This is a genomic window from Rhodococcus sp. NBC_00294 (genome assembly GCF_036163995.1).
Taxonomy (GTDB): Bacteria; Actinomycetota; Actinomycetes; order Mycobacteriales; family Mycobacteriaceae; genus Rhodococcoides.
Map to the genome: position 1 here is coordinate 3,422,672 of NZ_CP108043.1, position 115,343 is coordinate 3,538,014.

Here is a 115,343-nt window from a genome sequence, read left to right on the forward strand (position 1 = left end):
CCTGTTCCGGAACATCGGCGATCTCAATTACATCGCGATCGCGATGACCGGAAATCTGATGCGCGTGAACGAGGCCGGCTTCGCTGCGATCGTCGACCGCGACTCCGCCGGCCGACGGGCGTTCGGTGTCTACAGCGCCGTGATCGCCGTGTTCGTCCTCGGCGCACTCGCCGGCGCCGCCGCGACCGGGTCCGTCGGCGTCCGCGCCGCGTGGATACCGGCCGCGGTGTTGGCGGCGACGCTCGCGATCTTCGTCATCGACGAGCGCACGCCCTGAACACCCCGGTCAGTCGTGGCTCACCGGTGACCCCGATGCGACCATGCCCCGCGCCAGCTCGAGTCGACGTCGGACGGCCGTGATCAACTCGTCGTCCGTCAGCGCGGCGGCGCTGGCGGCCAACTCGATCGACGCGTCGACTTCTCGAGGCTCGAGGTAGCGCGCGACGACGAGCGCCTCCACCGGATTCCGACCGAAGTGCCGTGCGACCGCGATCACGCGATCCGCACTCGGCGTGTTCTTCCCCAGTTTCCATCTCGAGACCGACGCGGGGTCCACCCCTGCAGCCCGCGCGATCTCCACTTGTGATGCTCTGTCTGTGACGCGGTTCAGATACTCCCACCACGTCTCCCCCACCCCGGACGTCTGATCCATGGCGCGAACACTACTGACACGGACGCAAGTTCACGCGCAGTGTGTCGATTGCCCGCCCGCCAGTGCATGTGTACCTTTCGTCTCGTGCGCGCAACGAGCGCGACACGATCGATCACCGGGGGGAATCGATGGCGAATCTCGAGCTGGACCGCGACGGGCTGGAACGACTACGGCGCTTCGCTCACATCACGACCGACGGGCAACTGGCCGAACGCATCGGGGTCGACCCGGCCACGGTCTCCCGCATTCTCAGCGGGAAGTGCGCGCCCGGAACGAAATTCATCGCCGGCCTGCTCTCGGAGTTCGGGACCGACCGCTTCGACGACGTCTTCGTGGTGACCGACGACCGCGTCATCGTGCCGGGAAATGGCGGATGAGCCCTTCCTGCACCACGGTCGCCACCAATTCTCCTCCGCGCGAGAAGAATCGGCCGGTGGCCAGTCCGCGGGACCCCGCGGCGACCGGCGACTCGGTGGCGTAGAGCATCCACTCGTCGAAGCGGAACGGACGGTGGAACCAGATGGAATGGTTCACTGTCGCGGCCACGATGCGGTCGAAACCCCAGGACAGACCGTGTGTGGTGATGATCGAGTCGAGCACCGTCGTGTCCGACGCGTATCCCATCGTGGCGACGTGCAGAGCGGGATCGTCGGGCAACGGTCCGTCGGACTTCATCCATACCCTGTTGTGGTTCGACCGTTCTCCGGTGCCCTTCATGATCCAGGCCGGATCATTGGCGTACCGCATGTCGATCGGCTTCAGCGCGTCCACGAACATCTTCAGACGGTCCTCGTACCCGTCGAAGTGGTTGCCCAGCGGCGGCAGCGATTCCGGGTACTCCACCTCGGGCCACTCGACGCTGTGCTCGAGGCCGCCGCGCGAGTCCTGGTAGGCGGCGAGCATGACGAACAGCTCCTCGTCACCCTGGTAAGCCGTCACCTGACGGTTGGCGAAGGCGCGGCCGTCACGATGACGTTCCACGCGGAAAGTGATGTCTCGCTTGACATCTCCGCCGCGAATGAAGTGTGCGTTGATGGCGTGGATCGGCCTCGCCCCGCTGACGGTGCGGCCGGCCGCGACCAGCGCCTGGGCGACCAGCTGTCCGCCGAACGTTCTGCTCCCGACCTCTGCCGGGTGACGGCCGACGTAGGTGTTCTCGTCGACCTCCGTGAGGTCGAGGATGTCCAGCAACACGTCGAGGTCGCGTGAGCGCCCCGCCGTGGCGATCGGCGCGTCCCCCCGACGCGCCGATTCCGGTCTGTCGACCGTTCCCCCCAGTTCGGTCACTTACCGGTCCTCTTCTCCGATTCGGTGCACGTGGATCAAGTTGGTGGAGCCTACAGTGCCGGGAGGCGCACCGGCGACGATCACGACCTGGTCGCCGCGGTGATAACGGTCGAGCTCGAGCAACGACTTGTCGACCTCACGCACCATGCCGTCGGTGGTGTCGACGAACGGCACCAGGAACGTCTCGGTGCCCCAGGTCAGAGCGAGCTGACTGCGCACCTCGGGGATGGACGTGAAGGCCAGCAGCGGCAGCCGCGAATGCAGACGCGCCATGCGCCGCACGGTGTCACCGGACTGCGTGAAGGCAACGAGAGCGCGTGCGTCGAGCCGCTCTCCGATGTCGCGAGCCGCGTAGGAGATGACGCCGCGCTTGGTGCGCGGAGTGTGGGTGAGCGCCGGAACCGCGTCGCCCTCCATCTCGACGGTCTCCACGATGCGTGCCATCGTGCGCACCGTCTCCATGACGAACTTGCCGACGGAGGTCTCGCCGGACAGCATGACGGCGTCGGTGCCGTCAAGCACCGCGTTCGCGACGTCGGACGCCTCCGCGCGGGTGGGACGCGAGTTCTCGATCATCGACTCGAGCATCTGCGTGGCGACGATGACAGGCTTGGCGTTGGCGCGCGCGATCTGGATGGCGCGCTTCTGCACCAGCGGCACCTGCTCGAGCGGGAGCTCGACACCGAGGTCACCACGCGCGACCATCACCGCGTCGAACGCGAGGACGATGGCCTCGAGGTTGTCGACCGCTTCCGGCTTCTCGATCTTGGCGATGACGGGGACCCGGCGGCCCACCCGGTCCATGATCGCGTGCACCAGCTCGACGTCGGCCGGCGACCGCACGAACGACAGTGCGATGAAGTCGACTCCCAGGGCCAGAGCGAACTCGAGATCCTCGGTGTCCTTGTCCGACATGGCGGGAACCGACACGTCCATGCCGGGGAGGGACACGCCCTTGTTGTTGCTGACTGGGCCGCCCTCGGTCACGCGGCAGAGGACGTCGTTGCCCTCGACACCGGTGACGACCAGACCGACCTTGCCGTCGTCGACGAGGAGGCGATCGCCTTCCTTGGCGTCCTGCGCGAGTTCCTTGTAGGTCGTGGAGACCCGATCGTGGGTGCCCTCGCACTCCTCGACCGTGATGCGAATCAGCTCACCGTTGGCCCAGGTGGTCTTGCCCTCCTTGAACCGGCCGAGCCGGATCTTCGGACCCTGCAGGTCGGCGAGGATGCCCACGGCCTTCCCGGTGGCGTTCGACGCCGCACGCACCCGCTTGTAGTTCGCCTCGTGGTCGGGGTAGTCGCCGTGGCTGAAATTCAGCCGAGCCACATCCATTCCGCTCTCGACGAGTTCCTTGATTCTCTCGTCGGTGGCAGTCGCCGGTCCCAGGGTGCATACGATCTTCGTCCGTCGGGTCACGGGCGCAAGCCTAGTCCCCGCCGGACCCGATTCCTATCGACGACGCCGCTCTATGTCCTGACAATTGGGCTACTGGCCAGTAGTTAACCGGGAGGTCGTTCAGGGTTTGAGAAGTCGGCCGTTCCCGTCGCGGACCTTGCTCACGAGCATCACGATGCCGTCGACGAGGCACCACAGCCAGACGGCCGCGTAGAGCGGGATACCGATCAACGCGCCGATGATCGTCACGGTCAGCAGGACGCTCACGATGAACGACACGAGCTGCGCGACGCCGAGCACCGTCGAGCCGATGTAGAACCGGCCGATGCCGAGCGGCAGACCGAAGAGCAGCGGGGCCAACTGGAGAACACCTGCCGTCACCTTCGACTTGTCGCCGAACGGTTCACCCGTCCCCATGTCTCGACCGAACGGCGCCATCGGATCGACGCCGTGGCCGCCCGCGAACGGTGGCTGCCCGTACTGCGGCTGCTGACCGTACTGGGGCTGCCCGTACTGCGGCTGGGCGTACTGCGGCTGGGCGTACGGGGTGTCCGCGGCCGGCCGTGCGGACCAGTCCGTCGACTCGGGCTCACGATTCCAGGAGCCGTACTCGCCGACCGGGTAGCCGAAGGCAGCCGTGTCACCGGCCGACGGTTCGGGGTACGTCCCCGGCGACGGGTAGGACGGGTAGGCGCCGGAACCCGGACCCTCGCCGAAACTGGCGTTGGTGTTCCACCCCGGACCGGGAGTGCTCCCGGTGACGTCGTCGGACCCCACGGGGTCCGAGCCGGTCGACTTCTTCGTCAGGTCAGGCTTGTCCGGATCGGTCACGTCCCTCGTCCTCACTCGTCGTCGGGGTGGTCACCTCGTCGGTGGATCGGTCCTCGTCCTTCGCCGGAGCCTCGGCGTCCGCCTCGTCCGTCACCTCACCGTCAGGCTCGACCTCGTCGGTCCGGGTGCGCAGCGTGGCCGGTTCCTCACGACCCTTGGGCGCGAGGACGACGTACGCCAGCGCGAGCAGGAAGACGATGCCGGAGGTGAACGAGTTGACGCGGATGCCGCCGATCAGCGTCGCGAAGTCGCTGCGCATCAGCTCGATGACGAAGCGTCCGGCGCAGTAGCCCGCGACGTACAGGGCGAAGATGCGGCCGTGTCCGAGGCGGAAGCGACGGTCGACCAGCACCAGGAGCACGACGACGACGACGTTCCACAACAGTTCGTACAGGAACGTCGGATGCACGACCCGCTCGACGATCCCGGTGGAGACGCCGGCGAGGGAGTCGACCCGACCGTTGGCGTCGACGCGTTCGTAGATCTCGAGGCCCCACGGCAGGGTGGTGTCGCGTCCGTAGAGCTCCTGGTTGAAGTAGTTGCCGATGCGGCCGATGGCCTGCGCGAGGAGGATGCCCGGCGCGACGGCGTCGCCGAAGGCCGGGAGCGGTATCCCGCGTCGCCTGCAGGCGATCCACGCGCCGACACCACCCAGGAAGACGGCGCCCCAGATGCCGAGACCGCCCTGCCAGATCTTGAGGGCGTCGATCGGATTGCCACCCTCGCCGAAGTACGTCGGCGCGTCGGTGATGACGTGGTAGAGCCGGCCGCCGATGAGACCGAACGGCACGGCCCACACGGCGACGTCGAGGACGGTCCCCTTGTCGCCGCCGCGGGCGACCCAGCGGCGGTCACCCCACACGATCGCGACGACGATGCCGACGATGATGAAGAAGGCGTACGCCCGCAGTGCGAGCGGCCCGACGTACCAGACGCCCTGCGGCGGACTGGGGATGTAGGCGAGCACGGCGGTGTTCGCCGCGAGCATCACGACGCGGCCTTCGCCGACCGCACGCCCTCGGCGAGTTCGGCGGTGAGCGCGGAGACGGCGCCGACACCCTGGTCGACGGCGGAGACGAGCGCGGATCCGACGATGACGGCGTCGGCGTACGCGGCGATCTCCGCGGCCTGGGCACCGGAACGCACCCCGAGGCCGATGCCGATGGGGATGTCGGAGTGCACGCGGATGCGGGACACCAGTGCGGGCGCGGCCGAGGACACCGCGTCGCGGGCACCCGTCACGCCCATGGTCGACGCAGCGTAGACGAAACCGCTGCTCGACTGCACGGTGCGCGAGAGACGCTCCTCCGTCGACGACGGTGCGACGAGGAAGATGCGATCGAGCCCGTGCTCCTCGGAGGCGCCGAGCCAGTCGCCGGCCTCGTCGGGGATCAGGTCCGGCGTGATCATGCCGAGGCCGCCTGCCGACGCGAGATTCGCGGCGAACTCGGTCACGCCGTACTTCATGACCGGGTTCCAGTACGTCATGACGACGGCCTTGCCACCGGCGTCGGCGATGGCCTCGACCACGGTGAAGACGTCGCGGACGCGGGCGCCGTTGGCCAGGGCGCGCCCTGCGGCGGCCGCGATGGTGGGGCCGTCCATGACGGGATCGGAGTACGGGACGCCGACCTCGATGATGTCGCATCCGCTGTCGACGAGCGCGCGCACGGCGTCGATCGACTCGGGCACCGTCGGGAACCCGGCGGGCAGGTAGCCGACGAGGGCGGCGCGGTGCTCACCGCGGGTGTGGTCGAAGACCGGGCCCAACCGCGACGGACCGGAGTGCACCGGGATGGGGGTGGGGGTGCTCACGTCACGTTGCCCTTCTCGTCCAGGATGCCGAACCACTTCGCGGCGGTGTCGACGTCCTTGTCTCCGCGACCGGAGAGGTTGACCAGGATCATGGCGCCGTCACCGAGTTCACGACCGAGCTTCACGGCACCCGCGATGGCGTGCGCGGACTCGATCGCCGGGATGATGCCCTCGGTCTTGCACAGCAGAGTGAAGGCCTCCATGGCCTCCGTGTCGGTGATGGGTCGGTACTCGGCTCGCCCGATGTCGTTGAGGTACGAGTGCTCCGGTCCGACGCCCGGGTAGTCGAGCCCGGCGGAGATGGAGTGCGAGTCGATGGTCTGACCGTCCTCGTCCTGCAGCAGGTACGAGAAGGCGCCGTGGAGGGCGCCGGGCGAGCCCGCACCGATGGTCGCGGCGTGGCGACCCGTCTCGATGCCGTCGCCGGCTGCCTCGTACCCGATCAGCCGGACGTCCGCGTCGTCGATGAAGGCGTGGAAGATGCCGATGGCGTTCGACCCGCCGCCGACGCACGCGGCGATGGCGTCGGGAAGCCGGCCGTGATCGTGCAGCATCTGTGCGCGTGCCTCCATGCCGATGATGCGCTGGAAATCGCGGACCATCATGGGGAACGGGTGCGGTCCGGCGACGGTGCCGAAGCAGTAGTAGGTCTCGTCCGCGTTGGTCACCCAGTCGCGCAGCGCCTCGTTGATGGCGTCCTTGAGTGTGCGCGAGCCGGACGTCACCGCGACGACGTCGGAACCGAGGAGCTTCATCCGGGCGACGTTGAGGGCCTGACGCTCGGTGTCCACCTCGCCCATGTAGACGAGGCACTCGAGGCCGAGCAGCGCACAGGCCGTGGCCGTGGCGACGCCGTGCTGGCCGGCGCCCGTCTCGGCGATGACGCGGGTCTTGCCCATCCGCTTGGCGAGCAGCACCTGGCCCAGCACGTTGTTGATCTTGTGCGAACCGGTGTGGTTGAGGTCCTCGCGCTTGAGGAAGATGCGGGCCCCACCGGCCTGCTTCGACAGATTCGCCGCCTCGAAGATCGGCGACGGGCGACCGGTGTAGTCGCGCTGCAGACGATCGAGCTCGTCGAGGAAGTCTCGATCTCCGCGCGCCTTGGCGTACTCGGTGGTGACTTCCTCGATGACGCCCATGAGCGCCTCGGGCACGTAGCGGCCGCCGTACTTACCGAAGTGTCCGCCGAGGTCGGGGTCGTGATCGGTGCGATCGGTGATGCCGTCGCTCGAGTTCGGAAGATAGCTGGTAGTCACGGTGTCGAGTCTGCCCGATGACACACCGGGACGACGAGCCGGGTGGAGCCTGAAATCAGCGCGCAGGCTTCGGGCAGGAGGGGTGCGTTCCGGCCGCGACCAGGTCACGCACCGCGGACCGCGGGTCGCCGCTGGTGACCAGTCCCTCACCGACGAGAACCGCGTCGGCACCCGCTCCGGCGTAGGCCAGGAGATCGGCGGTGCCGCGGACGCCGGACTCGGCGACCCGGATGATGTCCGACGGCAGGCCGGGCGCGATGCGGGAGAAGGTGTCCGGGTCGACTTCGAGTGTCTTGAGGTTGCGGGCGTTGACGCCGATGACCTTGGCGCCGGCCTCGAGCGCGCGGTCCGCTTCCTCCTCGGTGTGCACCTCGACCAGCGGGGTCATGCCGAGCGACTCGGTGCGGTCGAGCAGGGACGCGAGGGCGTCCTGCTCCAGAGCCGCGACGATCAGCAGGATCATGTCGGCGCCGTGGGCGCGAGCCTCGTGGATCTGGTACGGCCCGACGATGAAGTCCTTGCGCAGCACGGGGATCTCGACGGCGCGACGCACGGCGTCGAGATCGTCCAGCGATCCGCGGAAGCGGCGCTCCTCGGTGAGCACGCTGATGACGCGCGCTCCGCCCGACTCGTAGGCACCCGCGAGCACGGCGGGGTCCGGAATGTCGGCCAGCGCACCCTTGGAAGGGCTGGCGCGCTTGACCTCTGCGATGACGGCGATGCCCGGCTCGATGAGCGCGGCGGCGGCGTCGAGAGCCGGCCGCGCGGCGGCGGCGGCCTTCTTGACGGAGGCGAAGTCCACCACGGATTCACGGGCCTGCGTGTCGGCCCGTACACCGTCGAGGATCGAATCGAGAACGGTCATCGGTGTCCCCCGCGTCCTTCCGCCAGAGTGGTGAATGTCTGCTCGACATCGCAGTGGATGTGTGGCGCTGCTCATCCGGTGCGCTCAGAGTAGAGGCCGGAGCAACACCACCGACTAGCGGGTCTCACCGCCGCGGGGTCGGTCGTCGACACCGGTGGCGTCGTCGGTCACGGTCGGGTCGGCGCCGGAGTCCAGCGCGTCCCAGATGGCCCGCTCGCTCGGTTCCTCGTCGGCGTCCACTGCAGCAGACCGAACGTCCTGTTCGGCGCGCTCACGGCGCACCGCGGGACTGTCGTACCGGGCCGACAGACCGGCCTTCGAGCGGGACGTGCGCGCGACCACGACGGCGGCGGCCAGCGCGAGCAGACCGCCCAGGAGCGCGAGTGCGGCGGGCGCGCGGCTCGCCTCCGCGGAGAGGACCTCGGCACGACCGGGTAGTTCCGCCAGCGCGCCGGCGCGCTCCGGATCCACGCCCGAGACGATCAACTGCACCGCGGGAACGGCGGCTCCGACACCGACGAGCGCGACGAGCACCGCGAGCAGCACCGTCCACCGTCCGCGGATCGCGAACAGGGCCGCCACCGCAGCGATGGCCGCGATGGCCAACGGCGTGGTCGCCGCGGCCCACGTACCCCCGACGAGCGAGGACGTCTGCTGCTCCCCCAGCCCGTCCGAGCTGACGACCCGGACCCAGGTCATCCGCGACGACGCCCACAGCGCCAGCGCCGCGAGAGCCAGGAGCAGCGCGGCGAGACCGACGCCCCCGCGTTTCACTCGGCGCCTCCGACGGTGGTCACCGTCTCCGCTGCGGCCACCGCGCTGAGCACCGCCATCGCCTTGTTGCGCGCCTCGGTGTCCTCGTACTCGGCGACCGAGTCGGCCACCACGCCGGCACCCGCCTGGACGTACGCGGTGCCGTTCTTGATGAGGGCGGAGCGGATGCAGATCGCCGTGTCGGCGTCGCCGTCGAAGTCGAGGTATCCGACGATGCCGCCGTAGACGCCGCGGCGGGTCGGTTCGAGTTCCTCGATGAGCTCCATCGCCCGCACCTTGGGAGCGCCCGAGAGCGTGCCCGCCGGGAAGCAGGCGCGGACGGCGTCGAGTGCGTGCCTGCCCTCGTCGAGCCGACCCGTCACCGTCGACACCAGGTGCATGACGTGGCTGTAGCGCTCGACGTGGCGGTACTCGGTGACCTTGACCGTGCCCGGCTCGCAGACCCGCCCGAGATCGTTGCGTCCGAGGTCCACCAGCATGAGGTGCTCGGAGTTCTCCTTCTCGTCCACGAGGAGGTCCTTCTCGAGCAAGAGGTCGTCCTCCTCGGTGGCGCCGCGCCACCGGGTCCCGGCGATCGGGTGCGTCGTCGCGACACCGTCGGCGACCGTCACGAGGGACTCGGGGCTCGACCCGACGATCGAGAACGCGGTCTCGCCGTCCGCGCCGGGGACGTGCATCAGGTACATGTACGGGCTGGGATTGGAGCGTCGGAGCATGCGATAGACGTCGAGCGGCGTCGCGGTGGTCTCCATCTCGAAACGCTGGGACAGCACCACCTGGAACGCCTCGCCCGCCTCGATCTCCTCGACCAGGCGGTGCACGTCGGCGCCGAACCCCTCGGAGGTCCGCTGGCGCCGGAACTGCGGCTCGGGTCTCGAGAACGACGCCACCGTGGACTCCGCGGCGGACGACAGTGCGAGGGTCATGCGGTCGAGCCGTGCCACGGCGTCGTCGTACGCCTCGTCGACCCGCTCGTCGGTGCCGTTCCAGTTCACCGCGTTGGCGATGAGGGTGATCGCACCCTCGTGGTGGTCCACCGCGGCCAGATCGGTCGCGAGGAGCATCACCATCTCGGGGATCTGCAGATCGTCCTCGGTGAGGTCGGGCAGTCTCTCGATGTGGCGCACCGCGTCGTAGCCGAGATACCCCACCATCCCGCCGGTGAGCGGGGGCAGGTCCGGCAACCGTTCGGAGCGGAGCAGCTCGATGGTGGCTCCGAGTGCGTCCAGCGGATGGCCACCCGACGGGGCACCCGCCGGCGTCTCCCCCATCCACGCGGCCTCGCCGTCCACGACCGTGAGCGCACTGGGGCTGCCCGCACCGATGAACGACCACCGGGACCACGACCGCCCGTTCTCGGCGGATTCGAGCAGGAACGTGCCGGGCCGGTCACCGGCGAGCTTGCGGTACGCCGACAGCGGAGTCTCGGAGTCCGCGAGGACCTTGCGGACGACGGGGACCACGCGATGGACGGCGGCCAGTTGGCGGAACTGCTCCCGGGTGGTGGTTCCGGGTGCCGGGTCCTTCTGCGAATCCATGGGTGTCATCTTCCCGGGTGCCGTCCCGCCGGGTTCGGGAGGTGCCGAACGCGGTGGTCGCACGGGCGGTGGGACACTCGACGAGTCGGAAACCGAACTGGTCGGTCGTGATCCGGCACGAGGAGAGGAACGCGCACCCGATGACCGCGACACCGCCGTCCGAGACACTGCCGGACGAGATGCGCTGGCTCACACCGGCACAGCAGGACGCCTGGCGCGTGCTGGTCGCCTTCGTGACCCGGTTGCCCGCCGCACTGGACACTCAGTTGCAGCGTGACTCCGGACTGACGCACTTCGACTACTTCGTGCTGGCGACGCTGTCCGAGGCTCCGGATCGTCGGCTGCGCCTACGCGAGCTCGCGGACTTCGCCAACGCGTCGCTGTCCCGGCTGTCGCACGTGATGACCAAGCTCGAGCGCGCCGGATGGGCCCGGCGGGAGAGCATCAGCGGCGGCCGCGGCTCCCACGCCGTTCTCACGGACGAGGGGTACGCGAAGGTGGTCGCCACGGCTCCCGGCCACGTCTCCACGGTGCGGTCACTCGTGTTCGACGGGCTGGACGACGAGCAGGTCGAGACGATGCGGGCGCTCGCCGAGGTCATGGTCACCAACCTCGACGCCGGCATCGCCCGCGACGGCGGTGGCTGACCGCCGGTACTCAGGCGGTCGGGGGCTCGCTCAGCAACACGTCGGCGTCGAAGCACGAGTGATCACCGGTGTGGCACGCGCCGCCGGTCTGATCGACCGTCAGCAGGATCGTGTCACCGTCGCAGTCGAGGCGGACCTCGTGGACGTACTGTGCGTGTCCGGACGACTCGCCCTTGACCCAGTACTCCTGCCGTGACCGCGACCAGTACGTGCCCTTGCGCGTCGCGAGCGTCATGGCCAGGGCCGTGTCGTCCATCCACGCGACCATGAGCACGTCACCGGTGCCGCGTTCCTGCGCGACGGCGCACACCAGTCCGTCGTCGGTGCGCTTGAGACGGTCGGCGATCGCCGGATCGAGAACGGGGGCGCTCATCGAACCTCCACACCGTCCGCGCGCAGAGCGCCCTTGACGTCGCCGATGGTCATCTCGCCGAAGTGGAAGACGCTGGCCGCGAGAACGGCATCGGCACCCGCGGCCACGGCAGGCGCGAAGTGCTCGACGGCGCCGGCGCCGCCACTGGCGATGACCGGGACCCGGACGGCCGCGCGGACAGCGGTGATCATGGCGATGTCGAAGCCGGCCTTCGTGCCGTCCGCGTCCATCGAGTTGAGCAGGATCTCGCCCACCCCGAGATCGGCCCCGCGGTGTGCCCACTCCACGGCGTCGACGCCGGTACCGCGGCGGCCGCCGTGCGTGGTCACCTCCCAACCGGACGCCGTCGGCGCCTCGCCCTCGGGCACCGTCCGGGCGTCGACCGACAGCACGATGCACTGCGATCCGAATCGAGAGCTCAACTCGCGCAACAACTCCGGTCGCGCGAGCGCTGCTGTGTTGACGGACACCTTGTCGGCGCCCGCTCGCAGGAGCGTGTCCACGTCCTGCACGGTGCGGACACCGCCGCCCACGGTGAGCGGAATGAACACCTGCTCCGCGGTGCGGGTCACCACGTCGAGCATCGTGGCGCGACCACCGGACGACGCGGTGACGTCGAGGAAGGTCAACTCGTCTGCACCCTCGGCGTCGTACTTCGCGGCGAGCTCGACGGGATCACCGGCGTCGCGCAGATCGGCGAAGTTGACGCCCTTGACGACGCGGCCCGCGTCGACGTCCAGGCACGGGATGACGCGTACGGCGACACTCATCTCCGGACTCCTTCCCGCGCGCGCGATGTCGGTGTGTACGAGGACGGCTCGCCGACTCCGGCGAGCACCTGCAGCAGTTCCTCGTGCACGCCGGGGGCTGCGGCGAGCACCGACGTCGAGGTCACCGTCCACGGCTCGCCCGCCAGATCGGTGACGATCCCGCCGCCGGCGCGGACCAGCATCGCTCCCGCGGCGTTGTCCCACGCATGGTGACCGAACACGATCGACGCACCGAGTGTTCCCGCCGCGGTGTACGCGAGGTCCAGCCCGGTCGACCCGTGCATGCGGATCCGTGAGGAGACGCGGCTGATGTCCGAGAGCACCTGCACCCGGTAGGCGCCGGGCAACCGGCCGCGGCTGTCGATGTTGAACGCACCGAATCCGACGATGGAGGAGGCGAGTGCGGAGGTGGGCAGCGCGGGGAGCGCCTCCCCGTCACGATGCACGGGTCCGCCCTCCACCGCCCAGAAGCGTTGGCCGATCAGGGGAAGCCACGTCAGGCCGATGACCGGGCGCCCGTCGACGAGCAGCGACAGCAGGGTGCCCGCCGTGGGCAGCCCGAACGAGTAGTTGAAGGTCCCGTCGATCGGATCGAGCACCCACACGGTGCCGGACTCGACGGGTGGCCCGCCGAACTCCTCGCCGTGCACGGGGATCTGGGTCTGCTCCTGCAGTTCCTCGACCAGCCGACGTTCGAGCTCGAGGTCGACCGCGGTGGCGAAGTCGTCCGGCCCCTTGGCCACGGCGCTGGGCGCGCCCGCGCCCGCGACGAACCGCTCGTGGGTGCCGTCGAGCAGGGTGCGCGCGGTGGCCGCGAGAGCGTCCAGGTCCACGGCGGTCATGTCGCCGACGGTGCGCTGTCCGCGACGGCGGCGAGGGCCTCCGGCAGCGTGAAGCGGCCGGCGTAGAGGGCCTTGCCGACGATGGAACCCTCGACGCCCTTGTCGGTCAGCGTGGCGATGGCGACCAGATCCGCGACGGTGGACACTCCGCCGGACGCGATGACCGGCGCCTCGGTGACAGCGCAGACCTGTTCGAGCAGTTCGAGATTGGGGCCGGTGAGGGTGCCGTCCCGCGTGACGTCGGTGACCACGTACCGCGAGCACCCGTCGCGGTCGAGCCGCTCCAGCACCTCCCACAGATCGCCGCCGTCACTCACCCAGCCGCGTCCGCGCAGGCGGTGCTCACCGTCGACGATGCGCACGTCCAGTCCCACGGCGACACGATCGCCGTACTCACCGATGGCGCGGCGGCACCATTCCGGATCCTCGAGTGCAGCGGTGCCGAGGTTGACGCGCGCGCAGCCCGTCGCGAGCGCTGCCCGCAGGCTCTCGTCGTCGCGGATGCCACCGGACAGCTCGACCTTCACGTCGAGTTCCCCCACCACGCTCGCGAGGAGGTCGCGGTTCGAACCGCGGCCGAAGGCGGCGTCCAGATCTACCAGATGCACCCACTCGGCGCCGTCGTTCTGCCAGGCCAGCGCGGCGTCGCGCGGAGAGCCGTAGGCGGTCTCGCTGCCTGCCTCTCCCTGCACGAGACGAACAGCTTGACCATCGGCGACATCGACTGCGGGGAGAAGTACCAGGCTCACGTTCGACGAGGTTACCGGCACGATCCGCGGCGACACCGGGCAGGGCGGCGCGTCAGTCGGACGGCTCGGACCCGTCGGTCTCCTCGCCGAAGGATCGGCGAACGGACGCCTTCGCCACCAGCGACGCGCAGACGCCTGTGGCGACGAGTCCGACGGCCACCACCAGCAGCCCCACCGGACCACTCGGCTGCAGCAGCCAGAGGACGAGCGTGGTCGCGGCGAGCATCAGGGTCGCCGCACCGAGGACGAGCCCGGTGTGGCGACCCAGTGAGAACTCGCGGGGCTCGCTCATCCGAGGGTGCGGAGCCAGTTCTCGAGCAGCGTGGCGCCGGCGTCGCCGGACTTCTCCGGGTGGAACTGTGTCGCGGACAGAGGGCCGTTCTCCACCGCCGCGAGGAACTCGCCGCCGTGATCGGCCCACGTGAGAACCGGAGCGGCGAGCGACTCGCTCGGTGCCATCTCCCAGTCCTGCACGCCGTACGAGTGCACGAAGTAGAAGCGCGTGTCGGGGTCCATGCCCGCGAACAGCACCGAGTCCTCGCCCGGGCGCACCGTGTTCCAGCCCATGTGCGGGAGCACCTCGGCCTGCAGCTTCTCCACGGTGCCGGGCCACTGGCCGCAGCCGGTGGCGGGCACGTCGAACTCGACGCCGCGGTCGAACAAGATCTGCATGCCGACGCAGATGCCGAGCACGGGGCGGCCCCCGGCGAGCCGCTTGTCGACGAGCTCGTCGCCGCGCACCGACAGCAGACCGTCCATGCATGCGCCGAACGCGCCGACACCGGGCACGACCAGTCCGTCGGCCTGCAGCGCGACGCGGTGGTCGGACGTCACCGTGACGTCGGCGCCCACACGTTCGAGTGCGCGCTGCGCCGAGTGCAGATTCCCCGAACCGTAATCCAGCAACGCGACAGACTTGCTGCTCACAAGCTTCCCTTCGTCGACGGCACTCCCGAGACCCGCGGATCGGGCTCGACGGCCGCGCGGAGGGCGCGAGCGACGGCCTTGAACTCGGCCTCGGTGATGTGGTGCTGGTCGCGTCCGTACAGCACCCGGACGTGCAGTGCGATACGCGCGTTGGACGCGATCGACTCGAAGACGTGGCGGTTGATCACCGTGGCGTACGGGGTTCCCGGGTAGCCGCCGATGATCGCGTGCAGCATGTGCTCCGGTTCCCCGGTGTGCACGCAGTACGGCCGACCGGACACGTCGACCGAGGCGTGTGCCAGCGTCTCGTCCATCGGGACGAACGCGTCACCGAAGCGGCGGATTCCCTTCTTGTCACCGAGAGCCTGCGCGAGCGCCTGACCGAGCACGATGGCCGTGTCCTCCACGGTGTGGTGCGCCTCGATCTCGATGTCGCCCTTCGCGTGCACCGTGAGGTCGAAACTCGCGTGCGTCCCGAGCGCGGTGAGCATGTGGTCGAAGAACGGCACACCGGTGGACACGTCGACGATGCCGTTGCCGTCGAGATTCAGCTCCACCGTGATGGACGACTCCTTGGTGGTCCGCTCGATGCGCGCGATGCGGTTCGGGGTCATGATGCTGCTCACTGGTCGGATCCTCTGCTGGGGTTCAGGTGGCGGGGGCGGACGAGTGGACGACGTCCTCGGACAGGTCGGCGCTGACGTCGAGGAACCGATCGTTCTCGGCCACGGTGCCGATGGTGACGCGGAGATGCCCCGCGATGCCGACGTCGCGGATGAGCACACCCTGATCGAGGTACCGAGACCACACCGCGGGCGCATCGTCGAACAGGCCGAACAGCACGAAGTTGGCGCTGCTGGGCACCACTCGGTAGCCCAGGACGGCGAGCCGGGCGACGACGCGATCACGCTCGGCCGCCAGCTCGGCCACCGAGGCCAGCGTGTCGTCGGCATGGCGCAGTGCGGCGCGCGCAGCAGCCTGCGTGAGCACCGACAGGTGGTACGGCAGCCGCACCAGGAGCAGTGCGTCCACGACGGCCGGAGCGGCCACCAGGTACCCGAGTCGCCCACCCGCGAACGCGAAGGCCTTGCTCATGGTCCGGCTGACGACGACTCGGCTGGGGAACTCGTCGATGAGGTCGACCGCGCTGGGCGCCGCCGAGAACTCGCCGTACGCCTCGTCGACGACGAGGATCCCGGTGGTCGCGGAGGCGAGACGCCGGAGGTCGTCGAGCGAGAGACTGTGTCCCGTCGGGTTGTTGGGGCTGGTGACGAACACGACGTCCGGCGTCATCGACTCGATCGCGGCCACGGCCGCGTCGACGTCCAGCGAGAAGTCGTCACGCCGATGCAGATCGAGGAACTCGGTCTGGGTGCCCGCCGAGATGATGGGGTGCATCGAGTACGACGGCACGAATCCCAGCGCCGTGCGTCCCGGCCCCCCGAATGCCTGCAGCAGTTGCTGCAGGATCTCGTTCGATCCGTTCGCGGCCCACAGGTTGTCGACGGTGACGGGCACCCCCGTACGGGCCGCCACGTACGCGGCGAGATCCGTGCGCAGTGCGACGGCGTCCCGATCGGGATAGCGGTGCAGCGACGCTGCCGCCTCCCGCACGGAGCGGGCGACGTCCTCCACGAGCGCTGCCGACGGTGGGTGCGGGTTCTCGTTGGTGTTGAGCTGCACCGGCACCTCGAGCTGCGGCGCACCGTACGGAGACTTCCCGACGAGCGAGTCGCGCAGCGGCAGGTCCGACAGTGCGGTCCCGGCGCCGGGCGCGGCCGTCACGATCGGCTCTCGAACCGCACGCGGACGGCATCACCGTGCGCCGGCAGATCCTCCGCGTTCGCGAGGGCGACGACGTGCTTCGCGACGCCGTCGAGAGCGTCGCGCGAGTAGTCGACGATGTGGATGCCGCGCAGGAAGGTCTGCACCGACAACCCGGACGAGTGACGGGCGCATCCGGCCGTCGGCAGGACGTGGTTCGACCCGGCGCAGTAGTCGCCGAGGCTCACCGGCGACCACGGTCCGACGAACACCGCTCCGGCGCTGCGGATGCGGCCCGCCACCTCGGAGGCGTTCTCGGTCTGAATCTCGAGGTGTTCCGCGGCGTAGGCGTCGACCGTGCGGATGCCGTCGGCCACCGTGTCCACCAGCACGATGCCCGACTGCTCACCGGACAGCGCCGTCGCGACGCGTTCGGAGTGCTTGGTGGTGAGCGTGCGCTCGGCGACCTCGCGCGTGACGGCGTCCGCCAGGGCGACCGAGGTGGTGACGAGCACGCTCGCCGCCAGCACGTCGTGTTCGGCCTGCGAGATCAGATCGGCGGCGACGTGCACCGGGTCGGCGGTGTCGTCGGCCAGGATGGCGATCTCGGTGGGCCCGGCCTCGGAGTCGATGCCCACCGCTCCACGGCACAGCCGCTTCGCCGCGGTGACGTAGATGTTGCCCGGGCCGGTGATCATGTCTACGGGCTCGAGCGGCGCACCGTCGGTGTCCACGCCGCCGTAGGTGAGCAGTGCGACGCCCTGGGCACCGCCGACCGCCCAGACCTCGTCCACGCCGAGCAACGCTGCCGCCGCCAGGATGGTGGGGTGCGGGAGGCCGCCGAAATCCGCCTGCGGCGGCGAGGCGACGACGAGGCTGCCGACGCCGGCGACCTGCGCGGGGACGACGTTCATGACGACGGACGACGGGTACACGGCGTTGCCGCCCGGTACGTACAGTCCGACTCGCTCGACCGGGACCCACTTCTCGGTGACGGTTCCACCGGGGACGACGGTGGTCACGGTCTCCGACCGACGCTGATCCTCGTGCACGATGCGCGAACGCTCGATGGACACCTCGAGTGCCGCCCGCACGTCGGGATCGAGCTGGTCCAGAGCCTTCTCGAGCTCGGCGGCCGGGACTCGCACGGAGTCGGGACGCACGCGGTCGAAGGTCTCGCTGTACTCGAGCGCCGCGTCGGCGCCGCGCTCACGCACCGCCTCGACCACCGGGGTGACCAGATGCAGCACCGAGTTCACGTCCACTCCACCGCGCGGGAGAACCGCGCGCAGCTCGGCGGTGGACGGAGAGCTGCCGCGTAGATCCACGCGTCGCAACTCGGTGCGGGCAGTCATGGGTGATCCTCTCGGGTCGAGCAAGGGCGCGCCGGTCGGCGCACGTCGATTATCGCTCGAGCCCCGACCGGCGCCCCGAGGGGGACGATCCACCTGGTCCCACCGACCAGCCTCCGGCCTGCCCGCACCATGGTCTCAGGAGTAGCGGGCCGCCAGCTTCTCCAGCGTCTTCGTGATGCCGTTCGCGTTCTGTGCCGTCTGCTTGGTCACCTCGAGCATCTTCGGGATCTTCGCCGTTCCGTAGACGAACGATTCCGTCACCTCGGTGGACGAGGGGCCCACCGCGACGAACTCCCAGCGCCACTTGTGGCCCAGCGGGTGCTGCCACTCGATCACCTTGGTGTCCCCGGTGTCGGTGAACTCCGTGACGGTGCTGGTGATGCGGTAGGGCACGCCGAACTGCTTCATGCCCACGGAGAACTTCGCTCCGCGCGAGAGCGTCGTCGGACCCTTCACCGTGTCCTTCACCGTTCCGGAGCCGTCCAGCTCGCCGTGCCGGTGCGGATCCGCCACCTGAGCGAAGAGGTCGTCGGCAGGGGCGTTCACGGTCACGCGGCGGGCGATGACGCGATCGCCGCGGTCCACAGTGCTCACAGATGTCATGTGCCGTCCTGTGCCCGGATCCCGCTCACGCGAAACGTCACTCGAAGTCGAGCCCCAGGTCGAGCACCGTCACGGAGTGGGTGAGCGCGCCGACCGCGAGGAAGTCCACACCGGTGCCCGCGTACTCGGCGGCCGAGTCCAGGGACAGCCCGCCGGACGATTCGAGCTTCGTCGCGGGAGCTGCTCGATCCCTACGTTGCACCGCCATCTGCGTCTGCCACAGCGGGAAGTTGTCGAGCAGCACCAGGTCGACGCCCTCGGCCAGCACGTCGTCGAGCTGCTCGAGAGTGTCCACCTCGACCTCGCACGCGATGTCCGGCGCCGCGGCTCGGACGGCGCGCAGAGCCGCCACCACCGAGCCCGCGGCGACCACGTGGTTGTCCTTGATCAGTGCCGCGTCGCCGAGGCCCATGCGGTGGTTCTGCCCGCCGCCGGCACGCACGGCGTACTTCTGCAGTGCACGTAGCCCGGGCAAGGTCTTGCGACTGTCCCGTACGACGCATCCCGTGCCGGACACCGCGTCGACCCACGCCGCGGTCGCGGTCGCGATGCCGGACAGGTGGCAGAGAATGTTGAGCATCGTCCGCTCCGCGGTGAGCAGGGCCCTGGTCGGTGCCTCCACCGACAGCACCACATCACCCGGCTCGACCCGGGTGCCGTCGGCGATCCGGGAGAGCACGACGTGGTCGCCGATCACCTCGTCGAGCACCGCCAGCGCGGCGTCGAGGCCCGCCACGACGCCGTGTGCCCGCGAGACGACCGCGGCGCGGGTGCGCGCGCCCTCGGGCACCGTGGCGAGGCTCGTCACATCAGGCCCGTATCGAAGGTCCTCCTCCAGCGCGCGGCGCACGACGAGGAGGATCTCGTCCCGATCGACGGGGTCGAGAGCAGCGGCGGGTGTGGTCATGAGACTCCTATCGGGCCGACCTGGTCGGCGCTGCGGGCATTCCGCACGATCGCGAGGCTGCCGTCGTCGGCCAGCCGGAAGACGGTGCTGCGGCGCTGTGCGTCGTCGGACCGGGGGTGATCGGCGCGGGTGTGCGCACCCCGCGTCTCGGTGCGGGCGAGAGCTGCCGAGGCGGTCGCGGACGCCAGCAGTGTCAGTGCGGCGTCCTCGACGTCGTGGGTCGACGTGAGCTCGCGCGGGACAGCGGCTCCCACGATCGCCGCTGCCTCGCGCAGACCTGTGTCGTCGCGGACGACGCCGACGTGACGGGTCATCGCGGACTGGAGGACGTCCCTGTCGAGCCGGGGCGCCCGGTGTCGCGCAGACGGATCGCCGGACGTCAGGGAGCGGACGGACACCCGGTCTCGGGCGCTGCGAGCCACTCGGGTCCCCAGCACCACGCCCTCGAGCAGCGAGTTCGACGCGAGACGGTTCGCTCCGTGCAGTCCTGTGCGGGCCACCTCGCCCGCGGCGTGGAGCCCGGCGACGCAGGTGCGGCCGTACTCGTCTGTGACGACACCGCCGCATGCATAGTGCGCTGCGGGGGCCACCGGGATCGGCTGCTCCGTCGGGTCCACGTCCTGAGCGAGGCAGGCCGCGGTGACGGTGGGGAAACGCAGGGCCATGTCGGGCACGGACCGCGCGTCGAGAAAGACGTGATCGGCGCCGCTCTCGGCCAGCCGAGCGGCGATCGCCCGGGACACGACGTCGCGGGGAGCGAGATCACCCAGCGGGTGCACGCCCGCCATGATCGAGCGGCCGTCGGCGTCGACGAGACGCGCGCCCTCACCGCGGACCGCCTCGCTGACCAACGGGAGCCGCCCGCGGCCGCCGGGGCGGAACAGCACGGTCGGGTGGAACTGCACGAACTCGACGTCCGCCACGTCCGCGCCCGCCCGCAGTGCGAGAGCGAGGCCGTCGGCCGTGGCGCCGGACGGGTTCGTGCTGGCCGAGTACAGCATTCCGGTGCCACCGGTGGCGATCAGCACGGCGGGTGCGTGCACCACGCCGAGGTTCGCGTGGAGATCGTCCGGCGAGAGCGAGACGAGCACGCCCGCCACACCGCGGTCGCCGACCAGGACGTCGAGCACGGTCGCGCCGTTCACCGTCGCGGGCGCCGCGGACGACAGAGCGCGCTGGATCTCCCGCCCCGTGGCGTCGCCGCCCGCGTGCACGATGCGGCCGACCGAGTGGCCGCCCTCACGGGTGCGGGCCATGGAGCCGTCCGCGCCGCTGTCGAACCGAGCACCGATGCCGGTGAGCACACTCAGCGCGTCGGCGCCGGCCCCGACGATCGAGCGCACCGCGGCCTCGTCGCACAGACCGGCGCCCGCGACGATCGTGTCGCGCACGTGGGCCTCGATGTCCTCGCCGATCGCGACGGCCATGCCGCCCTGGGCGTACTGCGTCGCCGTACCCGCCGCGTCCTTGCTCAGCACCAGCACGCTCAGCCCGGACCGGGTCGCCTCGATCGCCGCGGCGAGACCGGCGACTCCCCCGCCGACCACGACGAGATCGGCCGCGGCCTCCCAGCCCGGAGCGACACTTCCGCCCGGAGCGGCAGCGACACGTGCGCCCGGAGTGGCCGCAGTGGTCACTCGCCGCCGCCGGGCGAGCCGATGGCGATCATCCGCTCGACGGACGCGCGTGCGCGTTCGGCCGTCGCGACGTCGACGTGCACCTCGTCCTTGCCCTCCGTGAGGCACCGGAGCAGCGCCGCGGGGGTGATCATCTTCATGTACGGGCAGGACGCGCGGTCGTTCACGGCCTGGAAGTCGACACCGGGCGCTGCCTTGCGCAGCTGGTGCAGCATACCGATCTCGGTGGCGACGAGAACCTGCTTCGCACCCGTGGTGCGCGCCGCGTCGAGCATGCCGCCGGTCGAGAGGATCTTGACGCGGTCCTCGGGCACGAATCCCTCGCCGGCGAGGTAGAGCGCGGACGTCGCGCAGCCGCACTCGGGGTGGACGTAGAGCTCGGCCTCGGGGTACGCCTGCGACCGTGCGGTGAGCTCGTCGCCGTTGATGCCGGCGTGGACGTGGCACTCACCGGCCCAGATGTGCATGTTGGTGCGACCGGTCTGCCGACGGACGTGGGCCCCGAGGAACTGGTCCGGCAGGAAGAGCACCTCGCGGTCCGGGTCGATGGACTGCACGACCTCGACCGCGTTGGACGAGGTGCAGCAGATGTCCGTCAGTCCCTTCACCTCGGCGGTGGTGTTCACGTACGACACGACGACGGCGTCCGGGTGCTCGGCCTTCCACTCGCGCAGCTGGGCCGCGTCGATGGAGTCGGCGAGAGAGCAGCCCGCCCGCTCGTCGGGAATGAGGACCGTCTTGGACGGCGCGAGGATCTTGGCCGTCTCGGCCATGAAGTGCACGCCGCAGAAGACGATGGTCTCCTCCTGCGCCTCGGCGGCGATGCGCGAGAGCGCGAGCGAGTCGCCGACGTGGTGGGCGATGTCCTGGATGGCGGGCAGCTGATAGTTGTGCGCCAGGATCGTCGCGTTCTTCGCCTCTGCCAGGCGCAGGATCTCCTCGGCCCACTCCGGGCCGGCATCGACGCCGGCGTAACCCGTCGGTCCGTCGAAGACCGCGGAGTTCCCGCCGAATCGCGTGGTGGTGATCGCCATGTCGTGCTCCTCGCGTGCGTCCAGCGCTCGCGTGCGCCGGTGCCGATCCGCCGGAATGGACCCGACGGGGTTTTCGACTTATGATCGAAAACGTGATTCATCGTAGCACCGCCGCCGACGGACCGACCGGAAGTGCCCCCGATCCGGCCACCCGACCGGTGCACGAAGTGCTGTCCGTCGTCTTCCAGGTGCGCGAGCTGCAGCCCCGCGAGCCTGCCGAACTGTGCGTGCTGCTGTGGCAGCGCGCACTCGCCCCGGCACGCGGAACCTGGTCACTCCCCGGCGGGCTCCTCCGGGACGACGAGAACCTGACCGACTCCGCGCGACGTCAGCTGGCGGAGAAGGTCGACGTGCGCGAGGTACGCCACCTCGAGCAGCTGTCCGTCTTCTCCGATCCCGGGCGCGTCCCCGGCGATCGCCGCATCGCCTCGACGTTCCTCGGTCTGGTCCCCATCGTCGGGGACCCGCGACTTCCCGTCGACACTGCGTGGCACCCGGTCGCGACGCTCCCCGAGACCGCGTTCGATCACGGCACGATGGTGGCGCACGCCCGCGCGAGACTGGCGGCCAAACTGTCGTACACCAACATCGCCTTCGCGCTCGCGCCCGTCGAGTTCAGCCTGTCGACCTTGCGCGACATCTACTGCGCCGCACTGGGTTACCAAGTCGACACCACCAATCTCCAACGGGTGCTCACTCGGCGGGGCGTCATCGAGTCCACCGGCCACACCGCTCCCCCGGGCCCGTCCGGAGGACGTCCCGCCGCGCTGTACCGCTTCCGGGACAGCGCACTACGTGTGACCGACGAGTTCGCCGCGCTCCGACCACCTACGTGAGAGTGCCGTAGCCGACGACGGCATCGCCGCCGTCCGCCTTGGCGGAATACATCGCTCGATCGGCACAGATGAGAAGCACCTCCACGTCGTGCGAGGTGACGACCCGCTCCTCGCGAGCGACCCCGATGCTGAGACTTGACTCGTGGTCCGACCGCGCCGTGTAGGCGCTGCGCAGCCGCCGCGCCCGGTCGAGCACCTCGTCCATCGGCAGCGCGGTCACGACGGCGAACTCCTCCCCGCCGGTGCGGGCCGTGATCGACGGAGACGGGAACATCTCGTCGATGGTGTCCGCCGTCCGACGGATGACGAGGTCACCGTGGTGGTGTCCGAAGCGGTCGTTGATCGACTTGAAGCGGTCGATGTCGATGACCACCGCGACGAGACCGTTCCGGGTGCCGAGCAGTTCGCCCGCCGCGACGGTGAGTCCCCGCCGGTTGCGCAGGCCGGTCAGCGGATCCACGTACGCGGCGGTGACGTCGCCGCGTTGCAGGAACTGCAGGCGGTAGATGGAGATCGGTGCGAGGAAGAGAACCATCACGATGAGCAATCCGTAGGTGACGGCGAGCGAGGTGCGCGCCGCTCCGAGCACGGACTCCGAGCCGATCGCTCGGACGAACAACCCGACGCAGATCACCACGGTGAGGGAATGGTGGACGGCGAACACCCGCGGCGTGTGGAACGTCGCCACGTAACTGCTCGCGACGCCGAACAGGATCGTGCAGGGCAGCACGGCGAGCGGGTCGGACAGCGAGAGGAGCACCACGGAGAGTCCGACATCCGCGTACACGACGAAGGCCGTCGACATCCTCCGTGAGGGCCACGGTCCGCGGATCCACGCGAGCCCGACGCCGGCGGTTCCCACCGCGTTCACGAGCACGACCGTCAGCGCTGCTCCCGTCGGAGCGGTGGGCGGGGCGAGTCCGGCGACGACGTACAGGACGGAGAACAGGAGGCAGGACAGACCGATGAGGACGCGGGTCGAGCCGAGCGCGGTGTTCGTCTCGAAGTAGTGGACGGTCCACGCGTAATCGACGGGTCTGGTCAACCACCGCCGAATGGTGTTCGCCACGTCCTGGAGACCCTCGCCGTTCGAAGAGGTCGGCCCCCGCCCGCGGCCCGTCGTGGGCCGCCCTGAGAGCGCTCATTCAAGCAGACGAACCCGGCGTCCGAGACCCGAACGGATCACTCCCCGGGGGACTCGTCCCGACCCAGATCGTCCGACGGCGACAGCGCCGTGACGAGAACGAGCGTGACCGCCGCAGCCAGAGGTTGCGCGAGCAGAGCCAGCCACGTCGAGACACCGGGGGCGAGTGCGACGACATCGCCGCGAACGGCGCCGTCGGCACTCGGATACCGCACCGCGCCCACGGCGAGGCCGGCACCGATCGCCGCGGCGGACGCCAGCGCCGACGCCACCACGATGTCGAGGACCAGACGCGGCCCTCGCTCGGCCACGCGAGCCCAGACGGCGACCGTGGTCAGCACCCCGGCCGCGGCGGTCACGCAGAGGAACAGAGCGAGTGCGTCGAAGCGATGATCGCTCTCGCCGGTCAACACGATCGCGCGGCCGTCACCGACGGCAGCGACGTGCTCCACGGGCGCGAGCAGAGCCCACAGGATCCCGAGGACGGCACCGACCATCGCGGTCGCGAGCACGATCCGGATCGAACGCCGGGTGAACGCGCCGCGCGACGGCCGACCCGCATCGCCGATCCCGGGTGCGGTCGAGGCAAACCCCGTCGTGTCGACATCACTCACGTCGGCCAGCCTAGGCTGTCGCTGCGTGGCCGACGGGCCCGCGACACGAGTCGGGAGAGGTGCGGAATGCAGTTGCGCAGAGACGACGTCGTCGACGGCGCACTGACCATTCTCGACGACTACGGTCTCGCCGACCTCACGATGCGCCGATTGGCCGGCTCGCTCGGTGTGGCGCCCGGCGCGCTGTATTGGCACGTCGCGAACAAGCAGGCGCTGCTCGGCGCGGTGTCCGATCGCATCCTGAGCCGCCTCGACGCCGTACCCGCTGCCGTCACCTCCGATGTGCTGGACGCCGTGCGCGGCCGCGCTCACGGACTTCGAGACGCTCTCCTGGCTCACCGGGACGGCGCCGAGGTGGTCGCCTCCAGCCTGTCCGCCCGCACGGTGACGCACCCCGTGCGGACCACGGTCGTCGACGATCTCCGCGCCACCGGGCTGACCCCGGAGGACGCCGGACACGCCGCGGACGCCCTGCTCTACTACGTGCTGGGTGCGACGAGCGACGAACAGTCCCGGCTGCAGATGGAGTCCGCGGGTGCGCTGGCCGCGGATCGACACCCCGACGACGGTGACCTCGATCGAGATGCCACCGCTCGGTTCGATTTCGGCCTCGAACTCTTCGTCGACGGCGTCCGGAGCCGCGTCCGTACGCTGAACGAGTGACCTCCTCGACCTCTCCCGTCACCGTCCTCGGGGCCGGTATCGCCGGTGCCGCGTGCGTTCGCGTGCTCCGCGACGCCGGTGTCCCGTTCGTGCTGCGTGACCGGGGCCGCGCCGTCGGCGGTCGAATGTCGTCCCCCGAGTTGCACGGACGCCGAGTCGATGTGGGCGCCGGCTACTTCACCGTCCGCGACGACGGGTTCCGGGACGTCGTGTCCGACTGGGCCTCTCGCGGTCTCGTGCACGAGTGGACAGACACCTTCACGGTGGTGCGGGCCGGGGCGGAGCCGGAACAGAAATCGGGACCCACGCGGTGGGGAACGCCGGCGGGCCTGCGATCTCTGGTCAAGGACCTGCTGTCCGGCATCCCTGTCGACGCCACCGAGGCTCGGGCGTTGCCCGACGGACACGTGGTCCTGGCCATGCCCGACCCGCAGGCCTCCCGCCTGGTGACCGTGCCCGACGCCGTCGACTACGACCCCGTCGTCGCGGTGGTCCTCGGGCTCACCGACGACGACGCCGCCGGACTCCCCTTCCCCGACGCCGCCTTCGTGTCCGACGACGCGGACGTCGAGTTCCTCGCGCGCGACGGCGCACGCCGGGGCGACGGAGCCGCGGTCCTGGTCGCCCACACGTCCGCGCAGCGCGCCCGGCGACACCTCGACGATCCCGCCGGTGCGATCCCCGCCGTCGTCGACGCCGTCGCCGCGCTCACGGGCATCGGCACTCCGATCTGGACGCACGCCCACCGCTGGACCTTCGCCAAGCCCGCCTCCCAGCACGACGCAAGCCACGACATCGTCTCGCACGGAGACCGTCTGGTCGGCTTCGCCGGGGATCAGTGGTGCCCGGAGGGCTCGCCCCGCGTCGAGAGCGCCTGGCGATCGGGCACCGACCTCGGGCACGCGCTGATCGCACGACTGGGCTGAGCCCGGGCGGCCGACGCTCCGGCCTGCGACGGACCTCGCCGACAGGTGTCCTTCGCCGCTGCCGGGATAGGGTTCCGAGCATGTCCGTCGACCATGCACACGAACCATCGATCCAGGTATGGCCCGGCAGCGCGTATCCCCTGGGCGCCACCTACGACGGCGCCGGAACCAATTTCGCGCTCTTCTCCGAGGTCGCCGAGGCCGTCGATCTCTGCCTCATCGACGCCGACGGTCACGAGACCCGCGTCCGCCTCGAAGAGGTCGACGGGTACGTCTGGCACGCCTACATCCCCCAGGTCCAGCCCGGCCAGCGGTACGGCTACCGCGTGCACGGCCCGTGGAATCCCGGAGCGGGACAGCGGTGCGACGCGAGCAAGCTGCTGCTCGACCCCTACGGCAAGGCGTTCGTCGGATCGTTCGACGGTGACCGCTCGCTCTTCAGTTACGACATCGACATCCCCGAACGTCCCGTGCCCGCAGCGCAGGAGAACGACGACGCCGTGCATCCCGGCGAGGCGCACGTCGCCGGCCCCGCGGGATCGGCCACCGCGTCGCGCACCGTCGACGCGACCCGCGCCAACGTCGCGACTGCCAGAACCGTTGCACCCGAGCCTGATCCAGAGCCCGAGCCCGAGTCCGAGAACCACTTCCCCCAGCACGACTCGCTGGGGCACACGATGACGACGGTCGTCGTCAACCCGTTCTTCGACTGGCAGAACGACCGCTCGCCGCGTCGCCCCTACAACGAGACCGTCATCTACGAGGCCCACGTCAAGGGCATGACGATGACCCACCCGGACATCCCGGAGGATCTGCGCGGTACGTACGCCGGTCTCGGCCATCCGGCCGTGATCAGCCACCTGGAGAAGCTCGGCGTCACCGCCATCGAACTGATGCCGGTGCATCAGTTCATGCAGGATCAGACACTGGTGGACAAGGGACTTCGCAACTACTGGGGCTACAACTCGTTCGGTTTCATGGCCCCGCACAACGAGTACGCGTCCTCCCCCATGGCCGGTTCGGCCGTGTCGGAGTTCAAGACGATGGTGCGCTCGTTCCACGAAGCCGGCATCGAGGTGATCCTCGACGTGGTCTACAACCACACCGCCGAGGGCAACCACATGGGTCCGACCATCGCGTTCCGCGGCATCGACAACGCCGCGTACTACCGGTTGGTCGACGACGACCCGTATTTCTACATGGACTACACGGGCACGGGTAACAGCCTGAACGTCCGTCACCCGCACACCCTGCAGCTGATCATGGACTCCCTGCGCTACTGGGTCACCGAGATGCACGTCGACGGCTTCCGCTTCGACCTGGCATCGACCCTGGCCCGCGAACTGCACGACGTGGACAAGCTGAGCGCGTTCTTCGACCTGGTCCAGCAGGACCCGGTGGTGAGCCAGGTCAAGCTGATCGCCGAGCCGTGGGACGTCGGTGAGGGCGGCTACCAGGTCGGCAACTTCCCCGGTCTCTGGACCGAGTGGAACGGCATGTACCGCGACACCGTCCGCGACTACTGGCGCGGTGAGCCGGCGACACTCGGCGAGTTCGCGTCGCGGCTCACCGGATCCTCCGACCTCTACGAGGCGACGGGTCGCCGCCCCGGTGCGAGCATCAACTTCGTCATCGCGCACGACGGCTTCACGATGCACGATCTGGTGTCCTACAACGACAAGCACAACGAGGCCAACGGCGAGGACAACAACGACGGCGAGAGCCACAACCGGTCCTGGAACTGCGGTGTCGAGGGGCCGACGGACGACCCCGAGGTGCTGTCGCTGCGCGCCCGTCAGATCCGCAACATGCTGGCGACGCTCATGCTGAGCCAGGGCACGCCGATGCTCGCGCACGGCGACGAGATGGGCCGGACCCAGCAGGGCAACAACAACGTCTACTGCCAGGACTCCGAACTGGCCTGGATGGACTGGTCGCTGGCGGAGACGAACGCCGATCTGGTCGAGTTCACGTCCCGCGTGATCGCACTCCGCAACGACCACCCGGTGTTCCGTCGACGACGCTTCTTCGAGGGCCGGCCGATCCGCAAGGCGGAGCAGACGCGCGACATCGCGTGGCTCACCCCGACCGGCGAGGAGATGACCGAGGAGGACTGGGACAGCGGCTTCGGCAAGTCGCTGGCGGTGTTCCTCAACGGCGAGAACATCCCCGAGCCCGACAACCGGGGCAACCGGGTCGTCGACGACACGTTCTACCTGTGCTTCAACGCCCATCACGAGCCGATCGACTTCACCACACTGGACGGCAAGTACGCCGACGAGTGGACCGTCGCGCTCGACACCGCCTCGGCCACCGGAGCCGACGATCGAGTCATCGTCGCCGGCACCGCTGTCGAGGTGCAAGCACGGTCACTGTTGGTGCTACGGAAAACGGGGTAAGGAAGCGACATGAGCCACGCGATCACCTCGACCTATCGATTCCAGCTACGGGGTGATCGCTTCACTCTCCGCGATGCCGCGTCGCTGGTTCCCTATCTCGCCGAACTCGGTGTCTCCCACGTCTATCTGTCGCCGATCCTGACGGCGGCCGAGGGCTCCACCCACGGGTACGACGTCACCGATCCGCGCACCGTCTCCGAGGCACTCGGTGGTCGAGCCGCTCTCGAGGACCTCGTCGCCGAGTGCCGGTCCCACGGCCTGGGCGTCGTGGTCGACATCGTGCCCAACCACCTCGGTGTGGCCACGGCGCGGGAGAACCCGTTCTGGTGGGACGTGCTGAGACACGGACGCGCATCGCAGTACGCCTCGTGGTTCGACATCGACTGGGCCGGTGCGGAGCGCATCGCGCTCCCCGTGCTGGGCGACGATGCCGACGTGAACGAACTCTCGGTCGACCGGTCGGGAGACGAGGCCACGCTGGCCTACTACGAGAACCGCTTCCCGGTGGACCCTGCGACCGACGACGGCGGGGACGACGCGAAAGCACTGCACGACAAGCAGTCCTACGAACTGGTCGGATGGCGCTCCGGGCGCATCGGGTACCGCCGGTTCTTCTCCGTCAGCGACCTGGCCGGTCTCCGTCAGGAGGACCCCGCGGTCTTCGACGCGACGCACGCCGAGGTCGGCAGCTGGTTCCGGGACGGTCTCGTCGACGGTGTGCGCGTCGACCATCCGGACGGGCTCACCGCACCGGCCGAGTATCTCGCTCGCTTGCGGGGCGTCGTCGGACCCGACTCGTGGCTCGTCGTCGAGAAGATCCTCACCGCCGAGGAGCCGCTCGACGTCACCCTTCCCGTCGACGGAACCACCGGGTACGACGCTCTCGCCGATCTCGGTGGGGTGTTCCTCGACCCGTCGGGCGAGGAGCCGCTGACGCGACTGTCGTCGGACGTCACCGGCCACGCGGGGGACGCACACTGGGTGCACGAGGCCGAGCGGACCATCAAGGCCGACACGGCGAGCACACAGCTCGCTCCCGAGGTGCGGCGCCTGCTAGCGGCGATCGCCCGCGACACCGGAACGTCGTTCGACGCCGACCTCGCCCGCGAGGCCGTGACCGAGATCGTCGCCCGCATGCCGGTGTACCGCTCCGACTACGCGCCGCTGGCCGGCATGCTGCCCCGCCTGCTCGGCGACGTCGCCGCGGATCGCCCCGAACTGGTTCCCGCCCTCGATGTCGTCGCGGCCGCCGTGGCCGCACGCGGCGAGGCGTCGGGACGTCTGCAGCAGGTCGCGGGCGCCGTGATGGCGAAGAGCGTCGAGGACTGCATGTTCTACCGCACGTCGCGGCTGGTCTCGCTCCAGGAGGTCGGCGGTGACCCGTCCCGCTTCGGTCGGTCGGTGCCGGAGTTCCACCTCCGCCTGTCCGAGCGGGCCCGGCTGTGGCCTGCCGCGATGACGACCCTCTCGACACACGACACCAAGCGCGGCGAGGACGTCCGGGCGCGCATCGGCGTGCTGTCTCAGGTGCCCGACCTGTGGCGCGCGTGCCTGAGCGACTGGGAGGAGCTGGCTCCGTCGCCCAACGGGTCCACCGGACTCTTCTTGTGGCAGAACATCGTCGGCACCTGGCCGACCGACGGCGTGGTCACGGACGAGTACCGCGAGCGACTGCACGCCTACGCCGAGAAGGCCATCCGCGAGGCGGGCTCGTACACCGGCTGGAACGACGTGGACGAGGACTTCGAGTCTGCCGTCCACACGTGGATCGACGGCATCGTCGACGGAGCGGTGGCTCCCTCGCTCACGACGTTCGTCCAGCAGATCGCTCCGCACGCATGGAGCGATTCGCTCGGACAGAAGCTCCTCCACCTGGCGGGTCCCGGCATCCCGGACATCTACCAGGGCACGGAGCTGTGGGAGGACTCTCTCGTCGACCCCGACAACCGCCGGGACGTGGACTACGACGCCCGCAAGGCTCTCCTGGACATCGACGGGACGCCGGCGCTCGACGCGAGCGGCGCCGCCAAGTTCCACGTGACCCGGTGTGCCGCACGGCTGCGCCGCGACCGTCCGGACAGCTTCGTGGGCGGGTCCTACGTTCCGGTGTTCGCGACCGGCGCCGCCGCCGACCACGTCGTGGCGTTCGGTCGTGGACCCGCCGACGGTGACGCCGACGTCGTCGCCGTCGCCACGCGGTGGTCGATGCGCCTCGGCGAGGCCGGATGGGGTGACACATCGCTGGCGTTGCCGGACGGTGAGTGGACCGACCTCGTGAATGGTGGGTCGTTCAGCGGAACGGTCACCGTGTCCTCACTGCTCTCCGCGCTCCCGGTCGCGCTCCTCGTCCGACGGTGACCTGATCTCGAGGTGAACCGGTCACGCGCGCAGACCACCCCTCCTCGGGGCTGCGTGCGTGACCGGAAGTCGGGCCCGCTCAGGCCTTGCGGGGCGGGAGCGGAACGAAGTAGCTGGTGCGCTGCTGGTACTCGCGATATCCGGGCCGCTCCGCCATGTGCTGCTCGAGCAGCCGCGCACCCGTCGCGAACACGAGGAAGTACGTCATGGCAACCGGCGAGAGGACGGTCAGCACACCGGGCCAGTGCGCCGCGGAGACCAGGAAGATGCCCCACCAGACACAGGCATCACCGAAGTAGTTGGGGTGGCGCGTGTACCGCCACAAGCCCCGGTCCATGATGGTGCCCTTGCGGGACGCGTCCGCCTTGAAGGCGTCCATCTGACGATCCCCCACCGTCTCGAAGACGATGCCCAGGACCCACAGAGCGACGCCCACCGCAGAGACGACGCCGAACGATCCGTCGGACACGGCGGCGACCTGCACCGGCAGCGACACGAACCACAGCGCGACACCCTGCGTGAGATAGATCTTGCGGATCGCGTACACAGCGGGGCTGCCCGGCGCGTTCGACAGCATCTTCTCGTACCGCGGGTCCTCGCCCTTGCCCCGTGAGCGGCGGAACATCGAGACCGCGAGACGGGTGCCCCAGGCTCCGACGAGCACCAGCATCAGCACTCGCCGCCACCCGTCGCCGGACCCGGCCAGTGCCGCGGCGATCGCCACCGCGACGAAGCCTGCCCCCCAGCTCACGTCGACCACGTTGTGCCGATCGATACGGAAGCCGACGACCGCGGTGACGGTGAGGACAACCGCCACCGCCAGCAGGGAGAACGCCGACACGACGGCGAGATCGGACCAGGAGAAGTCCGTCATCCGTGCGTCCGCACCAGCGGCATCGAGGACACGCCGCGGTCGTCGGGGCGGACGGACAGGATCTGGTCGACACCCATCCGGCCGTCGCGGAACGCCATTCCGCCGCCCACGAGGTACAGACGCCACACCCGCGCCACCTCGTCTCCGACGAGTGCGACCAGATCGTCCCAGCGGCTCTCGAAGGTCGCGTACCAGGCGTCGACGGTGCGGACGTAGTGCTCGCGCAGGGCGTGCACGTCGCGGACCTCGAGACCCGACTCCTCGATCATGGCGACCGTCGCGCCCACGGGCCGCATGTACATGTCGGGGGCGATGAACGACTCGATGAAGGCACCGCCGCCAGGGTTGTCCCCCGCCTTGCGCGACATCTGCTGCACCAGCACCCGGCCGCCGGGCACCACGTTGTCGTGCAGCGCCTTCGCGTAGATCGGATAGTTCTTCTCGCCGACGTGCTCGCCCATCTCGATGGACGCGACGGCGTCGAAGGGGCCGTCGGGCACCTCTCGGTAGTCCTGGATGCGGATCTCCACCCGGTCCTGCAGGCCGCGGTCCGCGATGCGCTTGTCGATGAAGGCCTTCTGCTCGCGGGAGATGGTGACGCCGACGACCTGCGCGTCGAAATGTTCCGCCGCGTGCAGGCTCAGCGACCCCCATCCGCACCCGACGTCGAGGAACCGCATTCCGGGGCGGCCGAGGCCGATCTTGCGGCACACGAGGTCGAGCTTGTCGCGCTGCGCGTCCTCGAGGCCGTAGTCGGGCGAGTCCGACGTCCAGTAGCCGCTCGAGTACGCCATCTGCGGGTCGAGCACCATCTCGTAGAACTCGTTCGACAGGTCGTAGTGGTGGCTGATCGCCGCGCGATCGCGCACCAGCGAGTGCAGCCGACCCTTGATGACCGCCTGCGAGGCGGGGGCGGGAAGAGGGCGGGCCTGCTTCACCCCGACGACACCGAGCGACGCCGCGGTGCGGACGAGCTCGACGATCGCCTTCGGGCTGGGCCGCACGGCCGTCAGCCGACGGGTGCGCACCACGTCCCACACGTGCGTCAGCGCCTCGTCGAGGTCACCTTCCACGTCGAGTTCACCGGTGACGTACGCCTGAGCAGCACCCAGTTCCCCCGGGCTCCACAGCAACCGTCGCAGGACGTTCGGGCTGTACAGCGTCACCTTCGGCGCGTCGGTGGGGCCGGCGGTCGAGCCGTCCCACGCAGTCAGGTGCACCGGCAGCGCGCCGCCGACGAAGGGGGCGATCAGGTCTTCGAGCCGTGCGGCCACGGTGGGGGTGCCGGTCATCGGTCGCTCCTTCGTTCGAGCAGGATCTGCTGGACATCGATGTAGCCGGAGCCGAAACCGGCCTCGGAATAGCAGAGGTAGAAGTGCCACATGCGGGCGAACACGTCGTCGAAGCCCAGCATCCGGGCCTCCTCGGCGTGCGCGTGGAAGCGCTCGTCCCACAGGCGCAGGGTGCGGGCGTAGTGGTCGCCGATGGACAGACGCTCTCGCACGCGCAGCGTCGTCTCCTTCTCGGTGATGCTCTCGATCGCGCGGATCGACGGGAGGAACCCGCCGGGGAAGATGTACTTGTGTACCCACGTGTACGTGTTGCGCGTGGCCAGCATGCGCTCGTGCGGCATGGTGATGGCCTGGATCGCCACCTTGCCTCCGGGGGCGAGCAACGAGTCGATGGTGCGGAAGTACTCGCCCCAGTACTGGTGTCCCACGGCCTCGATCATCTCGACGGACACGATCGCGTCGTACTCGCCGTCGACCAGCCGGTAGTCCAGGAGATCGACCTGGACCCGGTCGGCGTGGCCGGCGGCGTCGATGCGCTTGCACGCGAGTTCCAGTTGCTCGGTGGACAGGGTCACCGACCGCACCGTGGCACCGCGTTCGGCGGCGCGGATGGCGAGTTCGCCCCAGCCCGTGCCGATCTCCAGAACGCGTGTTCCCGCGGTCACCCCCGCGCGATCGAGCAGTCGATCGATCTTGGACCGCTGCGCGGCGGCGATGTCGTCCCATCCGGGCTGCGGGGTCAGCGACGGGAACAGCGCACTCGAGTAGGTCATGGTCTCGTCCAGGAACAGTTCGAACATCTCGTTCGACAGGTCGTAGTGGCGCGAGATGTTCGAGCGCGTGTTGCTCGTGGTGTTGGTCTCGGAGACCGGCTGCTTGGGGATGTACAGGCCGCGCAGGCGTTGCAACCACTTCGGGATGAGGGTCGCCATGCGTTCGGCGAAGACACCGAGTGCCGCCGTGAGGTCGGGCGCGTCCCAGTCGCCGGCCATGTAGGCCTCACCGAATCCGATGAGCCCACTCTCCCCCACGCGCGCCGCGAAGTCGCGTGGGCGGTGGATCGTCATCACCGGGGCGGTGGGATCGTTCGCGCCACCTCCGATGACGACGCCGTTCGGCATCTCGACCCGGATCGCGAGATGTTCTGCCGCTCTGCGGAAGAGAGCGTCGGCGACGGGCGCGGCGAGGCGCGCCTTGACGGTGACCGGCGCCGTCGCGATGGAGGGCCAACGTTCGGCGTCGACGGTCGATGCCACGGCGTACTGAGTCATCCTGGTGCCTTCTGATCGAGGGGGTACTGCCGGGCCGAGCGGAGTGGAGAGCGGACCGTGCCGGTCCACCACGGCGGGTACGTCGCCGCGCACCGGCGGACGCGGAACCGTGCGGAGTCCACGCGCCCACAACCCGATCCCCTGACGCCGGATGCGCGCGGTGACCACGTGCGGGGCGAGGGGGGCTCGTGCGAGAACGCCCAGGACGCGGCCCGTCGTCGCGGAGCGTCCGGTGCCGGACATGACCGCGACGAACGGGGGGTGCCCGTCCCGGAGCAGCGTGATCGACAGGGCGAGGGAGCCATCGGGCTCCGGGAGCCGCATCGCATACTCCCCGCTGACGTCGTTGAACGGCGAGACGTAGAACTCCTTGGACGTGCGCGCCGCCCCGCGCGCGTCCGTGTCCAGCAGGTAGCGGTGACGTTCGCCGTAGGTGTTGTGCACCTCGGCGACCACGTGCTCGACGTTGTCGGCGCCATCGTGCAGCCAGTAGACCGTCAGGGGGTTGAAGACGTACCCGAGAACACGAGCGTTGGTCAGCATCGTGATCCGCCCCGCGACGGGTACCCGGCCGTGTGCCCGGAGGAAGTCGTCGAGATTGGCCCGCAGCGTCGCCGACGGATCGCCCACGTGGTCGGCGGCGTCGATCTTCGCGAACGGCGCGAGCGGGCCGGGCAGCGACGGGAGTGCGTCGATGTCGACGAACCACGAGTAGCTGCGATACGTGAACTCGTTCTCGATCGGCTCGCGCCGCACGTGCCTGATGGAGGTCTCGTAGATCATGGCGGTGCGAGTACCGGCCGCGGCGCGGGTGTCGACGGCGGTCATGCCCAGACCCCGCCGAGACGTTCCGCCGCGCGCAGGCCCGAGGCCGCACCGTCCTCGTGGAAGCCCCACCCGTGGTAGGCGCCCGCGAAGGCGACCAGGTCGGTGTCGAGCTCCCCGAGTCGCGCCTGCGCGGCGACCGACTCGGACGTGTAGAGGGGATGCTCGTACCGCATCGTCTCGAGCACGGCGGACGGGTCGAGTGCGGCACCCTCGGCCGCGGGATCGTCCTCGTCGCCCAATGTCACGAGGTACCGGGAGCCGGTGTCGGGCAGCCGCTGCAGCCGTGACATGTCATAGGTGACCACCACTCCGCCCGGCGCCGCATCGCACGCCGGCATGCGGTAGTTCCACGAGGCGCGGGCACGCCGCAGACGCGGGAGCACGCTCTCGTCGGTGTGGAGCCGAGCCACGTTGGGCGAGTACGGCATGGCACCGAGAACGAGGTGCTCCGTCGAGGTGGGCTCGGCGAGCATCTTCAGCGCCTGCTGGGGATGCGTCGCGACGACGACGGCATCGACCGTCTCCGTGTGCCCGGAGGCGTCCTCGATCTCGACCGACCGGTCGCCCCGACGGATGGCGGCCACCGGTGTGCCCGAACGGATGTCGGCGATCGTCTCGGCGACACGCTCGACGTAGCGGGCGGATCCACCGGTCACGGTGCGCCAGGTCGGCGAACCTCCGACGCCGAGCATCCCGTGATGCTCGAGGAACGAGAAGAGGTACCGGGCCGGGTAGTCCAGGGCCCGTGACGGCTCGCACGACCACACGGCGGACACGAGGGGCGTCATGAAGTGCGATTCGAAGTACTGCGAGAACTCGTGCCGGGCAAGCACATCGGCGACCGTCGCATCGTCGTCGCCGGACGCGAGCAGCGCACGGGCGACACGGTGGAAGCGGGTGACCTCGAGCAGCATCCGCAGGTAGCGACCGCGGACCACGCTGCCGGGGCCGGGGATCAGCCCGGAGAGGCCCTGCCCACCCGAGTACTCGAGCCCGCATCCGTCGCAGCGGATCGACATGCTCATGTCCGATTCCTGTGTCGGAATGTCCAATTCGCGAAACAGTCGCTGCAGTGTCGGGTATGTCCGGTCGTTGTGGACGATGAAGCCCGTGTCCACGGGCAGATCACCCTGCGGGGTGGACACGACGTGGGTGTCCGCGTGACCGCCGAGACGGCCGTCGGCCTCGTACAGCGTGACGCGAGCAGTCTTCGACAGCACATACGCTGCCGTGAGGCCGGCGACGCCGGCGCCGACCACGGCGATGCGCCGGTCGGTGTGAGCATCGTGAGCCATGTGTCTTCTCCCTACGTGATGCGATCGGCCGGCCGCTGTGCGTCGGACCGCTCGCAGTGTCACTCGGGTTTCGTAGACGACACCTCGCGCGATTGGTCGACGACGAACTCCCGTACCCGCCGCGACCATGTCCGCGGTGATCGAAGCATGAAGTGACCCGCTCCCGCCATCGGAACGAACGAGGCGTCGACACCGCGCGCGGCGGCGCGTTCGGTCGCGGCGCGGGACGCGACGGGGTCGGTCCACCGGTCGACGGTGCCGTGCAGGACCAACAGGCGCTGATCGGCGCGCAGGGTGTCGGTCTCCCTGCCATCGGGCCACCACGGCGCCAGCGCGACGAGAGCCACCACGTCGGGGTGTCCCGCGATCGCTGCTGCCGTGCGACCGCCCATGGAGTGACCGAGCACGGTGATGGGAGTCCCCGGTCCGTACGTGTCGCGGATCTGCTCGCACGCCCACCACGCGTCCGCGACGGGACTGCGGTCGGCGCCGTTCCAGCCGCGGTACCGGTACTGCAACTGGGTCACCGCGACCGATGGCCCCGTCGCGCGCCGGAGCATGCGCGTGAAGGGGACCATGCGCAGGGCCGACAGCTGCCACGGACGGGCACGGTCGTGGCTGGTCACCTTGCCGCCGTGCAGAACCAGCACCGCGGAGTCTGCGGGCCCGGACCGGAGCCCGTGCAGAGTCGGGGCCGCGACGTCGTCAACAATCATGGTTCTTGATTCGGGGCGCTCCGGCCGCTGGATGCCTGGCAGTGGCGAACGTCGCGCCCTCACTGCCGGACGTCAGGGGGGGGTGACACGACGACGGCCGGACACCTGATGGTGTCCGGCCGTTCGGTGGAGCTGCCGGGAATCGAACCCGGGTCCTGTGTCGGTTTGCCAGGGCTTCTCCGTGCGCAGTCTGCTAAGCCTCTACTCGGATCTCCAGATCTCGCAGACAAGCCTGGATGACGATCCCAGCCACTGTTTGATGTCCCACATCACTCCGTGACCGAGTGACCAGGTGAGCCCTCTAGCTGATGCCAGTACCCGACCCGAGGGCAAGATCGGACTGACAGACACGCAGTCGCTACTTAGGCAGCGAGTGCGTAGTCGCGCTGATTGGAATCGGCGCTTATATTTTTGCGATGACGCTTGCGGTGGTCTCTCGCCTGCACCGGCACGCTTCCCCTGACTAGACGCACACAGTCGAAACCGTTCAGCCCCTTTCCTCCGCTGTGGCGAAGTCTCGTTCCACCGGTCTTCCCGGTGGACACGTCAGTCTAACGTCATCCGACGCGGGTTTCATCCCGTTTGTCACCGGTGTCGGCCGCGCGTTCGGCCTTGCCCGTGATGTTCTCGAGCATTCCGCGGAAGATCACACCGTGGAACGGCATGATGGCGAACCAGTACAGCCGTCCGCCCAGCCCCCGCGGGAAGAAGATCGCGCGCTGCTCGTAGCGGGAGCGGGTCCCGCCGTCGCGCGGAAGGACGCGCAGTTCCAGCCAGGCACCGCCCGGCGCCTTCATCTCGGCGCGCAGACGCAACAGCGACCCGCGCTCGATCTCCTCGACGCGCCACCAGTCGAGCGCCTCGCCGTTGACCAACCGACGTGGATCCCGACGGCCGCGCTTGAGTCCCACGCCCCCGACGATCTTGTCCATCCAGCCGCGGATGACCCAGGCAGCGGGGAACGAGTACCACCCGTTCTCACCACCGATGCCCTCGACGACGTCCCACAGCAGTTCCGGTGGCGCGTTGCAGTCCTGCGCACGTTCGTCGACGTACACCACCTCGCCGGCCCAGTCCGGGTCCGACGGCAGCGGATCGGAGGGGGCGCCGGCATCGGTCGCGTTGGACCACGTGGTCTCCACCTCCCCGTCCTCGATGCGCCGCAGCGCGAGGTGCACGGAATCGGCGAATGTGGTCAATCCACCCTCCGGCGGAGGGACGACCGTGTCGATGTCCTGTTCGTGGGCGATGGCGTCGTACTGCAGTGACTCGATGAGGGGCATGGCCAGTCCGCGTGGGATCGGCGTGACCAACCCGATCCAGTGACCGGCGAGTCGGGGAGTCAGCACCGGCAACACCAGCATGCGACGCTTGCGCAGACCCGCCACACTCGCGTACTCGTTCATCATCTCGCCGTACTGCAGGACGTCCGGCCCACCGATGTCCCAGGTACGGGACGTCTCGAACGGAGCGGTCGCCGACTCGATCAGGTAGTGCAGCACGTCGCGGACGGCGATCGGCTGGATCTGGTTGTGCACCCACTTGGGGGTCGTCATGACGGGCAGTCGATTGGTGAGGTGCCGGATCATCTCGAACGACGCGGATCCGGAGCCGATGACGACACCCGCCTGCAGCACCACGGTGAAGACGCCGGACTCGATGAGGATCCGGCCCACCTCGGCACGAGATTCGAGGTGCGGGGACAACGCGCCGGTCACCGGGTGGAGGCCGCCGAGATACACGATGCGCTGCACCCCGGCGGCCTTCGCCGCTTCGGCCACGTTCTCCGCACTCCGACGCTCCGCCTCGGCGAAGTGGTCGGATCCCCCCATGGAGTGGACGAGGTAGTAGACGACGTCGACGTCCCGGAACGCGTCGTCCAGCGACTCGCGATCACTCAGATCGCCCTGCACCACCTCGACGTCCGCAGCCCACGGCACGTCGCGAAGCTTCTGAGGCGACCGGGCGAGGACGCGAACCCGGTAGCCGGCCTCCGTCAGTCGCGGGGCGAGTCGACCGCCGATGTAGCCCGTCGCTCCGGTGACCACGACACGGGCGCCTGCTTCGGTGTTCATGCACTCCATTCGTAGCAGAGGAGCACCTCGAGTGTGGCGCCCACCCGGAGCGAAGCTACCGCCAGGTGGTCAGGCACCCGCGGTGATCAGCCCGACCGCGCCCAGGGCGATGACCATGCCGACGATCTGCACCGTGGCCACCCGCTCCCCCAGCATCACCATGGCCAGCAGCACGGTCGCGGCGGGATACAGCGAGGCGATCACGCTGACGAGGGACAGCAGCCCACCCTGGAAGGCATAGAGCAACGCGGCGTTGGCGGCGACGTCCAGAAGAGCGATCCAGGCGGCCAGCTTCAGAACGCCGCCACGGGGGAACGAGAACATGCCGGTGCCGAGGGCGACCGCCCACACGAGGGCGGTGGCGGTGACCCGGTTTGCCAGCAACGGCCACAGACCCGCGTCGTCCTCCCCGGCCCGGTCGAGAAAGATGAACGTCAACGCGAATGCCAGACCGGAACCGACGGTCAGCCATGCCACCCGGGGCGTGAATCGCAGAGTCCGTCCGCCGGCCACGTCACCTGCGGCGTCGTCGGGTGATTCCTTGCTGACCATGAGCACAGCCACCAGCGCCAGCGCGATGCCGATGTATGCCAGGACGCCGGGTCGCTCGCCCAGGACCAGCCCGACGCCGACCGGTACACCGGCCACCAGAACGGCCGTGATCGGCGACACGACAGCCATCGGCCCGGCGGCGAGTGCCAGGTAGAACCACCACACGGCGACACCGCCGGCCAGTCCGGACAACGCACCCCACACCACGGACGACGCGGTGAGAGTGCCTCCGACGAACGGCATCACCGCCGCCACGACGAGTACCGAGACCGGGTACGAGACGATCACCACGCGCAGCGCGGCGACGCGTCGGGACGCGACTCCTCCGACGAAGTCGCTGACGCCGTACCCGAGCGCCGCGATCAGCGCGAGGACGATCGCGGTCAGCGCATTCCCTTTATGCGACGACCGAGTTCACGGGTGACCTCGCGTTCCGCCGTTCGGCGAGCCAGGTCCTGACGCTTGTCGTAGTCCTGCTTGCCCTTCGCCAGGGCCAGCTCGACCTTCACCTTGCCCTCGTTGAAGTACATGGAGAGCGGTACCAGCGTCATGTTGCCCTCACGCGTCTTGCCGATGAGGGCCTCGATCTCCCGCTTGTGCAGCAGGAGCTTGCGGTTGCGCCGCGGCGCGTGGTTGGTCCAGCTTCCCGCCATGTACTCGGGAATGTGCAGGCCGCGCAGCCACACCTCGCCGTCGTCGACCGTGGCGAAGGCATCGGCCAGCGACGCCTTCCCGTCACGCAGGCTCTTGACCTCGGTGCCGACGAGGGCGACTCCGGCCTCGTAGACGTCGAGGATCGTGTAGTTGTGTCGCGCTTTGCGATTGGTCGCAATCGCCTTGCGACCTTTCTCCTTCACAGCTGGAACTCCTTCGGGCGCGGGTGGACGTGACTTCTGACAACCATAAGGACTCCGTCCACCCGTTTGTTCCGGGTGCCGGGCGCGCTACTGCCGGACGTACAGGCGCAGGGTGATGTAGGAGGTGATCGTGGCCATGCCGACGCCGACCAGAAGCAGGATCGGCGAGACCAACAGGACGTCGCTCGTCGTCACCCGAGCCAGGATGTTGGCCTGGTACAGGTCGTCCAGCACCGAGTCGATGAACGCCGCCTTGGCGGTGAACAGTCCGGCGATGGCGAGCACCGCACCCACCAGCGATGCCGCGATGGCCTCGAGCAGGAAGGGCAGCTGCGTGTACCACCGCGTGGCGCCGACCAGGCGCATGATGCCCACCTCGGTCCGACGGGTGAACGCGGCGATCTGCACCATGTTGGCGATCAGCAGGACCGCCGCGACGGCCTGGACCACAGCCACCGCGAACGCGGCGTTGCGGACGCCCGCGAGGACACTGAACAGCCGGTCGACCAGTTCGCGTTGGTTGAGCACGCTCTGCACACCCGGCCGCGCCCCGAACTCGTCGTTGATCACGCCGAACCGCTCGGGATCGCTGAGCTTCACCTTGAACGACGCGGGGAAGCTCTCGGGTGACACCAGGGACGCCAGCTCCGGCTGATCCTTGAAGACGCGATCGGTGGCGTCGGCGACGGCGTCCTCCCGGTTGAGGTACTGCACCGACACCACGGACGGCGTCGATTCGAGGTCCGTGCGGAGGCCGGCGCAGATGCCCGAGGTGCAGTCCGGGTCGGTGGTCGAGATGTCGTCGGTCAGGAAGATCTGGACCTCGACGCGATCCAGGAAGATCTGTTGCGTCTTCCCCGCCATCTGCACGACCAGCAGGCCACCACCGAACAGACCGAGGGAGATGGCGGTGGTCAGCACCATCGCGATGGTCATCGTGATGTTGCGGCGCAGTCCGGTGAGAACTTCGCCGAGAAGGAAACTAGCGCGCACGGTTCACACACTTTCTTCGAGAGGTCGTTGCGCCGAGGCGCGAGCAGGGGACGGAGCCGAGAGCGGGATCTAACGACCCACGCCGTACACCCCTCGTGCCTCGTCGCGGACCACCCGGCCGTTGTCGAGCTCGACGACGCGGCGACGCATCGAGTCGACGATGTGGTTGTCATGAGTGGCCATGAGGATGGTGGTGCCCGTGCGGTTGATGCGCTCGAGCAACAACATGATGTCCTGGCTGGTGTCGGGGTCCAGGTTGCCGGTGGGCTCGTCCGCGAGCAGCACGAGCGGCCGGTTCACGAAGGCGCGGGCCACGGCGACTCGCTGCTGCTCACCGCCGGACAGCTCGGACGGGAGACGATCCGCCTTGCCGGACAGGCCGACCAGCTCGAGCACCTCCGGCACCGTCCGCTCGATCACCCCGCGCGGCTTGCCGATCACCTCGAGGGCGAACGCGACGTTCTCCGACACCGACTTGTTCTGCAGCAGGCGGAAGTCCTGGAAGACGCATCCCATGCTCTGCCGCAGCTTCGGCACGCGCCGCCCGGCGAGCTTGTTCACGTGGAAGTCCGCCACCGTGATGTCGCCCGAGGTCGGCATCTCCTCGCGCAGGAGCAGGCGCATGAAGGTCGACTTGCCCGAGCCCGACGGCCCGATGAGGAAGACGAACTCGCCCTTCTCCACCTTCACCGACACCTTGTCCAGCGCGGGTCGAGTCGAGGACTTGTAGGACTTCGAGACGTTCTCCACGCTGATCACGGGTCGCCAGTGTAGCCGCGCGTCCCGACGGTGCCGCTACAGCGACGCGCGGGTCAGTTCGTTCCGCTCGGCAACGGCAGACCGGGGATGGTCGGCAGCTGGAACCCGGGCGCGCGTGTCGTCGTGCCGGTGGTGGTCGTGGGCGCCGGCGCGGTCGTCGTGACACCGTCCTGCGGCGAGGCCGGATCGGTCGTGGTCGGCACGGGCGTCGTGGTCGACCGGAACGTGGTGGTCGTCGGGGCGTAGGTCTCCGCCGGGGGCGGCGCCTCGGACGACGACGGTGCGGGCGGGACGTACACCGGCGAGTTCTCGTTGAGGGTCGGGTCGAAGCGCACGTTGTTCCACAGCACCAGTACTGCCAGGAAGGCGAGCACCATCACCACGGTGGTCGTGCGGAAACGGCCGAGGATGCGCGCCGGTATGCGCGACATCCACCCGGGGCGGAACGTCGATCGCGGAGCGTCCGGGTGCTCGGTCGCCGGGCTCTCGGGTTCGTTCGAGGTCACTGTTCGCCTCCCACGGGACGGTCGGCGGAGAGTTCGGGCGAGACGGTGATGCCGTCGTTACGCAGTGTCAGAGCGATGCGCGCGCGGAGCTCGCGTCCCACCTCGAACTGCTTTCCCGGCAGGGTGCGGGCGACGAGGCGCAGGTTGACCTGGTCCACCTCGATGCTCTCGACACCCATGACGGTGGGCTCGTCGAGCAGCAACTCGGTGAGCCGACCGTCGCGGTAGGCCTCCTCGCCCACCGACTTCAGCAGCTCGGTGACGCGCGAGAGATCCGCGGACGGCGGCACCGGCACGTCGATGACCGCGCGCGCCCAGTCCTTCGACAGGTTGACCGCCTTGACGATCTGCCCGTTGGGCACGGTGATCACCTCGCCCTCGGCCGACCGCACCCGCGTGACGCGCAGCGTCACGTCCTCGACGGTGCCGATCGCGTCGCCCGCGGTGCCGGTGATCGCGAGCTGGACCACGTCGCCGTACCCGTACTGACGCTCGGTGATGATGAAGAACCCGGACAGGATGTCCTGGACGATGCGCTGGGCACCGAAACCGAGCGCGGCACCGAGCACGGTCGCCGGAGCCACGAGGCTGGTGATCGGGAAGCCGAGGCGCTGCAGGACCCGGATGGCGACCAGCACGTAGATGAGTGCCACGACCACCCAGGTGACGACCTGCGCCACCGAGTGGCGGTGTTTCGCCGCCTCGGTGCGCACGAGCGCGTCGGTCTGCTGGTAGGTCCGGTCGATGCGGCCGGTGATCTTGCCGCCGGCCCACCCCACCGCCCGCGCTGCGAGCATGCCGCCGAGGATCCACAGGATCATCTCGAGGAAGTTGTTCTGGAGCCAGAAGACGAAATCGGGAGGCAGTGGCCAGAAGGCGCTCACCTGTTACTCCTGCTCTGCACGCATACGCCAGCGGATGCCCGACTCGATGAAGCCGTCGATGTCACCGTCGAGCACCGAGGACGGGTTGTTGACCTCGTACTCGGTCCGGAGATCCTTCACCATCTGGTACGGGTGCAGGACGTACGAGCGCATCTGGTTACCCCAGGAGCTGCCGCCGTCGCCCTTGAGGGCATCCATCTCGGCGCGCTCCTCCTTGCGCTTGACCTCGAGCAGCTTGGCCTGCAGCACGCGCATGGCGGACACCTTGTTCTGCAGCTGCGACTTCTCGTTCTGGCAGGTGACGACGATGCCGGTCGGAATGTGGGTAAGCCGCACGGCGGAGTCGGTGGTGTTGACGGACTGACCACCCGGCCCCGACGAGCGGTACACGTCGACACGGATGTCGTTCTCGGGGATCTCGATGTGATCGGTGGTCTCGACGACCGGCAGCACCTCGACCTCGGCGAAGGACGTCTGGCGGCGACCCTGGTTGTCGAAGGGGCTGATGCGCACGAGACGATGCGTGCCCTGCTCGATCGACAGAGTTCCGTAACTGTAGGGCGCCTTCACCGCGAAGGTGGCGCTCTTGATGCCGGCCTCCTCGGCGTACGAGGTGTCGTAGACCTCCACGCCGTACCCGTGCTTCTCGGCCCAGCGGATGTACATGCGCATCAGCATCTCGGCCCAGTCCGCGGCGTCGATCCCGCCGGCGCCGGAGCGGATGTTGACCAGCGCGTCACGCTTGTCGTACTCACCCGACAGCAGGGTCCGCACCTCGAGCAGCTCTACGTCGGTGTGCAGGGAGACGCGCTCGGCGTCCGCCTCCGCGAGCGCCTCGGCGGCGGCCTCGCCCTCTTCCGCCTCGGCGAGTTCGTACAGCACCGGAAGATCGTCGAGCCGCTGGCGCAGCGCCTCGACCCGCCGCAACTCGGTCTGCGCGTGCGACAACGCGCTGGTCACCTGCTGGGCGTGGTCCTGGTCGTTCCACAGCTCGGGGTCGGCAGCCTGGTGTTCGAGCTCGTCGATCCGGCGACGGAGTTCCTCGATGTCGAGCACCGACTCCACGGTCTTGAGGGTGGTGTCGAGTTCGGCGATGTCAGCGGATACGTCAGGATGCACGCGCCCGAGGTTACCGGCAACGACCGACGGGCCCGCACCGCAGTAACGTCCTGTGCCGTGACCGACCTCGCCGACGATCTCACCCTCGCCCTCCGTCTCGCGGACGCGGCCGACGCCATCACCACGGCGCGATTCCTGGCCGTGGACCTGCGCATCGAGGACAAGCCGGATCTCACCCCCGTCTCGGACGCGGATCTGGCCGTCGAGACCGAGATCCGGCGGCTGCTCGGCGAGGTCCGACCGGGCGATGCGGTGTTGGGCGAGGAGTTCGGCGGCGACGCCGTCCTCTCCGGGCGTCAGTGGGTGCTCGATCCCATCGACGGCACCAAGAGCTTCGTCCGCGGTGTGCCGATCTGGGCGACGCTGGTCGCGCTGCTCTCCGACGGCGTGCCGGTCGTGGGAGTGGTCAGCGCTCCCGCTCTCGCGCGGCGATGGTGGGCGGCCGACGGGCTGGGAGCGTTCGCACGCTTCGGTGCCGGCGAGCCGCGACGGTTGTCGGTGTCGTCGGTGGCGTCTCCGTCTTCGGCGAGCCTGGGATTCTCCAGCCTCAGCGGGTGGAGGGACGCCGGTCTGCGAGAGAACTTCCTGGATCTGACCGACGAGGTGTGGCGCGTCCGCGGCTACGGCGACTTCCTCTCGTACTGCCTGGTCGCCGAAGGATCGATCGATGTGGCCGCCGAGCCCGAAGTATCACTGTGGGACCTGGCTCCGCTCGACGTGCTGGTACGGGAGGCGGGCGGCCGTTTCACCGCTCTCGACGGTGCGGCGGGGCCGCACGGAGGCAGTGCGGTGGCGTCGAACGCGCTTCTGCACGACGCCGTCCTCGGGCGCCTGACGCGCCGACCTTACTCGACGGTAGACACCGAACTTACCGACGAGTAAGATAGGTCTCGTCCACGACCGAACACCGAGAACAGCTGGGTGATCATGACGAAGAACGACAGCGCCCCCACGACCAAGACCGATGCGTCTCGGCGCCCGGTGCGCGACACGTCAGCGGTCGGTCTCAACCCGATCCGACGCGACGCCATCGGAACCGCGATGCGCGTGCTCACCAAGCTCTCCGGCTCCGACCTGGCCGAGAAGTACAACCTGCGCCAGACGATCGACCGTGTCACGTACGAGAGCACGAAGACCGGCTTCAAGACGCTCGGTGCCGCCACCCGGACCTTTTCCAAGGTGTCCGGCGGAGGCAAGCCCGAGCGTCTGCCCGAGTCCTCCACCAAGGGACTCGACTACTTCGACCTGACTCCCGACGACGAGCAGAAGATGATCGTCGAGACGGTGCTCGAGTTCGCCGAGGAGATCATGCGCCCGGCAGCGCACGACGCCGACGAGGCCGCGGCATCGCCGGACGACCTCGTCGCTCGCGCCGCCGAACTGGGCATCACCCTCATCAACGTCCCCGAGAACCTCGAGGGCGCGGCCAGTGAGCGCGGCGCCGTCACCAACGCCCTCGTCGCCGAGGCGCTCGCGTACGGGGACATGGGCCTGGCCCTGCCGATCCTCGCCCCCAGCGGCGTGGCGGTGGCGCTCACGCAGTGGGGCACCGAGACTCAGCAGAAGACGTACCTGCCGTCCTTCACGGGTGAGAAGGTGCCCAGTGCAGCTCTCGTCGTGAACGAGCCGCGCGCGCTCTTCGACCCGTTCGCGCTGCAGACCAAGGCGGTCCGCTCCCCCAGCGGCTACAAGCTCACGGGCGTCAAGAGCCTCGTGCCGTCGGCCGCCGCCTGCGAGCTGTTCATCGTCGCCGCCGAACTCGACGGCCGTCCCGCTCTCTTCATCGTCGAGTCGGACAGCGCCGGGTTGAGTGTCGAGGCGGACCCCAGCATGGGCTTGCGTGCAGCGGGCATCGGCCGACTGCATCTCGACGGCGTCGCCGTACCCGAGGCCAACCTGCTGGGCGACGGCGACGCCGACGCCCACGTGTCCGACTACACCGACGCCATCCGGCTCGCGCGTCTCGGCTGGGCGTCCATGGCCGCCGGCACGTCGAAGGCCGTCCTGGACTACGTGGTCCCCTACGTCAACGACCGCACCGCGTTCGGCGAGCCGATCAGCAACCGTCAGGCCGTCGCCTTCATGGTGGCCAACATCGCGATCGAGCTCGACGGTCTGCGCCTGGTCATCCAGCGTGGAGCGTCCCGTGCGGAGCAGGGACTGTCCTTCGCACGCGAGGCCTCGCTCGCCCGTCGACTCGCGACGGACAAGGGCATGCAGATCGGCCTCGACGGTGTCCAGCTTCTCGGCGGACACGGTTTCACCAAGGAGCACCCGGTCGAGCGCTGGTACCGCGATCTCCGCGCCGTCGGCGTTGCCGAGGGCATCGTCCTGATCTGATCCGACACCCCACCTTTCGATTGGAACTCTCATGATCAATCTCGAACTTCCTCGCAAGCTCAGGGCGTCGGCCAACCAGGCTCACCAGGTCGCGGCCGAGATCATGCGCCCCGTGTCGCGCAAGTACGACCTGGCGGAGCACGCCTACCCGGTCGAGCTCGACACCATGGCCGCCATGATCGAGGGCATGAGCGACGCCGGCGGTGAGATCGGCGGCGCCAAGGGCGGCCGTGAGGCCAAGGGCGACGCTCCGAAGCCGAGCAAGACCGCAAATGCCAACGGCGGCAACATGTCCGCTCTGGTCAACGTCATCGAGACCTGCTGGGGCGACGTGGGTCTGACCCTGTCCATCCCGTACCAGGGCCTCGGCAACTCCGCCATCGCCGCCGTCGCCACCGACGAGCAGCTCGAGCGCTTCGGCAAGGTGTGGGCCTCGATGGCCATCACCGAGCCCTCGTTCGGTTCCGACTCGGCCGCCGTGAGCACCACCGCGGTACTCGACGGTGACGAGTGGGTCCTCAACGGCGAGAAGATCTACGTCACGGCCGGCGAGCGCTCCACGCACATCGTCGTGTGGGCCACCGTCGACAAGACCAAGGGCCGCGCCGCGATCAAGTCCTTCGTCGTCCCGCGGGACGCGCCGGGCCTGTCCGTCGCACGCCTCGAGCACAAGCTGGGCATCAAGGCGTCCGACACCGCAGCCCTGCTCCTCGACAACTGCCGCATCCCGAAGGACAACCTCCTGGGTTCCCCGGACGTCGACACGGACAAGGGCTTCGCCGGCGTCATGCAGACGTTCGACAACACCCGTCCTCTGGTCGCCGGCATGGCCATCGGAGTCGCCCGTGCAGCGCTCGAGGAGCTCCGGTCGATCCTGACCGACGCCGGAGTGGTCATCGATTACGACGCTGCCACCTACAGCCAGTCGGCCGCTGCTGCGGAGTACATCCGGCTCGAGGCCGACTGGGAGGCTGCTTACCTGCTCGCTCTCCGCGCTGCGTGGATGGCGGACAACAAGGAGCCCAACTCGCTGCAGGCGTCGATGTCCAAGGCGAAGGCAGGCCGTAGCGCCACCGACATCACACTCAAGGCGGTGGAACTGGCCGGCACGCTCGGCTTCTCCGAGCACCTGCTGCTCGAGAAGTGGTCACGCGACTCGAAGATCCTCGACATCTTCGAGGGCACCCAGCAGATCCAGCAGCTGATCGTGGCTCGCCGCGTGCTCGGGAAGACGTCCGCCGAGCTGAAGTGACGCTCACGCGACCCTGAGAAAGGCCCGGCACGTGTGCCGGGCCTTTCTGCTGTTCTGGCAAGCTGGAACGGACGAAGCACGGCGAACACGAGGGAGACTGCCATGTCGGACTGGGCGAAGAAGATCGAGGACAAAGCCAAGGGCCTCGTCGCGGAGGCCGAGGTGGGCCTCACCCACCTCGAGGGTGCGGACGCCGTCGATCTGGACGAGACGGACGACTCGGGGGACCGTACGGACGCCGGCGGGGACGTCGACGAGAACGACGCGCCCAGCACGGGCATGACGTCGGCGGATCCCGACATCTCTCACTGAGCACCGGGCACCGACGTCGCTCTGATCCGATCGAGTCGACGCCGGTGCCTGCGGCTACGCGAAAGGCCCGACAGTCTGAGACTGTCGGGCCTTTCGTAGTGGTAGCGGGGACAGGATTTGAACCTGCGACCTCTGGGTTATGAGCCCAGCGAGCTACCGAGCTGCTCCACCCCGCGTCAGCGTCGAGAACCTTTCGGCTCCGTCTGCGGTGCAAGCTGTACTGCGTTCTTGCTGAACAAGAAGTTACCGGACGGCGTTGGTGAATTGCAAATCGCCTGCTGAGCAACGAGATCGAGCCTCGGAGGGTGACCGCGGTCTCTTTTCGCCCGTGTTCCCCCTCACATAACGATGGGGTCACGAAGAGGACACGAGACGGTTGTCATCCGTCATGACCTGCAGAGATGTCACGAACCCACCATCTCGCCCGTTTCCGACCTCGCCAGAGGGCCGGGTGACGGCTCGTGATTGTTTCGTTACCGTCGCGCTCGGCCCGAAACAAGGGCCAGGCCGACCCGCCGCTGGATTCTTCTGCCCCGCGGGATCGGAGACCCGACTCGATGGGGGCAGGGATTCGAGCGAATGCAGGCGTCACTCGCCTGCTCGCTCACGTCGACCAGCGCTGAGAGGATCTACCCCGCATGACCACTGCACGTAACTTCACCACCCGCGCGCTCGGATGGGCCGCCGTCACCGGCGCCGTCGTCGCCGCACCGCTCGTCCTGAGCACCGGAACCGCCTCCGCAGCACCCGCCCACAACTGGGACGGCGTCGCACAGTGCGAGAGCGGCGGCAACTGGGGCATCAACACCGGCAACGGCTACTACGGTGGCCTGCAGTTCTCGCAGAGCACCTGGGCGGCCAACGGCGGCTCCGGCACCGCGTCCAGCGCCTCCAAGGCCGAGCAGATCCGCGTCGCCGAGAACGTTCTCGCGACCCAGGGCGTCGGCGCATGGCCCACCTGCGGCCAGTACCTCTCGTCGGGCACCACGTCGGTCGCCGAGGCGCCCGCGCCGGCACCCGCTCCCGCGCCTGCTGCACCCGCCGCACCGGCACCCGTGCAGTCCGTCGTCGAGCAGGGCGCAGCACTGGCCCAGCAGTACGGCGTCGGCCAGCAGTACCAGGACTTCGTGGCCGCCAACTCCGGCGTCCTCGCGGGCCTCGCTCGCTAGAGCATCCTCTCGAACGTCCGAAGCGGGCGCACCCGATCATCGGGTGCGCCCGCTTCGTCGTGTGCGGGGCGTCTGCTGGGGCCCTGGTGTCCCCGCACCGGCCCCGCGACGCGATCTGCACCCTGTGCTCGGGGCTCACACCCCCTCCAGCAGGCGGGAAGGGGTGCGGGGTGCTGGAATCCGTGCGGGTCGACGCGGCGGCTCCCCCACACCCGGCCACGCCCCGGCCCCGTCGTCGGCGCAGGCGATCCGCACACGTTTACTTAGCCGCGCACCCCCACCCGCCGGTGACAACGCGTGCGGGGCGCTGGAACCCGTGCGGGTCGACGCAGCGGCTCCCCCGCAACCCGGCTCCCCGATACCACCACTGCCATCCGCACACGTCGCACAAGCCGCACACCCCCACCCGCCTGCGGCAACGCGTGCGGGGCGCTGGAACCCGCGCGCAACGACCCGAACACAACGACCCGCGCTCACGACGAAGCCCCGCCACTCGTGACGAGTGACGGGGCTTCGGTCGTGACTACCGGGCCGACTATCCCCCGGTGCTGTTGTACTGGTCGATCGCGCGCTGCAGGTTGTCGAACGCGGTACCGAGCTGGGCGAAGTCACCCGACTGCTGCGCGGTCCGCACTGCTGCCAGCGCACTGTTGAGGTTGTTCACCGCGGCCGTCCGGTCGACGGGCGCAGCGGGTGCGGCCGACGTGGACGGAGGCGTGGTGGCAGACCCCTCGGTGGGTGCCGGGGTGGTGCCGGTCGACGAGCCGTTGTCCGGCTGCGGCTCTGTCGCCTCACCGCCCGGCGCGGTCGCCACGCTGCCCGTACCGGAACCGAACACCTGGTCCAGTGCCTCGGCCAGCGTCGCCGCGTACCCGACGCGGACACCGCCGCCCGCACCCGGCTCGCGATAGCTCACGAGTACGCGGGACAACTGCGGGAACGTGGAGGTGTTCGTCGTGTTGCGCTCGGTGTACAGCGGCTCGACGTACAGGATTCCGCCGTTGGCGATGGGCAGTGTCAGCAGGTTGCCGTACTGGATCCTGTTGGACTGCTGCAGCAGCGTTCGGTCCGACGCCACACGGGTGTCCGACGTCATCGAGTTCTGCGCCTGCTGCGGACCCTGAGTCTGCGTGTCGGTGGGCAACTGCAGCACCGTGAACTCGCCGTAACCCTCCGGATCGGAGCGCACGGAGATGTACGCGGACAACAGCTCTCGGTTGAAGCCCACCATCGCACTGGTCAACCTGAACGACGGCTGGCCCGTGTCCGGATCACCGATCAGGACGTAGTACGGCGGCTGGTTGAGGTTGGTGCCACCCTCGACGGTCGGGTCGCTGGGGACCGACCAGAACGCGTTGTTGGTGAAGAACTCGCCGGGATCGTTGACGTGGTACTTGGCGAGCATCTCGCGCTGGACCTTGAACAGGTCCTCGGGGTAGCGGAAGTGCTGACGCAGTTCGTCGGAGATCGCCGACTCGGGCTGGACCGCACCCGGGAACGCGCCCATCCACGCGGCGAGGACGGGATCGTTGTCGTCCACCTGGTACAGGTTCACCGACCCGTCGTAGGCGTCGACGGTGGCCTTGACCGAGTTGCGGATGTAGGACACCTCGTCACGCGGAAGCAGTCGACCGGTGTTGGCGTCGATGCTGTCCTGCACCAGTCCCTCGAGCGAACTGCGCTGCGCGTAGGGGTACTGGTCCAGCGTGGTGTACGCGTCGACGATCCAGACGATCTTTCCACCGACCACGGCCGGGTAGGAGTTGCCGTCCGCGGTCAGCCACGGTGCGACCTTCTGCACGCGCTCACGAGGATCGCGGTTGAAGATGATCTTCGAGTCGTCGCCGATGGCGCCCGAGAAGAGGATGTTGCGTTCGGTGTACTTCGCCGCGAACGCCAACCGGTTGAACCAGTTGCCGATGCTGACGCCACCCGAACCGGTGTAGGTGTAGCGCGAGGTGTCGGTGTCGTACTCGCGGCCGTCCGAGCCTTCGCTGCCACCGACGATGGCGTAGTCGGGGTTGGACGACGCGATGACCTCGCCGTAGTAGATGCGGGGCTGCTCCACCGGGATGACCTGGTCGTCCGCGGCCTGCGACGCGAGGTCGCTGACGGTGTAGATCGGGTACCCGGAGTTGCTGTTCGACTCGGTGCTCGTCGCGTCCTGCACGGCGGCGTTCACGCGGTTGGCCGGGGCCGCCACGAAACCGTTGCCGTGCGTGTACACCGTGTGGCGGTTGATCCAGTCGGTCTGGTTGCCGGTGAGGCTGTTGGGAGACAGCTCACGCGCCGCGACGATGTAGTCCTGGAGCTGCCCGTCGATCTCGTAGCGGTCGACGTCCAACGTGGACGGGAACCCGTAGAAGTTCTTGAGCTGCTGCTGCTGGGTGAAGGTGCGCGAGAGCACGTTCGGATCGAGCAGACGGGTGTTGGCGATGGTGGTCTGGTCCGCGGGGACGTCCCGAGGCGACGCGGAACCGACGCCCGTGTAGTCCTCGTAGGTCACGGTGTCGTCCGTGATGCCGTAGGCGGCTCGGGTGGCCTCGATGTTCCGTTCGATGTACGCCCGCTCCTTGTCGGCAGCGTTGGGGCGCACCGAGAACTGCTCGACGACCAACGGCCAGACGGCGCCGACGAGAATCGACGACAGGACGAGAAGCGCGGTGGCGAGTGCCGGGATCCGCAGATCGCGCAGGAAGATCGCCGCGAAGAAGGCACCCGCACAGATGACAGCGATGGCCAGCAGGATGAGCTTCGCGGGCAGGACGGCGTTGATGTCGGTGAAGCCGGGGCCCGTGAACGTGGGCTCCTTACGGCTGCTCGACAACAGTGCGTAACGATCGAACCAGTACGCCACCGCCTTGAGGACGACGAAGGTGCCGGCGAGCACGGCCAACTGGATGCGCGCCGACTTGGTCAGCGCACCCTCGCGGCCGCTGAGGCGCAGGCCGCCGAAGATGTAGTGCGTGACCAGTGCCGCGAAGAAGGCGATGACGACGGCGACGAAGAGCCAGTTGAGGATCGACCGGTAGAACGGCAGATCGAAGGCGTAGAAGCCGACGTCCAGGTTGAACTGCGGATCCTGCACGCCGAAGGATCCACCGTGCAGGAACATCTGCACCGTGACCCAATTGCCCTGTGCGACAAGGCCGGAGAGCAGGCCGATGACGACCGGGATGCCGATACCGAACACGCGCAGACGCGACATGACGGTGGTGCGGTAGCGAGCGATGGGATCGTTCGGTCCGGCCGTGGGTACGAAGACCGGACGCGACCGGTAGGCGACGGTGAGAGCACCGAACACCGTGCCGCCCACCAGCAGAGCGACGACGAGGAACGTGATCACGCGAGTGAGGAGCACCGTCGTGAAGACGTTGCGGAAGCCGACCTCCCCGAACCACAACCAGTCCGTGTACGTGTCCACCAACCGGGGACCGATGAGCAACAGCGCGGCCAGAACCAACGCCAGGACCAGTAACGTACGGCTCCGTCTCGACAACGACGGTAAACCGGTTGGGGGCCTCATGCCCACGTGCCACACTCCAAGATCTCGCGCGCCGTCGCCTCGTGACACCACCGTGACGACACCACATGTCCGTTTTCGACCACTGTACGGACACCCTCGAACGCGAAGTGTCCCGCCGTGGCGACGTCCACGACTCTAGCCCTCGATGCGAGGATGGAGCGGTGAGTGACAACGAGGATGCATCGTGACCGGGAGCGAGTGGTTCGATCCCGAATCCGGGGACGCCCGCGCCGAACGCGCCCTCGCCCGCTGCGTGCGCGAGGTCGTCGACTACGTGGACGCCGGCGGGTGGGACCAGGGGCCTCAGTTGTTCGCGTTGGTCCCGACCGAGGATCTGGCGGCCGCGGAGCCCAGCCTGCTCGACCAGCTCGAGGACGGCGCCGACCTGACCCCTGTCGCCCAGGAGCGGCTGCCCGCCGACGTCGCGGGCGGATCGCACGCGCTCGACGAGTTCCTCGGCACGACCACCTGGCCGGCCTCGGTCGCCGGGTGCGCACTGGTCGAGGAGATCGTCGTTCTGCCGCCCGAGGCCGAATCGGATCTCGACAGCGCCCTCGCTCCGCTCCTGGCGGATCGCGACGCGGCGGACCAGGCCGCGCGCCTCACGGCCGAGGAGCACCCCGACCGGCGCGACGGGCGGCTCATCGTCGCCGTACTTCGGGACGGTCCGTCCATCGCCCTGCTGCAGCTGCGTCCCGAGAACGAGGACGACAGCAGTTTCGACGAGGCGCCGGAGCTACTGACCTACGAGAACCTGGCGCCGAACGTCGTCGCGGCGCTGCACGCCACGCTCGACGCGGATCCCGAGGACGAGGACTACTGACGTTCGCACCCGGATCGTCACGAGCAGGACGGGGCGTCTCCCCCACCGGCCAGAGCGTCGAGCGACCCGATCGCATCGTCCAGGCTCGTGACCTTCACCAGGCGTAGCCCCTCCGGCGTCCGCGGCGCCGCCTCGGCGCAGTTGTCCGCGGGAACGAGGAAGATCGACGCGCCGGCCTCGCGTGCGGCGACCAACTTGTACGGAATCCCGCCGATGGGACCCACCACGCCGTCGGCGTCGATCGTTCCCGTGCCGGCGACGAAGGCACCGCCGCTGAGGTCGCCGGGACTGAGCTTGTCCACCACCGCCAGCGAGAACATCAGTCCGGCGGACGGGCCGCCGACGTCGGCGAGATTGAACTCCACGGTGAACGGCACGTCCGGTGTCTCCTCCGGGGTGATGCCGAGATAGCCGCGCTCGGCGTCGTCCGGACGGGCGGCGACGGTGACGTTCTCCGTCGTCGTCGCGCCGTCGCGCGTGACGTCCACCGAGATGGTCGTGCCGGGATTCACGGCACCGACAGCCTTCTGGACGTCGGCCACAGTGGACACGGGCGCGCCGTCGATCGCGGTCACTCGGTCACCCTCCTCGAGGACGCCCGCCGCGGGGCTGTCGTCGCCGATCTGCGCGACCGTGAGCACCGTGGGCAGTCCGAGGTGATCCAGGGCTGCGAGTTCCGCACTGTCCTCGGATTCCGCGAAGTCGGCCTGGTTGGCGTTCTCGACCTCTTCTCGGCTGCGATCGGGCGGGTAGATCTCGTCGCGCGGGACCAACCCCTGCCTGCCGCTGAGCCAGAGGCCGAGGGCGTCGAACACCGTCAACTCGTCCCGCACCGCCACGGTCGTCATGTTCAGGTGGCCGGACGGCCGATCGACGTCGGTGCCCTGGACGTCCACGACGGGCTTGCCGTCCACCTCACCGAGGGTGTCGAACGTCGGTCCGGGCCCGAGGGCCGCGAACGGAACGGTGACCGCAGATCCCAGAACTCCGAGGACGACCACCGGCAACAGAGCGACCAGGAGCGTCGCGATCCTTCGATTCACGTCACCACAGTAGAGAACGACACCGTCAACGCTGTCGGGGAGACGCGTCGACGTCGCCCGCGGCGTCGCTGTGTTCGCGCTCGGCGCACTCGGCATCGCCGCCGAACCCGTGTTCGGCTTGTACCGTTGAACCATGACCAACACGCCTTTCGGATTCTCCAATTCCGACGACGACCCGGACAAGAACGAGGGGTCGAGCGGCGGCTCCGGCACGCCCGGAGGTGGTGCCGGCGGATTCGGTTTCGGCGCCGAGGGTTTCGATCCGGCGGCGCTCGGCCAGATGTTCACGCAGATGGGTCAGATGTTCAGCGGGATGGGATCCGGTGCCACGTCCGGACCGGTGAACTACGACCTGGCGAAGAAGCTGGCCCTCCAGCAGATCGGGTCCACCACCCCCGTGCGGGAGGGATCGAAGTCCGCCGTCGTCGACGCGGCGCACCTGGCGGAGCAGTGGCTGAACGAGGCCACCATCCTCCCGGCCGGCGCGGTACGCACCGAGGCGTGGACTCCGCAGGAATGGTTGGACAACACGCTCGACACGTGGAAGCGGTTGTGCGATCCCGTCGCCGAGCAGATCTCCGGCATGTGGACCTCCGCGTTGCCGCCGGAGGCGCAACAGATGGTCGGTCCGATGATCGGCATGCTCGGTCAGATGGGCGGTATGGCGTTCGGCTCACAGCTGGGCCAGGCCCTGGGCCAGCTCGCCAAGGAGGTCCTCACCTCGACCGACATCGGCCTGCCGCTCGGCCCCTCGGACACTGCGGCGCTGCTTCCCGACGCCGTCGCGGTGTTCAGCGAGGGCACCGAGCTGCCCGAGCGCGAGGTGCTGGTGTTCCTGGCCGCGCGCGAGGTCGCCCACCACCGTCTCTACTCGCACGTGCCGTGGCTGCGTCAGCGCGTTCTGGCCACCGTCGAGGAGTACGCGCGCGGCATTCGGATGGACTTCGGTGCCATCGAGGAGGCGGCCCGCGGTATCGATCCGTCCGCGCTCACCGACCCGAGCCAGCTGGAGAAGATCCTGCAGCAGGGTGCGTTCGAGCCGCAGACGACCCCGGAGCAGAAGGCGGCCCTGGAGCGCCTCGAGACACTGCTGGCCCTCGTCGAGGGGTGGGTGGACACGGTGGTGACCACCGCTCTGGGCGAGCGGCTGCCGGGAGCGTCCGCGCTGTCGGAGACGATGCGGCGCCGTCGCGCGTCCGGCGGCCCGGCCGAGCAGACCTTCGCGACGCTCATCGGCCTCGAACTGCGGCCGCGCAAGGTGCGTGAAGCAGCCGATCTGTGGCGTCGACTGACCGACGCTGCGGGTATCGACGGCCGCGACGGTGTGTGGGCCCACCCCGATCTGCTGCCCGACACCGCGGACCTCGACGACTCGTCGTCCTTCATCGATCGCATCGTGGGCGGGGACACCGGTTCCTTCGACGACCCCATCGCTCAGCTCGAGGAGTTCGAGCGCAAGCGCGCGGCCGAGAAGAAGGCCGAGGGAGACGACGAGGGCCCCGCCCCCGTCTGATTCCGCCGACCTGGGACTTCCCGACGCCCGCGTGACTGCGTCGCAGGTCGGAGCGCCGTAAGCCTGTGGACAAGCGGCGCGGGACACCCCCGTCCGCAGTGTGGGGCGTGCCATCGTCTGCGCATGACGGAGACACGCCACGCGAGCTCGCCCGAGATCGCCCGCACGCGCGCCGACCGGGACGGCCTCCCGCACCTGGCCGAGTCGGTCACGCTCCTCGTGCGCCGAGACGGTCGGCTGCAGGTCGGCTGGCATCCCGAGCGCCGGGTGGTCCTCACCCCGCCGGACGGCGTGACACCGGCCGTCATGGCCTCGGTGCTGCGTCTCCTGGACGGACGACGGTCGATACCCGACGTCTACTGGCGTGCAGCCGAACTCGGCGTGGACGCGGCAGTGCTCACCGCGGTGCAGGCCGAACTCGAACGACTGGGCGTGCTCGGACGTCGTCGTCCGCGGTCGTCCGCCGTCCGCACGGTCCTCGTTCTGGGACGCGGTCCCCTGTCGGATGCGGTGTCCATCGGGTTGTCCCCGACGGGCCGCGTCCAGCGCCGGCACGTGTCGCTCCCCCACAGACACGCGGACGTCGACTGCGTGGTCGTGGCGGACACCGTGCTCTGTGCTCCCGAGGTCTCCCGGGTGCTCATGGACGACGGCATCCCGCACCTTCCCGTGCGGCTGCGCGACGGCGTCGGCGTGGTGGGTCCGCTCGTCCTGCCCGGACACACGCCCTGCCTCGAGTGCGTCGAGCTGACGCGGTGCGACTACGACCGGGAATGGCCGCACCTCGCCGCGCAGCTACTCGGCACCGTCGGGTCCGCGAGCGGCGCCACCATCGCCGCCACCGCGGCGTTCGCGGTCGCGCAGGTCACCGAGTTCCTCGACGCACACGCGGACTCGCCCGCACCGATGACCGTCGGGCACAGCCTGGAGGTGGACCTCGTCGCCGCGGCCACCCGCCGTCGACGATGGCCGCGTCACCTGTTGTGCACCTGCGCTCGTCGGTGACGGACGGTGTGACGTGTCACGGATGCGCGGCCGGGTCTCGGCCGTCGCGGCGCGTCGGCCGATCGTCAGACATGATGGAGTCATGCCCGACATCCCCCGCAGCAGTTCCGCCCGGACAGCCAAGCTGGCCAGCATCCCCCTCGGGATGGCAGGCCGCGCAGCGATGGGCTTCGGACGCAAACTCGCGGGCGGAAATCGTGCGGAGATCGACGCCGAACTCAGCGCCAAGGCCGCCCAGCAGATGTTCGCCGTCCTCGGCGAACTCAAGGGCGGAGCGATGAAGTTGGGTCAGGCTCTCAGCGTCATGGAGGCGGCCGTACCCGAGGAGATGGCAGAGCCCTACCGCGAGGCGCTGACCAAGCTGCAGGCCGAGGCGCCCCCGATGCCGATCGCGACGGTCCATCGGGTGATGGATCAACAGCTCGGCACCGGGTGGCGCTCGCGCATCTCCGACTTCGACGACACGGCCACCGCGTCGGCCTCCATCGGGCAGGTGCACCGAGCGACCTGGTCCGACGGTCGCGACGTGGCGGTCAAGATCCAGTACCCGGGTGCGGACGAGGCGCTGAAGGCCGACCTCAAGACGCTGTCGCGTTTCGTCGGCATCCTCGGCACCATCGTGCCGGGTACCGACGTGAAGGCCGTCCTCGACGAGATGTCGGCGCGCACGGAGGAGGAACTCGACTACCGGATCGAAGGCGAGAACCAGCGTGCGTTCGCCGCGGTCTATGACGGGGACGAGAGATTCGCCGTGCCTCGTGTCGTGGCGAGTGCTCCCAAGGTGGTCATCACGGAGTGGATGGAAGGAACGTCCCTCTCCTCCGTCATCGCCACCGGAACCGCGGAGCAGCGCAACACCGCCGGCGAGAACCTGGCCCGTTTCCACTTCGAATCGGCGGAGCGCGTCCGCCGCATCCACGGCGATCCGCACCCCGGCAACTTCAAGTTGCTCGCCGACGGCAGGCTCGGCGTCATCGACTTCGGTGCGTGCCTCACTCTCCCCGACGGTCTGCCCCCGGAACTCGGTCGCATGGTGCGACTCTCGCGCGACGAGGAGTTCGACGAGCTGACGGAACTGCTGCGCGAGACGGGATTCGTGATTCCCGGCCGCGAGGTCACCGAGCAGGAGATCGCCGACTATCTCCGCCCCTTCACCGATCCGATCAAGACCGACTCGTTCCACTTCACTCGAAAGTGGCTGCAGGGCACGGCAGGCAAGGCCGCGGACTTCAACGGTCCGCAGTTCCGTACGGCCCGGTCCCTCAATCTGCCGCCGCGGTACGCGGTGATCTTCCGCGTTCTCCTGGGATCGGTGGGCATCTGCGCCCAGCTCGACGCAAATGCTCCGTACATGGCGATTCTCACCGAGTGGATGCCCGGGTTCGCCGAGTAGCCGGGCGACACCCGCACCGACCGTCAAGCACAGACGACGGACGGTGCGGGTGTGACCGGGTTCTTGCGGGGACGGCCGCGAGACCGCTTGCGCGCGATGACGACTCCCTGATCGAAGATCTCGCCGCCCCACACTCCCCACGGCTCGGCACGGTCGAGCGCCGCGTCGAGGCACCCCGACCTGATGGGGCAGTGTGCGCACAGCTGCTTGGCGCGTTCGAGACGGTCGGGCGACTCGGCGAACCAGAGATCCGGATCGGCTCGCCGGCACGGCAACTGATCTGCGACGAAGTCGTCGATGGCGGCCACGGACCGATCGGTCGTGGTGTCGTCGGTGCGGCATGTCGTCCGGGTGGTGGCGGGTGACACGTCGTTCTCCTCTTCTGCTGCGATTCACGGTGGTGTCGAACTCGACAGATCTGGCGAGATCCGTGAACGGCGTCGAGGGGTGTCCCACGACGAAGGCCACGGTTCGCAGGTGCGAATCCGTGGCCTTCGACGAAGGAATGCTGTGCGGTGCCTATCGAGTGATGTCCCGATCGACTCCGGTGCCCACGGATGCGCGATGCGCCCAGCGCTCGCGGTGACGGCGCGGCAAGGGTGCCACTCCGAAACCGTTCGTGCTCAGTGCGATTGCTTCGGCGACTGCGCCTGCGCCGGCTTTGTTCATGCCGGTGCTGCAGACGGCAGACTTCTGCTGCAGAAGCGCTGCGGTGGTGTAGATCTCCACGGGTGACACCTCCTTCGGCGGCGAGTCGGAATCGAGCAGGTCACGCACCGGAAACCCTCACGGGGCGCGCGGTACGAAATACACAGTAAACGGCTGCCTCAGACCGCACAACCCTTTTTCGACCTGCGGAGATGCGCTCACTCGGTGGCGGAGAGACGGGCGTCGACGAGCGCCAAGACGTCGGCTCCGAACCGCTCGAGCTTCTTCGCCCCGATACCCGGGATCGCGACGAGCCCGCGATCGTCGCGTGGCCGTTGCTCCGCGATGGCGGTCAGCGTGTTGTCGCTGAAGACCACGTAGGCAGGAACCTTGAGCGCCTTCGACGTCTCCGACCGCCAGGTCCGCAGGGATTCGAGCAGAGCGATGTCGACGTCGGACGGGCAGTTCTCACACCGCCCGAGCATGGTGGCCACCGTGCCGATGACGGGCTTGCCGCACACACGGCAGACCGGCCGCTTCTTGTGGACGGTGGGTGCGGCGATGCGCGATGCGGGCGACGACTCGGGAACCAGGTCGACCAGGAACCGCGAACGCCGACGCGACTTGCGACCGCCCTCGTTGCGGGCCAGCGCCCAGGACAGTTCGAGGTGTTCCCTGGCGCGCGTCACACCCACGTACAACAGGCGACGCTCCTCCTCCACCGCGGCCTCGTCGGGCGACGAGTTGTTGTCTCCCAGAGCGTGACTGATGGGCAGCGTGCCGTCGGTGAGACCGACGAGGAAGACCGCGTCCCATTCGAGTCCCTTGGCGGCGTGCAGTGACGCCAGCGTCACCCCCTCCACCACCGGAGGGTGCCGAGCCTCCGCGCGCATCGCGAACTCACGCACCAGTCCCTCGAGATCGAGATCGGGTACCTGGACGACGAGATCCTCGGTCAGCGCGACGAGAGCCCGCAACGCAGCCCACTTCTCCCGCGCCTGAGCACCGTTGGGTTCCGTCGCCGACAGTCCCAGGGGAGCCAGCACCGCCTCCACGAGCCGCGGCAGGCCGGCCCCGCTGCGTGCGTCGGACGGCAGGTCGTCCCGGGCGGCGCTCGATCGAACGGCGGCGACGGCCGACCGGACGTCCTGCCGCTGGAAGAAGCTCTCGCCGCCGCGGATCTGATACGGAATTGCCAGATCCGTCAGCGCCTTCTCGTGCGCCTCGGAATGAGCGTTGATGCGATAGAGCACAGCGATCTCGGACGGCGCCGTGCCGGTACGGATCAACCGTTGAATGGTGCGCGCGACTCCCGCTGCCTCGGACACCTCGTCGTCGTACTCCACGAAGGTGGGGTCCGGTCCCGCCGCGCGCTGTCCGATGAGCTGGAGCCGTGTCCCCGCGATGCGCCCCTTCGCCGCGCCGATGACCTTGTTGGCGAGCCCGACGACCTCCGGAGTGGACCGGTAGTCGCGCTCCAGGCGCACCACCGTCGCCTCCGGGAACCGCCGCGAGAAGTCCAGTAGGAACCGCGGTGTGGCCCCGGTGAAGGAGTAGATGGTCTGGTTGGCGTCGCCGACCACCGTCAGGTCGTCCCGATCGCCCAGCCAGGCGTCCAACACACGCTGCTGCAGTGGAGTGACGTCCTGGTACTCGTCCACGACGAAGCACCGGTACCGCTCGCGGAACTCCTGTGCGACGGACGGGCTGTTCTCGAGCGCCGCCGCCGTGTGCAGCAGCAGATCGTCGAAGTCGAGGAGCACAAAATCGGGATCGCGGTTCTTGAGTTCCTCGTAACCCTCGTAGACTGCGGCGACACGATCCGCGTCGGTCGGTGTGTCACGGTGCAGCCGTGCGGCGGCGACCGGATAGTCCTCGGGCGCGATCAGCGAGGCCTTGGCCCACTCGATCTCACCCGCCAGGTCGCGGACACTGTCGGTGGACGTCGAGACGCCGGCAGCGGAGGCGGCCTGCCCGACGACGCCGAACTTGCGATCCAGCAGACGCCAGTCCGTGTTTCCCACGACCTGCGGCCAGAAGTACTTGAGCTGCCGCATCGCGGCGGCATGGAACGTGCGCGCCTGCACCTGCCCGTCGGACGACTGCCCCCGGATACCGAGGACGCGGAGCCGTTCGCGCATCTCCCCCGCAGCTCGCGCGGTGAACGTGACGGCGAGGACCTGACTCGGCTTGACGTGCCCGTCCGCGACGAGGTGGGCGATGCGACGGGTGATCGTCCTGGTCTTGCCGGTTCCTGCACCCGCGAGCACACACACGGGGCCTCGCGGAGCGAGCACGGCGGCCGACTGTTCGGGGTCGAGACCCTCCACCGCATCCCTGTCGTTCACGTGGCCATCATGTCAGCCCGCACCGACACCGCCGGCGCGCCCACCGCCCGATCGGAACAACCGTCGATGACTCCGCGTTGAGTGTTCCGTGACCACAGCACAGCAGAAAGACACAGCCCACGTGCCCGCAGTGACGATGTACTCGACGACCTGGTGCGGCTACTGCCGACGTCTCAAGACGCAGCTCGACGAGAACGGCATCGCCTACACGGAGATCGACATCGAGAAGGATCCCGCGTCCGCCGAGTTCGTCGGGAGCGTCAACAACGGAAACCACGTGGTGCCGACTCTGAAGTACGCCGACGGTTCCACTGCGACCAATCCCAGCCTCGCGCAGGTCAAGAAGGCCATCGGCCTGAACTGAGCCGTGGGCGCTCGCGTTCGTCAGGACTCGAGCGCCGCCCACGACTCCACCATCGCGCGGGCGATGGAGATACTTCCCGGAAGCAGGAGCGGAGCGTCCTCCGAGGCGCTCCAGTCCCCGGCGGCGAGGGCGGTGCGTACCTCGGCGCGGGTGAACCATCGCGCCTCCGCGATCTCACCGTCGTTGAACGACAGCGGTTGTGCAGCGTTCGCGCGCGCCGCGAACCCGATCATCACCGAGCGCGGGAACGGCCAGGGTTGACTGCCGAGATAGGTGATGTCGGACACGTCGAGACCGACCTCCTCGCCCACCTCGCGGCTCACGCACGTCTCGAGCGACTCCCCCGCCTCCACGAAACCGGCGAGCACCGACATCCGACGCTCCGGCCACATCGGCTGGCGTGCGAGGAGGACGCGGTCCGCCCCGTCGTGAACGAGGACGATGATCGCCGGGTCGGACCGAGGCCACTCCTCGTGGCCCGTGAGCGTGCTGGTGCGGGACCACCCCGCCGACGAGAGCACGGTCGGTGATCCGTCGCGCGCACTGAACGCGGCTGCCCGGTGCCAGTTCAACAACGCCACCGCCGTCACGACCAGCCCCGCCGACGACTCCGTGAGGACGTCGCCGAACGACCGCAGATCCGTCACCTCGCCGGCGAGTGCGGCGACGGAGACCGCCCAGACGTGGTGGTCGTCGACGACTCCCAGGAACACCGCGTCCTCAGGCGGCGAGTCCGACGTGTCGACGGCCGGTACGAGCGCCACTCGACCGTTCTCGACCGGCACGCGACCCTGACTGTCCACGCGCAACAGCCGTGCGGTGGGCCACCCTGCTGCGAGTGCCGCGTCGTCGCGACGCAATTCCTCGGCGCGGTCGATCGGGGAACGCGAGAGCATGGGCTCGGACAGAAGTCGGAAGGACACGTCACGACCCTACTGACCGGGTCCGACGGCGGCAGATCCGGTGCACCGCAGTGCGGCTGGTCAGTTGGAGACGCGTCGGATGTAGAGCAGTCTGTCGTCCGCCTCGATCGCATCGACCTCGGGCGAACCGACCCGCACCAGGCGACCGTCACGGACCACACCGAGCACGATGTCCGACAGGTGGCGGGGCGATCCGCCGACCTCGTCGCGTTCGACCTCGCGCTCGGCGATCGCGAAGCCCGCCTCGGGGGTCAGCAGATCCTCCATCATCTCGACGACGCTCGGCGTGGTCGTCGCGATACCCAGCAGTCGCCCGGCGGTCTCCGAGGAGACCACCACGGAATCGGCGCCCGACTGGCGCAGGAGATGCACGTTCTCCGCCTCGCGCACCGCGGCCACGATCTTCGCCTTGGGCGCGATCTCCCGCGCCGTGAGCGTCACCAGCACGGCGGTGTCGTCCCGGTTGGTCGCGACGATGATCGACGCGGCGTACTGAGCACCGGTCAGGCGCAGGACATCCGACCGGGTGGCCGAGCCCTGCACGGTCACCAGCCCCAGGTTGCTCGCCGCGTCCAGGGACGACTGATCGGTGTCGACGACCACGATGTCCGAGGCCGACACCCCGTCTCCGAGCATCGCGGCGATCGCGGTGCGACCCTTCGTGCCGTACCCGACGACCACGGTGTGATTGCGCACGTTGCGCCTCCATCGCTGAATCTTGAACGCCTGGCGCGAACGTTCGGTGAGCACTGACAGGGTGGTGCCGACGAGCAGGATCAGGAAGAAGACGCGCAGCGGCGTGATGACCAGGATGTTCACCAGGCGCGCGGACGGGGTGATGGGCGCGATGTCGCCGTAGCCGGTGGTCGACAGCGACACGGTCGTGTAATAGAAAGCGTCGAGGAAGGACAGCTGATTGTCCTGGTTGTCGGCGTACCCGTCCCGGTCCACGTAGACGACCATGGCGGCCACGAAGAGCGTGGCGAGCGCGATGATGATGCGCTGGTAGATCGCCCGCCAGGGGCTCTGCTCGAACTCCGGGATCCGCAGGACACCCACCAGTGCGAAGTCGGGGCGATCCGTGAGTCCGGTGTCGGTGTTCAGCAGCCGATTCCGCAACCGTCCTGCCATGAATGTGGTCCTCGTCCGTCGCTCGTGGTCGTCGATCCGCCTCGTCGGCTGCCGTGACTGTATCGGAGCATCGAGCCGCGGACCCCCATCAGTCGCTGCAGAACTCCGGTGCTCCACCGTCCTGTTGGCAACGAGCAGACGATGGTGCAGGCTGCGACCATGACGCTCCGTACCCTGCCGCTGCTCGATTCCGTTCGACTCCCGTCGCGCCGACGGGCGGCGGACAGGGCGGCGCAGCGACTCGCGGTCCTCCTCGGCGGAGCCGGTGTCCTGCACTTCGTCACACCGGCGCCGTTCGATTCCCAGGTGCCGCACGTGCTCCCCGGATCACCGCGGACGTACACGTACGTGTCGGGAGTGGCGGAGCTCGGACTGGCGGCCGGACTGATCGTTCCCCGCACTCGTCGCCTGGCCGGCGCCGCGGCCGCCGCCTTCTTCGTGGCCGTGTTCCCGGCCAACCTGCAGATGGCCGCGTCGTGGTTGCAGAGCGAGAAGACCTCGACCGCGATGAAGGTGGGGGTCGTGGCTCGACTGCCGCTGCAGATCCCGCTGATCACGCAGTCCTGGAGGGTGTACCGCGACGCGCGCTGATCACGTCGCCGGGTCCGCGCCCGCCGTGGAGATGATCTCCGCCAACCGTTCCGCGTCCGGGAGATCCGTCGGAGACACGGTGACTCCCGATCGCACGTAGTGGAAGGCCGCCCGCACCGTGGTGAGGGGCACCGGCTCGGAGCGGGTCGCCGACATCAGCTCCGCCCAGGCGAGTCGGTAGGCGGCGAGCTGGATCGCCACCGCACGTTCCTCGGCCGGTGTCGGCTGCGCGCCGGTCTTCCAGTCCACCACCGTCCAGCCACCGTCGGAGTCCGCGAACACGGCGTCCATCCGTCCCCGCAACACGACTCCACCGACCGACGTCTCGAACGGGACCTCCACCTCGACGGGACTGCGCAACGCCCACGGTGACGCGTCGAACGCACGCTGCAGCTCCTCGAGGTCCGTGTCGGCGGCCGAGGCGCCGTCCGCCGCGCCGGGCAGCTCGTCCAGGTCGAGCAGGCGGGTCGCCCCGAAGCGTCGTTCGACCCAGGCGTGGAACGCGGTGCCGCGACGCGCCAAGGGGTTGGGCGCGAACGGGACCGGTCGCCGCAGCGTCGATGCCAGGGCGTCCGGATCCGCGACGAGGTGGACCACCTGGCTCACCGACATGGTGTCGGGCACGACGACGTCGGTTTCCGGCCGCGACACCGCATCACGTTCGGCGAGAAGCAGTTCGACGTCACGCGCCCACCCGTCGGGATCGTCGTCGTCCGGATTCTCGGACGACGATTCCTCGACCGATGCCGACTCGACGAGTGCGGCGCGCACGGCTGCAGACCCCATGATCACGTCCTCACGACGGGCACCCAGCGGATCGGCCGGCCAGAGTGCCGTCAGTTCGACTGTCGCGTAGGGGTTGTCGGCTCCGTCCGGCGGAGTGGGTTCCCAGTGCTGCACGGTCCCGATCTCCGCGCCGCCGATCGCCGAGGTGGTCTCGACGAGGCCGTGCAGTTCGGCGAGGAACGACGAGGGACCCTTCGGCGACGAGGCGCCGGGAGCCCAGTGGTGCGCCGAGACCAGCAACACCCGCTCGGTGCGCGTGAGGGCGACGTAGAACAACCGTCGGTCCTCGTCGAGTCGGCGACGTGCGAGCGCAGCCTTGTGTTCGGTGACGGCGTCGGCGATGTCGCCGCGGTGCGTCGCGCCCTCGAGATCGAGAACGGGGACGCCCCCGGCGTCGTCACCCGGAATCGCCCTGTCACCGCGCAGGGACGGCGGTAGCTCGGCCACCGAGCCCAACCAGGACGCGGACGACCTGGTGGACGGGAACACGCTCTCGCAGACGTGCGGTACCGCCACGACCTCCCACTCCAGACCCTTGGCGGAGTGCACGGTGAGCACCTGCACCCGGTGCGGGTCGACGTCGACCTCGCCGGGCGCGAGGCCGTCCTCCACGGACTCGGCGGCGGACAGGAAGGACAGCAGCCCGGTGAGAGTCGCCGTCTGCTGATCGCCGTACTCCGCGACCACCTCGGCGAAGGCGTCGAGATGCTCGCGCCCGCCCGCGTCCCCCGACGGACGACGTGCCCCCGCCTCCACGTCGATCCCGAGCACTCGCTCGACGTCGGCGACCAGATCGGGAAGTGGCTGACCGAGCCGGTGGCGCAGTGACTGCAGTTCCCCGCCGAGGGCGAGGATGCGCCGATGTCCCGCCTCGGAGTAGCGCGACGGGTCGCCCGGATCCGCCAGGGCGTCCACCAGCCCGGACTGTTCCGATCGCTCCCCGGGCATGCCGTCCTCGAGCGCGCGCCCCAACTCCTCGGCGTCGGTGACCGTGCCCGTCCGCCCGCGGCCGGTGTGCGCCGCGATCTCCCGCGCTCGCCTCCACAGGGCACGCAGATCGGCGGCACCCAGTTGCCAGCGCGAGCCGGTGAGAACGCGCATGGCGGCGCTGCCGGCCAGCGGGTCGCTCACCAGCCGCAGCATCGCCACGAGGTCGGCGACCTCGGGCGTCCGGAGCAGCCCACCGAGTCCGACGACCTCGACGGGCAGGCCTGCGCCGCGCAGAACCTCGGCCATCGGCCCCGCATCGGCGTTGCGCCGCACCAGGACCGCCGCGGTGGGCGGAGTGCGCCCGTCCTCCCGCGCCGTGCGGTACTCCCGCGCGATCGCCTCGGCGATCCACCGGCGCTCGTCGTCCACCGTGGTGGTCAGCGCGAGCCGGACATCGCCGGGCACCGCACCGGGACGCGCGCGCAACTCGTCCACCGCGACACCGCGCATGCGCAACGGGGCAGCCACCGCATTGGCCAGCGCGAGCGCCTCGGGCGGGTTGCGCCAGCTGGTCGACAACTGACGCACCGGGGCCGGGTAGCGCGCCGAGCGTGGGAAGTCGGTAGCGAACCGGGGAAGGTTCGCGGCGGACGCACCGCGCCAGCCGTAGATCGACTGCATCGGGTCGCCGACGGCCGTCACCGTCAGAGTGGAGTCACGGCCACCCCCGAACAGCGAGGACAGCAGGACGCGCTGCGCGTGACCGGTGTCCTGGTACTCGTCCAGCAGCACCAGCCGGCACCGCGTGCGCTCGTCGCGGCCCACGTCCGGGTGGTCCGCCGCGACACGGGCGGCCAGGGACATCTGCCGCCCGAAGTCGAGCAGTCCGTCACGGGTCATGACCTCGTGGAGCCGCGCCACCAGGGGCAGCAGATCGAGCCGGTGTTCCTGCACCTGCAGTATGCCCAGCAGGTCCTTGGTGGGACCGCCGCTCTTCTGCTTCGGGCCCGGTGGCAGATGGTGGATCAGCTTCTCGAGCTCGGTGTGGGCCTCACCCAGGTCGCCCGGTTCGACCAGGTGCTCGGCGAGCTGACCGGACAGGGCGAGCACGGATTCCGTGATCGACGCCGGTGCCCGGTCCAGTGGGACGTCGCCGTCCCATGCGGCCACCACGCGGTGGGCCAGCTGCCACAGCTCGGTCTCCGACACGAGAGTCGTGGACGGTTCGAGCGGCAGCACCATGCCGTGGCGTTGGAGCAGTCGGCCCGCGTACGAGTGGTACGTGCTCACCTCGGGCTCGCCCGACAGGACGGTGCGCCGCAGCTCACCGGACGGATCGAGACGCCGCAGCAGGTCGGACCCGGCCAATCGGGCCAGCCGTTGGCGAATGCGCGTGGTGAGCTGCTGGGCGGCCTTGCGCGTGAAGGTCAGGCCCAGCACCTCCTCCGGCCGGACCAGACCGTTGGCCACCATCCAGACCACTCGCGCCGCCATGGTCTCCGTCTTGCCGGCACCGGCGCCGGCGACGACCAGCAACGGACCGCGCGGAGCCGCGATGATCTCCGACTGCTCGTCGGTGGGCGGGAACTGGCCGAGAGCGACGGCGACCTCGGCGGGGCTCACTCGGGCCACGTCTCTCATCCTTCGGTCACCTGCCTGCCTCTGTCCTGTGCCGGGCAGGACGACGCTATCGGGCAGTGCCGACAGCCGTCGTTGACGCGAGCCTCGAACACCGGGCCCCGCGTGGCACGCGCCGCGTCGACGACGACGGTGCGCCACTGCTCGAGGGTCTCCCCCGTGAGTGCTGCCTGCGCTCGTTCGGTGGCACCGGTCCTGGTGTGCGGCTTGGCGACGTAGACCAACCGCCCGCCGCCGGGACTGCCGGCCGGTTCGCCCTCGACCGCACCGGCGGCGAGTGCCACCTGATACGTCGCGAGCTGCGCGTGCTCGGCCGTCGCCGCGGCCGTCGCCGCGTTCTTACCGGTCTTGACGTCGACGACCACGGGTCGTCCGTCGGGGTCACGTTCGAGCCGATCGATCCGTCCGCGCAGCGCGACGGCGGGCTCGTCCGGCGTGCGCGGTTCCAACACCCCGTCCACCGGCACCTCGACACCGGCCTCCGTCAGCTCGCCGCGTGAGCGTGACATCCACTCCTGAAACGTCTCGATCATGGTGGCGGTACGTGCGAGCTCCTTGCGCGAGAACCACGCAGATCCGAGATCGACTGCCACCCAGGCTTTCTCCAGCTCTCTGCGCACCTCGTCCGGCGGCACCCGACCGGCCACTGCCTGCACCAGCGTGTGCACCAGCGTTCCGGTGACCGCGTGCACGGTGTCACCGTCGGTGCCCCCGTTGCGTTCGAGCGCCCACCGCAGCGGGCACGCGGTGAGCACCTCCACCGTGGACGGCGACAACGACACCGGCCCGTCCGCCGGATCCCACAGCGGCATCTCGGTACTGGTTCCGGACAGCCCGTACCACTCGTCCGGGTGGGCGCCGCGCACCCCTTCCCGCGCCAGTCGCGCCAGGTGCCGTGCGGCGCGCGCACGGCGGTCGGGGTCGTTCTCCGCGACACGACGGTCGCACACGACCGCACGCAGCTCGGCGACCAGAGCGGGCAACGCGAGCACCCGGCCGAGAGGCGCGGTGGGGCCGGCACCGGAGTCGCTCTCGTCGACGTCCGAGTACCGCACGGCATCGGACGCGAGCAGGTCGTCCACGAACCTCGACCGCACGGTGTCCGCGCCACCGGTCACCGAGTCGACGGCGGTGACGAGCAGGCTCGACCGTGCGCGGCTGCACGCCACCAGAAACAGGCGACGTTCCTCCGCGAGCAACGGTGCGGTCCGCGAGACCCGATCGTCCAACTCGCGATCGCCGTCGGAGACACCCGCGGCGAGATCCACCAGGGCCTCGACCCCGAGCAGCGATCCGCGCGGGCGCAGCGCGGGCCACAGTCCCTCCTGTACGCCCGCCACCGCGACGACGTCCCACTCGCGCCCGACCGCGGCATGGGCACTCAGAATCCGCACCGCGTCGGGAACGATCGCGGGACGCCGCCCGTCGCCCACGGGAACCTCCTGGTCGGTGACGTACTCGACGAACCCCTCCAGGGTGCCGCGCGGGAGTGCGTCGACGTACGCGGCCGCGGCGTCGAACAACGCGACGACGCTGTCCAGATCCCGATCTGCCTGCACGCCGAGAGGCCCACCCCGGGCGGACGACGCCACCCACCGGCGTTCGAGCCTGGTGGCACGCCACCCGGCCCATAGTGCGTCCTCGACGCGGCGACCGGCCGGGCCCACTGCCTTCGCGATGGCCGTGACCACGGCACGGACGCGGGTGAGCGGTGCCTTCTCGACGTCGGACAGACGTGCGACGAGCGGGTCGACCGAGGAGCCGATCATCGCGGCGCGCAGCAGCACGGACGAGTCCCGCTCGCCGCCCTCGGCCACGTCGCCCCGCCGTAGCCCACGACGCAGTCTGCGGACGGCGAGCGGATCCGCCCCTCCGATGGGACCTTCGAGCAATGCCAACGCAGCGTCGTCGGAGAACACCGCCGCCGACCGCTCGGGTGCGCACCGGGCAGCGGCGACCGCACGCATCGCGAGCAGTAGGGCAGCCGCACCACGGTGCCGATGCAGGGGCACGGCCGTGGCGGACGACACCACCGGCACCCCCGCGGCGTGCAGCGCGCGACGCAGGGACGGCAGCGACCGCGGAACGGAGCGGACGACGACGGCCATCTCCGACCAGGGCACGCCGTCGGCGAGATGCGCGCGGCGGAACGTGTCGGCAATGGCGGTGGCCTCCTTCGCCGTCGAGGACGCGACGACCACCCGCACCGGCGGAACCGCGCGGGTCTCCTCCTCGGCCGACGGGTGTTCGTCCTCCGCCCTGTCGTCGCGGAACTGCGTGCCGACACGGTGTGCGACCCGACCGGACAGGTGCGCGGTGATCGCCCGCTGCACCGAGCCGACACCGGAGTCCGAACGGTGGTTGCGGGACAACACGACGCGACGACCACTGTGCCCGTCGTCCAGATCGGTGAGGAAGTGTGCGTCCGCGCCGCGGAAGGAGAAGACCGCCTGATCGGGATCGCCGGCGACGACGGTGGACGACGCACCGGCGGAGAGCAGCCGCACCAGCTGGGCCGCCTGCGGATCGAGGTGCTGGGCATCGTCCACCAGCACGTGGCGGATGCGGCGGCGTTCGGAGACGAGCAGGTCCGGATCCGTCGCGAACGCCGTGAGCGCTGCACCCACGAGCTCGGCCGCGTCCAGCCCGGGCGACGTGGCCTCCGGAGTCTCGACGCCGACCGATCCTCGAAGCAACATCGCCTGTTCGTACTGTGCGGCGAACTTGCCCGCAGCGACCCACTCGGGCCGAGAGTGCTTTCGCCCCCACGCGATCAAGTCCTCCGGACCGAGCCCGCGTTCCGCGGCGCGCAGGACGAGATCACGGAGCTCGGACGCGAAGCCCACCAGTCCGAGCGCCGGGCGCACGCGCTCCGGCCACCGGGCGGCGCCGTCCGCGATCTCACCGCGGAGCATCTCGCGGATCACGGAGTCCTGCTCCGCGTTGGTGAGGAGACGCGGCGGCGGATTGCCGTAGGCGGACGCCTGCAACCGCAGCACGGCGAAGGCGTACGAGTGCACCGTGCGTACGAGTGGCTCGCGTGTCGCGCGGGGCTCGGAGGACACGCCCAACAGCCCGGCGGTGATCTGCTCGCGCATGTCGACGGCCGCCTGACGCGAGTGCGTGAGCACCAGGACCGACTCCGGATCGCTTCCCGGCGCCGTCATCCGCGCCACCGCCACATCGGCGACGAGCGCGGTCTTCCCGGTGCCCGGACCGCCCAGAACCTGCCACGGCCGGGAGTCGCCGGGCTCACTCGGCGCGACCAGCGGCGCACACTCCTGCGGCCACGTGCGCACCTGCGCGACACGGTGCGTCCGGCGCACCAGCCGGATACCGCCACGGGTGACAGCCGCGTCTCCGGTGGTGCCCGCGCCGTCGTCGTTCATGAGGCGCATTGCATCATGGGAGTCCGACACAGCCCCAGATCCCACACAGCCCACTCTCCGACACCGACTCGGTTCCGCCACCGCGTCGACACTCGACCGCTCAGGAGACCCCATGCCGACGACCTCCGAATCCTCCGCCTCCACGACGGATGCCGACGACGTCGCCGTGTACGGCCCGGCGTCCGGACCGGTGGTCCTGGCGATCCACGGCATGACCGGCCACGGCAGGCGCTGGCATCGGTGGAGCGAGCACCTGCCCGAGGCCCGCGTCGTCGCTCCGGACCTGGTGGGTCACGGCAGGGCACCGTGGACTCCGCCGTGGTCGATCGAGCGCCAGGTCGATCGGCTGGCCGACGTCCTACGGGCCCACTCGGCCGGGCCCGTCGTCGTGGTCGGCCACTCCTACGGGGGCGCGCTCGCGATCCATCTCGCGAGGTCGTTCCCGTCGCTCGTCGCGGGACTGGTGCTGCTCGATCCCGCCATCGGCCTGTCGCCGGACTCGATGCTGGAGACGGCGCAGTCGACGGTGCTGTACGACGACTACACCGATGCCGCGGAGGCACGCTCGGAGAAGCTCCACGGCGCGTGGTCCGACGTCCACCCGGCTCTCGTCGACGAGGAGATCGCCGAACACCTGGTGGACACCGACGACGGGCGAGTGCGATGGCGGACGTCGACGGCCGCGGTCGTCGCGTCGTGGGGCGAGCTCGCGCGCCCGTTCGTGCTGCCGCCCAGTGACATTCCGGTCACCGTCGTGCGCGCCGCGCGGGTGGACCCGCCGTACCTCACACCGGAGTTCCGGGACGCACTCGTCCGCTCGTCGCCGGACGTGCGGATCGTCGACCTGGACTGCGACCACATGGTGCCGCAGGCGAAGGGTCCCGAATCGGCCGCTCTGGTCGACGAGATGATCCGACGCGTGACGACGTCATGAGCCGCATCACCGACGAACAGGTCGAGGCCGTGCGCGCCGTCGTGGCCGCAGTCCCCCCGGGCAGTGTCACCACGTACGGCGACATCGCCCGGGTCGTCGGACTGCCCAGCCCACGCATCGTCGCGTGGATCATGCGGACGGACTCCTCCGATCTGCCGTGGCACCGGGTCATCCGTGCCGACGGCCGCCCGGCTCCCCACCTCGTGACACGTCAGCTCGCGGCGCTGGCCGAGGAGGGGGTGTCGTCCGTCGACGGCCGCATCGCTCTGGCCTCGGTCCGGTACCGCCACGAGCCCTGATCGAGTGTCAGACCATCGCTTCGGGGACGGCGTGCGACGGAACGCTCTCGCGGGGCCCGGCATCGACTCCCGCTCCCACCAGTTCCGCCAGGACGGCGACCGCGTCCTCGATCTCCTCGGGGCTGCGGGAGAACGGGATGCGTTGGCACTCGTCGAAGGCGTATCCCGTCCCGAAGCGTGACCCGGGGGCGAGCAGCAGTCCGCGCCCGCGGGCCGATTCCACCAGGTCCGTCGACCGGACACCCGGTGGCAATGTGCACCACAGCGACAGTCCGCCGCGCGGCCGGTGGAAGGTCCAGCCCGGCAGCGACCGCGTCACGGCCGCCATCGCCGCGTCGCGACCCGCCCGCAGCTGATCGGCGCGGTGCGTCACCACCGCGTCGTACTCGCCGAACAGTTCCACGGCCGTGTACTGATCCATCATCGACACCGAGAGCTGCCGCCTCGCGTAGGTCGTGGCCACGCGCGCCAGGTGCACCGGGTCCGCGCGCACCCACCCCACCCGCAGCCCGCCCCAGACGGTCTTGCTCAACGATCCGACCGTGATGCAGGCGCGGTCCGGGACCGGTGCGCCGAACGGCTCGACGTCGGCGTCGCCGTCGAGACGGAGGTCGGCCGACGCCTCGTCCACCACGGTCACCACGGCGTGCCGATGCAGCGTGGCCGCGAGCCGACGCCGGGACGTCTCGGGCAACACCGCTCCGGACGGGTTGGAGTGGTCGGGCATCAGGTAGGCCAGTACCGGATCATGTTGCCGCGCAGCCCTGTCCATGTTCTCCACGAACGTGTCGGGATCATCCGGATCGATGGCCACCGGAACACACTTGCCACCCACGGCTCGCACCATGTCGATGGCGCCCGGGTAGGTCGGGTGTTCGGTCAGCACACGATTGCCCTGTTCGACGAAGGTGTCGATCACGGCGTGCAATGCATCGCTGGCGCCAGCGGTCACGAGAATCTGGTCGGCGCTGGTGGGGAGCCCGCGAGCGGAGTAGTACCGGGCGATCGCCTCGCGCAGTCGGCCCACACCGGTGGGCACGTAGCCGACGTGCAGGCCCGTCGTGCTCAGCGCGCGGGCAGCAGCGTCGTAAGCGGGTCCCAGCAGGGCCGAGGCCGGCGGCGCGGCGTTGACGAATTCGAGCACGCCCGGTTGGGTGCCGCGCAGGATGCCGCCCCACGGCTGACTGTCCCCGCGCGGAACGACGAAGGTGCCTGCCCCGTGCACCGACACCGCGATGCCGTGCTCACGGAGTTCGCGATAGGCCGACGCGACCGTCACACGGCTGACCCCCAGCACCGACGCGAGGACGCGCTCCGCGGGCAGGCGGGCATCGGCGGCCACCGCGCCTTCCTCGACGAGACGGTGCAGTTCCTGCGCGAGTCCGAGGTACAGGGACCGACTGTCCCGCGCGACGGCGGTCATGTCGATCGCGGCGGCGAGTGCGCGCGCCGACAACCCGTCGCGCAGCCGTGCGGGAGTGGATGCCATGCCGCCACTATGCCACAGTCCACTCGAGTCCAGTGGACTGCTCCACCAGGCCTCTCGCCGGTCGAGACTCTGTCCATGATCGTCATCGGAACACTTCTGGCCCTGTCCACTCTCAGCATCGGGTTCGGCGCCGTCGCCGTCGCGGGCGGCGGTCGCCACTCTCTCGAGGGCCCACCGCGCAGTCGGCCCGTGTCCACCACCGGTCGATGAGGCTGCCGCGTCGCCTCCACTACTGTGGATCACATGTCGGGACGCACAGCGCGCACGGACGCGCTGATACTCGCCGGCGGACGCAGCTCACGGATGCAGGGAACCACCAAGCCGACGGCACTCGTCGACGGTGTCACCCTCGTCGATCGGGTGGTGGCAGCGACATCGTTCTGCACCGTCACCGTCGTCGTCGGACCGGACAGCGCGACCTCGGGGACCACGACGCCGAACCCTCCCGGACCGAGGCGTGTCCGCCGCACCCGCGAGGACCCGCCGTTCGGAGGCCCGGTACGTGCGTTGGCGGCCGGGCTGGCCGTCACCGTCGACGACGGTGACGGTCCGCGGGAGAACGACGTCGTGTTGACCCTGTCCGCCGACCTGCCGTACATCACCGAGCCTGCACTCCGACTGCTCGTGCGAGAACTGCTGCGAGACACGACAGTCGAAGCAGTGTTCGGAACCGACTCGACCGGTCGCACCCAGTACCTCGTGGGCGCCTGGCGTCGCGACGCCCTCGTTCGAGGCGTCACCGCCGCGCTCGCACGCTGTCCGGCGGACGCCGAGCGCGGCCCGTCCATCCGCGACGCCCTGCCGGACGTCGTGGGCACCGTGGCGCTCACCGGCATCGACGACGTGGACACGCCCACCGAACTCGCGGCCGTCCGCACCGCGTCGAGACGCCCCTCCGTCGAGGTGGCGCGCGTCCTCGTGGGGAGCAGACTCACCGCGATCACACCTCGTACCGCGTCCCTGGCCGACAGCCTCGGCGGCACGCTCGCGGAGCCGCTGATCGCCGCACGCCCGTTTCCGAGCTTCGTCACGTCCGCGATGGACGGCTACGCCGTGCGCGGCGACGGACCCTGGCACGTCGACGACGCCGTGGTGGTCGCCGGCGCCACCGACGACGTCGTCCTCGACACCGGCCACGCGGTGCGCATCGCCACCGGCGCAGCGGTTCCGGCGGAGGCGGGCGTGGTACGCGACGAGTTCGTCGTTCTCGACGACGACGGTCTGCTCCACCGGTCGGACGGCGCACCCGTGCGCGACGACGCCCGCAGTGTCGCCGAGGACTGGGACGGCGGAAGCGAACTCGCGCCGGCGGGCACCGTCATCTCCCCCGCCGTCGTGTCGGCCGCGCTCTCTGCCGGCGTGATCCGGGCGTCGACGCGCCCCGCACCGACCGTCCGACTCGTCCTCACGGGCGACGAGATCGGCGACGACACCGCGCCGGTGGCCGGGCGCATCCGCGACACCATCGGGCCGGTCATGCCGACGTACCTACGGTCGTGCGGGTTCGCACTCGCCGACGTCGCGCACTGCGCCGACACCGACGATGCCTTCGACGCGGCGATCCACGGCGGTGCGGACTCCGCACCGCCGGACGTCGTCGTCATCATCGGCGCGACCGGCGGCGGCGCCGCGGATCGACTGGACGACGCACTTCGACGTGCCGGAGCACACCGTGTCGTCGACGGACTCGCCTGTCGCCCCGGCGGTTCCGCCTCCGTCTCGGAGCTGCCCGATCATCGCGTGGTCCTGGGTGTCCCGGGCAATCCGTATGCCGCCGTCACCACGGTGATGCTGCTCGGGCCCGCCATCGCCGCGGCCTTGACCGGACGGTCCGTCCCGATACCGCTGACCGGAACACTGGCCACCGAGGTCGATGCCGGTGACGTCACTCGAGCCCTGCCCGCGTCCTACCTCGGTGCGGGTACCTGGCGGTGCGAGAGCTCTGTGCGTACAGCACATCTCGCCGCGCTGGTGGGCCGTGACGGCATCGCCGTCGTCACTGCAGGCCGGAGTCCGGGCGCTCCCGTCGAGATCGTGCCGCTGCCGCAGAGATGACGTCGGCACCCTCGCGGTAGCGATCGACGAGCAGCTGCACCACTCCCCCGTGCAGCCCCAGCGGTTCGGTGACACCGTCCGCTCCAGCGGACTGCAACCTCGTGTGAAAGAGGCCGGGCGCCAACAGGTACGAGGCGACGAAGACCTTCTCCCCGGTGGCCTTCAGAGTGGGGACCAGGTCCGCCGCGCGCGGCTCGCCCGTGGCGACGTAGGCGACGGTGACCGCCGATCCGGTGACGGCGGCGAGCTGATCCGCCGCGGTGTGCACGTCGTCGAGGGCCCGCACGTCGGAGGAGCCCGCCGCGGCGAGGACGATGCGATCGCCGGTCGTCCATCCGATCTGCTCGAGCCTGTCACGCAGTACCCGCGCGAGGTCGAGATCCGGGCCCAGTGCGCGGGTGACGTGGACGTCGTCGTGACCGCTCTCGGCGATTTCGCGGGGCACGTCCGCGTGCACGTGATAGCCCGAGGCCAGGAAGGCGGGCACGACCACGACGGGACCGTCGACATCGCGCAGAACCTCCGACGGAGTGGGTCCGAGCACGTCGACGAAGGCGACCCGCACCGGGCCCACGTGCGGAGCCACGGCGTCGGCCAGCGCGGCGATCACCTCGACGCCGGCGGGGTTGCGCGTGCCGTGCGCGACGAGGACCAGTCGAGGATCGCTCACGACGCCTCCCCCGTCCGGCCGAGGCCGCCGCCCGGAACACTCGACACGGCGTCGATCAGGTCGTCCGCGCTGTCGTCGACGGCGAGGCGGTATCCCCGCTTGACGACGGTCTGGATCGCTCTGGGTGCGCCGAGCGCGGACCGCACTCGCGCCATGGCCGTCTCGACGGCATGGGTGTCGCCGCCCCCACCCGGCAGAGCGGCGAGCAGGTCCTCGCGGGAGACCACCTGTCCGGGACGGCGAGCGAGAGTCTTCAGCACGGCCATGCCCGCGGGTGACAGAGCCTTGGGTGTGCCGTCGACGACGACGCACGCGCCGAGAACGCGCAACTCGTGACCGCCGGCCCGGACGATGCCCGCTCGACGCGGAAGTTCGTCGGCGACGTGGCGCACGAGAGCTCCGACACGCGCCCGCGCGGGCGCCGTCGTGGGAACACCCAGTACGTCGAGCGGAGCAGAGGTCACGGGCCCGACGCACACGGCGAGCACCCGATCGCGGAACGACTGCAGCATCGGTTCCAGCACACCGTTCTCTTTGGCGCGCATCAACATCGAGGCCACGGCGGGGGCACTGGTGAAGGTCACCGCATCGAGGTCACCACACAGCACGGCCTCGATCATGCGGTCCATCGGTGCCGAGTCGTCGGGTTGCACCCAGCGGTAGACCGGAACCGGGATGACCGTCGCGCCGGCCTGCCGCAGCACCTCGCAGAAGTCCGGAACCGGCTCCCACTCGGTGGTGGCGCCGTGCAGTTGCACCGCGACGCGGACGCCGTCCACGCCCTCCGCCAAAAGATGTTCCAGCACCTCCGCGGACGACTCGGACTCCGGTGACCACTCCTCGCGCAGACCTGCTGCACGGATGGCTCCCTTGGCCTTCGGTCCACGGGCGAGGATGCGGGTGCCCTCGAGAGCGCGAGTGAGCTCCTCGGCGTCACCCCACCCGTCGGCGGCCTCCATCCAGCCACGGAAACCGATGCCCGTGGTGGCCACGGTGACAGCCGGCGGAGACTCGATGATCTCGCGGGTACGACGACCGAGCTCCGCATCGTCCGACAGCGGAATGATCCTGATCGCCGGGGCGTGCACGACGTTCGCTCCGCGCCGTACCAGCAGCGAGGCCAGTTCGTCGGCGCGTCGAGCCGCGGTGACGCCCACGGTGAACCCCGCGAGGGGAGCGTCGGACGAGGTCGGCTGATCGATCACGGGGATGTCGTCTCCGTTCCACTTCTCGGCCGGACGGATGTGCCCGAGGTCTGGGTCGATGCGCCCGAGGGCTGGGCGGACACTGCGACGACGCCGTCGATCACGGTGACCTCGTGTACCGCCAAGGTCGTGTCCGGATCGTCGAGGCAACGGCCGTCCACCAGCGAGAATACCTGCTTGAGCAACGGCGACGCGACGGTCGGCTCGCCGCCGCGGTCCCCGACCAGTCCGCGCGACATCACGGCGGCCCGTCCGAAGGGGTCGATGTTGCTCACGGCGAACAGCTCCTCGTCGCCGGTGCGGAACAACGCCACCTGCGCCCCGGAGGGCAGCAACACGGCGACTCCCCGACCCGGGGTGAGTTCCGAGAGTGCGAGCGCGGTGATCCACTCGTCGGTGTCGCCGCTGGTCATGGTCGTGGAATGGCGAGGTGCTGAGTCGATGACAGTCATGATGGTCCTCCCTGGGGACAGTTCTACGGGGCTGGTGTTACTCGGCCGTTACGGCGACATGACGGGCCACATCTCGGCCGGCCTCCGGCCTTCCCGGCCACTCACCCGACCGGAACGGACGGCATCCCCATCAGGACCGGAACCTTGCGGGCACCGGACTCGTCGAACGAGACGGTGGGGTCGGACTCCTCCGGGGCGTTGACGAACGAGACGAAGCGCGCGAGCTTGGTCTCGTCCTCCAACACACCCCGCCACTCGTCCCTGTAGCCCTCGACGTGCGACGCCATCGCGGCCTCGAGGTCCGCGGCGATACCCAGGCTGTCCTCGCACACGACGGCGCGCAGGTGGTCGAGTCCGCCCTCGAGACTCTCGACCCACGGCGCCGTGCGCTGCAGGCGGTCCGCCGTGCGCACGTAGAACATGAGGTACCGGTCGATGTACCGGACGAGAGTGGTGTCGTCCAACCCCGACGCGAGGAGTTGCGCGTGCTTCGGCGACTGCCCGCCGTTGCCGCCGACGTACAGGTTCCAGCCACTCTCGGTGGCGATGATGCCGACGTCCTTGCCGCGCGCCTCGGCGCATTCGCGGGCGCAGCCGGACACACCGAACTTGATCTTGTGCGGGGACCGCAGACCCCGGTAGCGCTTCTCGAGGTCGACGGCCATGCCCACGGAGTCCTGCACGCCGTAGCGGCACCACGTGGACCCGACGCAACTCTTCACGGTGCGCAACGACTTCCCGTAGGCCTGACCCGACTCCATGCCGGCGTCGACCAATCGCTTCCAGATGGCGGGGAGCTGCTCCACGCGCGCGCCGAACATGTCGATGCGCTGACCACCCGTCACCTTGGTGTACAGACCGAAGTCGCGTGCCACCTCACCGATGACGATCAATTGTTCGGGAGTGCACTCTCCACCCGGCATCCGCGGCACGACGGAGTAGGTGCCGTTCTTCTGGATGTTGGCGAGGAAGTGATCGTTGGTGTCCTGCAGGGCAGCCTGCTCACCGTCGAGGATGTGTTCCGAGGACGTGGACGCCAGGATCGAGGCCACGACCGGCTTGCAGATGTCGCAACCGGCGCCGCGGCCGTGAGCGGCGACGAGACCGGAGAACGTGCGGATGCCCGCGCCGGCGACGATCTCGAACAACTCGCGCCTCGACTGGGAGAAGTGCTCGCACAGGGCCTTCGACATGACCACGCCCGACGCGGCGAGCAACTGCTTGATCGTGGGGAGACAGCCACCGCACGTGGTGCCGGCGTCGGTGCAGGACTTGACCGAGGCGATGTCGCAGGCGCCCGCAGCGATGGCCGAGCAGATGGTCCCCTTGTCCACACCGTTGCACGAGCACACCTCGGCATCGTCGGGAAGCGCTCCGGCGCCGAGCTTCTCGCCGCTCGGCGAGATCAGTGCAGCCGGATCGCCCGGGAGTTCGCGGCCGACGAGCGGGCGCAGCGTCGCGTACGCCGACGCGTCCCCCACGAGGATGCCGCCGAGCAGAGTCCTCGCGTCGTCCGACAGCACGAGCTTGGCGTAGGTGCCCTTCGCGGCATCGTTGAGCACCACCTCGAGTGCGCCCTCGGTGGCGCCCATCGCGTCCCCGAAACTGGCGACGTCGACACCGAGCAGTTTGAGCTTGGTCGAGAGGTCCGCGCCCGGGAACTCGGCGGTACCGCCGACGAGCCGATCGGCGACGACCTCCGCGCTGGAGTACCCCGGAGCGACGAGGCCGTAGCACCGGCCCTCGATGGCCGCACACTCGCCGATGGCATAGATCGCGGGATCCTCGGTACGGCAACCGATGTCGGTGAGGATGCCACCACGCTCGCCGACCGGGAGGCCGCTTGTACGGGCGAGAGCGTCCTGCGGGCGGACACCCGCCGAGAACACCAGCAGGGCGGCGTCGATGACGCTGCCGTCCGCCAGAGTGACGTCGATGCCGTGATCGTTCTCGGCGATGGCCGAGGTGCCGACACCGGCGTGGACGGTGACACCGAGCTCGGTGACGAGCTTCGCCAGGACCGCACCGCCGCCCTCGTCGACCTGCAGCGGCATCAGTCGCGGCGCGAATTCCACCACGTGCGGCGTCATGCCCATCTGCTTCAGGGCGTTCGCGGCCTCGAGACCGAGCAGGCCGCCGCCGACGACCACTCCCACCGCGCCGGGGCCGGCCGCGTCGGCGCAGGTGCGGATGCGATCCAGGTCGTCGATCGTGCGATAGACGAAGCAGCGATCGAGGTCGTGCCCCGCGATGGGCGGGACGAACGGGTAGGACCCCGTGGCCATGACCAGCGCGTCGTACGGCACCACCGCACCGTCCGAGGTGGTGACCACCCGAGCGTCGCGGTCGATCGACTCGGCCCGCACGCCGGTACGCAGGGTCACCGCGGTGTCCCCGACATAGTCGTTGCCCGCCAACGCGAGTTCCTTGTGGTCCCAGGCGCCGACGTAGGACGAGAGCCCGACGCGGTCGTAGGCGGGGAGGGCCTCCTCGCAGAGGACGGTGACGGACCACTCGCCGGCCGTGTCGCGTGCGCGCAGCGCCTCGACGAACCGGTGGCCCACCATTCCGTGTCCCACTACCACGACTGTGCGGTGAGCGGTCTGGTCGGTCATGAGAATCTCCTCGGGAAACGGTGAACGGGTGGTGTGACTCGGGTCGGTCATGCGGTGACCGGGAAGGCCGGAGGCCGGTCGTTGTCGGGGACCGGGAAGGCCGGAGGCCGGTCGTTGTCGGGGACCGGGAAGGCCGGAGGCCGGCCGTTGTCGGGGACGGGATCCGCTCGGTGCAGCCAGTCGCAAAGGCCGTCGACGACGCCCACGCAGCTACCGCAACCGGTGGTGGCGCGGGTCTTCTCGGCCATGGCCTCGGGGGTGTGGGCACCGCCGCGCCACGCGCTGACCAAGTGCTTCTTGGTGACGGTGTTGCAGCGGCAGATCACGGCTGCGTCGGGCATGGTCGACGGGTTGGCGCTCTCGGTGGGTCCACCGACGAGGTGCCCGAGCAGCAGGGTCATACGGTCGACGGGGACCAGCGATCCGCCGTCGAAGTACTGGCTGAGCGTTCCGACGACTTCCGGGTTGCCGAGCATCACCGCGCCGACCAGGCGGTCCTTGCGGACGACGACCTTCGCGTACCGGCCGCGGGTGGGGTCGCTCATGACGAGGACCTCGGACTCGGTGTCGTTCGGGTCGACGTCGATCTCGCCCATCGAGGCGAGGTCGACGTCGTGCGCCTTGAGGCGGGTGATCTGCGCGGTGCCGTGGTACTCGGCGCGGGACGCGCTGCCGCACAGCTGGTCCGCGACCACCCCGGCCATCTCCCAGGCGGGCTGGACCAGGCCGTAGACCTCACCGCGGTGCTGGGCGCACTCGCCGATCGCGCGGATGTGCGGGTCGGAGGTGCGCAGGTCGTCGTCGACGACGACAGCGCGGTCGACGTCGAGCCCGGCCGCGACGGCGAGGTCGATGTTCGGACGGATCCCGGCCGCGACGACGACCAGGTCGGCGGGCAACGCGCTGCCGTCGGACAACACGAGTTCGCGCGCGCCGTCGGGCGCGGTACGCAGAGCCTCGGCCCGAGCGCCCAGCGCCACGTCCATCCCCAGCTCTCGCAACACTCGGGTCAGTACGGCGCCGCCACCGGCGTCCATCTGCTTCTCCATCGGATACGCGCGGGGGTGGACGATGGTGACGTCCGATCCGCGCATGAGGGCGCCGCGTGCGGCTTCGATGCCGAGAAGCCCGGCGCCGATCACGACGACGCGGGAACCGGGTCCCGTTGCTGCGGTGATGGCGTCGCAGTCGGCGAGAGTGCGGAACGCCACCACACCGTCCGCGGGGTGACCGTCCGCGTCGGTCATGCCGGGCGCGGGCGGCAGGAAGGACCGCGAGCCGGTGGCGAGGACGAGCGTGTCGTAGGTGTCCGTGGACCCGTCCGAGCGCGTGATCGTGCGCCGCTCGCGATCGATCGACGTGACCGCGACCCCGATGTGCGTCTCCAGACCGTTGCGCTCGCACCAGTTCTCGGGCTTGATTCGAGTGTCCCTCGGGGTCAGGTGCCCGGCGACCACGTTGGAGAGCAGGATGCGGTTGTACGCGGCGTGATTCTCGTCGCCGTAGACGACCACCTGGACGCGGGCCGCATCCGCGTCGCGTCGGTGGATCTCCTCCTGCAACCGGGCACCGGCGAGGCCGTTCCCGACCACGACGACGCGATGAGGTGCACTCATGCCGTCTCCCCGTCCGTCGCGCCGACCAGGTGCGCGGCGATGCGCACCGCGCAGACCTTGAACTCGGGCATCCGGCTGGTGGGATCGAGTGCCGGGTTGGTCACGAGGTTGGCGCGCGCCGCATCGGCGAAGTGGAACGGCAGGAACACCGTGTCGAGCCGCATCGACGCGTCGCACCGCACGCGGGCGACGACCGTTCCGCGGCGCGAGACGACGTCCGCGTCGTCGCCGTCCTCGAGCCCCGCGCGACCGGCGGTGTCCGGGTGGACCTGGACGAACATCGGGCCTGCCGCCTCCGACAGGGACGGCACGCGCCGGGTCTGCGCACCGGACTGGTAGTGCGTGAGCACCCGCCCCGTCGTCGCGAGGAGAGGAAAGTCGGCGTCGGTGGGTTCTGCGGGCCCGACCTGGTCGACCGTGACGAAACGCGCTCGCCCGGTGGGTGTCTCGAAACGATCGAGGAACAGTCTCGGTGTGCCGCCGTGCGTCTCCGACGGTACCGGCCAGTGCAGCGCATCCCCGGCGTCGAGACGCTCGTAGGTCACGCCCGAGTAGTCGGCGATGCCACCGCGGGACGCTCGGCGCAACTCCTCGAACACCGTCCGTGCGTCGCGGGGGAAGCGGTCGGCGGGCTGGCCCAGGCGAACGGCGAGATCGGCGAGGATGTCGAGCTCCCCGCGCGCGCCCTCGGGAGCGTCCACGGCCCTGCGCCGGCGCAGGATGCGGCCCTCGAGAGAGGTCATGGTGCCCTCCTCCTCGGCCCACTGCAGCGTCGGCAGCACCACGTCGGCCATCGCGGCAGTCTCGGAGAGCACGAAATCGGTGACGACGAGCATCTCGAGTGAGGCGAGCCGATCGACGACGTGACCGGCCCGCGGGGCCGAGACGGCGATGTTCGAGCCGTGCACCATGAGCGCGCGGGGACCACCGGGGGTGCCGAGGGCGTCGAGCAGTTCATAGGCGCTCAGTCCCGCACCCGGGAGTGCGGACTCCTCGATACCCCAGAGGGCGGAGATGTGTTCACGCGCTGCGGGATCGGTGATCTTGCGGTATCCGGGAAGCTGGTCCGCCTTCTGCCCGTGCTCGCGTCCGCCCTGTCCGTTGCCCTGGCCGGTGATGCAGCCGTATCCGGTTCCGTGTCGTCCGCACAGCCCCAGCACGAGAGAGAGTCCGATGACGGCCGAGACCGTGTCGGTTCCGGACGCGTGCTGTTCGGCTCCACGGGCGGTGAGCACGTAGGCGCCCGTACCCGCGTCCCGTGACTGCGCCAGCAACCGCACCGTCTCCCGCAGGCGAGCGACGGGAACGCCGGTGACGCGCTCGGTCCGCTCCGGCCACCACTGCGCCGCCGCCGTCCAGAACTCGTCGAAACCCTCGGTGCGTGAGTCGATGTAGTCGCGATCGGCGTACCCCTCGACCACCGCCAGATGCACCAGGCCCAGCGCGAGTGCCAGGTCGGTGCCCGGCGACAGTTGCAGGTGCACTCCGCCGGCGGACAGCGCCCGGTCCACCGTCGCGGTGCGCCGTGGGTCGGCGACGATGAGCCCGCCCGCGTCGGCGGCGGTCCGGAGATGCTGCACGAAGGGGGGCATCGTCTCCGCGACGTTGCCGCCCAGCACCAGCACGGCCCGCGCGGAACCGATGTCCGCCAACGGGAACGGCAGTCCTCGGTCGATTCCGAACGACTTGTTGCCGGCGGCCGCGGCCGACGACATGCAGAACCGCCCGTTGTAGTCGATGTTCGACGTGCCCAGCGCGACACGGGCGAACTTGCCGAGCATGTAGGACTTCTCGTTGGTCAGCCCGCCCGCCCCGAAGATCCCGACCGCGTCGGCGCCGTGCTCGGCCCGGACGCGTCGAAGCGTCGTGGCCACCGCGTCGAGTGCGGCGTCCCAGGTCGTCGGGACGAGTTCCCCGTCGACACGCACCAGTGGTGCGGTGAGCCTGCCGGGCACTCGCAGCACCTCGGCGGCGGTCCACCCCTTCTGGCAGAGACCACCCTTGTTGGTCGGGAACTGGCGGGCCTCGATCCCGGCGCTCGCTGCATCCGTGCCGGTGACGGTCATCGCGCACTGCAGCCCGCAGTACGGGCAGTGCGTCGCCGTTCCTGCTCGGGTGGCCGGTGGCCGAAGGGTCTCCGGCACGGATGCAGCGACGGTCATACGGTGACCACGTCCTGCTCGTTCGCGGTACGCGCGCCGGATCGGCGGAGGTACACGGCCCACGTGGCCGCGGCGCAGAGGACGTAGAAGACGAGGAAGACCCAGAAGGCGGACGTCGCCGACTTCTCCGCGCCCGAGTACGACGCGCGCAGGACCAGGTTGATGCCCACTCCACCGAGCGCGCCGATCGCACCGGCGATACCGATGAGCGCACCGGACATCCGGCGGGACCACGCGGCCTGCTCGGTGGCCGACATCCCCACCAGCAACGTCGACTTCGACGCGAAGATCGCCGGAATCATCTTGTAGACGGAGCCGTTACCGAGCCCCGAGAGCACGAACAGCAGGATGAAGCCGACGACGTAGAACACCATCATCGATCCGGTCGCCGCTCCTGCCGTGGCGTCGTCCGTCATCGACGTCGCGACCAGGATGCCGGCGGAGAAGATCATCGCGACGAAGGTGTACATCGTGATGCGGCCGCCGCCGACGCGGTCGGCGAACTTGCCGCCGATCGGTCGGGACAGGGAACCGAGGAGCGGGCCGATGAACGCGATCTGAGCGGCGTGCAGGGAGGCCTGTGCCTGCATGGCCGGGGTGACCGCACCCCCGTCGGCCAGACCGGCGAGGAAGTTGATCTGCAGGATCTGCCCGAACGCGAAGCTGTAGCCGATGAACGACCCGAACGTGCCGATGTAGAGGAACGCGATCCACCACGAGTCGGAGAAGCGCAGCACGTCGATCATGGAGCGGCCGTTGGTCTTCTGGTTGTCCAGGTTGTCCATGTACAGGGCCGCGCCGACGGCGGCGACCGCGATCAGGACGAGGTAGACGGCGCACACGATCTCGGGTGCGGTGTTGCCCACCGTCGCGATGACGAGGAGCCCGATGAGTTGGATGACGGGGACACCGATGTTGCCGCCGCCTGCGTTCAGTCCGAGAGCCCACCCCTTCTCACGCTGGGGATAGAAGGCGTTGATGTTGGTCATCGAGGAGGCGAAGTTGCCGCCGCCCAGACCCGCGAACGCGGCCACGACGAGATACGTCGTGTACGAGGCGGGATTCATCATGAAGTACAACGTCAGCACGGTCGGGATCAGCAGCACGAGGGCGCTGAAGATCGTCCAGTTACGGCCGCCGAACTTCGCGGTGGCGAACGTGTACGGGATCCGCAGGATGGCGCCGACCAATGTCGGCACGGCCACCAGGAAGAACTTCCCGGCCGGGTCGATGCCGTACTGCGCCATCGGCATGAAGAGCACCATCACGGACCAGATGGACCAGATGGAGAAGCCGACGTGCTCCGCGACGACGGACCAGATCAGGTTGCGGCGGGCGATGTGCTTGCCGCCGGCCTCCCAGGCCTCGACGTCCTCCGCGTCCCAGTTCGTGATGTGGTGCTTACGAGCGACTGCACCGGGGGCACCGGTGGGCGCCGTGGCAGCGCCGGTATCCGACAAGCTGGTCACGAGTGGCCTCCTGATCTCTGGGGAAGCCCAAAGATAGGAAAACCATGTTGCGGGGGCGCTGCACGCTGTGACCCGTGCGTGAACTTGACCTCACGTCCGTGTTTCCGGGTTGGTGAGGGTCTGCTTCGTGAGGGTCAGGGTCGCGACTGAGCCTGGCGGACGGGCCCGTCCTCGAGGACGCGCGGACGGCAGGCGGCCTTGGCGGCGACCAGCAGCACGGCGATGCCGCACGTGAGGAACGCGAACGACCACTCCCAGCCCCCGGTGTTCTCGTGCAGCACACCGAAGAGAATGGGGCCGGCGCAGGCGATGGTGTACCCGACTCCCTGCGTGAAGCCGGACAGGGATGCCGAGCCGACGGCCGTGCGCGTGCGCAGATTGATGAGCGTGAGCGACATCGGGAACGTCGTCGGACCTGCACCGACCAGGATCAGCCACAGCACCGTGCCCGTCGCGGGCGCCCACAGCAGGCCCGCGAAGCCTGCGAGATAGCAGACCGCGCAGCCGATGACGATGGGATAGGGGTCGACCATCCGACTGGTGAAGGACGGCGCGAGCAGGGAACCTGCGAGACCGACCGCGGCGAACACCCCGAGCGAGGCACCGGCGGCACCCTCGCTGATGCCGGCCTCGACCAGGAGGGAGGGCAGCCACGTCAGCATCGAGTACGTGACCATGGACGTCATCGCGAACATGCCGGCCATCCCCCAGCCGAGCGAGGTGCGCCAGACCGGGACGGGCGGCGCCACCGGCTGGGCCGACGGCTCGGTGAGCGGCCCGTCGAGCTCGGCCTCCACGGCGGCGTCCTGCGCCGGAGCCTCCGCACCGCGCACCGCGGGGGCGGCGGGGCGAGTGCGTCGCGTCAGCACGATGGCGGTCCACGGCACCACGGCGGCGACGGCGGCCACACCCCACATCGCGAGCGACCAGCGCCACCCGACCGCGTCGGCGACGGGGACCGCCGTGAGCGACGGGACGATCGTGCCCAGCTGCAGGAGGCAGATGTAGACGGTGCTCATCATGGCGAGCCGGTCGGAGAAGTAGCGCTTGACCAGCGGCGGGATGACCACGTTGCCGATACCCATACCGGCCAGGGCGACCGCCGAGAGCAGCGCCAGCGACCCGAGCCCGGGGGCGAACGCCCGCGCGAAGATGCCGACACCGGTCAGAGCCGCCGCGGCGAGTGCCGTCCGCTCGAGTCCGAGACGAGTCGCGATGACCGGGGTGAGCACGCCGAACAGCGCGAACATCGCGGTCGGGAGCATCCCGAGGAGCCCGATGGCGCCGGCGCCGAACCCGAGGTCGTCGCCGATCCGGGGGAACAGCGGCGACACCGAGGTGACCGCTGCCCGAAGTGTGAACGCGGACAGGATGAGTGCCGCGAACACCAACAGCCGGCCCTGCAGTGTCGAGCGTGACCCGGGCTCGGCAGTGGTGGCGGTCGCAGTCATGGGACGAATCATAGGATGATCCGACCTGTCTGGCAAAGGACTATTAGACTGGCCGAGACCGACACCACACGAGAGAAAGACACTGACGTGCAACCCGTACGCCGACAGAGCCTCATCGGGCAGGTCACCGACCAGTTACGAGGCGAGATCGAGTCCGGGACGTGGGCCGTCGGTACGCGGATACCCACAGAACCGGAGTTGACCGAGCTGACCGGCACGGGACGCAACACCGTTCGCGAGGCCGTCCAGGCGCTGGTGCACGCGGGCATGCTCGAGCGGCGCCAGGGATCGGGCACCTACGTGCTCGCGTCGTCGGAGATGCCGTCGGCCCTCGGCAAGTACTTCTCGTCCGCGCGGCGACGCGACGTCCTGGAGCTGCGGCGGGCGCTCGACATCACCGCGGCCACACTGGCCGCCGAGCGGCGGACCGACGAGGACGTCCGGATGCTCGAGGACACCCTGGCGCATCGGACCGCACTGTGGGACGTCGACCGCACCCGGGCCCTGCATCTCGACGTGTCCCTGCACCGTGCCATCGTCGCGGCCAGCCACAACAGCATCTACCTGGAGGTCTACGACTTCCTGCTCCCCAGTATCGAGGAAACCATCCTCGACCACGACGCCGATTCCGACCGTGCGTTCCACGAGGAGCACGCGGCCCTGGTCCGAGCGGTCGTGTCCGGGGACGCCGACGCGGCGGCCACCGCCGCACGCTGCTTCTTCACCGAGCTCGCCGCGGACGGTGCCGATGATCGGGACTCCGGCGCACTGCCGACCGACTAGAGGATCAGGCGCACCAGATCGGCGGTACGGGCCAGACCGGGAAACGCCTCGGCGGTCGAGCGCGGATGCAGAGCGTGCACCGCGAGGCGGAACATCACCGCCCGCAACAACATCTGCGGCCACTCGGGGAGATCCTCCCAGCGGCCGATGAGCCCGTCGTCCGCGCCGCCCCAGGAGAGCGCGTCGACGACCACCACGGCCGCGGCCCACGACGCGGGGCGCCAGTACGGGGTGATGTCGGTGATACCGGGAGCCTGCACGCCGTCGAACAGCACCGTGCCGAACAGATCTCCGTGCACCAACTGGTCGGGCTCGCGCACCGGCCGACGCAGGGTGGCCAGCTGACCGATCACCTCGACACTGCGCACACCGTCCGGCGACGTCGGCTCCACCGCTCCCCCGGCACGCGCGGAGCGGAACGGAACCTGTTCCCACGCAGCACGATCAGCGGCGACGAACACGTCCACGTCACTCCACGGCGCGACCGGCGTCTGGGTCAGGAACCGCGGCTTCTCGAGCTGCGACGTCGCGACGTGCAGCCGGGTCGCCAGCGAGACGACCTCGTCGTGGCGGGGTTCGGGAACCCCCTCGATGTACGTGTCCGCGCGCCATCCGGACACGACGTAGCGGCCGTCGGTCGACCGCACCGGCCGTGCGAGCCGAACCCCCTCCACCGCAAGGGTTTCGCGCACCTTCGCCGACCAGGCACCGCGGGCGTGATCGGCCACCGGGGACAGGACGACGTCACCGAGACGCCAACCGCCGTCCCAGTCCGCTCCCAGAGCCACCGGCGCGACGTCTCGGAGCCCGAACGTGCCGATGACGTGCTGGGGAGGTTCCGCCGATGTCATGACGGCCACCGTACCGCCGCCGCGGTGCGAGTCCGCAGACCCCGGTGAGCGCGTGTCCCGGCACGCGTGACCGAACCCGGTGTCAGTACGTCGGGACGGTGGGGTCGACGTCGCGCGCCCACGCCTCGAGTCCGCCGCGCAGGTGGTGGACGTCGGCCATGCCGGCGGACCGCAGGACCGCGAGTGCCTCGGCTGAGCGGACACCCGTCTTGCAGTAGAGCACCACCGGCCGGTCCGTCGGCAGCGACGCGACCGCGTCACCGGCCAACACCGTCGGCAGAGGCATCAGCGTTGCGCCGTCGAGGTGCACGATGTCCCACTCGACCGGATCCCGCACGTCGATCAGTGCCACCGGGGCACCGCCGTCCAGCAGCGCGCGCACGGCCGCCGGATCGAGGTCGCCGTCCACCGAGTCCACCGACGGCAGGGGCGAGGCCACACCGCAGGACACCTCGTAGTCCTCCTCCACCTCGGACACCCGCACGCGACCGGGGTCCCGGCGCAGGGTGACCGTGCGGAAGGTCATGGTGCGCGCGTCGTAGACCAGCAGACGCCCGAGCAGCGTGTCGCCCATGCCCGTCACCAGCTTGACGGCCTCGGTCGCCATGATCGAGCCCACGACCCCGCAGAGCACGCCCAGCACGCCGGCCTCCGAACACGACGGCACAGTGCCCGGCGCGGGCGGATCCGGGTAGAGGTCCCGGTAGTCGACGCCGAGACCGCCGGGTGCGGCATCCCAGAACACGGACACCTGCCCGTCGAAGCGATAGATGGATCCCCACACGTACGGGATGCCGGCGACGGCGGCCGCGTCGTTGACGAGGTACCGCGTCGCGAAGTTGTCGGTGCCGTCCACCAGCAGGTCGTACTGGCGGAAGAGGTTCACCGCGTTGCGGGGCTCGAGCCGGACCTGGTGCAGCCGGACCTCGATGGTGGAGTCCACAGCCCGGATCGACTCGCGGGCGCTGACCGACTTCGGCCGACCGATGTCGGCCTCGCCGTGGATGATCTGTCGCTGCAGGTTGGAGGCGTCCACGTCGTCGAACTCGACGATGCCGAGGGTGCCCACGCCCGCCGAGGCGAGATACAGCAGCACGGGCGAACCCAAGCCGCCGGCACCGATCACCAGGATTCTCGCGTTGCGTAGACGCCGCTGGCCCAGCACTCCGACATCGGGTAGCAGCAGGTGTCTGCTGTACCGAGCGACCTGCTCGCGGCTCAGCTCCGGGCCCGGTTCCACCACCGGGTCGACGATCGTCATGCTCCTCGTACCTCCCCGGTCAGGCCCTGGGGTACGGCCAGGGGTTGAAGCGACAGGTCTTGCCGTCCATCGGCACCACGCCCGCAGGATCGAGTACCGCGATGTCGTCGTTCGCCGTGCCGAAGGTCTGCTGCATCATGATCGGGGCCAGGCCACCGTCGGTCTCGCAGGGCTGGTGCGCCTGGTACCCGATCGCGTGGCCTACCTCGTGGTTGATCTGGTACTGCCGATACGACCCGATGTCGCCCTGGAACGCCACGGCGCCGCGCACCCAGCGCGGCTCGTTGAGCACCACCCTGCCGATACCGGGGTTGTAGCAGGACACCTCGAGCTGGATGTCGTACCCACACGCGTCGCGGATGGTCATCTGCGACGTCAGCGAAACCCGGAAGTCCGGATCACCGGTGTCGACGCGGCGGAAGGCGAAACGCTGATCATTCGTCCAGCTCTTGGGATTGGCGAGAGTCTGGTCGACGAGGCGACCGAACGACTCGTCGCCTCCGAAGCCCGTCGTGTCCACGCCGTCCTCGATCTCGACGGTGTAGGTGAACGTGCGTTCGGTGCCCTGGCCCACCTGGTCGGTGACTCCCGGCACCACGCGCCACGTGCCTGCGCCCTGCACCGCGAACTGACCGCCGTCGGGCAGCTGACCGCTGGACACCGTCTCGGCGAAGTTCCCGTCGGCCTGCGGCGGGACACCGATGATGCCGGTGTCGTCGGTCGTGTTGCTCAGCGCGGGGAATCCGGGTGCCGAGTCCGTCGTGGACGCGGTTCCGGGATCGCGTATCGCGTCGACGACCACGAGTACCGTCACGACCGCGAGGATCGGGATCGCGTAGGCGCGCCAACCGTAGGTCGACGTGAACCGCCCCAGCCGGCTCTGCTTCCGGGCGCTGCGCTCCGGCCGTGCGGCGCGTGTGCGTCCGGGATCGACCGCGGTGGGATCCCACTGGGCGCGCAGAGGCTGATGCGAGCGTCGCGCACGGTCGTCACGCGTCGCAGGCTCTCTCTGCGGTTGCCGTCGGTCACTCACCGATCCAGGTTCTCACACGCGTCTGCGGCCTCCGGTCGGCGCGCCGGGGTATCGTCGTCACGATCCGGAAGAACTTTCATGCCGCGTAGTTCCGATGTCTGAGTGATCCTCGTCCACCGGTGTCGCGGCGGATGGGACACACGAAACACATGACAGACGTCGCCGACCGAAGCTCCTCCGTGGGCGGGACCGGGAGTGGCCGGCGCAGTGCTCGACTGCCCCGTGATGCACGCCGCGCCCAACTCCTCGCCGCTGCCGGGGAGATCTTCGTCGCCCGCGGGTACCACGCCGCGGGGATGGACGAGATCGCGGAATGCGCGGGCGTCAGCAAACCTGTTCTGTACCAGCACTTCCCCGGCAAGCTCGACCTCTACGTCGCGGTGCTGCAGAACTACGTCGACAGCCTCATCTCGGGTCTGCGCCAGGCGCTGCGGTCGACGACGGACAACCACAAGCGCGTCCGGGCCGCCGTGCTCGCGTTCTACGACTTCGTCGACAACGACAGCCAGGGATTCCGCCTGGTGTTCGAGTCGGACCTCATGGGCGATCCTCAGGTGCAGAGCCGCGTCGATCAGGCCACCGAGGCCTGCGTCGACGCCGTGTTCGACCTCGTCAGCCACGACTCCGGACTCGACCCGCACCGTGCCCGCATCCTCGCCGTCGGCCTCGTGGGCGCGAGCCAGTTCACCGCCCGCTACTGGCTCGAGGCGGATCGTCCCATCACCAAGGAGGAAGCGGTGGACACCACCGTCACCCTCGCCTGGGGTGGTCTCTCGCACGTCCCCCTGCAGTCCCAGTAGGCGACGCACCCCGGTCTCACGACCACGACGGCCCCGCACCAGCAGGTGCGGGGCCGTTCCTCGTGCGCGGTGGGCGCGTCGGTCAGGCGGTGCCGGACGACGCGAAACCGACCCGACGACTGTCGGACGGACCGATCTCCACGTACGCGAGCTTGCCCGCGGGCACCAGGAACTTGCGGCCCTTCTCGTCCACCAACGACAGCACACCCTCGCCGCCGAAGGCCTTCGAGACCAGGGTCTCCACCTCGTCGGGCGTCTGCGCGCTGTTGATGACCAATTCCCGTGGGCTGTCCGAAATTCCGATCTTGACCTCCACGGCCGACCTCCGAAACGTTGTCGCGAACCTGCTGTCCACTTCAGGTTAGAGCAGCACCGGCCGCCGGTGAGTGCGTGACGCACACGCCCACAGCGAACACCGACACGAGTCAGACGAGGCCGAGAATCGCCATCCGCTCGGAATGCCGGACCTGCATGCGGTCGAACAGCGCCACGATGCCATTGAAATCGCCCGACGCCGTCATGACCAGTTCGGTCAGCTCCTCGCGCTGCGCCAGGACGAACTGCGCCTGGGTGATGGCCTCCCCGAGCAGGCGGCGTCCCCAGAGCATCAACCGGTCCTTGTCCGCGGCACTCGCCGCGACACGCGCCACCACCTCGGTGACGACGAACTCCGAGTGGCCCGTCTCGGCGAGCACCTCGCGCACGGTGGCGGCGATGTCGTCCGGGAGGCTGTGCGCGATCTCGCGGTAGAAATCGGCGGCGAGGCCGTCGGCGACGTAGGTCTTGACGAGCACCTCCATCCACGTCGAGGGCAGCGTCGAGGCATGGTAGGCGTCGAGAGCGGCGGCGAAAGGCTCGGTGACCGACAGGACGTCCCGCCCGCGCTCCGCGAGGGCCGCCTCGAGCACCTCGAAGTGGTTCATCTCGGCGGCCGCCATGCTCGCCATGGCGATGCGGTCGCCGAGCGTCGGAGCCATCCGAGCGTCGTCGACCAACCGGTAGAACGCCGAGATCTCGCCGTACGCGAGAACGCCCAGGAGACTGATGATTCCGGGGTGATCACCCGGCACGGTTCCCCCGGTCGCAAGGCCCTCGTCGGACCCGGACGGGACGTTCGGAGTGGACCCGCCGTGCTGTGGATCCGAATCTGTTCGCATGGCTGCCGAGACTACCGTCGACACGGCTCGCGCGAGCGGAACCGCGGCGTCGGGTGCCGACCAGGTAGAATAGGTCGCGAGCACGCTCCACCGGTGCCGGCAGCAGGGACCGAGACGGTCCGCACGCCGGCCCGACGCACCGTGGTCACCTCCGTCGGAGGCGATCGCGGCGAGCACCGGGAGCCGTGCTCACGACATTGTGCGCGCACCTGATTCGTGTCTGCCGCCGATCGTGTCGCCGCATCTGCGGCCGACCCCGATCGCGCCTGTCGACGAATCGAGGGTTTCGACACCGGCCGCGGAGCGGCCTGGCCCTCGTCGTGCGTGCGAGGCGAGAGACGAGAAAGGCCGAAACACTGAGCAAGATCACTGTGGACCACGAGACCGACGACGTGGCGGAGACCACCGTCTCGGCCACCCTGGACACCACCCACACTCCCCCGACCTTCGCCGAGCTGGGCGTTCACCCCGAGATCGTCCGTGGGTTGACCGACATCGGCATCGAGCGCACGTTCGCGATCCAGGAACTCACGCTTCCCCTGGCACTCGCGGGCGACGACCTCATCGGCCAGGCCCGCACCGGCATGGGCAAGACGTTCGGCTTCGGCGTCCCGCTGCTGCACCGTCTCGCCACCGGTCCGGCCGACGGCTCGGGCACCACGGTCCTGGACGGCACCCCGCGTGCGCTGATCATCGTTCCCACGCGCGAGCTGTGCGTCCAGGTCACCTCCGACCTGGAGAACGCGTCGAAGCACCTGCACTCGGCCAACGGTCGCGTGAAGGTCATGTCGATCTACGGCGGACGGCCCTACGAGGCTCAGATCGAGACCCTGCGGACCGGCGTCGACGTCGTCGTCGGCACCCCCGGACGACTTCTCGACCTGGCCAAACAGGGCCACCTCGTCCTGGGCAAGGTCGGCGTCCTGGTGCTCGACGAGGCCGACGAGATGCTGGACCTGGGCTTCCTCCCCGACATCGAGCGCCTCATGAGCATGGTGCCGGAGAAGCGTCAGACCATGCTGTTCTCGGCGACCATGCCCGGGCCGATCATCACGCTCGCCCGCACGTTCCTCACTCGGCCGACGCACATCCGTGCCGAGGAGGCCGAGTCCTCCGCGATCCACGAGCGCACTGCCCAGCACGTCTACCGGGCACACGCACTGGACAAGGCGGAGATGGTCGCGCGGGTGCTGCAGGCCGAGGGCCGCGGCGCCACGATGATCTTCACGCGCACCAAACGCACTGCCCAGAAGGTCGCCGACGATCTGGCCGAGCGCGGATTCTCCGTCGGCGCCGTCCACGGTGATCTCGGGCAGGTCGCCCGCGAGAAGTCGCTCGCAGCGTTCCGCTCCGGCAAGATCGACGTGCTCGTCGCCACCGACGTCGCGGCGCGCGGTATCGACATCGACGACGTCACCCACGTCATCAACTATCAGTGCCCCGAGGACGAGAAGACGTACGTCCACCGCATCGGACGTACGGGTCGTGCGGGCCGCACCGGTATCGCCGTCACGCTGGTCGACTGGGACGACATCCCCCGCTGGCAGCTGATCGACAAGGCCCTCGGCCTCGACATCCCCGACCCGGTGGAGACGTACTCCAGCTCCGAGCACCTGTACGCGGAGCTGAACATCCCGCACGGCACCACGGGCAGCATCGCGAAGCGGCGCGCCGAGACTCCCGCCGCCGAGAAGACGGACACCCGCTCGAGCCGGAGCGAGAACTCCGGCCAGGCGTCGGACGGCGAGGCCACCACCACGTCGCGCCGGAGCCGGTCGCGTCGCCGCACCCGCGGCGGGGGCCACGCCGACACTGCCGCCACCGCGGACAGTTCGGCCACGACAGGCCCCGCCGAGGCGTCCGGTGACGGATCCACGTCGGACAAGCCCCGTCGTCGACGTCGTCGCCGGTCGTCCGCCGGTTCCGCGGCGCACGCCGGTGAGAACGGCGCGTCGGCGGAGGCCTCGTCGTCCGCCGGTACGTCCGACTGACCGTCACGTACCTGACGTGCTCGCTCCCGAACGGCGCACCCGCGTCGACGTGATCGCCGCTGTGGTGATCGTCGTGGTCGTCCTCGTGGGCGCCTCGGTGATCTGGTTCCGCAGCGACGCTCGCGGCACCACGTCCGTGGTCGCCGACGTGCCTCTCACCGCCCCGGCGTCGGCATTGTCGGTGCCCGAGTCGTTCTCGGAGATCTGGCGCGCCGACGACACCGGAACCGGGGCACCGACCACCGTCGGCGGAGCCGTCGTCGTCTCCACCGGCGACGCGGTGACCGGACTCGATCCCGCCACCGGCTCGCCGTCCTGGTCCTACACGCGTGACCGGGCCCTCTGCTCGGTCGTGGGGGCGTGGGACGCGGCGGTGGCGGTGTTCCGGGACGGCCGGGGATGCGGCCAGGTCACCGAGCTCGACGGGTCCACCGGAGCGCGCGAGGACCAGCGCACCAACGACGCCGACGACCCGGTCCGGTTGTCGTTCGACGGCACGTACGTGACCGAACTCGGCGCCACGCGCCTCGAACTCTGGCGCTCCGACCTCGTGCGCACACTCGAGTACGGGCGTGTCGACGCCCCGGTCAACCCGCGCAGCCAACCCCGCACCGGATGCGACCTCGTGTCGAGCGCGTCCGCGAGCACCCGCCTCGCCGTGCTGGAACGGTGTCCCGGTGAGGAAGGCCTGCGCCTGACGTCGATGAACCCCGCACCGAAGGACAACACGGTGCCCGACGTGTACGGCTCGACCATCCTGGCCGACGTCCCCGCGGACGCAGCGGCAGCACGCGTCCTCGCGGTGGTCGGGGATCGCCTCGCGGTCTACCTCCCCCCGGCCGGGAGCGAGGTCGCCCGGGTGGCACTCTTCGACGGGTCCGCCAACTTCGTCTCCGCGCAGGCCGTGACCGCCGACGTCACCACACCGTCCGCCGACGCCCTCGCATCCGACATCGTGCGTACCGGTTCCGTCGTCTCCTGGTGGACGGGCGCCGACACCGTCGGCTTCACGCAGTCCGATCTGTCACAGCGCTGGGTTCTCGCCGGAACTCTCGGCGCGGGTGCTGTGATGGCCGGTCAGCTCCTCGTCCCGGTTCCCGGCGGTATCGCGGTGGTGGATCCGGAGAACGGCGTCGCCTCCCGCACGATCGCGGTGGACCGCGGCGAGTACACCGGACCGGTCGCACTGTCCGTCCTCGGCACCAGCGTGTTCGAGCGCCGCGGTGCCGAGACCGTCGCCCTGGGCTGAGCCTCAGGCGTCGGCGTCGTACGTGGCCAGGGGTGCGCCCTCGGTCCAGTGCGCGGCCAGGTTGTCGGCGAGGTCGCGGTACGCCTGAGCGCCCTTGTTCTTACGTCCCGCGATCACCGAGGTGCCGGACGCCGACGCTTCCGCGAACCGCACGGTGCGCGGGATCGGCGGCGCGAGCACCGGGATGTCGTACCGACCGGACACGTCCGCGAGGACGTCACGGCTGTGCGTGGTGCGGGCGTCGTACAGGGTCGCGAGAGCGCCCAGGAGTGTCAGATCGGGGTTGGTGATCTGCTGGACCTCACTGACGGTGCGCAACAGCTGACCCACACCGCGGTGAGCGAGCGTCTCACACTGCAGCGGGATCAGCACGCTCGTCGCGGCCGTCAGCCCGTTCAGGGTGAGCACGCCCAGTGAGGGCGGGCAGTCCAGCACGATGACGTCGTAGTTCTCGAGGAGGGGCGCGAGGGCGCGTTTGAGGGTGTACTCGCGGCCTGGACGCATGAGCAACAGCGCCTCGGCGCCGGCCAGGTCGATGGTCGCCGGGAGCAGGTCCACACCCTCGTCCGTGCCGAGCACGGCGTCGCCCACGGGAACCCCGGCGGTGAGGACCTCGTGGATCGAGGTCTCCAGCTTGTCGGGGTTGTGCCCCAGCGAGAAGGTCAGACTTCCCTGCGGGTCGAGGTCCACCACGAGTACTCGTCGGCCCAGAGCGACGAGCGCCGCTCCCAGCGATGCCACGGTGGTCGTCTTGGCGACGCCACCCTTCTGGTTGGCCACTGCCAGGATCGTCGTCACAGCACGATCTTGGCATCACTCGGTGTGTCGAGCGACGTTCGGCCCGGCGTGGCGTGATGCCGCACCGGGCCGAACGGGGTGGACCGGAGGCCGAGCTCAGTGCAGCAACGCACCGCGCGCGACGGCGTCACCCTGGTCTGCACGCTGGAACTTCTTGCGCGGCAACAGGAGTGCGGGCACGAAGGTGAACGCGACGATGATCGTGGCCACCAGGAAGGTGCCGCCGAACGCGTCGGCTGCCTGCGCCAGTCCGGCCTGCACGGCATTCGGCCCGATCTGCTCGGCGATCGCCGGGTCACGCTGTGCCGCGATGGCGGGTCCCGCAGCCGCCCGGTCGAGCAACTGGTTGGTGAGCACCACCGAGATCACGGCCGTACCGATCGACCCGGCCGACTGCTGGATGATGTTCATCAGCGACGAACCGCGGGCGACGGACGCGTCGTCCAACGTCTGGAGCGCGGCGGTCATGATCGGCATCATCGTCGCGCCGAGTCCCAACCCCATGACGAACAGGGCGCCGAGCAGGACGACGTACGAGGTCGAGGATCCCACCTGCGTGAAGACGGCCATGCCCAGCGTCACGAACACCATGCCGGTGATCACGATCTTGCCCGGCCCGATCTTGTCGGCGAGCTGTCCGGCGATGGGCATCGACACCATCGCCCCGAGTCCCTGCGGGGCGAGCAGCAGGCCGGCCATGAGCGTGGTCTCCCCGCGGACCTGCAGGAAGTAGCTCGGGAAGATCAGGCCCGCGCCGAAGAACGCGATGGCGAACAGGCTCATCGCGATCACCGCGACGGACAGGTGACGGTTGGCGAACAGCCGGAGGTCGATCAGCGGGTGCTCGGTCCGCAGGGCGTGGCGCACGAACGCCGCGACCAGGACGAGCCCCACGACGGCGGAGACCAGTACGCGAGCCGACATCACCGTTCCGGTCTCGGGGATCGAGGAGACGCCGAACAGGAAGAGCGCGAGGCCCGGCGACAGCAGCAGCATGCCGACGAAGTCGAAGGACTGCGAGGGCTCGGGTGCGTCCTTCGGGAGGATGACCCACGCGGCCACCAGCGCCACGGCGCCGATGGGCACGTTGATCAGGAAGATCCAGTGCCAGCTCGCCGCGTCGATGAGCCACCCGCCGAGGATCGGGCCCGCGATCGGACCGAGCAGCATCGGTACGCCCAGGACGGCCATGACACGACCGATGCGCTCGGGACCGGCGGCGCGGGTCAGGATCGTCATGCCGAGCGGCATGAGCATGCCGCCGCCGAAGCCCTGCAGGACGCGGAACACGATCAGCGACGTGATGTCCCACGCGACGCTGCACAGCATCGATCCGGCGACGAACAGGATCAGCGCCAGGATGTAGAGGCGTTTGGTACCGAACCGGTCCGCGGCCCAGCCGGTCAGCGGGATGACGGTCGCGAGAGCGAGGGTGTAGCCGGTCATGGTCCAGGCGACGTTGGCGTAGGACGTCTGGAATTCGAAGGCGAAGGTCGGCAGCGCCACGCTCACGACGGTCACGTCGAGGATCGACATGATGGCGCCGATGACGATGACGGCCGCGATCTTGAGGACGGCCGCGTCCAACCCCTGACCGGTGTCGACACCACCCTGCCCGGGGGTGTTCGGGGACCCCTGCGCGCCCTGCTCGGTGCTCTGATCGGTCATGCGGAGTCTCCTGGCTGATCTGTAGCCGCCGGCATCGAGGCCGGGTGTCGCGTGATCGGACCAAGGAAGTAAACACCCCACCGGCGGCGATCACCAGCGGATTTCGCGAGACCTCCGTCACCGGGACGACCTCCGTCATCGACGCGGCGCGACCCGGGAGCATGATCGAGCCATGGCAGACCCCGACCCCCGTGACCCGGCACCCGCATCGTCCGGAGGGTCCGGGACGTCGCCGCGGCGCTCCGACGCCAGACTCGTGTTGATCCGTCACGGTCAGACGGAGTGGGCGGCGAGCGGTCGACACACCGGACGGACGGACATCGCTCTCACCGCCGACGGGGAGGACCAGGCCCGCGCCGCCGGGGACCGCATCGCGGCGCTCGGGCTCGAACGTCCCCTGGTGGTCAGCAGCCCCCGATCGCGGGCGCTGCGGACGGCGGAGCTGGCCGGACTCACCGTCGATCGGGTGTGGGACGCGCTGGTCGAGTGGGACTACGGCGACTACGAGGGCCTGACCACTCCGCAGATCCGGGAGACCGCGCCGCACTGGACCGTCTGGACGCATCCGTCACCGTCCGGCGAGACCATCGACGCCGTGTCCGCACGGGCCGATCTCGTCCTGTCCGTCGTCGTTCCCACCCTCGCCGAGCGCGACGTCGTGCTCGTCGGGCACGGCCACTTCTCCAGGTCGGTCATCGCGCGGTGGGTCGAGCAACCGGTGACAGAGGGAAAGCGCTTCGCGCTGGCGCCCGCCGGCTTCACCGTGCTGGGGTACGAGCACGAGTACCGGCAGATCCACACCCACAACGTGGATCCTCGCCTCGGTTCCTGAGCTGCCCGGCGTCGGTCGGAGAGCCGCTCAGGCGTCGTCGGTCTCGACGTAGTCGTCGGCGAGCCACCTCGTGGCGGGGCCGCTGAACAGACAGACCAGGACGCCGATGACGACGATGCCGAGCAACGAGCCCAGCACGGGCCGCCCGGAATCGGTGAGGAGCGACCAGACCACCGGGAGCAACAACAGCTGCGCGACGATCGCGATGGCGCGGCCCCAGCGGTGCCCGAGGATCAGGGCGATGCCACCGGTGAGCACGGCGCCCCCGAGTGCGGCGAACCAGATCGCGGTGCCGAAACCGTTGATGACGCTCTCGTCGGCGCCGGCGGCGCCGCGGATCACCAGGACGAGTGCCACCACGACCGCCGTGGCGCCCTGCACGGACACCAACAGGCCCGCGGCGCGCACCGGTGCCGGAACACCGGAATCGGGCAGCTTCGGACGCACCAGGCCACCCTAGAGCACACGCGCGAGGTGACCGACGGTCACGCGCCGGTGGTCGTGAGCCGCCGCCGCTCGCGTCTACTCTGAGTGATCGTGCGAGCCATCCTCATCGTCAACCCGAACGCCACGTCCACCACGGCTGCCGGCCGAGACCTGGTGGCGCATGCGCTCGCGAGCAGGGTGTCGCTCAGAGTGCTCCACACCACGCACCGTGGACACGCGAGCGAACTCGCGACCGAGGCCCGCCGGGCCGGTATCGATCTGGTGATCGTGCACGGCGGCGACGGAACGGTGAACGAGGTGGTGAACGGACTTCTCGGTGTTCCTGCCCCGACCTCCATGCAGTCGGTCACCGTGGGACCCGTGCCGCTGCTGGCGGTCGTCCCGGGCGGATCCGCCAACGTGTTCGCTCGCTCGCTGGGCATCGCGAGGGACCCGGTCGAGGCCACCAACCAGCTCATCGATCTGCTGGAGTCGGGAACGAGCAGGCGCATCGGCCTGGGGCACTGCGACAAGACATGGTTCCTGTTCAACGCCGGCCTCGGATGGGACGCGGACGTGTGCGACGCGATCGATCGAGGCCGCAAGGGCGGCGAGGCGGTCACGCCCTCGCGCTACGTCCGGACCGCGGTCACCACGTTCTTCCGCCGCAAGCGCCGCGACCCGCACCTCACCGTGGAGACCGACACCGGCGAGGCCGTGACGGGCGTTCACTTCGCGTTCGTGACCAACTCCGATCCGTGGACGTTCCTCGACGCACGCCCGGTCCGGACGAACCCCGGCACCTCGTTCGACAGCGGACTCGGCATATTCGCAATGCGATCCACGAAGGTATTCACGACGTTGCGAGTGGTCGTGCAAATGCTGTCCGGAACGTCCGGTCCGCATTCTCGGGCGCTTCTCCGAGAGGACGACGTGAAATGGATTCGCGTGCGTTCGGTGGAACCGACCGGCCTGCAGGTCGACGGCGACTACCTGGGAGAACGCACCGAGGTCGAATTCGCGTCCGCACCGGACGCCCTCGCCGTCGTGGCGCCTTTACCTGGCGATACCCCGTAGGCCAAGCTACTGTGTTTCACATCTCCCGATCCGGGTACCAGACGTCGGGTGTGAAACCAAATCGGGTCCAGTGAGCTTGGCCACCCGCACCGCGTCATCTCTTGACTTCTGCTTGGTTCGTGAAAGCATTCACAAGTAACAGTGCGGAAACATTGGTTGCCGCGCTCGCGAACTGCAGGACAACAAGCCCACGATCCGGACGTGAGTCCAGGATCAGTTATTCGACAGCGCCGTCGTGCGCTCAGTGAGGAGTAAGAGGATGGATTGGCGCCACAAGGCTATCTGTCGCGACGAGGACCCGGAACTGTTCTTCCCGGTGGGAAACAGCGGCCCGGCACTCGCACAGATCGCTGATGCCAAGGTCGTGTGCAACCGGTGCCCCGTCACCGCGGACTGCCTGTCCTGGGCTCTCGAGTCCGGTCAGGACGCGGGCGTCTGGGGCGGCCTGAGCGAGGACGAGCGTCGCGCGCTGAAGCGTCGTAACGCGCGTACCCGCGCACGCTCGGCGGTCTGACACAGCTAGTGAGACGCACGCAGGCCCGGCACCGCATGGTGCCGGGCCTTTTGTGTGTCCGACGGGGCAGCCAGTGTCAGCCGCGTGGTTCTCGGCGTCCGAGCGGGACGCGGAGCTCGGCAGCGGTTCCCCCGTCCGGCCCGGCCGCGACGCTGATGGTGCCGCCCAACTCCACCGTGACGAGTGTCGAGACGATCTGCAGTCCCAGCCGGTCGGACGCCGACGCGTCGAAGTCGTCGGAGACTCCACGGCCGTCGTCGCGCACGGTGACCTCCAGCATGCGGGAGGACCGTCGGGACTCGATGGTCACACGGCCTCGCGCACCCGGATCGAACCCGTGCTCGAGCGAGTTCTGGACCAGCTCGGTGAGCACCATGACCAGCGGGGTCGCCCGTTCGGCCGGGAACACACCCAGGCTGCCCTCGCGACCGACGGTGACGTCCGCGGACAGCGAGCCGATGTCGACCATGACGGGAACCAGGCGGTCGACCACCTCGTCCAGGTCGACGACCTCGTCCACCGACGTCGACAGCACGTCGTGGACGAGGGCGATGGAGGTGACCCGGCGGACCGACTCGCTCAGCGCGACCTTGGCCTCGTCGTTGTCGGTCCGGCGAGCTTGCAGACGCAGGAGAGCAGCGACGGTCTGCAAGTTGTTCTTGACCCGGTGATGGATCTCGCGGATGGTCGCGTCCTTGCTCAGCAGCGCGCGATCGCGACGCTTCACCTCGGTGACGTCCCGGACCAGCACCAGAGCGCCCACGGACGTGCCGGCCGGGCGCAGCGGAACCGTGCGCAGCAGCACGGTGGCACCGCGAGCGTCCACCTCCATCCGTCGTCCCCCGGCGGACGTGACGGCCGCTCCGATGGTGGCGGCGATCTCTTCCGCGTCGAAGGGATCGGTGACGAGCGACCGGGTCGACGCAGCGAGGTCGTGGCCGGGGAGATCTGCCGTCAACCCCATCCGGTGGTAGGCGGACACCGCGTTGGGGCTCGCGTAGGTGACCATGCCGGCGGTGTCGAGGCGGATGAACCCGTCGCCGACGCGTGGGCTCGAGTTGACGTCCGTCTTCTCGGACGGCGAGGGGAACGACCCCTCCGCGATCATGTCGGAGAGGTGGTGGGCGCAGTCGCGGTACGCGGCCTCCAGCAAGCTCGGCGGTCGGCCGGAGACCGGCGCGGAGTCACGCGTCAGCACGGCGACCACGCGGCCGTCGACGCGCACGGGAACGGCGTCGTGGGGCGGACCCTGATCGTCGGGGAGGCGACCACCGCCGCGCACGATCGACGCCGTGCGCAGGCACTCCGCGACCTCGGGATGTTCGGTCTCCCCGACCACCGCACCGACCGTGTCCGACGGGATCACCGTGGGGGCCGTCGTCGGACGACACTGCGCGACGCACACCACCGTCGCCGTGTCCGACGACGTCACCGCACGCGATCCGGGATGGTCGACGGGCACCCAGAGCAGCAGGTCCGCGAAGGAGATGTCCGCGAGGATCTGCCACTCCCCCACGACGCGTTGCAGATGATCGACCGCCGTACCCGGCAGGTCGGTGTGCTCGGCGAGCATCTCGGACAGCGTGGACACGACGAATCACCCTGTCCCGGTGCGGCGTCGGCTGATCAGAGTGGTGACCGGATCAGGAGATGACGGCGATCAGGTCGCCCTGCTGGATGACGTCGCCCACGGCGACTCCGATGGACGTCACGGTGCCCGCGGACTCGGCGAGCACGGGAATCTCCATCTTCATCGACTCGAGCACCACCACGGCGTCGCCCTCGTTCACGTGATCGCCCTCGGCGACGACGATCTGGAACACCGTCGACACCATCTCGGCTCGGACGTCCTCGGCCATCACGGTCCCCCTGTTCCGTTCCGCTCGTCTGCACGCGCGTGTCGACTCGTTCGGTGAACGGACCACGCCGGAGGCACGGCCGCTCGTCGTACAGCCAACCACACGTGAGAAACTGGGTGGAACAGGAAGGAGATCCACCATGGGCAAGCGAGGACGCAAGAAGCGCAGCCGTAAGGGAAATGCAGCCAACCACGGCAAGCGCCCCAACAGCTGATCACGAGCACCACACGACGAAGGGCCGGGACGCCCAGCGTCCCGGCCCTTCGTCGTGTAGGCGGTCAGTCCTCGGTGGCGGTGATGGTCACCGACCGCCGGATCTCCAGCGTCAGGCGCTCCCGCAGGCCTTCCGGAGCCCGCTCGCCGCCGCACTTGCGGCCGACCAGAGACTTGATCTTCTCCTCGATGCCGTACTGCGCGAGGCACGAACCGCAACTGTCGAGGTGACGCTGCACGCGCTGCCTGCTGGCCTCGTCGCACTCGTTGTCGAGCAACGTCCACACGTCGGCGATGACGGCCGAGCAGTCCAGGTCCTCGAACTCGTTGCCGCTCATCGTGCTACCTCCTCGGTCGCCGCGGCGGACCGGTTGAATCCACGGTCGCGAGCGACCTCCGCCAGTTCGTTGCGCAGTTGCTTGCGGCCGCGGTGCAACCGCGACATCACGGTGCCGATGGGCGTGCCCATGATCTCGGCGATCTCCTTGTACGGGAATCCCTCGACGTCGGCGTAGTACACCGCCATGCGGAACTCCTCGGGCAACGCCTGCAGCGCCGCCTTGATGTCGTCGTCGGGCAGGGCGTCCAGCGCCTCGACCTCGGCCGACCGTAGACCGGTGGACGAGTGCTCAGCGGTGGCCGCGAGCTGCCAGTCGGTGATCTCGTCCGTCGGGTACTGCGCCGGCTGGCGCTGCTTCTTCCGGTACGAGTTGATGTAGGTGTTGGTCAGAATCCGGTAGAGCCACGCCTTGAGGTTCGTGCCCTCGCGGAAGCTCTTGAACGCCGTGTACGCCTTGACGTACGTCTCCTGGACCAGGTCCTCGGCATCGGACGGGTTCCGCGTCATCCGCAGGGCCGCGCCGTACAGCTGGTCGAGCAGCGGGAGCGCGTCACGCTCGAACCGCGCCGTCAGATCCGCAGCGTTCTCCCGCGAGCGGATGCCGTCCTCCGTCTCGAGGATCGCAGGATCGACGGCGCCCGTCGTGGTGCCGGTCTCGGTCTGTGGCTGATCCGTCACGCTGGCCCCTCTCGTGTGCCCCGCGGCGACCGCCCCGTCCTCCGAGGTGTCGACCTCGGACGTCCGGGAACCGGTGAGCTCACCGTGGTCGTCCGGACTCCACTTTACCGATGGGATCACCACCACATTCGTCAGCGTCGCCGAGAGCCTCTCGGCTCCGGAGCGCTCCGGTGCAACGACGTTCACACGCCCTCCTCCGTCGAGCGGCGGCGCACAGTGCGCGCCGTCCTGATGCTGCGTGCAACAGCCGTGGCCGCCGTCGTGTTCCCCCCGCTGCCGGACCGTCTCCGCGAGTACGGCCAGAATGTCGTGTACCAGCAGCCGATCACGACGTTCTCGACGTACTCGCGGGGCGGGTGATCACGGTGGGAAGGGACCACGACGCCATGGCCGGATCGGCTACTCCCGCGACGACGATGCTGACGCGGCTCGGAATCGAGTTCACCGTCCACGCCTACGAGCACGACCGCGGCACCGAGCAGTACGGCGACGAGGCGGTCGACGCACTGTCCGGCGGCCTCGGTGTGTCGGCGGATCGGGTGTTCAAGACCCTGGTCGTGTCGACGGGCTCCTCGTTGGCGGTCGCGGTTCTTCCCGTGCCGGACAAGCTCGCCGTGAAGTCCGTCGCCGCTGCCCTCGGGGCGAGCAAGGTGTCGATGGCCGATCCCGCAGCCGTGCGCCGGTCGACGGGCTACGTCCTGGGGGGCGTCTCCCCGCTCGGTCAGCGCACGCCCCTGCCCACGGTCGTCGACACGTCGGCACTCGGGCACTCGACCCTCTTCTGCAGCGGCGGTCGGCGCGGTCTGGAGATCGAACTCTCCGCACAGGATCTCGTCCGGGCCACCGCCGCGACCGTCGCGGACATCCGACGCGCGTCCGCCAGTGAGAGACTGTGACCGTGACGTCCTGGATCGCGCCCCTCGCCCCGCAGCCCGTCCGTGCGACCGTCGACCTCCCGGGGTCGAAGTCGATCACCAATCGCGCCCTGATCCTCGCGGCGCTCGCGGACGGACCGTCGACGGTGACCGGCGCTCTGCGCAGCCGTGACACCGATCTGATGATCGATGCGCTGCGCACCCTGGGTGCTGTCGTGCAGTCCCCCGACGACGACGGGACGACGGTGCGGGTCACCCCCGGACCCGGCCGCGGCGGCGACGTGGACTGCGGGCTGGCCGGCACCGTCATGCGCTTCGTTCCCCCCGTGGCCGCGCTGGCCACCGGTCGCTCGCGCTTCGACGGCGACGAGCACGCCCGCTCGCGCCCGCAGCAGACCATTCTCGACGCGCTCCGCGCCCTCGGTGTTCCCGTGAGCGGGGACCGGTTGCCGTTCGTCGTCGACGGCACGGGCCGGGTCCGCGGGGGCACGGTCCGACTGGACGCGTCCGGGTCGTCCCAGTTCGTTTCGGGGCTCCTGCTCTCGGCGGCGCGGTTCGACGAGGGCCTCGTCGTCGAGCACGTCGGTCCCCCGGTGCCGTCGATGCCTCACATCGACATGACGGTGGAGATGCTGCGCGAGAGCGGGATCGAGGTGGAGACTCCCGAGGACTCGGGCGTTCCGAACCGGTGGCGCGTGCATCCCGGCGCCGTGGCTCCGGTCGACCGTGTCGTGGAACCGGACCTGTCCAACGCGACCCCGTTCCTCGCCGCGGCGGCCGTCACGGGCGGTGAGGTGACCGTGCCCCGGTGGCCTGCCCGGACGACGCAGCCCGGTGACGCGTTCCGCGACATCCTCACGTCGATGGGGGCCGAGGTGTTGCTCACTGCCGAGTCGCTCACGGCGCGGGGGCCCGAGAAGCTCGAGGGCGTCGACGTGGACCTGCACGACATCGGCGAGCTGACCCCCACGGTCGCGGCGATGGCGGCCCTGGCCGGGTCCCCCTCGCGCCTGCGCGGGATCGCCCATCTGCGCGGGCACGAGACGGATCGGCTCGCCGCACTCACGGCGGAACTCGGTGCTCTGGGCTGCGGTGTCGAGGAGACCGAGGACGGCCTGATCATCGAGCCGGCGCCGCTGCACGGCGGACCCTGGCGGGCGTACGCCGACCATCGCATGGCCACGGCGGGCGCCGTGATCGGTCTGGTCGTCCCGAGCGTCGAGGTCGACGACATCGACTCCACCGCCAAGACGCTGCCGGGGTTCGCGACCCTCTGGAGCGCCATGCTGGCCGGAGGTGGTGCACGCTGATCCGGCGGGTGTACGACGAGTCGGACGTCCGCGTCCGGCCGGGCAAGGGCACGCGCCCACGAACGAAGACGCGGCCCACCCACGCCGATGCCTCGGACGCGATGGTGGTGTCGGTGGATCGCGGCCGGTGGGGTTGCGTGATCGACAACGATCCCGAGCGCCTCGTGGTCGCCATGCGAGCGCGCGAGCTGGGCCGGACCCCGATCGTCGTCGGTGACGCGGTGGGCATCGTCGGCGACGTCTCGGGACGCGTCGACGCCCTGGCCCGCATCGTCCGCGTGGACGAACGACGAACGGTGCTGCGGCGCACCGCCGACGACACGGATCCGTACGAGCGTGTCGTGGTGGCCAACGCGGACCAGCTGCTGATCGTGGTGGCGTTGGCCGACCCGCCACCCCGCTCGGGCTTCGTCGAGCGCGCGATGGTGGCAGCGTTCGTGGGTGGTCTCCGACCCGTGCTGTGTCTGACGAAGGACGACTTGGCGTCGTCCGACGAGTTCGCCGCCGTCTTCGCCGACCTCGACGTGCCGGTGGTGATGGTGGGCCGGGACCGTCCGCTGGACGAGCTCCTGGCGATGATCACCGGGAAGTCGTCCGCGCTGATCGGCCACTCGGGGGTGGGCAAGTCGACCTTGGTGAACCGGCTGGTGCCGGAGGCACATCGCGCCGTCGGCATCGTCTCCGGCGTCGGCAAGGGACGGCACACGTCGACTCAGTCGGTGTCGCTGCATCTTCCGGGTGGAGGCTGGGTCATCGACACTCCCGGTATCCGGTCCTTCGGGCTGGCCCACATCTCGCCGGAGGATGTCGTCGCGGCGTTCTCGGACCTCGCCGTCACCATCGAGGACTGCCCGCGCGGCTGCACACACCTCGGGCCGCCGGCCGACCCGGAGTGCGCTCTGGACACCCTGACAGGACAGCAGGCGAACCGCGTCGCCGCGGTTCGCCTGCTGTTGGTGGCCGTGATGTCGAACGACTCCTACTGACGGAGCTCCGACCGATCGATCAGCGCGAGAGCAGCTTTCGCAGTCCCGTGCCGCCCTTACCCTGCTTGATCGCGCTCAGCAGACCGGAACGACGTCCGGTCACCGGGTCGACCGTCGAGGTGACGTTGCCCCCGAACTTGCGCTCGGATGCCGTCTCCGGTGCGTCGTCCGCCGTGGCCTTGAGGTACTTGTCGGGGAGCGACAGCTTCGCGATGGTGCGCCAGGACTTGCCGTACTGGGCGAGGAAAGGCCCTGTGGTGTACGGCAGGTCGTACTTCTCGCACAGTTCGCGGACCCGCACACTGATCGCGGCGAGCCGGTTGCTCGGCAGATCGGGGAACACGTGGTGCTCGATCTGGTAGCAGAGGTTGCCTGACATGAAGGCGAGGGTCGGTCCGGCGTGGAAGTTGGCGCTGCCCAACATCTGTCGGAGGTACCACTGCCCCTGCGTCTCGTCCTGGAGGTCGTGGCGCGTGAACTTCTCCGCACCGTCCGGGAAGTGACCACAGAAGATGACGGCGTTCGTCCAGATGTTACGGATGACGTTCGCCATGATGTTGGCGGTCAACGTCTTTCGGTAGGACGCGGCGGGCGACAGCGACGTGATGGCCGGCGTGATCGCATAGTCCTTCAGCATCTGGCGGCCGACCTTGTCGCCGACCTCCTTCAGCTTGCGTCGCGTCTCCTCCTTGGGCACACGGCCTTTCACGGCCTTGCCCAGCTCGAGATGCTGTACCGCCACGCCGTACTCGAACAGGAGCATCAGCAGCGTGTTGTACACGAGGTTGCCGGCATTGAACGGGACCCACTTGCGGTCACGCGTGACGCGGATGAGGCCGTAGCCCACGTCGTCGTCCATGCCCAGCACGTTGGTGTACTTGTGATGGATGTAGTTGTGGGTCTGCTTCCAGTGCTCGGACGGACCGGTGTTGTCCCATTCCCACGAGGTGGAATGGATCTCCGGGTCGTTCATCCAGTCCCACTGGCCGTGCATGACGTTGTGGCCGAGCTCCATGTTCTCGACGATCTTCGAGACACCGAGCATCGCGCTACCGGCCCACCACGCGGCGCGGTGGTTGCTGGCGAGCATCGTGGTGCGGCCGAGGGCCTCGAGGGAGCGCTGGAAACGGATGGTGTTGCGGATGTACCGCGCATCCTTCTCGCCGCGCGACTCTTCGATCTCCCGACGCAACGCGTCGAGTTCATGGCCCAGCGCCTCGACGTCGGCCTCGGTGAGGTGGGCATATTCCTTGACGTCGGAAATCGCCATGTGGTCACTCCTCGGCAGGTGGTCGATGCCCGTGTGGGCCTGACCGTGGTTACTCTACCGGAAGTTACGCACCCGTAGGTTACGCCGTCGTATCTGTGACCCGCTTCACTGCCTGACGCGCCTCGAGCCGCGCCTCGTGCAGGGCCGACCGCAGTCCGCGCTTGCGACCGGTGACCGGATCGAACCGCACCCGGTCCACGACGGAGGAGCCGGGGCTCTGGAAACGGCGCTCCGAACTGGTCTCCGGCGCATCGTCCGACGTGCGACGAAGCAGCTGGTCGGGCAGCGACAGCTTGAAGATGGTGCGCAGCGCCTTCCAGTACTGGGTCGCCAGGTTGCCGGTGGTGTACGGCAGGTCGTACTTGTCGCACAGCGCGCGCACCCGGACGGCCACCTCGGCGTACCGATTGCTCGGCAGGTCCGGGAACAGGTGATGCTCGATCTGGTAGCAGAGGTTGCCGCTCATGAAGGCCATCGTGGGGCCGGCCGTGAAGTTGGCGCTGCCGAGCATCTGCCGGAGGTACCACTCCTCGTGGGTCTCCGTCTCGAACTGGCCCATCGTGAACTTCTCGGCGCCGTCCGGGAAGTGACCGCAGAAGATCACGGCGTACGCCCACAGGTTCCGCACCACGTTGGCGGTGAGGTTCGCCCCGAGTGCACGACGCCACGCCGGACCCGCGAGCAGCGGGAAGAGCACGAAATCCTTGCCGACCTGCGACGCGACCTTCCGAGCGAACTCCTTGTTCGGCTCCGAGAGCAGCTGCGTCGCGGGAACACCGGCCTCGAGCTTCGCCGCGTCCAGGTCGTGCAGAGCGATGCCCCACTCGAACGTCAGTGCCAGCACCAGGTTGCCCAGGGGCTGCACCAGGTTGCGTGGCCGCCACTTCTCGTCGCGGGTCATCCGGAGGATCCCGAAGCCCACGTCGTGGTCCATGCCGACGATGTTGGTGTACGTGTGATGCGAGTAGTTGTGCGCACGCTTCCAGTGCGCGGACGGACCGGTCTGGTCCCACTCCCACGAGGTGGAGTGGATCTCCGGATCGTTCATCCAGTCCCACTGACCGTGAGAGACGTTGTGGCCCAACTCCATGTTCTCGATGATCTTGCTGGCCGCCAGCAGACCTGCGCCCACCAGCGCGGCCGAGCGCCAGCGGGAACCCATGATCGCGAGCCGTCCGCCGACCTCGAGCGCGCGCTGCAGCGCGATGGTGCGGCGGATGTACTCCGCGTCCTTGCGTCCTCGGGTGTCCTCGACGTCCCGACGGATGGCATCGAGTTCACGACCGAGGGACTCGATGTCCTCGTCGGTCAGATGTGCGAACTCCAAGATGTCCGTGATGGCCATGCTGGTCTACTCCCCGGATCGCGGTATGCCGTTCCTCGCACCGATTCGGTATCGGCGGGCAGGCCTTTCCGAGAATAGCGGACGAGCCTGTGCGCAGGGTGTGTGTGCGATCACCCCTGCGGCGCGACCCGGGGCCGACGGAGTCAGAGTTCGAGCGTGCAGTCCCCGGCAGCCGCGGAGATGCACGTCTGGATCCGCTCGCCGTGCGCATGCTCCTTGCCCGAGCGCAGATCTCGGACGTGACCGTCGGTCAGCGGCACCACGCACGTCTGGCAGATACCCATGCGGCAGCCGAAAGGCATTCGCACACCTGCCTTCTCACCGGCCTCCAACAACGTGGTGGCGCCGTCCACCGCCACCGTGCGGTCGGAGACGGAGAACGTGACCGTGCCGCCGTCGCTCGGCGCGCCGGTGCGCACGATCTCGAAACGCTCGGTGTGCAGGTTCTCCGAGATGCCTGCCTCCCGCCACACCCTCTCGATGTCGTCGAGCATCGCCGCCGGACCGCACGCCCACGTCTGACGCTCGCGCCAGTCCGGGTAGTGCTCGTCGAGCGAGCCCAGATCGAACTTGCCGTCCGAACGGGTGTGCTGCACGTGGGACACGACCGAGTCGTACTTCGCGTCGAGCGCCGCCAACTCCGAGGCGAACATCACGTCGTCCGCCGTGGGAGCCGAGTGCACGTGCACCACGTCGGGCATGTGGCCGCGCGAGTCGAGACTGCGCAGCATGCCGATCACCGGTGTGATGCCGCTGCCGGCCGTGACGAACATGATCTTGGCGGGTGGCGGCTCCGGAAGGGCGAAGTTCCCCTTCGGCGCGGCGAGCCGCACGATCGTGCCCGACGGCACACCGCCGACGAGATGCGAGGACAGGAAACCTTCCGGCATCGCCTTGACGGCGATGGAGATCTGCTTGTCCTTCCAGTCGGGCGGCGACGTCAGGGAGTACGACCGCCAGTGCCACCGACCGTCGACGTGGAGGCCGATGCCGATGTACTGCCCCGGCCGGTAGTCGAAGTCGAAGCCCCATCCGGGCTTGATGACGATGGTCGCGGCGTCGCCGGTCACCTTCTCGATCCGCACGATGCGGCCGCGCAATTCGCGCGCGGACCACAGCGGATTGGCCAGGTGCAGGTAGTCGTCGGGAATCAACGGCGTGGTGATGCGCGCGAACGCACCGCGCACCACGTTCAGCGACGGCCGCCGCGGGGACGACACACTCGCGGCCGGGGCTTCGAGCCAGTCCTTGATTCCCATGTCACATCTCCTCGGTCGAGCGGCCACCACGGACGCAGTCGACGACTGCGACGAAACAGGGCGGTGTCAGAGCAGTTCCGGTGTCAGAGCAGTTCCAGGAGAAACGGTATCTCCTGCGGTGCGTACCAGGCGAGTTCGTGATCCTCGACGTCGCCCAGCACGAACTCGGCGTCGGGATCCCCCAGGTCGGCCGCGTCCACCGCGGCGACAGCGGCGCTCACGGCGGACTCGGCCGCCGCGAGATCGACGTGGACCGCCGCCACCTCCGTCAGGGAGAGCGGCGCCGGCAGGCGGACCACGGCGTCGTCGAGATCGGGACGCAGGGTCACCGGATCGACGTCGGCGGCGATGACGACGCGGCGGAAGCTCGGAGTGGCGTCGGCGACCTCGTCGGCGTCCCCGTCATCGTCGGAGTCGAGTTCCGGCTCACCGCCGATCAGGCGCAGCGACGCCCGCGCGGCCTCCCGCAGCGCGACGTCGGCCAACTCGTCGTCGTCACCGGCGACGTACGCCTCCCGCAACGTCGGCGTCACGGCGAAGGCCGTCCGACTGATAGGCGAGAACTCACCCTCGTCCACCAGTGTCTGCAACATCCGCATGGTCGCCGGAACGAACACCCTCACCTGCGCCTCATTCCCTCACCGTCGTCAGCGGACGTTCTTGTCGTCGCGCGCCGCGTCGACCAGTTCCTCGAGTGCCTCGTGCAGCAACGTGGTGATCACGTCGATGTCCGGCATCGCTGCCCGGTCCGCGTTCACACCGTAGTAGACGTTGCCGTCGTACGACGTCAGGCCGATGCTGAGCGCCTGATTGCGCACGAGCGGCGGCACCGGATACATCTCGAGCATGCGTGCACCGCCCGCGTAGAGCGGGAACTGGGGGCCGGGGGCGTTGGTGACGATGATGTTGAACATGCGCTGCGACAGGCTCGACCCGACGCGCGCACCCATCGCGTGCAGCGTGGCCGGCGCGAACCCGGACAGCGTGATGAGGGTCGACGCCGTCACACCGCGACTCTGTCCCAGGTGAGCCTCCGTCGCGTGCGACACGTGGGACAACCGCACCACGGCGTTCGGTTCGCCCACGGGCAGATCGATGAGGAAGGACTCGACCTCGTTGGGCGGCACGTCGCCCTCGTCGCCCGTCCCCGTGGCGGCCGCGTGCACCGACAGGGGCACCATCGCGCGCACCGTCGTGTACGGGCCGATGGGCTCACCGCGCGAGAGCAACCAGTTCCGCAGAGCACCGGACACGACCGTGAGCACGACGTCGTTGACCGTCCCCCCGAACTTCGACCGCACCATCCGGTAGTCGTCGAGATCGGTCTTGGCCACCGAGTACCGGCGGTTGCGGGAGATGGTCGTGTTCAGTGGACTCGTCGGTGCCGTCTGCGCCGCGGTGCGGACCACCGCCGCGAACTTGCCCACGGCGCGTACCGCCTCGCCGGCGGCGCGGGTGACGTCACCGACGGCTCCGCGCACCGCCTCCACGCCCTCCCCCGGCCGCGACACCATCTCGGCGAGCGCCCCGGCGACGAGCGCCTTCTCCGACGGTTCCCGCGCGGGCATCCACAGCTCCTCGGCCATCGGAGTCGGAGCCTTGGTGGCGTCCAGGATGACCTGACTGATCTCGAGCGCCTTGTCGCCGTCCACGATCGACGAGTGCGACTTGGTGAAGATCGCGAACCGGTTCCGTGCCAGACCCTCGACCAGGTACATCTCCCACAGCGGACGCGTGCGATCGAGAGGGCGTGAGGTGAGTCGCGCGACCAGGTCGTGCAGCTGTTCGGTGGATCCCGGCTTGGGCAGCGCGGAACGCCGGATGTGGTACGTGATGTCGAAGTCGCGGTCGTCGACCCACACGGGGCGAGCCAGGCCGAAGGCCACCTCGCGCACCTTCTGGCGATAGCGCGGAACGAGAGCGAGCCGGCTCTCGACGAGGGTGAGCAGTTCGTCGTAACTGAAGCCCCCGCGCGGGAGCCGGAAGATGGCGAGCGACCCCACGTGCATGGGAGTCGTACTGGCCTCCAGGAAGTAGAAGGACGCGTCCTGAGTGGTGAGTCTGGTGGCCAACGCGCGAATCCCCTCGGTCGAGTGTGACGGGTCCCAGTCTCGCACGACAGATGAGACCGACCACGCTCACGATCGTCCTGGCGGTCCGCGCCGTGTCGGTTCCCCGTCGTCCTCGTCGGAATTCACCGACCCTGACGGGCTGCGGTGTGACGACGCCCCGCGTCTGCCTC

The 115,343-nt window shown here is 69.4% G+C and carries 108 protein-coding genes, 1 tRNA gene, 1 other RNA gene and 1 pseudogene (1 of these 111 cut by a window edge); 35 read left to right on the top strand and 76 right to left on the bottom strand.

Features of this window, described 5'->3' with window-relative positions; genetic code table 11:
* A protein-coding gene (locus tag OHB23_RS15965; protein WP_328809882.1) for a YoaK family protein crosses the window boundary here: on the top strand, positions 1 to 277 show its end. The gene continues 383 nt to the left of window position 1, outside the view; 277 of the gene's 660 nt are visible here — the last part of the coding sequence; its start codon lies off the left edge, out of view; its stop codon occupies positions 275 to 277.
* A 9-nt stretch (positions 278 to 286) separates the two neighbouring features.
* Here OHB23_RS15965 and OHB23_RS15970 read toward each other — a convergent pair whose 3' ends face one another.
* Entirely contained in the window at positions 287 to 652 is a 366-nt protein-coding gene (locus OHB23_RS15970) for a helix-turn-helix domain-containing protein (RefSeq protein WP_082544652.1), read from the bottom strand.
* A 128-nt stretch (positions 653 to 780) separates the two neighbouring features.
* On the opposite strand from OHB23_RS15970, the gene OHB23_RS15975 reads away from it, so the two are divergent.
* Complete coding sequence (locus tag OHB23_RS15975; protein WP_027506778.1) at positions 781 to 1,029, top strand: helix-turn-helix transcriptional regulator; 249 nt, start codon at positions 781 to 783, stop codon at positions 1,027 to 1,029.
* Here OHB23_RS15975 and OHB23_RS15980 read toward each other — a convergent pair.
* The 9 genes from OHB23_RS15980 to OHB23_RS16020 all read right to left on the bottom strand — a co-directional run bounded on the left by OHB23_RS15980 (position 1,004) and on the right by OHB23_RS16020 (position 10,416).
* On the bottom strand, positions 1,004 to 1,879 hold the full coding sequence (locus tag OHB23_RS15980; RefSeq protein WP_027506779.1) for an acyl-CoA thioesterase: 876 nt from the start codon (positions 1,877 to 1,879) through the stop codon (positions 1,004 to 1,006). The genes OHB23_RS15975 and OHB23_RS15980 overlap by 26 nt on opposite strands.
* Before the next feature lie 60 nt (positions 1,880 to 1,939).
* Positions 1,940 to 3,358, bottom strand: a complete 1,419-nt coding sequence (pyk, locus tag OHB23_RS15985; RefSeq protein WP_027506780.1) for a pyruvate kinase — start codon at positions 3,356 to 3,358, stop codon at positions 1,940 to 1,942.
* A 99-nt stretch (positions 3,359 to 3,457) separates the two neighbouring features.
* Positions 3,458 to 4,168, bottom strand: coding sequence for a TM2 domain-containing protein (locus tag OHB23_RS15990; protein WP_222650457.1), 711 nt, complete (start codon positions 4,166 to 4,168; stop codon positions 3,458 to 3,460).
* A complete protein-coding gene (lgt, locus tag OHB23_RS15995; RefSeq protein ID WP_328811660.1) occupies positions 4,146 to 5,156 on the bottom strand; it encodes a prolipoprotein diacylglyceryl transferase in 1,011 nt (336 codons plus the stop codon). Before lgt ends, OHB23_RS15990 begins: the two co-directional genes overlap by 23 nt.
* Positions 5,156 to 5,959: a tryptophan synthase subunit alpha gene (gene trpA, locus OHB23_RS16000; RefSeq protein ID WP_056448083.1), complete on the bottom strand. Its 804-nt coding sequence runs from the start codon at positions 5,957 to 5,959 to the stop codon at positions 5,156 to 5,158. The genes lgt and trpA overlap by 1 nt, the downstream gene beginning before the upstream one ends.
* Positions 5,960 to 5,979: 20 nt before the next feature.
* Positions 5,980 to 7,239 (bottom strand): tryptophan synthase subunit beta, encoded by a 1,260-nt coding sequence (gene trpB / locus OHB23_RS16005; protein WP_027506783.1) that lies wholly within the window; start codon positions 7,237 to 7,239, stop codon positions 5,980 to 5,982.
* Between the two features lie 55 nt (positions 7,240 to 7,294).
* The gene (trpC, locus tag OHB23_RS16010) at positions 7,295 to 8,104 is read right to left on the bottom strand and encodes an indole-3-glycerol phosphate synthase TrpC (RefSeq protein WP_328809883.1); all 810 of its coding nucleotides are present in this window, start codon (positions 8,102 to 8,104) and stop codon (positions 7,295 to 7,297) included.
* 114 nt (positions 8,105 to 8,218) lie between these two features.
* Positions 8,219 to 8,878: a TIGR02234 family membrane protein gene (locus tag OHB23_RS16015; RefSeq protein ID WP_222627037.1), complete on the bottom strand. Its 660-nt coding sequence runs from the start codon at positions 8,876 to 8,878 to the stop codon at positions 8,219 to 8,221.
* Positions 8,875 to 10,416 (bottom strand): anthranilate synthase component I, encoded by a 1,542-nt coding sequence (locus tag OHB23_RS16020; protein WP_231476445.1) that lies wholly within the window; start codon positions 10,414 to 10,416, stop codon positions 8,875 to 8,877. The genes OHB23_RS16015 and OHB23_RS16020 overlap by 4 nt, the downstream gene beginning before the upstream one ends.
* Before the next feature lie 140 nt (positions 10,417 to 10,556).
* Between OHB23_RS16020 and OHB23_RS16025 the strand changes: the two genes are divergently transcribed.
* Positions 10,557 to 11,063 (top strand): MarR family winged helix-turn-helix transcriptional regulator, encoded by a 507-nt coding sequence (locus OHB23_RS16025; RefSeq protein ID WP_056448080.1) that lies wholly within the window; start codon positions 10,557 to 10,559, stop codon positions 11,061 to 11,063.
* Between the two features lie 10 nt (positions 11,064 to 11,073).
* Here OHB23_RS16025 and hisI read toward each other — a convergent pair whose 3' ends face one another.
* The 13 genes from hisI to nadA all read right to left on the bottom strand — a co-directional run bounded on the left by hisI (position 11,074) and on the right by nadA (position 22,024).
* Complete coding sequence (gene hisI, locus OHB23_RS16030) at positions 11,074 to 11,436, bottom strand: phosphoribosyl-AMP cyclohydrolase (protein WP_056447928.1); 363 nt, start codon at positions 11,434 to 11,436, stop codon at positions 11,074 to 11,076.
* A complete protein-coding gene (hisF, locus tag OHB23_RS16035) occupies positions 11,433 to 12,206 on the bottom strand; it encodes an imidazole glycerol phosphate synthase subunit HisF (protein WP_222638632.1) in 774 nt (257 codons plus the stop codon). Before hisF ends, hisI begins: the two co-directional genes overlap by 4 nt.
* Entirely contained in the window at positions 12,203 to 13,048 is an 846-nt protein-coding gene (locus tag OHB23_RS16040; RefSeq protein WP_222627045.1) for an inositol monophosphatase family protein, read from the bottom strand. The genes hisF and OHB23_RS16040 overlap by 4 nt, the downstream gene beginning before the upstream one ends.
* A complete protein-coding gene (priA, locus tag OHB23_RS16045; RefSeq protein ID WP_222627047.1) occupies positions 13,045 to 13,797 on the bottom strand; it encodes a bifunctional 1-(5-phosphoribosyl)-5-((5-phosphoribosylamino)methylideneamino)imidazole-4-carboxamide isomerase/phosphoribosylanthranilate isomerase PriA in 753 nt (250 codons plus the stop codon). The genes OHB23_RS16040 and priA overlap by 4 nt, the downstream gene beginning before the upstream one ends.
* A gap of 52 nt (positions 13,798 to 13,849) precedes the next feature.
* Entirely contained in the window at positions 13,850 to 14,089 is a 240-nt protein-coding gene (locus tag OHB23_RS16050) for a hypothetical protein (protein ID WP_328809884.1), read from the bottom strand.
* A complete protein-coding gene (hisH, locus tag OHB23_RS16055; RefSeq protein WP_328809885.1) occupies positions 14,086 to 14,724 on the bottom strand; it encodes an imidazole glycerol phosphate synthase subunit HisH in 639 nt (212 codons plus the stop codon). The genes OHB23_RS16050 and hisH overlap by 4 nt, the downstream gene beginning before the upstream one ends.
* Complete coding sequence (hisB, locus tag OHB23_RS16060; protein WP_328811661.1) at positions 14,721 to 15,338, bottom strand: imidazoleglycerol-phosphate dehydratase HisB; 618 nt, start codon at positions 15,336 to 15,338, stop codon at positions 14,721 to 14,723. The genes hisH and hisB overlap by 4 nt, the downstream gene beginning before the upstream one ends.
* 34 nt (positions 15,339 to 15,372) lie before the next feature.
* Positions 15,373 to 16,509 carry a histidinol-phosphate transaminase gene (locus OHB23_RS16065; RefSeq protein ID WP_328809886.1) on the bottom strand — a complete coding sequence of 379 codons (1,137 nt, stop codon included), beginning with the start codon at positions 16,507 to 16,509 and terminating at the stop codon, positions 15,373 to 15,375.
* The gene (hisD, locus tag OHB23_RS16070; protein WP_027506796.1) at positions 16,506 to 17,843 is read right to left on the bottom strand and encodes a histidinol dehydrogenase; all 1,338 of its coding nucleotides are present in this window, start codon (positions 17,841 to 17,843) and stop codon (positions 16,506 to 16,508) included. The genes OHB23_RS16065 and hisD overlap by 4 nt, the downstream gene beginning before the upstream one ends.
* A gap of 135 nt (positions 17,844 to 17,978) precedes the next feature.
* Entirely contained in the window at positions 17,979 to 18,446 is a 468-nt protein-coding gene (locus tag OHB23_RS16075) for an SRPBCC family protein (protein WP_027506797.1), read from the bottom strand.
* 37 nt (positions 18,447 to 18,483) lie between these two features.
* Complete coding sequence (gene nadC, locus OHB23_RS16080) at positions 18,484 to 19,353, bottom strand: carboxylating nicotinate-nucleotide diphosphorylase (protein ID WP_056447907.1); 870 nt, start codon at positions 19,351 to 19,353, stop codon at positions 18,484 to 18,486.
* Positions 19,350 to 20,990 carry an L-aspartate oxidase gene (locus OHB23_RS16085; RefSeq protein ID WP_328809887.1) on the bottom strand — a complete coding sequence of 547 codons (1,641 nt, stop codon included), beginning with the start codon at positions 20,988 to 20,990 and terminating at the stop codon, positions 19,350 to 19,352. Before OHB23_RS16085 ends, nadC begins: the two co-directional genes overlap by 4 nt.
* Positions 20,987 to 22,024: a quinolinate synthase NadA gene (gene nadA / locus OHB23_RS16090; RefSeq protein WP_056447901.1), complete on the bottom strand. Its 1,038-nt coding sequence runs from the start codon at positions 22,022 to 22,024 to the stop codon at positions 20,987 to 20,989. Before nadA ends, OHB23_RS16085 begins: the two co-directional genes overlap by 4 nt.
* Positions 22,025 to 22,104: 80 nt before the next feature.
* Here nadA and OHB23_RS16095 point away from each other — a divergent pair, with 80 nt between their 5' ends.
* Positions 22,105 to 22,860: an NUDIX hydrolase gene (locus tag OHB23_RS16095; protein WP_081821419.1), complete on the top strand. Its 756-nt coding sequence runs from the start codon at positions 22,105 to 22,107 to the stop codon at positions 22,858 to 22,860.
* Here the strand turns inward: OHB23_RS16095 and OHB23_RS16100 are convergent.
* Positions 22,853 to 23,929, bottom strand: coding sequence for a GGDEF domain-containing protein (locus OHB23_RS16100; RefSeq protein ID WP_222638638.1), 1,077 nt, complete (start codon positions 23,927 to 23,929; stop codon positions 22,853 to 22,855). The genes OHB23_RS16095 and OHB23_RS16100 overlap by 8 nt on opposite strands.
* Before the next feature lie 113 nt (positions 23,930 to 24,042).
* Positions 24,043 to 24,618 (bottom strand): DUF2567 domain-containing protein, encoded by a 576-nt coding sequence (locus tag OHB23_RS16105; RefSeq protein ID WP_328809889.1) that lies wholly within the window; start codon positions 24,616 to 24,618, stop codon positions 24,043 to 24,045.
* 66 nt (positions 24,619 to 24,684) lie between these two features.
* Here OHB23_RS16105 and OHB23_RS16110 point away from each other — a divergent pair, with 66 nt between their 5' ends.
* From OHB23_RS16110 to treY, 4 genes are all read left to right on the top strand, one after another.
* Positions 24,685 to 25,281, top strand: a complete 597-nt coding sequence (locus tag OHB23_RS16110; RefSeq protein ID WP_222638640.1) for a TetR/AcrR family transcriptional regulator C-terminal domain-containing protein — start codon at positions 24,685 to 24,687, stop codon at positions 25,279 to 25,281.
* On the top strand, positions 25,278 to 26,207 hold the full coding sequence (locus tag OHB23_RS16115; RefSeq protein WP_056447895.1) for an NAD(P)/FAD-dependent oxidoreductase: 930 nt from the start codon (positions 25,278 to 25,280) through the stop codon (positions 26,205 to 26,207). Before OHB23_RS16110 ends, OHB23_RS16115 begins: the two co-directional genes overlap by 4 nt.
* An 80-nt stretch (positions 26,208 to 26,287) precedes the next feature.
* The gene (glgX, locus tag OHB23_RS16120; protein WP_328809890.1) at positions 26,288 to 28,606 is read left to right on the top strand and encodes a glycogen debranching protein GlgX; all 2,319 of its coding nucleotides are present in this window, start codon (positions 26,288 to 26,290) and stop codon (positions 28,604 to 28,606) included.
* Between the two features lie 9 nt (positions 28,607 to 28,615).
* Positions 28,616 to 30,964: a malto-oligosyltrehalose synthase gene (gene treY, locus OHB23_RS16125; RefSeq protein ID WP_328809891.1), complete on the top strand. Its 2,349-nt coding sequence runs from the start codon at positions 28,616 to 28,618 to the stop codon at positions 30,962 to 30,964.
* Positions 30,965 to 31,043: 79 nt separating this feature from the next.
* On the opposite strand, the gene OHB23_RS16130 is transcribed toward treY, so the two are convergent.
* The 15 genes and pseudogenes from OHB23_RS16130 to prfB all read right to left on the bottom strand — a co-directional run bounded on the left by OHB23_RS16130 (position 31,044) and on the right by prfB (position 44,985).
* Positions 31,044 to 31,838 carry a DUF1295 domain-containing protein gene (locus OHB23_RS16130; RefSeq protein WP_328809892.1) on the bottom strand — a complete coding sequence of 265 codons (795 nt, stop codon included), beginning with the start codon at positions 31,836 to 31,838 and terminating at the stop codon, positions 31,044 to 31,046.
* Positions 31,835 to 33,130, bottom strand: coding sequence for an SAM-dependent methyltransferase (locus OHB23_RS16135; protein ID WP_027506806.1), 1,296 nt, complete (start codon positions 33,128 to 33,130; stop codon positions 31,835 to 31,837). The genes OHB23_RS16130 and OHB23_RS16135 overlap by 4 nt, the downstream gene beginning before the upstream one ends.
* Positions 33,127 to 34,401 carry an SAM-dependent methyltransferase gene (locus OHB23_RS16140; RefSeq protein WP_056448067.1) on the bottom strand — a complete coding sequence of 425 codons (1,275 nt, stop codon included), beginning with the start codon at positions 34,399 to 34,401 and terminating at the stop codon, positions 33,127 to 33,129. The genes OHB23_RS16135 and OHB23_RS16140 overlap by 4 nt, the downstream gene beginning before the upstream one ends.
* Positions 34,402 to 34,557: 156 nt before the next feature.
* Positions 34,558 to 35,229 (bottom strand): annotated as a pseudogene (locus tag OHB23_RS16145) (DUF1365 domain-containing protein); the annotation flags it as partial.
* The gene (locus tag OHB23_RS16150) at positions 35,226 to 36,524 is read right to left on the bottom strand and encodes an NAD(P)/FAD-dependent oxidoreductase (protein ID WP_328809893.1); all 1,299 of its coding nucleotides are present in this window, start codon (positions 36,522 to 36,524) and stop codon (positions 35,226 to 35,228) included. The pseudogene OHB23_RS16145 and the gene OHB23_RS16150, both read right to left, overlap by 4 nt.
* A gap of 59 nt (positions 36,525 to 36,583) precedes the next feature.
* Positions 36,584 to 37,240, bottom strand: a complete 657-nt coding sequence (locus tag OHB23_RS16155; protein ID WP_328809894.1) for an alpha/beta hydrolase — start codon at positions 37,238 to 37,240, stop codon at positions 36,584 to 36,586.
* Positions 37,241 to 37,364: 124 nt separating this feature from the next.
* Positions 37,365 to 37,735: a transfer-messenger RNA gene (gene ssrA / locus OHB23_RS16160) on the bottom strand.
* A gap of 62 nt (positions 37,736 to 37,797) precedes the next feature.
* Positions 37,798 to 39,315 (bottom strand): SDR family oxidoreductase, encoded by a 1,518-nt coding sequence (locus OHB23_RS16165; RefSeq protein ID WP_051613594.1) that lies wholly within the window; start codon positions 39,313 to 39,315, stop codon positions 37,798 to 37,800.
* Between the two features lie 69 nt (positions 39,316 to 39,384).
* Entirely contained in the window at positions 39,385 to 40,254 is an 870-nt protein-coding gene (locus tag OHB23_RS16170) for a DMT family transporter (RefSeq protein WP_328811662.1), read from the bottom strand.
* Positions 40,251 to 40,724: an SsrA-binding protein SmpB gene (smpB, locus tag OHB23_RS16175; protein WP_328809895.1), complete on the bottom strand. Its 474-nt coding sequence runs from the start codon at positions 40,722 to 40,724 to the stop codon at positions 40,251 to 40,253. The genes OHB23_RS16170 and smpB overlap by 4 nt, the downstream gene beginning before the upstream one ends.
* A gap of 87 nt (positions 40,725 to 40,811) precedes the next feature.
* Entirely contained in the window at positions 40,812 to 41,717 is a 906-nt protein-coding gene (ftsX, locus tag OHB23_RS16180; protein WP_027506812.1) for a permease-like cell division protein FtsX, read from the bottom strand.
* Between the two features lie 69 nt (positions 41,718 to 41,786).
* Positions 41,787 to 42,476: a cell division ATP-binding protein FtsE gene (ftsE, locus tag OHB23_RS16185; RefSeq protein WP_027506813.1), complete on the bottom strand. Its 690-nt coding sequence runs from the start codon at positions 42,474 to 42,476 to the stop codon at positions 41,787 to 41,789.
* A 53-nt stretch (positions 42,477 to 42,529) separates the two neighbouring features.
* Positions 42,530 to 42,982, bottom strand: coding sequence for a hypothetical protein (locus OHB23_RS16190; protein WP_222650444.1), 453 nt, complete (start codon positions 42,980 to 42,982; stop codon positions 42,530 to 42,532).
* Entirely contained in the window at positions 42,979 to 43,803 is an 825-nt protein-coding gene (locus tag OHB23_RS16195; RefSeq protein ID WP_081821432.1) for a mechanosensitive ion channel family protein, read from the bottom strand. The genes OHB23_RS16190 and OHB23_RS16195 overlap by 4 nt, the downstream gene beginning before the upstream one ends.
* A 66-nt stretch (positions 43,804 to 43,869) precedes the next feature.
* Positions 43,870 to 44,985, bottom strand: coding sequence for a peptide chain release factor 2 (prfB, locus tag OHB23_RS16200; protein WP_027506816.1), 1,116 nt, complete (start codon positions 44,983 to 44,985; stop codon positions 43,870 to 43,872).
* A gap of 57 nt (positions 44,986 to 45,042) precedes the next feature.
* Here prfB and OHB23_RS16205 point away from each other — a divergent pair, with 57 nt between their 5' ends.
* From OHB23_RS16205 to OHB23_RS16220, 4 genes are all read left to right on the top strand, one after another.
* The gene (locus OHB23_RS16205; protein ID WP_328809896.1) at positions 45,043 to 45,867 is read left to right on the top strand and encodes an inositol monophosphatase family protein; all 825 of its coding nucleotides are present in this window, start codon (positions 45,043 to 45,045) and stop codon (positions 45,865 to 45,867) included.
* 39 nt (positions 45,868 to 45,906) lie between these two features.
* Positions 45,907 to 47,325: an acyl-CoA dehydrogenase family protein gene (locus OHB23_RS16210; protein WP_027506817.1), complete on the top strand. Its 1,419-nt coding sequence runs from the start codon at positions 45,907 to 45,909 to the stop codon at positions 47,323 to 47,325.
* Positions 47,326 to 47,356: 31 nt separating this feature from the next.
* Complete coding sequence (locus tag OHB23_RS16215) at positions 47,357 to 48,577, top strand: acyl-CoA dehydrogenase family protein (RefSeq protein WP_056447862.1); 1,221 nt, start codon at positions 47,357 to 47,359, stop codon at positions 48,575 to 48,577.
* A 102-nt stretch (positions 48,578 to 48,679) separates the two neighbouring features.
* Positions 48,680 to 48,889 (top strand): hypothetical protein, encoded by a 210-nt coding sequence (locus OHB23_RS16220; RefSeq protein WP_037186691.1) that lies wholly within the window; start codon positions 48,680 to 48,682, stop codon positions 48,887 to 48,889.
* A gap of 99 nt (positions 48,890 to 48,988) precedes the next feature.
* Here OHB23_RS16220 and OHB23_RS16225 read toward each other — a convergent pair.
* Positions 48,989 to 49,065: transfer RNA gene (locus OHB23_RS16225), tRNA-Met, on the bottom strand.
* 462 nt (positions 49,066 to 49,527) lie between these two features.
* Between OHB23_RS16225 and OHB23_RS16230 the strand changes: the two genes are divergently transcribed.
* Positions 49,528 to 50,058 (top strand): transglycosylase family protein, encoded by a 531-nt coding sequence (locus tag OHB23_RS16230; protein ID WP_222628530.1) that lies wholly within the window; start codon positions 49,528 to 49,530, stop codon positions 50,056 to 50,058.
* A gap of 535 nt (positions 50,059 to 50,593) precedes the next feature.
* On the opposite strand, the gene OHB23_RS16235 is transcribed toward OHB23_RS16230, so the two are convergent.
* Positions 50,594 to 53,590 (bottom strand): UPF0182 family protein, encoded by a 2,997-nt coding sequence (locus OHB23_RS16235; protein ID WP_222638652.1) that lies wholly within the window; start codon positions 53,588 to 53,590, stop codon positions 50,594 to 50,596.
* A 178-nt stretch (positions 53,591 to 53,768) separates the two neighbouring features.
* On the opposite strand from OHB23_RS16235, the gene OHB23_RS16240 reads away from it, so the two are divergent.
* The gene (locus OHB23_RS16240) at positions 53,769 to 54,407 is read left to right on the top strand and encodes a PPA1309 family protein (protein WP_231476446.1); all 639 of its coding nucleotides are present in this window, start codon (positions 53,769 to 53,771) and stop codon (positions 54,405 to 54,407) included.
* Positions 54,408 to 54,424: 17 nt separating this feature from the next.
* Here OHB23_RS16240 and OHB23_RS16245 read toward each other — a convergent pair whose 3' ends face one another.
* Positions 54,425 to 55,450: a YlbL family protein gene (locus tag OHB23_RS16245; RefSeq protein WP_328809897.1), complete on the bottom strand. Its 1,026-nt coding sequence runs from the start codon at positions 55,448 to 55,450 to the stop codon at positions 54,425 to 54,427.
* Positions 55,451 to 55,583: 133 nt separating this feature from the next.
* Between OHB23_RS16245 and OHB23_RS16250 the strand changes: the two genes are divergently transcribed.
* The 3 genes from OHB23_RS16250 to OHB23_RS16260 all read left to right on the top strand — a co-directional run bounded on the left by OHB23_RS16250 (position 55,584) and on the right by OHB23_RS16260 (position 59,361).
* Positions 55,584 to 56,963: a zinc-dependent metalloprotease gene (locus OHB23_RS16250; RefSeq protein WP_027506823.1), complete on the top strand. Its 1,380-nt coding sequence runs from the start codon at positions 55,584 to 55,586 to the stop codon at positions 56,961 to 56,963.
* Between the two features lie 123 nt (positions 56,964 to 57,086).
* Positions 57,087 to 57,968: a hypothetical protein gene (locus tag OHB23_RS16255; protein ID WP_222627077.1), complete on the top strand. Its 882-nt coding sequence runs from the start codon at positions 57,087 to 57,089 to the stop codon at positions 57,966 to 57,968.
* A gap of 82 nt (positions 57,969 to 58,050) precedes the next feature.
* A complete protein-coding gene (locus tag OHB23_RS16260; RefSeq protein ID WP_222647051.1) occupies positions 58,051 to 59,361 on the top strand; it encodes an ABC1 kinase family protein in 1,311 nt (436 codons plus the stop codon).
* Positions 59,362 to 59,384: 23 nt separating this feature from the next.
* On the opposite strand, the gene OHB23_RS16265 is transcribed toward OHB23_RS16260, so the two are convergent.
* From OHB23_RS16265 to OHB23_RS16275, 3 genes are all read right to left on the bottom strand, one after another.
* Positions 59,385 to 59,729 carry a WhiB family transcriptional regulator gene (locus OHB23_RS16265; protein ID WP_156380535.1) on the bottom strand — a complete coding sequence of 115 codons (345 nt, stop codon included), beginning with the start codon at positions 59,727 to 59,729 and terminating at the stop codon, positions 59,385 to 59,387.
* Between the two features lie 151 nt (positions 59,730 to 59,880).
* The gene (locus tag OHB23_RS16270) at positions 59,881 to 60,138 is read right to left on the bottom strand and encodes a hypothetical protein (protein WP_222627079.1); all 258 of its coding nucleotides are present in this window, start codon (positions 60,136 to 60,138) and stop codon (positions 59,881 to 59,883) included.
* An 89-nt stretch (positions 60,139 to 60,227) separates the two neighbouring features.
* Positions 60,228 to 62,357: an ATP-dependent DNA helicase UvrD2 gene (locus tag OHB23_RS16275; RefSeq protein ID WP_328809898.1), complete on the bottom strand. Its 2,130-nt coding sequence runs from the start codon at positions 62,355 to 62,357 to the stop codon at positions 60,228 to 60,230.
* A 136-nt stretch (positions 62,358 to 62,493) separates the two neighbouring features.
* On the opposite strand from OHB23_RS16275, the gene OHB23_RS16280 reads away from it, so the two are divergent.
* Positions 62,494 to 62,721: a mycoredoxin gene (locus OHB23_RS16280; protein WP_037186837.1), complete on the top strand. Its 228-nt coding sequence runs from the start codon at positions 62,494 to 62,496 to the stop codon at positions 62,719 to 62,721.
* 20 nt (positions 62,722 to 62,741) lie between these two features.
* On the opposite strand, the gene nudC is transcribed toward OHB23_RS16280, so the two are convergent.
* Both nudC and OHB23_RS16290 read right to left on the bottom strand, forming a co-directional pair.
* Complete coding sequence (gene nudC, locus OHB23_RS16285) at positions 62,742 to 63,617, bottom strand: NAD(+) diphosphatase (protein ID WP_328811664.1); 876 nt, start codon at positions 63,615 to 63,617, stop codon at positions 62,742 to 62,744.
* A gap of 87 nt (positions 63,618 to 63,704) precedes the next feature.
* Positions 63,705 to 64,775, bottom strand: coding sequence for a potassium channel family protein (locus tag OHB23_RS16290; protein ID WP_027506830.1), 1,071 nt, complete (start codon positions 64,773 to 64,775; stop codon positions 63,705 to 63,707).
* A 159-nt stretch (positions 64,776 to 64,934) separates the two neighbouring features.
* Here OHB23_RS16290 and OHB23_RS16295 point away from each other — a divergent pair, with 159 nt between their 5' ends.
* Positions 64,935 to 65,366 (top strand): DoxX family protein, encoded by a 432-nt coding sequence (locus tag OHB23_RS16295; protein WP_328809899.1) that lies wholly within the window; start codon positions 64,935 to 64,937, stop codon positions 65,364 to 65,366.
* Here the strand turns inward: OHB23_RS16295 and OHB23_RS16300 are convergent, their stop codons facing one another.
* Positions 65,367 to 68,723, bottom strand: a complete 3,357-nt coding sequence (locus OHB23_RS16300) for an ATP-dependent helicase (protein ID WP_328809900.1) — start codon at positions 68,721 to 68,723, stop codon at positions 65,367 to 65,369.
* Complete coding sequence (locus OHB23_RS16305; RefSeq protein WP_328809901.1) at positions 68,720 to 72,109, bottom strand: ATP-dependent helicase; 3,390 nt, start codon at positions 72,107 to 72,109, stop codon at positions 68,720 to 68,722. The genes OHB23_RS16300 and OHB23_RS16305 overlap by 4 nt, the downstream gene beginning before the upstream one ends.
* 112 nt (positions 72,110 to 72,221) lie before the next feature.
* Here OHB23_RS16305 and OHB23_RS16310 point away from each other — a divergent pair, with 112 nt between their 5' ends.
* Together OHB23_RS16310 and OHB23_RS16315 are read left to right on the top strand one after the other, a co-directional pair.
* Positions 72,222 to 73,043, top strand: a complete 822-nt coding sequence (locus OHB23_RS16310; protein ID WP_328809902.1) for an alpha/beta fold hydrolase — start codon at positions 72,222 to 72,224, stop codon at positions 73,041 to 73,043.
* The gene (locus OHB23_RS16315; protein ID WP_027506835.1) at positions 73,040 to 73,342 is read left to right on the top strand and encodes an MGMT family protein; all 303 of its coding nucleotides are present in this window, start codon (positions 73,040 to 73,042) and stop codon (positions 73,340 to 73,342) included. The genes OHB23_RS16310 and OHB23_RS16315 overlap by 4 nt, the downstream gene beginning before the upstream one ends.
* Positions 73,343 to 73,349: 7 nt before the next feature.
* Here OHB23_RS16315 and yczR read toward each other — a convergent pair whose 3' ends face one another.
* Entirely contained in the window at positions 73,350 to 74,831 is a 1,482-nt protein-coding gene (gene yczR, locus OHB23_RS16320; RefSeq protein WP_056447838.1) for an aminotransferase-like domain-containing protein, read from the bottom strand.
* A gap of 75 nt (positions 74,832 to 74,906) precedes the next feature.
* On the opposite strand from yczR, the gene OHB23_RS16325 reads away from it, so the two are divergent.
* Positions 74,907 to 75,041 (top strand): hypothetical protein, encoded by a 135-nt coding sequence (locus OHB23_RS16325; protein ID WP_261769634.1) that lies wholly within the window; start codon positions 74,907 to 74,909, stop codon positions 75,039 to 75,041.
* Positions 75,042 to 75,074: 33 nt separating this feature from the next.
* Positions 75,075 to 76,886: an NTP transferase domain-containing protein gene (locus OHB23_RS16330; RefSeq protein WP_328809903.1), complete on the top strand. Its 1,812-nt coding sequence runs from the start codon at positions 75,075 to 75,077 to the stop codon at positions 76,884 to 76,886.
* Here the strand turns inward: OHB23_RS16330 and OHB23_RS16335 are convergent.
* The 8 genes from OHB23_RS16335 to OHB23_RS16370 all read right to left on the bottom strand — a co-directional run bounded on the left by OHB23_RS16335 (position 76,828) and on the right by OHB23_RS16370 (position 88,526).
* Positions 76,828 to 77,556 (bottom strand): sirohydrochlorin chelatase, encoded by a 729-nt coding sequence (locus tag OHB23_RS16335; protein ID WP_328809904.1) that lies wholly within the window; start codon positions 77,554 to 77,556, stop codon positions 76,828 to 76,830. The genes OHB23_RS16330 and OHB23_RS16335 overlap by 59 nt on opposite strands.
* Positions 77,553 to 78,758: a uroporphyrinogen-III synthase gene (locus tag OHB23_RS16340; protein ID WP_373428391.1), complete on the bottom strand. Its 1,206-nt coding sequence runs from the start codon at positions 78,756 to 78,758 to the stop codon at positions 77,553 to 77,555. The genes OHB23_RS16335 and OHB23_RS16340 overlap by 4 nt, the downstream gene beginning before the upstream one ends.
* Positions 78,758 to 79,213 carry a nitrite reductase small subunit NirD gene (gene nirD, locus OHB23_RS16345; protein WP_328809905.1) on the bottom strand — a complete coding sequence of 152 codons (456 nt, stop codon included), beginning with the start codon at positions 79,211 to 79,213 and terminating at the stop codon, positions 78,758 to 78,760. Before nirD ends, OHB23_RS16340 begins: the two co-directional genes overlap by 1 nt.
* Before the next feature lie 101 nt (positions 79,214 to 79,314).
* Complete coding sequence (gene nirB / locus OHB23_RS16350; RefSeq protein ID WP_328809906.1) at positions 79,315 to 81,828, bottom strand: nitrite reductase large subunit NirB; 2,514 nt, start codon at positions 81,826 to 81,828, stop codon at positions 79,315 to 79,317.
* A gap of 47 nt (positions 81,829 to 81,875) precedes the next feature.
* Positions 81,876 to 83,444: an FAD-dependent oxidoreductase gene (locus tag OHB23_RS16355; protein ID WP_328809907.1), complete on the bottom strand. Its 1,569-nt coding sequence runs from the start codon at positions 83,442 to 83,444 to the stop codon at positions 81,876 to 81,878.
* Complete coding sequence (locus OHB23_RS16360; protein WP_328809908.1) at positions 83,441 to 85,606, bottom strand: molybdopterin oxidoreductase family protein; 2,166 nt, start codon at positions 85,604 to 85,606, stop codon at positions 83,441 to 83,443. Before OHB23_RS16360 ends, OHB23_RS16355 begins: the two co-directional genes overlap by 4 nt.
* A complete protein-coding gene (locus OHB23_RS16365; protein ID WP_373425225.1) occupies positions 85,603 to 87,075 on the bottom strand; it encodes a nitrate/nitrite transporter in 1,473 nt (490 codons plus the stop codon). Before OHB23_RS16365 ends, OHB23_RS16360 begins: the two co-directional genes overlap by 4 nt.
* A 134-nt stretch (positions 87,076 to 87,209) precedes the next feature.
* Complete coding sequence (locus OHB23_RS16370) at positions 87,210 to 88,526, bottom strand: MFS transporter (RefSeq protein WP_056447820.1); 1,317 nt, start codon at positions 88,524 to 88,526, stop codon at positions 87,210 to 87,212.
* A gap of 87 nt (positions 88,527 to 88,613) precedes the next feature.
* Between OHB23_RS16370 and OHB23_RS16375 the strand changes: the two genes are divergently transcribed.
* Positions 88,614 to 89,309: a FadR/GntR family transcriptional regulator gene (locus OHB23_RS16375; protein ID WP_328809909.1), complete on the top strand. Its 696-nt coding sequence runs from the start codon at positions 88,614 to 88,616 to the stop codon at positions 89,307 to 89,309.
* Here the strand turns inward: OHB23_RS16375 and OHB23_RS16380 are convergent.
* The 3 genes from OHB23_RS16380 to OHB23_RS16390 all read right to left on the bottom strand — a co-directional run bounded on the left by OHB23_RS16380 (position 89,306) and on the right by OHB23_RS16390 (position 92,454).
* Positions 89,306 to 90,160, bottom strand: a complete 855-nt coding sequence (locus tag OHB23_RS16380; RefSeq protein ID WP_027506841.1) for a TIGR02569 family protein — start codon at positions 90,158 to 90,160, stop codon at positions 89,306 to 89,308. The genes OHB23_RS16375 and OHB23_RS16380 overlap by 4 nt on opposite strands.
* Before the next feature lie 82 nt (positions 90,161 to 90,242).
* The gene (gene moeB, locus OHB23_RS16385) at positions 90,243 to 91,421 is read right to left on the bottom strand and encodes a molybdopterin-synthase adenylyltransferase MoeB (RefSeq protein WP_328809910.1); all 1,179 of its coding nucleotides are present in this window, start codon (positions 91,419 to 91,421) and stop codon (positions 90,243 to 90,245) included.
* Between the two features lie 19 nt (positions 91,422 to 91,440).
* Positions 91,441 to 92,454, bottom strand: a complete 1,014-nt coding sequence (locus tag OHB23_RS16390; protein ID WP_051613603.1) for a DUF3152 domain-containing protein — start codon at positions 92,452 to 92,454, stop codon at positions 91,441 to 91,443.
* Between the two features lie 149 nt (positions 92,455 to 92,603).
* Between OHB23_RS16390 and OHB23_RS16395 the strand changes: the two genes are divergently transcribed.
* Positions 92,604 to 93,254, top strand: coding sequence for a TetR/AcrR family transcriptional regulator (locus OHB23_RS16395; protein WP_027506843.1), 651 nt, complete (start codon positions 92,604 to 92,606; stop codon positions 93,252 to 93,254).
* A gap of 82 nt (positions 93,255 to 93,336) precedes the next feature.
* Here OHB23_RS16395 and OHB23_RS16400 read toward each other — a convergent pair whose 3' ends face one another.
* Entirely contained in the window at positions 93,337 to 93,570 is a 234-nt protein-coding gene (locus tag OHB23_RS16400; RefSeq protein ID WP_027506844.1) for a DUF3107 domain-containing protein, read from the bottom strand.
* Positions 93,571 to 93,679: 109 nt separating this feature from the next.
* Positions 93,680 to 94,411: a ferritin-like fold-containing protein gene (locus tag OHB23_RS16405; RefSeq protein ID WP_051613614.1), complete on the bottom strand. Its 732-nt coding sequence runs from the start codon at positions 94,409 to 94,411 to the stop codon at positions 93,680 to 93,682.
* 320 nt (positions 94,412 to 94,731) lie between these two features.
* On the opposite strand from OHB23_RS16405, the gene OHB23_RS16410 reads away from it, so the two are divergent.
* Positions 94,732 to 96,402 (top strand): DEAD/DEAH box helicase, encoded by a 1,671-nt coding sequence (locus OHB23_RS16410; RefSeq protein ID WP_328809911.1) that lies wholly within the window; start codon positions 94,732 to 94,734, stop codon positions 96,400 to 96,402.
* A gap of 16 nt (positions 96,403 to 96,418) precedes the next feature.
* Complete coding sequence (locus tag OHB23_RS16415; RefSeq protein ID WP_222638668.1) at positions 96,419 to 97,651, top strand: Rv3212 family protein; 1,233 nt, start codon at positions 96,419 to 96,421, stop codon at positions 97,649 to 97,651.
* Between the two features lie 3 nt (positions 97,652 to 97,654).
* Here OHB23_RS16415 and OHB23_RS16420 read toward each other — a convergent pair whose 3' ends face one another.
* Both OHB23_RS16420 and OHB23_RS16425 read right to left on the bottom strand, forming a co-directional pair.
* A complete protein-coding gene (locus tag OHB23_RS16420; RefSeq protein ID WP_222627106.1) occupies positions 97,655 to 98,449 on the bottom strand; it encodes a ParA family protein in 795 nt (264 codons plus the stop codon).
* Positions 98,450 to 98,545: 96 nt separating this feature from the next.
* Positions 98,546 to 100,117 carry a DHA2 family efflux MFS transporter permease subunit gene (locus tag OHB23_RS16425; RefSeq protein ID WP_328809912.1) on the bottom strand — a complete coding sequence of 524 codons (1,572 nt, stop codon included), beginning with the start codon at positions 100,115 to 100,117 and terminating at the stop codon, positions 98,546 to 98,548.
* A gap of 172 nt (positions 100,118 to 100,289) precedes the next feature.
* Here OHB23_RS16425 and OHB23_RS16430 point away from each other — a divergent pair, with 172 nt between their 5' ends.
* On the top strand, positions 100,290 to 100,949 hold the full coding sequence (locus OHB23_RS16430; RefSeq protein WP_081821426.1) for an acid phosphatase: 660 nt from the start codon (positions 100,290 to 100,292) through the stop codon (positions 100,947 to 100,949).
* Positions 100,950 to 100,976: 27 nt separating this feature from the next.
* On the opposite strand, the gene OHB23_RS16435 is transcribed toward OHB23_RS16430, so the two are convergent.
* Positions 100,977 to 101,399 carry a hypothetical protein gene (locus tag OHB23_RS16435; protein WP_027506850.1) on the bottom strand — a complete coding sequence of 141 codons (423 nt, stop codon included), beginning with the start codon at positions 101,397 to 101,399 and terminating at the stop codon, positions 100,977 to 100,979.
* Positions 101,400 to 101,486: 87 nt separating this feature from the next.
* On the opposite strand from OHB23_RS16435, the gene OHB23_RS16440 reads away from it, so the two are divergent.
* Positions 101,487 to 102,452: a diacylglycerol/lipid kinase family protein gene (locus OHB23_RS16440; RefSeq protein ID WP_027506851.1), complete on the top strand. Its 966-nt coding sequence runs from the start codon at positions 101,487 to 101,489 to the stop codon at positions 102,450 to 102,452.
* A 259-nt stretch (positions 102,453 to 102,711) separates the two neighbouring features.
* Positions 102,712 to 102,966 (top strand): WhiB family transcriptional regulator, encoded by a 255-nt coding sequence (locus tag OHB23_RS16445; protein ID WP_328809913.1) that lies wholly within the window; start codon positions 102,712 to 102,714, stop codon positions 102,964 to 102,966.
* A gap of 76 nt (positions 102,967 to 103,042) precedes the next feature.
* Here the strand turns inward: OHB23_RS16445 and OHB23_RS16450 are convergent, their stop codons facing one another.
* Positions 103,043 to 104,557, bottom strand: coding sequence for a sensor histidine kinase (locus tag OHB23_RS16450; RefSeq protein WP_222627108.1), 1,515 nt, complete (start codon positions 104,555 to 104,557; stop codon positions 103,043 to 103,045).
* 52 nt (positions 104,558 to 104,609) lie between these two features.
* Positions 104,610 to 104,825 carry a biotin/lipoyl-binding carrier protein gene (locus tag OHB23_RS16455; protein ID WP_027506854.1) on the bottom strand — a complete coding sequence of 72 codons (216 nt, stop codon included), beginning with the start codon at positions 104,823 to 104,825 and terminating at the stop codon, positions 104,610 to 104,612.
* A 139-nt stretch (positions 104,826 to 104,964) separates the two neighbouring features.
* Here OHB23_RS16455 and OHB23_RS22945 point away from each other — a divergent pair, with 139 nt between their 5' ends.
* Positions 104,965 to 105,039, top strand: a complete 75-nt coding sequence (locus tag OHB23_RS22945; RefSeq protein WP_110293457.1) for a 50S ribosomal protein bL37 — start codon at positions 104,965 to 104,967, stop codon at positions 105,037 to 105,039.
* Positions 105,040 to 105,103: 64 nt separating this feature from the next.
* On the opposite strand, the gene rsrA is transcribed toward OHB23_RS22945, so the two are convergent.
* Together rsrA and OHB23_RS16465 are read right to left on the bottom strand one after the other, a co-directional pair.
* Positions 105,104 to 105,376: a mycothiol system anti-sigma-R factor gene (gene rsrA, locus OHB23_RS16460; protein ID WP_027506855.1), complete on the bottom strand. Its 273-nt coding sequence runs from the start codon at positions 105,374 to 105,376 to the stop codon at positions 105,104 to 105,106.
* On the bottom strand, positions 105,373 to 105,999 hold the full coding sequence (locus OHB23_RS16465) for a sigma-70 family RNA polymerase sigma factor (RefSeq protein ID WP_037186858.1): 627 nt from the start codon (positions 105,997 to 105,999) through the stop codon (positions 105,373 to 105,375). The genes rsrA and OHB23_RS16465 overlap by 4 nt, the downstream gene beginning before the upstream one ends.
* Before the next feature lie 288 nt (positions 106,000 to 106,287).
* Between OHB23_RS16465 and OHB23_RS16470 the strand changes: the two genes are divergently transcribed.
* The 4 genes from OHB23_RS16470 to rsgA are packed head-to-tail and all read left to right on the top strand — an operon-like array spanning position 106,288 to position 109,227.
* Positions 106,288 to 106,416 (top strand): hypothetical protein, encoded by a 129-nt coding sequence (locus tag OHB23_RS16470; RefSeq protein ID WP_261776164.1) that lies wholly within the window; start codon positions 106,288 to 106,290, stop codon positions 106,414 to 106,416.
* Between the two features lie 26 nt (positions 106,417 to 106,442).
* On the top strand, positions 106,443 to 106,952 hold the full coding sequence (locus OHB23_RS16475; protein WP_328809914.1) for an aminoacyl-tRNA deacylase: 510 nt from the start codon (positions 106,443 to 106,445) through the stop codon (positions 106,950 to 106,952).
* Between the two features lie 2 nt (positions 106,953 to 106,954).
* Positions 106,955 to 108,241, top strand: coding sequence for a 3-phosphoshikimate 1-carboxyvinyltransferase (gene aroA / locus OHB23_RS16480; protein ID WP_328809915.1), 1,287 nt, complete (start codon positions 106,955 to 106,957; stop codon positions 108,239 to 108,241).
* Positions 108,242 to 108,249: 8 nt separating this feature from the next.
* The gene (gene rsgA / locus OHB23_RS16485; RefSeq protein ID WP_328809916.1) at positions 108,250 to 109,227 is read left to right on the top strand and encodes a ribosome small subunit-dependent GTPase A; all 978 of its coding nucleotides are present in this window, start codon (positions 108,250 to 108,252) and stop codon (positions 109,225 to 109,227) included.
* A gap of 19 nt (positions 109,228 to 109,246) precedes the next feature.
* On the opposite strand, the gene OHB23_RS16490 is transcribed toward rsgA, so the two are convergent.
* The 5 genes from OHB23_RS16490 to OHB23_RS16510 form a co-directional block, all read right to left on the bottom strand.
* The gene (locus OHB23_RS16490; RefSeq protein ID WP_027506859.1) at positions 109,247 to 110,497 is read right to left on the bottom strand and encodes a fatty acid desaturase family protein; all 1,251 of its coding nucleotides are present in this window, start codon (positions 110,495 to 110,497) and stop codon (positions 109,247 to 109,249) included.
* Positions 110,498 to 110,576: 79 nt separating this feature from the next.
* A complete protein-coding gene (locus OHB23_RS16495) occupies positions 110,577 to 111,842 on the bottom strand; it encodes a fatty acid desaturase family protein (RefSeq protein WP_328809917.1) in 1,266 nt (421 codons plus the stop codon).
* A gap of 143 nt (positions 111,843 to 111,985) precedes the next feature.
* Positions 111,986 to 113,101, bottom strand: a complete 1,116-nt coding sequence (locus OHB23_RS16500; RefSeq protein WP_328809918.1) for a ferredoxin reductase — start codon at positions 113,099 to 113,101, stop codon at positions 111,986 to 111,988.
* 83 nt (positions 113,102 to 113,184) lie between these two features.
* Positions 113,185 to 113,724, bottom strand: coding sequence for a DUF6912 family protein (locus tag OHB23_RS16505; RefSeq protein ID WP_442972990.1), 540 nt, complete (start codon positions 113,722 to 113,724; stop codon positions 113,185 to 113,187).
* Positions 113,725 to 113,748: 24 nt separating this feature from the next.
* Entirely contained in the window at positions 113,749 to 115,173 is a 1,425-nt protein-coding gene (locus tag OHB23_RS16510) for a WS/DGAT/MGAT family O-acyltransferase (RefSeq protein ID WP_027506863.1), read from the bottom strand.
* Positions 115,174 to 115,343: the final 170 nt, after the last annotated feature.

Bases quoted from the DNA above. Each gene is read 5' to 3' on its own strand.
- nadC (WP_056447907.1), bottom strand. From the start codon at position 19,353: ATGACCACACCCGCCGCTGCTCTCGACCCCGTCGATCGGGACGAGATC.
- hisF (WP_222638632.1), bottom strand. From the start codon at position 12,206: ATGAGTGTCGCCGTACGCGTCATCCCGTGCCTGGACGTCGACGCGGGC.
- OHB23_RS16255 (WP_222627077.1), top strand. From the start codon at position 57,087: ATGACGGAGACACGCCACGCGAGCTCGCCCGAGATCGCCCGCACGCGC.
- OHB23_RS16455 (WP_027506854.1), bottom strand. From the start codon at position 104,825: ATGGCCGAGGACGTCCGAGCCGAGATGGTGTCGACGGTGTTCCAGATC.
- nirD (WP_328809905.1), bottom strand. From the start codon at position 79,213: ATGACTGTCATCGACTCAGCACCTCGCCATTCCACGACCATGACCAGC.
- nirB (WP_328809906.1), bottom strand. From the start codon at position 81,828: ATGACCGACCAGACCGCTCACCGCACAGTCGTGGTAGTGGGACACGGA.
- OHB23_RS16315 (WP_027506835.1), top strand. From the start codon at position 73,040: ATGAGCCGCATCACCGACGAACAGGTCGAGGCCGTGCGCGCCGTCGTG.
- OHB23_RS16025 (WP_056448080.1), top strand. From the start codon at position 10,557: ATGACCGCGACACCGCCGTCCGAGACACTGCCGGACGAGATGCGCTGG.
- rsrA (WP_027506855.1), bottom strand. From the start codon at position 105,376: ATGAGCGGCAACGAGTTCGAGGACCTGGACTGCTCGGCCGTCATCGCC.
- OHB23_RS16325 (WP_261769634.1), top strand. From the start codon at position 74,907: ATGATCGTCATCGGAACACTTCTGGCCCTGTCCACTCTCAGCATCGGG.
- OHB23_RS15970 (WP_082544652.1), bottom strand. From the start codon at position 652: ATGGATCAGACGTCCGGGGTGGGGGAGACGTGGTGGGAGTATCTGAAC.
- OHB23_RS16495 (WP_328809917.1), bottom strand. From the start codon at position 111,842: ATGGCCATCACGGACATCTTGGAGTTCGCACATCTGACCGACGAGGAC.
- OHB23_RS16195 (WP_081821432.1), bottom strand. From the start codon at position 43,803: ATGATCCTGTGGATCCTCGGCGGCATGCTCGCAGCGCGGGCGGTGGGG.
- OHB23_RS16370 (WP_056447820.1), bottom strand. From the start codon at position 88,526: ATGACTGCGACCGCCACCACTGCCGAGCCCGGGTCACGCTCGACACTG.
- OHB23_RS16050 (WP_328809884.1), bottom strand. From the start codon at position 14,089: ATGAGCGAGCCCCGCGAGTTCTCACTGGGTCGCCACACCGGGCTCGTC.
- OHB23_RS16430 (WP_081821426.1), top strand. From the start codon at position 100,290: ATGGCAGACCCCGACCCCCGTGACCCGGCACCCGCATCGTCCGGAGGG.
- OHB23_RS15975 (WP_027506778.1), top strand. From the start codon at position 781: ATGGCGAATCTCGAGCTGGACCGCGACGGGCTGGAACGACTACGGCGC.
- OHB23_RS16300 (WP_328809900.1), bottom strand. From the start codon at position 68,723: ATGAGAGACGTGGCCCGAGTGAGCCCCGCCGAGGTCGCCGTCGCTCTC.
- OHB23_RS16135 (WP_027506806.1), bottom strand. From the start codon at position 33,130: ATGACCGGCACCCCCACCGTGGCCGCACGGCTCGAAGACCTGATCGCC.
- OHB23_RS16230 (WP_222628530.1), top strand. From the start codon at position 49,528: ATGACCACTGCACGTAACTTCACCACCCGCGCGCTCGGATGGGCCGCC.
- OHB23_RS16280 (WP_037186837.1), top strand. From the start codon at position 62,494: ATGTACTCGACGACCTGGTGCGGCTACTGCCGACGTCTCAAGACGCAG.
- OHB23_RS16095 (WP_081821419.1), top strand. From the start codon at position 22,105: ATGATCGAAAACGTGATTCATCGTAGCACCGCCGCCGACGGACCGACC.
- OHB23_RS16490 (WP_027506859.1), bottom strand. From the start codon at position 110,497: ATGGCGATTTCCGACGTCAAGGAATATGCCCACCTCACCGAGGCCGAC.
- OHB23_RS16360 (WP_328809908.1), bottom strand. From the start codon at position 85,606: ATGACCGTCGCTGCATCCGTGCCGGAGACCCTTCGGCCACCGGCCACC.
- OHB23_RS16020 (WP_231476445.1), bottom strand. From the start codon at position 10,416: ATGGATTCGCAGAAGGACCCGGCACCCGGAACCACCACCCGGGAGCAG.
- OHB23_RS16295 (WP_328809899.1), top strand. From the start codon at position 64,935: ATGACGCTCCGTACCCTGCCGCTGCTCGATTCCGTTCGACTCCCGTCG.
- OHB23_RS16250 (WP_027506823.1), top strand. From the start codon at position 55,584: ATGACCAACACGCCTTTCGGATTCTCCAATTCCGACGACGACCCGGAC.
- OHB23_RS16380 (WP_027506841.1), bottom strand. From the start codon at position 90,160: ATGACATCGGCGGAACCTCCCCAGCACGTCATCGGCACGTTCGGGCTC.
- OHB23_RS16075 (WP_027506797.1), bottom strand. From the start codon at position 18,446: ATGACATCTGTGAGCACTGTGGACCGCGGCGATCGCGTCATCGCCCGC.
- OHB23_RS16220 (WP_037186691.1), top strand. From the start codon at position 48,680: ATGTCGGACTGGGCGAAGAAGATCGAGGACAAAGCCAAGGGCCTCGTC.
- OHB23_RS16395 (WP_027506843.1), top strand. From the start codon at position 92,604: ATGACAGACGTCGCCGACCGAAGCTCCTCCGTGGGCGGGACCGGGAGT.
- OHB23_RS16355 (WP_328809907.1), bottom strand. From the start codon at position 83,444: ATGAGTGCACCTCATCGCGTCGTCGTGGTCGGGAACGGCCTCGCCGGT.
- hisD (WP_027506796.1), bottom strand. From the start codon at position 17,843: ATGACTGCCCGCACCGAGTTGCGACGCGTGGATCTACGCGGCAGCTCT.
- trpC (WP_328809883.1), bottom strand. From the start codon at position 8,104: ATGACCGTTCTCGATTCGATCCTCGACGGTGTACGGGCCGACACGCAG.
- OHB23_RS16150 (WP_328809893.1), bottom strand. From the start codon at position 36,524: ATGGCTCACGATGCTCACACCGACCGGCGCATCGCCGTGGTCGGCGCC.
- yczR (WP_056447838.1), bottom strand. From the start codon at position 74,831: ATGGCATCCACTCCCGCACGGCTGCGCGACGGGTTGTCGGCGCGCGCA.
- OHB23_RS16290 (WP_027506830.1), bottom strand. From the start codon at position 64,775: ATGGCAGGACGGTTGCGGAATCGGCTGCTGAACACCGACACCGGACTC.
- OHB23_RS16140 (WP_056448067.1), bottom strand. From the start codon at position 34,401: ATGACTCAGTACGCCGTGGCATCGACCGTCGACGCCGAACGTTGGCCC.
- glgX (WP_328809890.1), top strand. From the start codon at position 26,288: ATGTCCGTCGACCATGCACACGAACCATCGATCCAGGTATGGCCCGGC.
- OHB23_RS16470 (WP_261776164.1), top strand. From the start codon at position 106,288: ATGCTGCGTGCAACAGCCGTGGCCGCCGTCGTGTTCCCCCCGCTGCCG.
- OHB23_RS16040 (WP_222627045.1), bottom strand. From the start codon at position 13,048: ATGACCGCCGTGGACCTGGACGCTCTCGCGGCCACCGCGCGCACCCTG.
- OHB23_RS16155 (WP_328809894.1), bottom strand. From the start codon at position 37,240: ATGATTGTTGACGACGTCGCGGCCCCGACTCTGCACGGGCTCCGGTCC.
- OHB23_RS16110 (WP_222638640.1), top strand. From the start codon at position 24,685: ATGCAGTTGCGCAGAGACGACGTCGTCGACGGCGCACTGACCATTCTC.
- OHB23_RS16310 (WP_328809902.1), top strand. From the start codon at position 72,222: ATGCCGACGACCTCCGAATCCTCCGCCTCCACGACGGATGCCGACGAC.
- OHB23_RS16165 (WP_051613594.1), bottom strand. From the start codon at position 39,315: ATGAACACCGAAGCAGGCGCCCGTGTCGTGGTCACCGGAGCGACGGGC.
- OHB23_RS16445 (WP_328809913.1), top strand. From the start codon at position 102,712: ATGGATTGGCGCCACAAGGCTATCTGTCGCGACGAGGACCCGGAACTG.
- OHB23_RS16475 (WP_328809914.1), top strand. From the start codon at position 106,443: ATGGCCGGATCGGCTACTCCCGCGACGACGATGCTGACGCGGCTCGGA.
- OHB23_RS16305 (WP_328809901.1), bottom strand. From the start codon at position 72,109: ATGAACGACGACGGCGCGGGCACCACCGGAGACGCGGCTGTCACCCGT.
- nadA (WP_056447901.1), bottom strand. From the start codon at position 22,024: ATGGCGATCACCACCACGCGATTCGGCGGGAACTCCGCGGTCTTCGAC.
- OHB23_RS16330 (WP_328809903.1), top strand. From the start codon at position 75,075: ATGTCGGGACGCACAGCGCGCACGGACGCGCTGATACTCGCCGGCGGA.
- OHB23_RS16260 (WP_222647051.1), top strand. From the start codon at position 58,051: ATGCCCGACATCCCCCGCAGCAGTTCCGCCCGGACAGCCAAGCTGGCC.
- OHB23_RS16215 (WP_056447862.1), top strand. From the start codon at position 47,357: ATGATCAATCTCGAACTTCCTCGCAAGCTCAGGGCGTCGGCCAACCAG.
- OHB23_RS16405 (WP_051613614.1), bottom strand. From the start codon at position 94,411: ATGCGAACAGATTCGGATCCACAGCACGGCGGGTCCACTCCGAACGTC.
- moeB (WP_328809910.1), bottom strand. From the start codon at position 91,421: ATGACGATCGTCGACCCGGTGGTGGAACCGGGCCCGGAGCTGAGCCGC.
- OHB23_RS16130 (WP_328809892.1), bottom strand. From the start codon at position 31,838: ATGACGGACTTCTCCTGGTCCGATCTCGCCGTCGTGTCGGCGTTCTCC.
- nudC (WP_328811664.1), bottom strand. From the start codon at position 63,617: ATGCTCTCGCGTTCCCCGATCGACCGCGCCGAGGAATTGCGTCGCGAC.
- hisB (WP_328811661.1), bottom strand. From the start codon at position 15,338: ATGACCCCGAACCGCATCGCGCGCATCGAGCGGACCACCAAGGAGTCG.
- lgt (WP_328811660.1), bottom strand. From the start codon at position 5,156: ATGCTCGCGGCGAACACCGCCGTGCTCGCCTACATCCCCAGTCCGCCG.
- OHB23_RS16425 (WP_328809912.1), bottom strand. From the start codon at position 100,117: ATGACCGATCAGAGCACCGAGCAGGGCGCGCAGGGGTCCCCGAACACC.
- hisI (WP_056447928.1), bottom strand. From the start codon at position 11,436: ATGAGCGCCCCCGTTCTCGATCCGGCGATCGCCGACCGTCTCAAGCGC.
- OHB23_RS16500 (WP_328809918.1), bottom strand. From the start codon at position 113,101: ATGGGAATCAAGGACTGGCTCGAAGCCCCGGCCGCGAGTGTGTCGTCC.
- treY (WP_328809891.1), top strand. From the start codon at position 28,616: ATGAGCCACGCGATCACCTCGACCTATCGATTCCAGCTACGGGGTGAT.